The sequence below is a fragment of the Gardnerella sp. CCPDSM genome (assembly GCF_056754715.1).
The window spans coordinates 57,672-170,818 of the sequence record NZ_JBQEQO010000006.1 but is presented as its reverse complement, the minus strand read 5'-3'; the positions used below and the strand labels follow the sequence as shown (position 1 = coordinate 170,818).

Below are 113,147 nucleotides of genomic sequence, written 5' to 3'. Positions count from 1 at the left end.
ATGCCAGACGACACACGAAACGACACACCAAGGATCACCCCCGCGTATGCGGGAAAGCATCTGATAAAATCTATTAACATAAGCTATTTCAATGGAATCAAAGTCATCATTCCAAAGCCATACGCTTTCTTTTTACCAATTCCTTCTAGCAGTGTTTTACGCATTATGTCTGCATCACTAATTGTTAAAATACCTTGATAAACAGCTTTACTTAATCGAATAGGTTTTTCTGACTTGGTAAATAAGCTATATCCGCGTTCAACAATGGCGAATTCATTTTCATTCAACGAAAAACCTAATTTTTGTGCGCGATTAAGCAAAAAATTCATCTGCTGATCATAAGTAACATGTGGTACTACCCTACCTCTAGTAGTGCGAGTTTCAGCACTATCAGAAATAGAAACAACAGGGTTAAGTGTCACACGAAATTGCATTCTCATGCCATTCATTAGTGAGTCTAAAAACTTATCATAAGTTTTACTTGACGCTGTTCCTGCAACGCCATACATCTCTAGACGTTGCAAATCTGGTTCAGAATCACTCACTATAAGCAAATAGTATTTTCCATGCAGAACATCAACTCTCCATAGTTTTCGGCTTCTTTCATGATTCTTCCATTCATCGGGAAAACTTTGCTCAACCCAATTATGGAAAGCTCCTACAGATTTAAGATCTCTCAATGATGAGGGCTTTTTATAATCAATTTCAACTCTGCTTAAATAAGACATTTAAGACTCCAATCCAGAAAATGCATCATGCTCAGCAATAAAATCTCCAGTAGATTTCACATGCTTACTATCTGATGGAATACCTTCCGAATCCGAATTATTGTGGAGAATTCTCTTAATAGGTATCTCCATTTTTGACTCGTAACGGAATCCGAATTTTCTTTCCTTGTTAGAGAAAGAATTAACGAAATCCTTGCGCAATCTACGAACTGATTCCTGAATTTTATAAGTACTAGTATCGTCTTTAACTAATTCTTCTGCAGCTTTATCTACTAAATCAGAATCAGCGTATAAGGATATAAATACTTCATTGCATGATTCATTAGAAGACTCTGATGCTTCAGATTGTCTAGAAGTATTAAATCTTTTTTTAGACAACTTGTTTGCAAGCCACTCATGCGTTAATAGAGCATGAATTACTCCACAATCTTCTACTCCTAGAATAAAGTCAGCAGTAGGAGGCAATGATCTTCTGCCTAAACTAGATTGGAAATACGGCGAGCGCAAGGCATCGTTAATACTACAGATTAGTTTCTCATTATCAGATCCTATTGCAACAAGAAATATAGCATCTTCTAGATAGTAACGATTTGTAACGTAATTTTTTTCAAAATCACCGTTAGACTTATATTTTGCAGCAATATGATAATCTCTAAGCAAATTTCCTTGCTGATCGATTCGTACTGCAAAATCTAAATCATTAAGTTTCGCAATATTTTCATCACAATCTGCACTTCTTCTATACCCAAAAGCTGCAGCAATCATACCTATCACTGCACTTTTAGATGGATAGTAATCTGTGTGACGAGTTTCAAAATGAGAATCTGTGCCCCACGATTGCAAAGGTCCAGCAAACTTCAGTAATAAACTTTTCATAAGCTTCCTAACTGTTAAACACTAAATATCAACTAATAAGTGTTATTTATTAAGAAATTTACTGAAGCAATTCGGAGACTTTAGAAGAAAAATCATCCAATAATTGCTGCATACTTTGCTCTTCCACTCCTAATTTAATCTCCTCATTTGAAGAATCCATTGTGACATAGAATGATGCAAGTGGCCTATGGACGAATTTTTGAACTTTTTCATATTCTTGAGATAGCTTATCGATAGACTTTGAAACATATCCGTCTTTAGATTTTACTGGATCTTCAAATGCACTAACTAAGTTTACTGGCCTGTCATCTCTTAAAGTTACCACAAGAATTTGCGGTAAAGTTTGATTAGCAAAAGTATTTACTTTGCCAGTAGGCATTGCGTTAGCGAAAGCTTCAATAAAAAGTCTAAGAGCATTAATTGTAGATTCTTTGTTATCACTCAACTGATGGCTAAATTCATGTACTGCAACATTTGCATAACGATACAGCGTTGAAGAATTATATTCTATTGTGCCTATCATTCCAGCTCCAGCATTATCATCCGCAGATAAATCATCTACAGCAGTATAGTAATCAAATTCAGCACGAACAGCGTGAGTGGAAATTGCGTGAGCAACTTGCGAAGAAGCGTCCTCATTAAGCGATGGATCATCTGCAAGCATGCGACCGAATAACGCAATATCAATAGGCGGATTATCTTTCAAGATTTCTTGCAGTTGCTTCTTGTCAGTAACATTATTGATTGCTGCTTGAGCTAGAGAATTTGCTTGAGTCTCTCCTAAGAAGAATAAAGCTTTTGCTGTAGGAACCGTTTCTCCCTTATCTGTTTTAGTTTTAACACCAGCAGTATTTAACGTTTTTTTTGCTAAATCTAATGCTTCTTGTTCAGATAATTCTGGTTTTAATGTAATGATTTTATTTGCAACGTATTTAACAATGTTTTTGCTTCGTATTCCAACATTAGAGTCACCGCTGTGTTCCTTGAAGTATTCACGCATTGAGTGTTTCCAGCATTGAGAACTTATTCTGGTTCTAGTTACACCGCCATATTGAGCAGTTTTCGGGCTACCTGCATCATCACGATTAATATTGCATGGTGGAACAGTTTGGATTGCTTGAATATCTAAGAATAAATGAGCGTTCATTGTTTTGCCTTTCTAAATTTTAGTTAATTGTTTAATAACGTTGTTTTTGAAATATGTAATTTTTAAAATATGTGAAGTTGCTAAAAAGTTATTGCTGCTTGCTTAAGCGATAATATTCTTGCGCCCAGGAAAGTCTTATTTTTTCTGAATCTTCAAACTGAAGCAAATACAAATCGCGCGCTAGTTTAGAATAATCAATCGCTTGTTGATTTTCTTTTGTTCTGCTTTTTAGTAGTCGAACTAGTTGACGAAGATAGTAGTAAAAACTCTCATAATCGCTTGCAGTAATCATAACACTAAAGCGTCTATCCATAGCTCCACGTACGCCTTCGTCACTTCTTAGTGCTCTTAAAGCTGTTCCCATATTGTTATAAGATTTTTCATTTTCTGAATCTTCAGATTTGTTCAAATCTTTATAACTTGATTTTTCTACAACACCTTGCTCGTACAATGCGTATATTTGCAAAGTGTTTATAACAGCTCGCAATTGGTAGCTAACTTCACCATATTTATTGATGAAGCTTTCCGGAACATTGCTTAATATCCATGGCCATATTTCTACAGACTGACTTAATTGCTTACCAATTGTGTGACGCAGTTGAGCAAGCATAGCTCGTCTCGATGCAATATCTGAGCCGTTCAATAATTGATTTATGATTTTGCTAACAGCGCTTGATACTTCAACAGTTTTGCTTTGATTTTCAACCATAATAGCCTCCTTTCTCACGTATTTTATTTTTCTGATAATTTTTTCAATCGACTAGTAAAAATGCTGTAAGCTATAACTATATTTTTTGCAGGACTTTTTTTACTTTTTTCACCAACAAGACCTGTAAAATCACGTAACGTCGCATTTTCTAACATTCCTTTTGCTTCGTTGATTAGTATGTTATACAAAGTATTTCTCCATTGAGTACATCGTTCATTCATTGAATCTTTTGGTTTAATATTTGCTAACCATTGTCTAAACGGTTCATCGACTAAAAAATAAACATGACTAATACACTTATCAGAATATTTAGTTGCATCATCTTTATTTCTATTGCGTATTTCACATATGTCGAGAAGAAATTGCCTGTAAATAAATTCTATGGCAGATCTTGTATACTCAACTTCTTTATTAATTCTGCATACCCAACCGTCGTTGGTATTATCAGTAAAAACTACCTCATGAAAATACAAATTATCATATATTTCATCAATAGGAATATCAGATGAACTACTATCACCTTTCATACTTATAGCGTGTAACGAAATAAAAGAACCCGCAATATCTTTACTAATTTTGTTTAACCATTCCATAATTCCTGGTTTGTGATTTTTTACACTTCCATCATCTGATTCTTGCGATGTAAGGAGTCCAAATGATCTCCACATAGATTCTTCTACTTTATGCTTCCTTGGAGTGTATTTGTCCTTGTTTTTACCTTTCTTGTTATACTGCCATACTGTCATTGGCTCAATAAATGCATCTTCATTATTTAGCTTTAGAAGAATTACCGTATAAATAGATATTCCTTTATCCATCCTAATACTAGGATTTATATATATTGCTCTACTCCAACGAGTGTAAAGCTGGGAAACATTGTCAACAAAAGTATCGTAAAACGAATTTTCAATATTTTCCGCTCCAGAATACTCCCAACACGGTTTTTGCCTCTTCTCAGGAGATTGCATTTCACCAACAAGCACGCAGTTGAGCATAAGAGTTTCAAATAGATTTTCCCCTTCTATGTAAATACCACCAAGATCAAAAAGCCATCCTTTAGAAGAATCATATTCTTCACTACCAAATTTAGTTTTATCTGGAACACTGGAATGTGCTTGAAAAGCGATAAGCCATCTAGCTAATTGTGATTCATTAAGAATAGATTTATTTTCACCGCATTTTGGAGAAAATATAGCTATTTTATTTTTACTTTCAGAAATTAAGCGATTAATATTTTTGCCCAATAATTCAGTAGGATTTTTATGACTAAGCTTTTTGCTATAAATATCCTGTTTAAGTACTTGGAAAAATGGATACTTGTCATCAAAAAGATAGAAACGATCATGCCATTGTTCTAAATATTTGAAAACTACGTCTGGAAACTTTTTTGAATTCCAAACTTCGCGCCAAATATTCATTGTTTCTTTATTGAAATCGTATTCATTATCTTCAGCTGAATCAAATTCACGAGAATTTCCCTGAATATCGTACCTAGAAAAAACAGTATGAAGAACAGCAAGCAAAATGCGAAGCAATGCAAAATCCTGTGTTTTCATATCTCCTGCAAGAGCCTTATATTCAGATGCATGCTTAAACACATCTGTAATTGATACGAGTTTATTGTGGCCTTTTTTGTCTACAATGACTGAAATCCAAGGCTCATCTAATAAATTAAATCTGCTCACCTTTTGATTCCTCTCTATCTTCTTCCGAACTCTTAATACATACAATACCACTTTTTTCAGAATATAGAACTCTATATTTTGATATCATGCAACTATTATTTTCATCAAACAGAAGTACTAAAGAACCTCGCAACCAAGGATGATTATCCCAGTTTTGGAACTGTTCTTGCTTGCGTATTTTTTCTAACTCTTTAATTGTTTCTTCAACGCGATTACTGTTCGACACAAACATCCAAGGCAGTCTTACTGTTTCTTGAGCAAGTCTCATTGCAACTTCTGAATCATCAATATTTTGCGATATATCTTCACAATCATGGAAAGTTCCATAACCAGATCCAACTTTTTTCACAGCAATAACTTCTATAGATTCACCGCTATTGCGAACTTGGGCACATGCAAATTCATCAGATTCATTTGTAATTGAACTATACAATAATCCAACAATAGACTTTTCACCAACTCTTGTCACAGGATTTTCAACGCGATACTTTTTAGCTTTAGCTTCATTACTATTTCTTAATGAATCATGTTCTCTTTTTGCAGAAACATACGCATATATCAAATCTTCTTGTAACTCTAAAGGATTATCTCCATAAACTATTTGCACTAATCGAGAAATATCTTGAGGCATATTTATAACATCTGGCAAATAGTATTGAGTTCTCATAAGTAAATATTTGCTGTAAATAGACTCTGAACCTTTATCAAATTCATAACACTCATTGGTTCCCAACACATATAAAATTGGTTTTTTAAGAAAATCCGGGCGTTCTATCGCATGCCTGTGTAATCTACCAGCACGCTGAAGTAATAAATCTATAGGAGCAAGATCAGTAAACAAAACATCAAAATCAATATCAAGCGACTGCTCTAATACTTGCGTACCGATAATTATTGCACGAGCAGGTCTATGAGCATTCTTTCCAATCATATTGCAAATCTGTTGTTCTTTTCTAACTCTATCTGTAGCAATAAATTGCGAATGAATAACTATAACTTCGTCATCACTAAACTCATCAACGCACGCATTATAAATTTCCTGAGCTCTTTTAACGGTGTTTACTATAATTCCAGCAATACCACCATTATTCAACAAAGATTTAAGCTCATTAACAAGTGATCCATGTAAGTTATCGTCTGTTATTTTTCTTACAGAAATAGATTTATTCTCACTAGTATCATTTTCAATAAATTTTTGTTTTACACAGTTTTTATCACTGTACGTAATTAAAGGATAATTATTTGTTTCAAAATCAACATTAGATTTATCACATTCTCTCCAATTAAACCCAAACAACCCACACATATAGGCTTTTATAAGTTCTTTTCTACGCCTAGCAGGTAAAGTAGCAGAAAGCAACACAACAGGAACTCCGTATGCTGCCATCCAAGTAAGAGATTCTTCAAGATACTTATTCATATAAGCGTCATAAGCGTGCACTTCGTCAATAATTACAACTTTTTTACTTAATCCCAAATGACGAAGCATAAGATGTTTTTGCTTTAACGAAGCTAACAAAAATTGATCTACTGTACTAACAACAAAGTCATCCAACATTGCGGTTTTTCGTCCAGTAAACCAATCATTAAGTATTACTCCATTATTATTTACATCATTACTACTAGAAGTACTTTCACAACCATCATTCATATTTTGCATTCCATGCGGCAAATGCGCATAATCTGCATTCAATTCAGCTTTACCATGAACTAAACGTAAACCAATCTCACCCTGAAAATCACTATTCACGCTTTTAAGCCAATCCTCAACTCGCCTAAACATTCCATTAGAAGTTGCTTGAGTAGGAAGACCGAAGAATACTCCGCTTCTTCCGGTTAGATTTGCTAATTGCTCAGCAGCAATTAAAGAAGCTTCTGTTTTTCCTGAACCCATTGCAGATTCAAGAATAAAAATTCCAGGCTCTTTAGACTGAGAAATAGCATCGCACAACGCTATCTGAATATTATTTGGCAAGAAACCAAAACGATGTTTGTATACTTGCGAAACATTTTTACAACAATTTAATGATTCCCCTACGTCTTTAGAACCATGTTGCAACCACTTTTCCCAACCTTTTCTATATCTTTCTTCCTGATTTTCAATCAAATCTTTCTCTATTGAAATAAGAGGAAAATAGTGTTCATTACTAGCAATCCAATCAGCCATAATTACTAATCCACACAATAAAACTTGTGCTGGCTCACTTATTTCAGGAAGATCATCTACATTAGAAAAATCATTTCTTTCTAAAGCCCAATCCAAAATATCATTCTGCAATTTTTTCCATAATTTACTATTCTCACTTTCAGTTTCACTTTGATAATAATGGTCAGGATACGCAGATTCGTTACTTTTACAAACAGAATCATTATCTAAAGGTTTACCATGATGAGCTCCAACGATTGCACAAATTCCTTCAGGAACTCCAGCATTAGAAAGAATAGCTTGACCAGTTATAGTGTGATGGCTACTCGAGCGACCCTTTGCATTTTTAATAAAATAATCAATATTTGTAAAACCAACAGTAGCTAACTTATTTTTTAACGCAATATCTAAATCTTCTGAAGGTGAAGACGATTTGCGAAACTGAAAAACGGGAGTAGCTTTACCAATATCATGAACACACCCTAAAAATTGAGATAATTTTTTTGCATCAACATGTTTACTTAATGAGGATTCAATCAATTTTCGCTGACCATCACTAAGCCAATGATCCCATAATTGGCCAATAACATTTCCAGTATCTTCAAGGTGTTGAGCAAGAGGAAGCCATTGCATAGTACCATTAACTTCTCTCTTTTTACCCCATAATTCAGAATTAACAACGTGATTACAACTCATACCTACCATCCTCTTAATCCACAATGATTATTAAATAATGGCAAATATACTCTCAATAAGAGCTTTAAGGAAGATTGTGTTGAACATTTATTTACTAAAAATTAGTTGAGCTTCAAATACACAATGCAATCTGAAGCTCAACCATTGTACCCCGCTTATGCGGGAAAAACTATATATCGCAAAACATAGAAGGATCACCCCCGCGCATGCGGGAAAACAAACAGACCCATATTATATTAACCCATAATATTAAAGCAACAACCCAAGCATAGACTACCCAAAAACTCAGAAAAGCAAAAAGCGCCACACGGTTAAAAAACTGTGTAGCGCTTTGTTCGTGCCTCCGGTGGGACTCGGACCCACAAGCCCGTAAGGGCGTCAGATTTTAAGTCTGATGCGTATGCCAATTCCGCCACAGAGGCAGCAAACAATTATTATGCCATATATCGCGGCAAAGAACAAGCTCAGCGCGTGGCGAAACAACAAATACGCATTCTCACCAAGCAGCAAACAGCAAAGCAGCAAACACACTCAGCAGCAAAACAGCAAACACAGCGCACTCATCGACAACCAGAAATCGAGAACACAGCGCCCTCACCGCTCTAAGAGCCCTCACCGCTCTAGTCCACTCACCGTTCTAATCCTAGCAACCTTCTCCCCAAATCAAGCGTAATTCCGTCAAGCAAACCATGCTCACTTGCTACGAAAGTATCCAGCACCTCACCGTGATCCTCATGCGCAGCTTTTGCCAAACGTTCAAGCACGCGACTCCACACCACAGCGCCGCCGCCAACAACATCAACGCGTCCAGGATGAATTGTTGCGTACGTGCGTCTACGATCCCTGGTCATGCGCAAAAATCGATTATTTACCTCGTAAGCTTGCTCTAAACCAATTCGCACACCATCAACAGCTGTGTGATCATAATGTTGCAATCCCATTGCGAGCGCAGCCATAGTCGTCACAGTTCCAGAAACGCCTATAATCGTGCGAACGCGCCCAGCTGGTACAACTTTGAAGGCCTCATCAATATGCTTATCAACGTCATCAATTGCATTCTGAATTTCCTCTTCAGTAGGCGGATCCGTATGCAAATGCCTTTCCGTCATGCGCACTGAGCCAACATTCATAGAGTAAGCTGCCTCAACCTTGTGCGCCGGCAAGCTATCTCCATCCCCTCCAAGCACAAGCTCAGTTGATCCACCTCCCAAGTCGACTACAAGATACGGCGGACGCAATTCATCGCGCGAAACTACGCTTGTTGCTCCCAAAAAACTAAGTGCTGCTTCTTCTGTACCGCTAATAACTTCAGGGCAAACTCCAAGCTCATCAATCATCATTTGTTCAAAAATCTCACGATTTTCAGCATCTCGAGTAGCCGAAGTTGCTACGAATCGAATCGCATCAACTGGATGTTCCTTCAGCACTTTTGCAAATTCACGCGCTGCAGACCGCACGCGTTCCAAAGCATCGTCCGCAAAACGATGAGTCTCGTCAATCCCCTGACCTAATCGCACTACGCGAAGCATTCGAGGAACAATATCTTTCATTCCGTGCTCAGAAACTTGCGCAATTTTTAGTCGAATAGAATTGGTGCCGCAGTCAATTGCCGCTACAGTAACAGATTTTTCTAGAGCCGACTTTTCCCCATCATCTTCCCCAGCAGATTTCTCTTCAACAACCACTTGCGTTTCAGCAGCATCCGCGTCATCGCTCCAAGGTGTAGTGCATCGGCACACGCTCGGATCAAACTCATCCTTAATTCGTTCCAACGCCAAGTCTCCAATAGGATTCACACCTTTGCCCATCACCAATGTTTGAGCAAGCAAAGCGTGCAAGCATTTCACGCGCACCGGCATACCGCCTGCGCTCATTTCGCTAATATGCTCTTCACTATCCCCCAAAGCTACAGCCAACTCATGCCTGAATTGCAAATAATACTTATGCGCGCGCTCATATTGCTTCTTCACATCTTCGTTAGATTGCAATAATTCGTTATATTCTCGCATAAGCCCGTCTGCTTCAACATGCGATATTGCTTTCACTGCTTCCGGGCTAGTTAAATAGCAAGTTGTTGGGAATGGCGTTCCGTCTTCCAAGCACGGCCTAGTTATAACAGCAAGTGGCCTTCCGCACGCACAACACGCACCAACAGCTACCATTCCTCGAGGGAATCTTCCAAGTTGCTTTTCAACTATTGCGCGCTCAGCATAACTTGCTGGAGTTGCAAGTAAGTGTTTAACAGCATCTTTTGGAACAAAATTTTGATTGCAATCGTTAACGCACTCGTTAGCGCACTCGTTAACGCACTCGTTAGCGCACTCGTTAATGCACTCGTTAGCGCAATCCTTAGCGCACTCGTTTTTATCATTCTTCTGCATATTATTTGAACTTTCTTGAATATCCGCAGTTTCAAGTAATGCTCTACTGCAACTGTGTATTGTCTGGCTTGTCTGCTTTATGCAGCGCATACATTAAATCGCTATACCATGGCAAAACTGGACGGTTCTTTGTTTCAATATTTTCTTCAGCAAATTCATTAGGCACTTTACCAGTTACTGCCTCTGGATGTTCCACACGCACCGCTTGCTCCCCTGGGAAAATAAAACCAAGACGGTCGCGCGCTTGTGCTGTAACGTACGCTTTATCTTTCCAACGATCAATATTATTATTCAGCGTACGCTTCTGTTCGCGCAAAGAACTTTCTTCACGCTGAAGTGCGTGCAATTCTGCCAAACTCAACGCATAACTACGCACAGTAGAAATACACTCTATTGAACCAAAAGTAACTACGCAAACCATAAATAAGAACACGATTGGCCCTGAAAGTAATCGGCGTTGTTGCATTGGTGATTCCGCCGGTTCACCTGCTACTGCTGTACGACGCTTCTTCATAACCATACGTTCTAAATTACTTGATGTATTCGACGTGAAAACGCAATAATAATGGTCACCTACTTATATAAGTAAATATACATATAAAAGTAAATGACCATTATTTTTTTGCAATTAATTATTTTAGTAACTAATTATTTTTGCAACTAATTATTTTTTAATTAATTACTTTCTTAACTAATTACTTTCCGTAACTAATTATTTTAAATTATTAGATTAAGCTATTTTGCTTGAGCTTTGCTCAAAATAGTATCTGCAGAATGCTGCAACTTTTGCAACTCTTCTTCAGTTAGATCAAGCTGGCACTGCTTTACAATACCTTCGCGACCAACAATTGCTGGGTAAGAAAGATAAGAATGATATTCTTCGCGATAGTTAGAAACAGGCATTTGCTCTTTAGAATCAGAAAGCACAGCATCTACAAGACGAACTGCAGCTGCAGCAATTCCGTAATTTGTGTACTTCTTTCCGTAGAACACCGTGAATCCGCCTTGACGCGTTTCTTCATCTACAGCATCCAAATCAATATTCTTTTCTTTTGCAAGCTCTGTAATAGGCTGTTCAAGAACCTTAACTGTAGACCATGCAACGAACTGCGAATCGCCATGCTCACCCAAGCTGTAGCCCTTAACTGCCTTTGGATGCACGCCGAAGAACTTACCAACTGCACGATGCAAACGCGCAGAATCAAGCAAAGTACCAGTGCCAATAATCTTTTCGTAAGGAAGTCCGGTAGCTTCCTTGTAAAGCTGGCAAATAGCATCGCAAGGATTTGTGATATCAACTAAAACACCGTGGAAGCCGGAAGCTTTGATTTTTGCGCCAACTTCTGCAACTTGAACGCGGTTATGATTAAGCTCTGCGAAGCGATCAGGATTTGGAACGTCTAGAATCTTAATATTACCCAAAGCGCTTACAATAACTTCCACATCTTTCAAAGCATCGTAATCGTTAACTGTGATATTTACATTAAAAGGAACATTATCCATTGAATCTTCAAAATCCAATGCATCAGCCTTAACTTTGGCTTCGTTCGCGTCGTACAGGTACAACTCGTCAGCATGGCCGCCAACAACAATCTGATGAGCAACTGCTGCTCCAACATTTCCCATGCCGATAACTGCTACTTTTCTCATAATGAAATATCTCCTTCCGTTTTGAGTTTCTCACAAAAATAGCACTATTGAGATGAGAATAAAAGTCAATTCAAGAAAATTTTCTGCATTTTTTTGATTTTTTAAAATTATTTATAAAAAACGGCCAGCCGCAAACGCGACTGACCGTAAAATATTACAGACTTAAGAAATTACAAAAGTCAACTTTACATAAAAAGTTACTTTACGTAAAAGTTACTTTACGTAAAAATTACTTTACGTAAAAAGTTACTTCATGTACTTCTTGCAAGCCTTAAATGCGCTGTAACCAGCATACTGAGCGGTAGAACCAAGCTCTTCCTCAATCTCAAGCAAGCGGTTGTACTTAGCAATACGCTCGCCACGAGCAGGAGCACCAGTCTTGATCTGGCCGGTGTTCTTAGCAACAGCAAGATCAGAAATGGTGGTATCTGGGGTTTCACCAGAACGGTGAGAAACCATGGAAGTGAAGCCATTCTTGGTTGCAAGCTCAATAGCATCGAGGGTTTCAGTTACGGAACCAATCTGGTTCAACTTCACGAGCAAGGAGTTAGCTGCACCAAGCTCAATACCCTTAGCCAAACGCTTTGGATTGGTGACGAGCAAATCATCACCAACGAACTGCAAGCGATCACCAAGACGCTTGGTAATCTCTGCCCAATCGTCCCAGCCTTCTTCCTGGAATGGATCTTCAATAGAAACAATTGGATACTCGTTGATGAGCTTCTCATAGTAATCAAGCATGTAAGCAGATTCGCGCTCTTCGCCATCGAAACGATACTTACCAGTTTCCTTGTTGTAGAACTCAGAAGAAGCAACGTCAAGAGAAATACCAATCTGCTTGCCTGGCTCATAGCCTGCAGCTTCGATTGCATCCATGATGTACTTCAAGGAATCCTCATTGGACTTCATCTTTGGAGCGAAGCCACCTTCGTCGCCAAGACCAGTTGCCAAGCCTTCCTTCTTCAAAACATTCTTCAAGGTGTGATAAACCTCAACACCAGCGCGCAAAGCATCGCTATAGGTTGCAAAACCGTAAGGAGAAATCATGTATTCCTGAATATCGGTTGCGAAGTCAGCGTGAGCACCACCGTTCATGATGTTCATGTTTGGAACTGGAAGAATGTGACCATTTGTGCCGCCAATGTAGCGGTACAAAGGAAGCTGAGCGGACTCAGCTGCTGCGTAGAGAGCAGCAAGGGAAACACCAAGAATAGCGTTTGCGCCAAGCTTGCCCTTATTTGGCGTGCCATCAAGCTCAATCATGGTCTCATCAAGAGCGCGCTGATCAGTGGCATCCATGCCAATAACCTTAGGAGCGATTACTTCGTTAACAGCCTTAACAGCTTCCAAAGTACCCTTGCCCTGATAACGAGACTTGTCGCCATCGCGACGTTCCCAAGCTTCAGCTTCACCAGTAGAAGCACCGGAAGGCACTAAACCAATGCCCTGAGCGCCATCTTCGGTTTCCAAATAAACCTGAACAGTAGGATTTCCACGAGAATCCAAAATTTCGCGTGCATATACGCTTTCAATAGCTGCCACAACTACTCCTTTATACCTATGGGTTGTGATGACTCTTCCAAGATTAGTGCGTTTTATGGACGTTACATTGTATTTACCAGCATTTATGCCGTGAACGTTCACAGTGTCGCGAGTTTAGATGTTTGTCCATGCCCATAAGACATAATAGCGAACTGACACGGGGTGCAACTTTGCGCATTCATAAAAATTGCGAATATTGCTGAGAACATACCCGTCGAACCTGATATAGCTAGTACTATCGAAGGGATGTCGTATGGATAGCCATTTTCGCGAGCATAAGACGGCGCCAAGCACCGAGCGTAAATTCTCTAATGCTAACAAGAAGTCATTTAAATCGCTCAAATCTCTTAAAGCTTGGATTTCTACGATAGTTATAGTCTTTCTTTGGTTCCTTGTTACGCTTGGACCTGTTGAAGACCGCGCTTTACCTTCCCCGCTTGAAGTTATAAAAGCTTTTGTTGATTTGCATAATGAGGGCATATTGTGGCCGTCGCTTGCAATAAGCATTTTTAGAGTTGTTGCAGGACTTGTTTTAGGAATTGCGTTCGCACTTCCTGCAGGAATACTTTCAGGCGGAAGCGCAATAGGCGAAACAATAATAAACAAGCCAAGCCACATGCTTAGGTCAATACCATTCCCAGCTTTAGCTCCGCTTCTTATTATTTTCCTAGGCGTTGATGAGCTTATGAAGATTATGCTTATTGCAATAGGCGTTTTTGGTCCAATGTATGTCAATATTCGCGATGGCGTAAGGAATATTGATACTCGTCTTATTGAACTTGCGAAAGCGTATCATATTAAAAAATCTACTGTTTTTACAACTATTTTTATGCGCGGAACTCTTGCTAATTTTATGACTGGATTACGCTTTTCGATTTCCGTTGCATGGGTTGCGTTAGTTACTTGCGAAACAGTTAATTCTTCTATTGGAATCGGATACATTCTTTCTAGAGCTCAACAATTCTTTAGACCAGATCAAATGATGGCTTGCATAATTATGTACGCAATTGCCGGCCTCGGATCAGAAATTACGGCAAACATATTTGAATACTTACTAATGCCGGAACGAAGAATCTCCTAAAAATAAACACAAAACAAAGGAGCCAATTATGGTTAATTTCAAAATGAAAAGTGCAACTAAGCGCGTAATTGCTTCATTATGTGTGCTTTGCACGGCTGTTGCGCTCGCTTCGTGCGGCAGTGCTCAAAAATCTCAAGGTAGCGCATCTTCTGCAAAGGAAGATACTGGCACAATGCGTGTTGCTTACCTTTCTACAGCAAATTATTTAACTACTTTGAAAAATGAAAAGTTCCTTCAAGAAGAGTTTGGAAAATCTAAGGTTACTTATACTGGTCCTTACACTCCAGTTGATGGTCTTACTGCAGTAATGAGCGGTAGCGCAGACGCAACAACTACAGGAACCGGACGTTTTATTGATCTTATTGCAGAAGGACAGCCTTGGGTTGCTTTTGCACTCGAATATTATAATGGCGATTCTCAAGGAATTGTAGCTTCCGCAAAAAGCGGCGTAAAAACATTAAAAGACTTGTACGGAAAGAAAGTTGCTATTATTCACAATGGCGACACCGGCGACTACATGCTTCATCGCGCTTTCGATAAAAGCGGTTTAGACGTATCTAAAGTTCAAAAAGTTGAGATGAATCCTCGAAACTTCCAGGCTGCTTTCTCTTCTGGACAGATTGACGCAATTTCTTCGTTCGACCAGAATCTTGCTGCGGCTATGACAACTCCTGGTTCTAAGTTGCTTGTAAACGCTAAGAAGTATGGCAATATGAACGTTACTATTCATATTGTTTCTAGGAGCTTTGCTAAGAAGCATCCTGAACTTGTGAAGAAAATGTACAAGGCTCTTGTGCGCGAAGCAAAGAAGTCTCACAAGGAAAAGAATGTTATTGGCAACGCTTATAAGCAGCTTGGTGCATCTGACACGATTATTAAGCAGATTGAAAAGTTTGATAATCCAACAATTCGACCAATCGACGCTAAGGGCTTGGAAATGATGAAGGTTCAAGCCAAAGAATACGTTAAGTATGGTTTGATTAAGCAGGCTCCAAAGAATTTGGATGATTCTGTAATGGACTGCAGCAAGTAAGAATTATTAACTAACTAAAATACGACTATGTTTAAGAGCATTTTTCATAAGCGTCACGATGCGGAAGTTTCGGAAGAATCTACTTACGAATCAAATATTAACGATAGTGATTACTGCGTTAGTATGGAGAATCTTGGTATTTCTTTCAAGACTTCAGAAAGTAAGAATACAGAAAATAATTCTGCAGCTAATTCTTCTTTCGTATTGAAAAACATTACGATGAGAATTAAAAAAGGCGAGTTTGTGTCGCTTATTGGTAGATCCGGTTGCGGAAAAACGACGCTTTTGAAAATAATTTCAGGACTTCTTACTCCTACCGAAGGCAGCATTCACGCCACAAGCCGTCAGGCTATTGGTTTTCAGGACGCGAGATTAATACCTTGGCTTTCTGTAAGCAAAAATGTTGTTTTTGGTATGGAAGCAAGTAAGCAAGAGCTTAAGGATATTGCGCATTTAGCGCTTTGCCAAATGCAGCTTGAAGGCTACGACAATAAGTGGCCATCTCAGCTTTCAGGCGGCCAAGCGCAGCGCGTATCTTTAGCAAGAGCTTTAGTTAGAAATCCTGAATTATTGTTGCTTGACGAACCTTTTGGTGCTTTGGATGCTCTTACTAGATTCGATATGCAAGATTTGCTTAATAAGCTTCAAGCAAAATACGGCTGGAGCACGCTTATGGTTACGCACGATATTGCGGAAGCTGTGAGACTTTCTAACCGGATTCTTATGATAAAAAATGGTGAGATTGCTAAGCAATGGCATATTAATCGCGAACATCTTGACGCTCAAAATCGTCCTGTAAATCATAGTGAAATAGAAGATGAGCTTAGAGAAGCGTTACAGTAATAACGCAAAAAATAATAAATAAAGGCGACTGCAAAATAAGCGGCCGCCTTTATTTATAAAATAAACACAAGCAAATTTACCAAGCTAAATCTTCAAGAAGTTGACGCACCCATGAAAGTATCTTATGCTCGCTCATTGCGCTAGTTCCAAGCGAAGATTCAAAAGGCGCTGGAATAACAAGCATATGCGTAAGCGGACGATACTTTGCTCCGCGGTAAATTCTTTGCAAACGCATCCACAACGAGTCTTTTGGATCTAAACCAATAACGCGAACTGATTTACCTTGGGAGCTAATTTGTGTAATACCAAGTTCGCGAGCTTTAAAACGCAGGCGAGCAACATCACACAACACATCAAACGATTCAGGCGGCTCACCAAAACGATCAAGCAACTCATCGTGCAACTCTTGCAAATCATTATTATCGTGAGCTGAAGCAAGCTTACGATACGCTTCCAAACGAAGCTTGTCCGAAGAAATATAATCAACCGGAAGAGACGCTTCAACAGGCAAATCAATACTCACAGCCACAGACTCAACGCGTTCCGGCTCCTTATACTGCTCAACAGCTTCTGAAACCATGCGCACGTATAGATCAAAGCCGACTCCATCAATATGCCCACTTTGCTCATCTCCAAGCAAATTACCGGTTCCGCGAAGCTCCAAATCTTTCATAGCAACGTCAAATCCGGAACCTAAAGCAGTATGTTGAGCAATAGTTGCAAGTCTGTCGTGAGACTGCTGAGTCATTGGCTTTGAAGGGTCATACAAGAAATAAGCGTAAGCACGCTCACGTCCTCGCCCAACTCGCCCGCGAAGCTGATGCAATTGACTTAAACCAAATCTGTCTGCATGATCAACAATAAGCGTATTCGCATTAGAAATATCAAGACCGGTTTCAATAATCGTAGTGCACACAAGAACGTCAATATCTCTATGCCAAAAATCACGAATTACAGCATCAAGCTGCTTTTCACCCATTTTTCCATGCGCAATAGCAACGCGCGCATCCGACACAAGCTCGTGAATTTTATTTGCAACAGAACTAATATCTTCTACGCGATTATGCACGTAAAAAACTTGTCCTCCGCGAAGAAGCTCACGTTTTATGCATGCTGCAACTTGCGCGTCTTCATACGCGCCAACAAAAGTAAGAACTGGAAGACGGTCTTCTGGAGGCGTAGCAAGAGTCGACATTTCACGAATACCAGTTACAGCCATTTCAAGCGTTCTTGGAATTGGCGTTGCGGAAAGACTTAATACGTCAACGTTTGTGCGCAAAGCTTTTAACGTTTCCTTATGCTCAACGCCAAAACGCTGCTCTTCGTCGATTATGACTAAACCTAAATCTTTGAATTTTATGCTAGGGTTTAAAAGCTTATGAGTTCCAATAACAACATCCACGCTTCCGTCTTGAAGACCGCTTAAAGTTTCTTCAATTTCTTTAGCTGTTTGGAACCTGCTCATTGCAGCAACTTTTACTGGGAATCCTTCAAAACGGTTGGTAAAAGTTTCGTAATGTTGCTGAACTAGCAACGTAGTTGGCACCAATACAACAACTTGCTTAGAATCCTGCACAGCTTTGAAAGCAGCTCGCAACGCAATCTCAGTTTTCCCAAAACCAACATCTCCGCAAATCAAGCGATCCATCGGCATTGGTTTTTCCATATCTGCTTTTACTTCGTCAATTGTAGTAAGCTGATCTGCAGTTTCTTGGTAAGGAAAAGCGTCTTCCAACTCTTTTTGCCAAGGCGTATCTTTACTAAAAGCAAAACCGCGAGACTGCTGGCGCGCGGAGTAAAGTTTAATAAGATTTTCCGCAATTTCGTGAACATGCTTTTTAGCTTTTGCTTTAGTTTGAGCCCAATCAGAGCCTCCAAGCTTATTAAGCTTTGGTATTTCGGCACCAATATATTTACTAACTAAATCAAGCTGATCTGTTGGAATAAATAATTTATCTGCAGGAGCGTTACGTTTACTTGGAGCGTATTCGATTACTAAATATTCACGAGTTGCAGTTCCACCAGTTACTGCAATATTGCGCTGTTTCATGCCAATAAAACGGCCAATTCCATGCTGCTCGTGTACTACGAAATCTCCAGGCTTTAATTCCATTAAGTCGATTGCTTTACGCCTACGTTTTGGCGTTTTTAATTGAGTTGCAGCTGAAGATTTGCCGGTTAAATCACGTTCGCTAAGCAGCGCAATTTTTGCATCTTTATCAATAAAACCGTCTGAAATACTCGATTTTAACGTTGTAAAATTATGCACACCTGTTGCGTATATTGCTCGTCTTAATCTAGCGAGAGTGCCAGATGCTGCAGAAGTAATAGTTACATTAAAACCATTGTCAATAAGTGAAGCGATTCCGCCTGCAACTTTCGATTCATCTCCGCGAAACTCTTGAGGCTCGCAAACAGGCAGATCAATATTCCCGTAAACATTTTCGTCAACTCCAAATGAAGTTAATTTCCAAACGTCATGATTTGAAAATTCAAATGAAGAAAGCGTTTCGTCGAAATCTAAAAAGTTTGCTTGATCAAAAGTGATTGGAGCTCCAGATCCAAGACCCGAAGCTGCAACATGCCAGCTGGCTGCCAAAAATTCGTTTGCTGTAGCTGTAACATCTGCTGCTGCTCGGCGACATTTTTCCGGATCAGAAAGCATAATAACAGCATTCTTTGGCAACATGCTTTGTACCGATTCCATGTTGTCTACTAGCGCAGGAATCAAAGATTCCATACCTTCCACAGGTATAGAATTTGCGATGGATTCAAGCATATCTTCAGCGTTCGGAATCTTGCCAATAAGCGAACGCGCACGATTGCGAATTTCTTCAGTAAGCTGAATTTCTCTGCAAGGAGTTGCCCAAATTTTTTCAATATTGTTACCATACGTGCGCTGATCGGAAGCATGGAATTGCTTCATTGTGTCAATTTCGTCACCAAAAAATTCAATGCGCACAGGATGTGTCATTGTTGGCGCAAATACGTCAATAATTCCACCTCGAACTGCAAACTCACCGCGCTCCATCACTAAATCAACGCGATTATAAGCATTCTCAACAAGACGTTTCGTAGCCTCCTCAAGAGGAAGCTCTTTTCCGCACTCGAATATAAGCGGCTGAATATCTCCAAGACCCGAAACAACAGGCTGAATAAGAGAGCGAACAGGAAGAACAAGCGCTCGAATCGGCCCAAATAAAGAACTACCCTCTTCTGGATGCTTAAGCCTACGAAATACTGCAATTCTACTTGCAACAGTATCTGCTCTAGGCGAAAGTCGCTCATGTGGTAAAGTTTCCCAAGATTCAAGTTGAGCAATATCTTGCGGATTGCCCTTGTACCAGTCACGAATTGACTCAGTAAAATCCTCAGCATCTCTACTTGAAGGAACAATTACAACAACAGGCATATTTTCAGCTACAGATGCAGCAAGAGCAGGTCGTATGCCAACTGGAGCTGAAATAGTAATCTCGCTAATTCCAGACGCGTTATTAACTTCAGCAATTTCAGTTTCGTTTGCTTCAGCTTGAGTATTTTTTGCGATTATTTCGTCAATATTATTTTTAGATAATGCGCAAAATAATTTATCTTCGCTACGCAAATCCAGCAAAATATCTTGCAAACTTATTACAGATATTTCATCACTTTCTGCGTTTTTATTAGCGTTTTTATTAGCGTTTTTATTAGCTACTTTCTTTGCCTCAATATCAGCGGCCATTAAAATGCTCCTGAGTTGCTGCAAGACCGCGGAAAATCACGCTTTCTGCAGCATCGGCACCGTCTGCTAAGAAGTTAGGAAGTTCAGATTTTTGAGTTCCGCCAAAGCAGCCAAGCACCCAATTTACAGTATTGTCGTGCGCATGAGCACCACGCTGAGCATGACCTACACCCATGCGGACGCGAGCATATTCTTGAGTTCCAAGAGAGCGGTCAATAGACTTAATGCCATTATGGCCGCCTGCGGAACCGCCAGCTTTTACTTTAATTCTGCCAAAATCTAAATCCATGTCGTCGTGGATTATAACAATGTGATCCGGATCAATCTGGTAATAAGAGCTTATTGAAGCAACTGCAGCTCCAGAATTATTCATAAAAGTTAACGGCTTTGCAAGGAAAAACTTAGCCATTTTTCCATCCAGATTCATCACGCCTTTACCAAGTTTTGCTAAGCCTTTGTGATCAGAAAGCGACACCGACCAGCGCTCTGCAAGCACATCCGCTACCATAAAACCCATGTTGTGACGCGTACCTTCATACTTTGTTCCAGGATTTCCTAAACCTGCAATAAGCCAAAAATCAGATGCCATACATCCCCACCCCAATTCGCATAGGTGCCAACAACAAAACGGGCGCATCGATTGAAGCTGGATTTCCAACTACCCGATACGCCCTCATATACTGTAATCTATTTTAGCAAGACTCAAGTCATTGCGTAAACTACTTCAAAAATTCGTCCGTAGTTAATTCTTTTGCTTGAGGAGTTTTATATGTTACTTTGCCTTTAGAATCCGTATACGCGCCTTCCTTACTTAGGAAGTTGAAGTATTCCTGAGCACCCTTAACATCATTCGTACCAAACACAAACTTGCCGCTTTTTATGTCTGCACGATTGCCCCAATATTGTCCATCAACAATCATCTTCATGCTTCGCTTAACGAATTTCACATCAAGATTAGCTTCAGGAGCTTCTTTTACTAAAATATTCGCAGCTTCATCTGGGTGATTGTAAGCGTATTCGTAACCGCGCTTAACTGCTTTAACAAAAGCGCGAACAAGCTTCGGATTTCGCTTAACCGTGTTTGCGTGAGTAATAATGCCAATAGTGTCCTGCTGGCCTGGCACGCCATAGTCTGCTTCTTTAAAGCAACGCAACTTTGGACCATACATTTGCGCTTGTACGCCTTCCCAAGTGCCATAAAAACCACCAAAATCAGCTTTTCCGGATTCTAGCGTGCGGAAAGTGGAAGTACCAACAGTAACCTTATCAAACTTACCTTCGCCACCATCATGCTGAATCATTCTGCGAATAACAGCATCGCCTTCTGCTGATCCAAAGGTTGCGAAAGTTCTACCATCAAAGTCTTTAGGAGAATGAATTTTATTGTTTTTATAAAGAGAGCACCAAATTGCGCTAGGCTTTTGCTGAACTTGCAAAACTTCCTTCAATTTAGCACCCTTTGTGCTGAAATCTGCAAGATTAGTAGTATTGCTTAAAGCAAAATCAGCAGCTCCAGAATCAACAGCATGCTCGGCACCAGTTTGAGACACAGCCAAAATATTTACGTGTAAACCAGCTTGCTTAAACCAGCCCATATGCTTTGCCACGTATACGCCAATATGATTAGTATCTGGTATCCAAGAAAGCATAAAAGATACGTTTTGAAGACCAGTTTTACTATTTTGCTGACTATTGTTTGATCCACACGCGCACAAAGACAGAATGCAGCATGAGCTTATAAAAACTGCTATTGCACGCATAATATTTTTATTAAATTGCAAACAAAAAGCACGCGTATTGCGCCATAATTGACATATCATGAGTTCCCTAACTTTCTTAAAAATCCGCTTTCTGGGAATGTGACACGAACTTGGCAGAAAACGGTATCAAGGGCCTAGCCCGCGCCGTTCAATGCCCCCGAAATATAACTTTCGGTTTGCCACACATTGACTCACGAAACGACTCGATTATGCACTAATCGAAAGACAAACATGCTTAAAATACACGCTTACTAACTACATACTAGCTATGTGATATTTTCATAAAAGAAAGTTTTAAAATTTTTACGTTGTTTGATTGGGGCAGCAGTCAAACAGCTACAACAAGCATTATTGCTTGTATATTGAAAGGAACAATATTCCATGACGCGCGCGCGTTGGAAATCTCTACTGCACAATTATCTGCCAACAGTAATTTCTATTATTACACTACTAATTTTTTGGCAGCTTTCTTGCAAGTTCTATAAAATTCCAGAAAATTCTATTCCAACTCCTACAGATATTGCTAAAGCAACATGTGACGTATGGCCGCAATTATGGCCTGCAACTCTTGCAACTATTGAAGAAACAGTTATTGGTTTTGCAATAGCTATTTTAAGCGGAATTCTTTTAGGAGTTTTATTCCACGTTTGTAGAGTAATCAATTCTGCACTATTTCCGCTGCTTTGCGCTGCGCAAACATTGCCGCTTATTTCGATTGCACCACTGTTTTTGATTTGGTTCGGCTTTGAAACATCCGGAAAAATTGTTATCGTAACTATTTTTAGCATGTTCCCTATTGCTGTTCAAACAATTAGAGGTCTTGATGCTGTGCCAACTTTTTATAGCGATGTAGCTTTAACGTGCGGAGCTGGACGAGTTTGGACGCTTTGGCATGTGAAATTACGAGTTGCAGCCCGCCAAATTTTTGGCGGTATTCGCATTAGTGCAGCCTACGTTTTTGGCGCAGCTACTACTGCAGAATATCTTGGCGCTCGTCAAGGCTTAGGTATTTGGCTACAAGCTGCATATAATTCTTTCCGCACTCCGCTTATTTTTTCTGCAACTTTCGTAATTATTGCGTTTACTGCAATATTGATGAGCGCAGTCAACATAAGCGAGCGATTATTGCTCGGCCCTGTAAGCGACGACGAAGATCCAGATAGTCAGCTTTAAAACACCGTTACTAACTCAGCTAACAAACTGAGAAAATAACGCATATATAGCAATATCCGTTATTATCTCAGCTACAAAACTGAGATAATAACGGATTAATAGCGGCGATTCTACTACTTTGCAGATTCTTCTTTCATAGCCTCGCCAATAGCATCGCTTAGCTCCTTTTGAGCTTTGCCATACGCTTCCCAATTACCCTCACGCATAGCAGCATCGGAATCCTTTAACGCTTGAGCTGCACGCTTAAGAGCAGCTTTTACTTGAGGATTTAGCGAAGATGGATTAGTAGAGGAAGCTTGATTAGAATTCTGCTTGTTATCTTTACTACCTTCGCTTATTTGAGGCTTATCTGCTTTATCAACAGGATTATTAGATGCGTCTCCTGCCAAAGCTCCGGAATCTCCGCCAAATACTTGATCAAGAGCTTCATCTAACGTGTCAGCAAATCCAACTTGATCGCCAAACGCAACCAAAACCTTCTTAAGCAACGGATAGCTAGTTGATCCGCTCGACTGCACGTAAACAGGCTCAACGTAAACTAAGCCACCACCCAATGGCAAGGTAAGCAAATTACCGCGCTTAACTTTTGTAGATCCAGATTCAAGCAAATTCAACTCTTTAGACACGTTCGCATTTGCGTTGAAGTTGTTTTGAGCTTGACCAGGACCTGGAACGTTAGAAACCTTCGGTAATTCTTGCAAGCGAAGCTTACCATAGTTTGGCCCAATCTTTCCTGGAGTATCTCCAGCATCTGAATCAACAGACAAGAAACCAGTTAAAATTTCGCGAGTAATCTTACCTGCAGGAATATATGTAGAAACAAGCGAAAATACCGGCTTCTTTGCATCTCCAGTTTGCAAAGTCAAATAGTAAGGCGGTTGCAAAATATCCTCACGCTGAAGACTTTGAGATTCGGTAGGATCTACAGGAACCTGCCAAAAATCTTCACCAGAGAAGAATTGACTTGCGGTATCTACATGATACTTTGCGAGCAAATAACGCTGAACCTTAAACAGGCTTTCCGGATAGCGCAAATGCTTCATTAAATCGCCGGAAATTTTAGAAATATCGTGATAATGCCCTGGGAATATTGATTTCCAAGCCTTAATCACAGGATCATTTTTATCCCACACGTACAAGTCAACCGAACCATCGTAAGCGTCAACCGTAGCTTTCACAGAATTGCGAATATAATTTGCACGCTGATTAGTTAAGCCCTTAATCGAACGAGAAGTTGTTGTTGTGGAATCTTGGGTTATGCTACCAAAATCAGTCATCTGCGAATAAGGATATGCATCGGATGTAGTGTATCCGTCAACAATCCACTTAACTCGGCCATCAACAACCGCAGGATACACGCGACCATCCAAAGTTAAGTATGGAGCAACTTTAGATACGCGAGTCTTAGGGTCACGATTGTACAAAATCTGCGAATTTTCAGTCACGCGATCCGAGAATAGAATCTGATCAGACTCAAAACGAATAGCGTGCATCAACCTCGAGAAGAAGTTTCCTACGCTTGGACCACCGTTACCTTTGAAAGTAGTTAAAGCACCTTGAGATCCAGTTGGGTAATCAAACTCCCATGGAGCCCTACCCTTTGGCGCACCAACAATAGAATATTCTGGAGCGTTTGGAGAGAAGTAAATACGAGGCTCATACTTTTGCAACTTCGTAAGCTTGCCTTGAGTAGGAATACCGTATTCCATAAACTGAGGCTGACCGTCCGCAGTTACTTTATTTCCGTAAGCTGCAACCATGCCGTATCCGTGAGTGTAAACAGTGTGATCGTTCACCCAGTTGCGATTATCGTTACCAGCCAAATCTAGTTCTCGAGCAGCAATAACAGTATCTTGGCTCACTCCGTCAATATCATATTTGTCAACAGAAAGAGTATCTGCAAATGTGTAGTATTGCTTTGATTGCTGAAGCTGGCGGAATGTTGGAGAAGTAACTTGAGGATCGAGCAAACGAATTTGCGCTGTAGATTCTGCTTCTTTTGCAAGAGCGCCAGATTTGCCTTTAGAAGTTGCGTTATACGATTCTTTCTTTACATTATTCAAACCATACGCGAACTTCGTAGCATCAATATTTCGCTGAATATAAGGAGCTTCCAACTCTTGCGCATTAGGAGCAACCTTAAAACGTTGCAAAAGAGCTGGCCAAGCAAACGATATAACAATAGAGCATGCAATCATAAAAGCTATAGCAGTAGTCGGAGTTTTCCAAGCTTTTACAGCAGTTTTAAAACGCTCAGCAATCGGCGCTTCTCCCTCTAATGCGTGAGATTTCATAATCCAGAAAGCAATAACAGCACCAACCACAACAGTTACTATTGCAAGTACTATGCTTCCAGGCACTCCAGCATTCATATCAGTATATGAGCCACCAGTAATACGCGGGCCGTCAAGAGTTACAACAGCAAACATGTCTAAAATTTGCTGAGCTGCCCAAGACAAAATCACAAGCATAAACCATATAGCAATCTGCATGCGAGCGCGCTTTGTAACGCTTAATATTCCTTTTCCGTGAATTGGCATAGTAAGGCGAATAGCACCCATAAGCAAATGCGTAATAACAGAGAAAATAAGAGAGATTACTAGTAAAAGCACGAAAGCGCTTGCAAACAGTCTTAATCCAGGAAGTACGAATACGTAGAACCCGTTGTCAATTCCAAATTGTGGATCTTTAATTCCAAAAGACTGAGCATTAAACATGAGCAAAATTTGCACCCAGTGACTGTAGAATCGCAAACCGAATATTGCGCCAACAATTAGTGAAACAATACCAGCAGCATGTAAAGCAACTTTAGAACTAATGCCATGTTTTAAGTCTATGATATTTCCGTTTACGCGAATGTAGGATCCGTCTGCATTGCTTGGACGAGCTTTAATTGCCAGTGCTGCAGACAAGTATCCAAAAGCAGACATCAGCACAGCGTATAGCACCCAAACACCTATTTTTGCAGCTAACTGAATCCAAATTACGCTTTCAAAGCCGAGTTGCGCGTACCACATGCAATCAGTTATAAAGTTTGCTAGTGCAAATGTTGCAGCTACAGCAAAGGCAATTATTACAACTACAATTGCAAGAATCCAACGCCACTTTTTTGAACCGCCAATAAATTTACCTACATTAAACTCTAATCTCATAGAACGCTTATGCTCCTTATTTTTGATGACTTTATCATCGTTTTTATTGGTGTTATTACTTTCGCTATTTTTTGGCGAATCGCCTTCGTCTTCTAGTTTTTTCTTAGCTTCTAATAGATCACTAAAGAGGTCACCAATGCCATCATCGTCACTATAATAGTCTGCCAAATCTTTTATTTTTTTTGCAAACTTTGAAGAAGTCTTATCTTTGTTTTCACCATTAGACTCATCTTCAGAAGCATCTTTAGAAGCATCTTTAGTAACAACATCATCACTGCTATTATCTTCATCAATGCTTTCTACAATTACATCTTGTTCGCTGGAATCATCCATAGAACCATCAGTAGAATCATTATTTTGATTGCGCTTTTTCTTTCCGTCACTTGTATAATCGGCACGCTTATGCGTTTTAGTGTTTTTAGGTTTTTTAGCCATATACGCGCCAAAAGCAACCCATGCAATGCCAATGATTATTTCTATGATGATTTTCAACATAAAGTTAATATTACTATATTGATTATTTACAATCTACATTTTGTGTAGTCAAAAGTAATTACAAAAAGCGCGCCCGCAAAGTTAATGCGAACGCGCTTAAGTTGATTAAATTGATTAAATTAAATCAGATTGAAGCATTAAGCTTAAGCAACATCTGGATCGTCTTTAGCGATTGTGCCAGTAAGCTTACCAATAGCCTTCATAACGTGATACACAACCAACACCACAACAGTGCCGATAGCAATACCGTTGAATTGAATTCCAGAAATAGCAAACTGGAAGTTAGCAATACCAATAATCATCACGATTGCAGCAATCATAATATTCACTGGCTTGTCGAAGTTCACTTTATTTTCAACCCAAATGCGCACACCAATCATGCCAATCATGCCGTAAAGCAATGTTGTTACGCCGCCCAATACGCCAGCTGGAATGGAGTTGACAATTGCACCAAACTTAGGGCAAAGGCTTAAGATAAACGCAAATGCTGCTGCGCACCAGTATGCTGCAGTTGAGTAAACTTTAGTTGCAGCCATAACACCAATATTTTCGCCATATGTAGTTGTGCCGCAACCGCCGAAGCAGCCAGCAATAGCAGTACCTAAACCGTCAGCAAACAAAGCTGTGCCAATCTTGGAATCGTAATCTCGACCAGTCATCTGAGCTACAGACTTAACGTGGCCAACGTTTTCAGCAATAAGCACAAGCACAACCGGCAAGAACATAAGCAGCACAGAGAAATCAACTTGTGGAGTGTGGAACTTAGGGAAACCAATCCATGAAGCATGCTCAATCTGGCCAAAATCAACTTGTCCTTTAAAGCAAGCGTAAGCATAACCAACAAGAACACCAAGAAGAATATTCAAACGTCCAAGAAGACCACGGAACACTACTGCAATAAGCATAACCGCAACCAACGTTACCAACGCTGTATCTGGAGCTTTCTGGAAGTTACTCCAAACAGCAGGACCCAAATTAAAGCCGATAATTGCAACGATTGCACCATTAACAACTGGCGGCATAATAACGTCAATCCACTTTGCGCCTGCAAAATGCACAAGAACACCAATAATCGCAAGAAGCAAACCAGTGCACATAATGCCGAAACTTGCAACAGCAATTCCCTTATGTGCGGCTGTTACTGCCATAACAGGTGCTATAAGACCAAAAGAGCTTCCCAGATAACTAGGAAGCTTATTTGCGTTAATCAATAAGAACAGTGCCGTGGAAAGAGCAGTGAACATCAAAGTAGTTGATGGATCAAAGCCGGTAAGAATAGGCACTAAGAACGTGGCACCAAACATTGCAATAACATGCTGAGCACCAATACCAGCAGTACGCGTCCAGGTTAAACGCTCATCTGGCTCAACTACTTCACCTGGCTTTAAGGTTTTACCATCGCCATGAAGTTGCCATGTAAATAACGAACTCATTTCTTCTCCTTGTTAAAACAAGTTTTGCAAGAGACTGTGCGTACAAGTGTTGTTCTCTTAAAAAAAAAAACAGGTACTTGTCAAGCGCTGGGATGGCAGCTTCTGGGAGGTCTCCATTGTGCCACCGACCCATATGCCAAATGGACATTCTAATGACGCAAAAGATAAGTGTCGAGTATAAATAAAAAATCGTAAATAAGCTTCTTATTTTTGTTGAAATTTCAAGCAAAATCGGTGTGTCGAAAAGAGCGCAAAAAGCACCAACCGAAGTTTACACTTACTCACTTATGTTTATAAATTTAATTAAAATTTGCAAGATATTTATAGCATTTGACCAAATCATTAATTTATGTTCGTTTTTGTCCGATTATGAGAGAATAATGAGCTAAATGGTTAATTTCTTTGATACATGGAAAAAGAAAATCTGCACCATCGATATGGCTCTTATTGCCGTATTGACACTTCTAGCTTCCTTCATTGGTAGCTGGCTTAAGCAATACCCAGGCTTAAAACTTCTGGGCGCTCTTATTATTGCGTTGCTTGTTGGCATGGCTCTGCAGCTGCCATTGCACGCATACAAAAAGAATAATCCTTCAAGGAGAGCAGGGGTTAAAAGCGCTGCTGGCTTGATTGCAAATAAGCTTCTTCGTCTTGGCATTATTCTTCTCGGCTTTAAGCTGAATTTACATGATTTGTTCACTAAAGGCATTAAGTGCTTGCCTATTGCAGCTGTATTAGTTGCAGTTATGGTTTGCGTAACTTATAACATTGCTAAACTTTTGAAGGTAAATCCTCAACTTGCAATGTTAACTGCCGGTGGCACAAGTATTTGTGGCGCAGCTGCAGTTATGGGCCTTTCCGGTTCTATGCCAGTTCTCCCTGAAGAAGAAGACGAAAAAGAACAAAACGAAGTTATGGCCGTTGCAACAGTTGCAATTATGGGCACAATTTATGCTCTTGCCGAAATCTTCATTCTTCCTCACTTTGGCATGACTAAGCAGCAGCTTGGCATTGCTTCTGGCGCTTCTCTTCACGAAATCGCACATGCTGTAGCAGCTGGCGGCGCTTTTGGAAGCATCGACGTTGCAACAATTATGAAACTTGCTCGAGTTCTTATGCTTGTTCCAGCATCTATTTTCATTGCAATTTGGTGGAATGCTCGTCATAGCAAAGTTGAAAATGGTGGAAAGCATAAGATTAGCTTCCCTTGGTTCATGCTTGGATTTATTGCAGCATCCGTGATTGGAACCTACGTTCCTTTCGTAAGCGCAATCGCTGCAACTTTGGTTGATGCAGGATACGTTTTCCTTGGCATGGCTATGGCTGCTCTTGGAATTAACGTAAACTTCCGAGTTATTTTTAAGCAAGGACGTATGGCATTCTTAGCAAGCTTCTTGGCTTCTATTGTTTTGGTAGCCTTGGCTTGCGTAGCTGCAACTTTGTTCTTTTAATTAAATTAAATAACTTATAAGCATAAAAAGAGGACCTTCAACTTCAACAGAAGGCCCTCTTTTTTATTTGTAATAATCAAATAATCAAACAATCAAAAATAAAACTACTTAAATTGCACTTATACAATTCATCTAACCAATATGAACTTTAGCTCCATCAGGAATATTATCGTAAAACCATTTTGCGTCAGGAACGCTTAAACGCACGCAACCGTGAGATGCAGGCGAACCAAGTTTTCTGCCTTCAGAAGGAATATAATCTCCAAAGTTATAACTTGTTGGAACAGAATGGAACAAATATTGCGCGCCAATAAAGCCTACCCAATAATCCGCTCCAATACCCTCGTTTTCATTAAAGAAATGCTTTCCGCGCATATTAATATGGTAATCTCCATGAGGCGTAGAATCATTTACTCCCGAACTCATAATCATCGAATAAACAGTTTTGCCTTCAGCAATAATATAAACGCGTTGCTTTTTTAGATTTACATTTACTTTAATATTTTCAGCTTTTATACCAGAAATATTTGGGTACGCGCCTCCTGTTGGGCTCTTCCACAATCTGTTACTAGCAGTGCGTTTTTTACTATATTCTGCTTTAGAACGCTTATTTTTAGAATTAGAAAGTTCTTTTTTAATATCAGACTTATTTAAATCACTTCTTTTTGCACCACTACTGCTTAGCGTTGTTTGTTGCAATCGTAACGAATTACGAGATCTTGCAGACAGCATATTAGAAATTTCGAATCCAACAAAACATAGAAGAGCAGATAATACGCTAACAAGCACAACAACAATTACAGTTCGAACAAATTTTGAACCATATTTCCACAATTTACGCGTAATTCTTACAATGCGAGCGCACTTTTGTATGTCGCTTAACATATTACGAATAAATTGCATATTATCTCCATTGCGTAAGCAAAAGCGTTGCTTCTTTTAGTCTACCAGCAGACTTATGGAAACAACGCTAAAAAAACAAAATTTATTATTTAATAAAATAAATTTCGTATTAAATATTTAATATTAGTAAAGCTGCGCAATAAATATCATACGTTGAATTTGAACTCAACAATATCTCCATCTTGCATGACGTAATCGCGGCCTTCAAGGCGAAGTTTTCCTTCTTCCTTAATTTTTGCCATGGAGCCGTCAGCTGCTACAAAATCGTCGTAAGATACGATTTCTGCTTTAATAAAGCCGCGCTCAAAATCAGTGTGAATTACGCCAGCAGCTTGAGGAGCAGTCCAACCTTTATGAATTTGCCAAGCGTGAACTTCCTTAACACCAGCAGTTAAGTAAGTTTGAAGGCCTAAAATGTCGAAACCTACGCGCGCAAGCTGATCCAAACCAGATTCCTTTAAACCAGCATCTTCAAGCATTTCGCGAGCATCCGCTTCGTCGAGCTCAGTAAGTTCGGACTCAAATTGGGCATTCAAGAATATTGCTTTAGCAGGTGCCACGGAAGCAGAAAGCTTAGACTTTAAATCTTCGTCGGCAAGCTCAGAATCATCTACGTTAAACACGTAAATAAATGGCTTAGCAGTTAGCAAGTGCAAATCATACACGTCGTTTTTATCAATAAGCTTTTCGTTATGAGCTTGATCAATAGTTTTGCCAGATTCAAGAATTTCTTTAGCTTTGTTTACAGCGTCTACGTATTCTTGCGTAACTTTTTTGCCGCGCAAATCTTTTTCAAGCTTTGGCAAAGCATTATCAATAGTTTGCATATCGGCAAGAATAAGCTCAGTGTTAATCGTGTCAATATCGTCTGCAGGATCAACTTTGCCATTCACATGCACAATATCGTCATCATTAAACGCGCGAACAACTTCACAAATTGCGTCTGCTTCTCGAATATTTGCAAGGAACTTATTTCCTAAGCCTTCACCCTCGGAAGCACCCTTAACAATGCCTGCAATATCAACAAAAGTAACTGTTGCTGGCACAATCTTTTCGGTATTAACCAACTTTGCGAGCACTGGAAGACGACGATCCGGCAGAGGAACAATACCAGTATTTGGCTCAATAGTTGCGAACGGATAATTTTCTGCCAAAACGTTATTACGAGTTAAAGCATTAAACATAGTGGACTTGCCCACATTTGGCAAGCCGACAATTCCAATAGTTAAAGACATATTTACCTAGTTTAGACCAGCGTCGGGAAAGCCGACACAACTTACTTTATTTAGTTTACTTACTTTACTTAATTTGTTTAGTTTATTTAGTTTCTATTTTCAATAGCATCAACTGCAGAAATAACATCTCCCCTAAATCCGCGAGATTCTAATTGCGCAACGCCTCGAATAGTTGTTCCTCCTGGAGAGCACACGGCGTCTTTCATTTGACCTGGATGCGTGCGAGTATCCATATAAAGCGCACCAAAGCCTTCAATCATTTTTGCAGCCAAGCGGTAAGCGCAATCTCTTTGCAAACCGTACTTTACGCCAGCATCTCCCAACGCTTCCATATACATTGCTGTAAAAGCTGGAGCACAACTGGAAATACACATTGCAATATTCATATGTTCAGCATCCACACGCTCTACTAAAGAGATTGGCTCAAATAAGGAGTTAAACATTGAAAGTTGAGCATCCGTAAGAGAATTAGAAGTTTCAGCTAAAGTCACGCCTTGGCAGACTGCAATAGGAGTATTCGGAATAATGCACTGCACATGGCAATCTTTACCAAGAATCTCCTGGTAACGCTTAAGCGACCAACCGGCTGCAACAGAAATAACAGCAATACCGCGCTTAGCAATAACATCAGAAACAGGCTCTAAAACATTAGCAACCTGGTGAGGTTTTACAGCAATAATGATTGCGTCACTTGCTTCGCACACTTCTTTCGCTGTATGCACAGCGCGAGCGCCAATAAGCGAAGTATTTCGCTCAAGCTTTTCAAAATTATGAGCGCATGCAATAATATCTTCGCCTTGTAGCACTCCTTGTTTCAAAGCACCTTTAGCAATCGCTTGCGCCATGTTGCCATAGCCAATAAAACCAACAGTACTAAATGTTTTACTACTCATACATAATCCCCTTTTGCGCACTCATAAATACTCATAAATAGAGCACTATTTATTACACGAATAGATTTAATAGCATATCAAATAGTGCCCTATTAAACTCTTAAAGCACGCAACAGTTAAGAATAATATTGCGTTAACGCTTGTAAATTCCTTCTAAATCACCACGATTCAACGCTTCATTAAATAGATGACTAAATACTACGTCTCCATGCAAACCGTCATGCTCGAACTCGTTTGTGGTCCAATAATGAGAATTGGAAATACGAGAAAGAGTGTCAAGCTGAAGACCAGAATCCACGTACATATCGTCAAAATAAACTGCAGATTGCAACGGAACTTCGTTATTAGCAAGCTGATCTTGATCGTAAATCTTGCCAAACTGCTTATCTTTCATTAAGCAGTCAACCGCTGGAAGGAACGGTTGCAAAGCAAGCTCTTGATCATACATCCAAGGGAACATCGCTTCGCCAGTAAAAAGAAGAGGACGAGCAGAACCAGAAAACTCTGGCATTGTTTCCCTAACTTGCTGTGCAGCCCACAAAATTGGGTGCTCTAATTCGCCGTCAGCATAAATAAATTCTTGCAGCGGCCAATAAAGTGGACTAGAAGCTGTAGAATCCATGACACCGTACACAAATTCGTCACTTAAGCTACCTGCAGAAGCTCCACCACCGTGCTTAAACGCTTTCAAAGAGCCGTCACCATCTGCGAATGCGGAATCAAGAAGCCAATGTACACGCTCAAAACTTGGCTTCATACCAAAGGAAGAGCCCAACATTTGGAATCGCTCAACCGTGAGCTTCTCGCCATTTGGAAGTGTAACGTCTCCTTGAGCAATACGGTCTGCAATAGCAGCAGCACGAGCAACATCCTGCGGATAGCGCTCATAGAATTGCTCAGTTTTTCGAGCCATGCGTGGGAAAGTATGTTCATAAACTTCACGCGCATTTGCAGGAACATGAGGAATACCGCCTGTTGTAAAGCTTGCGATTAATCCTTGTGGGAAAAGCGACAAATACGTAAGCGTTAAGAATCCGCCATAGCTTTGCCCTAAAGAAACCCACTGCTTAGCGTTAAACTCAGTAAGACGCAAATGCTCAAAATCACGAATAATGGAATCAGCCAGGAAACGCTTCAAATACCACGCTTGACGCTCAACACTTACGCCGTCATCTGCCATACGTTTCATTGTTGAAGCATCAACTCTTGAAGAGCGTCCAACACCACGCTGATCTGGCAAAACTACGCGAAAATGCTTAATAGCCTCTTGAATCCAACCATCGCTCGAAGGTGAAAGTGGACGTGGGCACTGCCCGCCTGGGCCTCCTTGCAAGAACACAAGCAGCGGCAAATCGTCATGCACATGCTCAGGAGCGCAAACTACTCTACAGAACAATCGAATTGTTTCGCCTTTAATAGCTCCGCCAGGAGTGTTTCCTTCCCAATCAAGCGGCACATCAATCGCACGCTCTTCAACATGCAATCCCGGAACATAATAGCTTGTAAGCAATGCCATCTTGCTATCCCTTTCTTTATTTTCGTGCTACATTGCAACTATCAATTACACACTCTATTTATAAATCATACTCAAGTTTGATTGTTCTATAAAGTACTATGCACTAGCCTAGTAAGTATGAAACTACCCCACATGTTTAACAGTGCAATAAAACGCTTACGCAATGAGCTTACGATAAACGACATATTATGGGGTATTATTCCATTTATTCTTTTTATACTTTCAAGCAATCGATATGTTATAAGCAATATTGACGGCTTTCTAACTCAAGGTTCTCTTATTACAGTAGCGCTTATAAATATTGTTGTTGCATTACTACTTTCGGTACGAAAAATATGGCCTGAACAAGCGGCTATTATTTTTATTGTTGTTTGCATTATGCAATTACTATTTGGCCCTACTCGACTTTTCGCTGATTTCTTTGGTTTTGTGCTACTTGTTAACGTTATTGCTCGAGGAAATCCAGAACATTCAAAAGCATTCGTTATTACAGCTTACGCAACCACCATATTATCTTGCGCAATAATATCGTGGAATATTGTAATGGGAGCAATATATTACAGCAATCGTTTAAAAAACGGTTATTCTTGCAGCGTACAAAATATAAATAGTAGTAACATAAAAAGTTGCGTTTCAGATATACTTAATTTTGCAATTCCTTCAATAATTTTTGCGATTATTATTACTACTATTACAGTTATTATTGGCTACTGGCAGCGCACTCATGTGCATACTATTCAACTTTTGCAAGAGCGCAATAACGCTATTCGTGCATATCGCAAAAAAGCTCAAAATGTTGCAGTTACAGCAGAAAGAGCGAGAATTGCTAGGGATATGCACGATATTGTTGCCCACACGCTTTCTATTATTATTGTGCAAGCAGATGGCGGCCGTTATGCTGCAACTCAAGATATTTCGCTCGCCAAAAAAACAATGCACATTATTAAAAATGAAGCTGAACGTGCTGTCCACGACATGCGTCGACTTCTAGAAGCTTTAACAGACTCCCCATCCAACCAATTGGATTTCAATCACATACCTTCACTTATTGAGCAAGCAAGGATTGCATCCCCTAAAAATATTTTTTGGCACACAGTAGATGGTACAAATGCTCAGGATCAACTCAACAAAGACGCACAAACAGTAGCGTACCGAGTCGTTCAAGAAGCGCTCACTAATATTCGAAAGCATGCAGGCGACGGCATTAAAATAAATATTCACGAACAATGGGATAATCAAGGACTAACGTTAAAAATTACTAACGAAATGCGTAAAATCGTAGCGCAGAAAACGAAAGATAGCAGCGCAACACATAAGCATGGCTACGGCTTAATCGGCATGAAAGAGCGCATTGAGAATCTTAACGGAACACTGGATTATGGAAAAGCAAAAGATGGAACGTTTAGTATTGTTGCTTTTATTCCATATTCTTACAGCACGGATCAATCAAACAGTACTGCTTCTCTATTAAATAGTATTTCTAACGTTACTTATAAGAATGCAAAAGTTAATAATCAATCAGCAGCGCAAGAAAAACCGGAAAATTCAAGCGATCAAACATCATCAGAAGTGTTGGCAGACGGTTTGACAGACGGTTTGCAAGAAGCCAATACTTCACGAAATAGGATTGAGAAAGTATCGCAATGGTTTGAAAAACATTGGCTTATTGGAGACATTATTTACGCATCACCTTGGACTGTTCTGATGCTTTTTGTGCCGACTTATGATTTTATTCTTGGAACTGGAATACCTTCACAATATTCAAGCTCGCTTTCATTACAAATACTTTATAGGGTATTTACTCTTACAACCATGGTGCCATTCATGTTTCGCAGAAAAGCTCCAACTACGTGCGCAATTGTTGCAGCAGTATTTTCTGCAATACAGCTTATATTCCTACCAAATATTTTATTTGCTAATTTATTCATACCAGCCATTGTTTATGCTGCTGTGCTCTATGGCAAAAAGCACGCATGGCAATGGGTTAGCGCAGTAGTGCTCGCAGAATCTACTATTTTTGCTGTAAAAATTGGTATTGTCACGAGAAATATTCCACAAACTGCAACTCCAATACAATTTCTTGCAACTAATGCGTACACAACTAATTTTTATGACCTTATGCAAATAGCGTCCGTTGGATTAGTTTTTGGTTTCGTAGTTGCGTTAATTTGTTTTACAGTTATTGCGTTTGCTTACTACCGACGTAACGACGATAATAATTTGCTGCTTCTAAAATCACGCAGAACGGAACTTGAGCAAGAACAAAAACAGCTAGCAATTCTTGCAGCAAATGCAGAAAGGCAACGACTTAGCGCAAATATTCAGCAAAAAGTTGCCGTTACACTACATAAAGTAATCGATGCCGCAAATAGCGGTATCGATATGCTCAACAAATACGAAGAAGCAAGAAATAATATAGAAAATCAAAACTGCGCAAAACCAGAGCAAGCACTTGAACAAAGTGAAGCAATTAGAAAATCTTTCAAAAATATTAGCGACGAAGGTCGTTCGGCACTTAAATACATGCGAAAACTGCTTGGGATCTTACGAGAAACCGGCTCCAGCGTTAATTCAACGAATAATGGTGCGAATGTAACTGAAATCGCAGTTCGTCCTGCTCCTTCGCTTGACGAGCAAATTCAACACAACGCTATAAATAAGCAAGAGTAACTTGATACTATGGAATATATGGAAAACAAGGGAGTAATTCGCGTCGCAATAGCCGACGATCAAGAGTTGGTTCGAGTTGGGTTCACCATGGTAATCAACTCACAGCAGGACATGCAAGTGGTAGCTCAGGCAGCCAATGGCGAGCAGATAGTAAAACTTACAGAAAGTGAACATCCAGACATTATTCTTATGGACGTTCGCATGCCTGTAATGGACGGGTTGGAGGCAACTCGCAGGATTCTGCAGCAGAAAGCTAACGCAAATACTCGAATTATTATTTTAACAACTTTTGATTTAGACGAATATGTTATGGCCGCAATTCATGCGGGCGCTTCCGGGTTCCTTTTGAAAGATACTGAACCTGAAACTTTGCTTAATTCAATACGAACGGTGTATCAAGGAAACGCAATTATTGCTCCGACTGCTACGAAGCGTTTGATTGAAAGTATGATTCAGCAAGGCAAAGTAGCAACAAATATTACAGCAAATAGATCTGCAAATTACAATGCGCAAGAAAGTTCTACCGCACAAGCAAATTCAGCTACGCAAGCAACGCAAAGCTGCGCGAGCGAAAATTCTGCTATTCCAGAGCTTACTGATAGAGAACGCGAAGTTCTTGTTGAAATCGCTCACGGACTTTCAAATCAGGAAATTGCCAACAAACTATTTATTAGCTTGCCTACAGTTAAAACGCATGTTGCGCATATTTTAGGAAAAATAGATGCTCGAGACCGCGTGCAGGCTGTAGTTTTTGCTTACGAAAATGGCTTAGTTAAGCCGTAAAATACCCAAAACATATAAAAATGCGGCTATTAATGCATAATGCACAAATAGCCGCAAATTTAGATTGTCAACGCACCTAGTAGCTTTTTAATTTATGCTTTAGGAGCACGGCGATGACGCATAACAGTTACGCCTGCAGCAGCTGCGCCCGTAATTGTTAACGCTCCAAGCGCTCCCCATATAAGCGTAGTAAACGCGTTATCAGAAGGCTTAGTTTCAGCCGTGGCACTTGCTTGTGCTTTTGGCTTTTCGTTTACAGTATCCGAAATCTTTTCGTCTGCTTCTTTAGCGTTGGTATCTGCTGACGTATCTTCAGAAACCTTAGAGTCTGCTGACTTGCCTTTTTCTGCTGACTTGCCTTTTTCTGCTGACTTGCCTTTTTCTGCTGACTTGCCTTCACTTTCAGTCCTATTTCCTGCAGAAGTAGACTGTTTAGTTGAAGAAGATTGAGAAACTGCGGTTTTCGCTACAGCAGAATGAGCTGGCTGATTAGACTCATTCGCAGACTGTTCTTCAGAAGTATGCTCTCTTACCGATTGCTTTTGAATAGCATTATTTTTCTGAATTTCTGCTTTATACGCGGCAAAATTCAGAATATCAGCAACATGAGCGGAAGAAGCTGGAGACTCGGCTTTGGCTTGAGCTGGCACTACGGATTCTGGAACTAACTTACCAGTTTTTGGCTGCGCAGGGGCAGACTCAGGCTTTATCGAAGATTCCGCCTGTGCTGGCGTAGTTTCTTTTGCTGAATTTTCCGCCTCGGAAGGAGCTGGCACTTTACCGTCAGCCGACGAATTTTTATTATTTTCCGTCTTAACGCGTTCTACAACATTGCTATTTTGCGATGCTGAACCAGAATGCTGGTACATCGATACGTACGGAGCATTAGGATTCCTACGGTTATAGCTATCGCGCAAGCTTTTGTATTCATTAACGGCATTTTCATGCTGTTTAGAACTTTCCGCTAAATGAGACTGCAACTCAGCAATAGAATCTGCAAGATCATTTTGCTGCTGCTGCAAAGTAGACTTTCGCTCATTCAGTTGCGCTATTCGTGCATCAAACTGTGCACTCTTTTCTGTATTCTGCTTAATAGTTTCTAGCTTTTGCGTATCATCTTGAATTTGTTTTTCTAAATTACTAAGTACGCTTTCAGCCTGAGTTATTTGGCTTCCAAGCTCTTCTATCGCATAATGTTTATTACTAAATTCTTTAAACCTCTTTTCATAATCTGCAGAAATACTTTTATGCTCACTTTCAGCTTGTTTCTTTTGCGCTTCAGTTTCTGCTATATTTCGCGACAATGCTTCCTTACTGTCAGTAGCAGTTTGCTTTTGTTGCTGGTAATTTTTAATTGTCTGTAATGCTAAATTACGCTGCTTTTCTGTTTCAATATACTTATTATCAGCTGCTTCTGATTCACTCTGCTTGTTGTTAAATTGCTTGCTTAATGAATCAATAGCATCTTGTAGGTTAATGATTTTCTCAGTATCATCATCGTTAATATTGCGCTTAAGCAGCTCTTTATTAAACTGTTTTTGCTCCATCTGTTTTGCTACGAGCTTTTCGCCGATTCCAGCTAATTCTTTTTCTAACGATTCGGCTTTTGTATTATGCTCATTGAGTTGCTGCGTAAGGGAGCTAACTGATTCTTCTGCAGTTTTAATTTCCTTAGTTAACTTTTCAATTTCATTGTCATATTGCTTCCCATTGCTTGTCAGAGATTCTTGCAATGTGGCTAATTGGTTTTCTAAATCAGTAACTGCTTGCTTTTTTCTTAACTGTTCACTCGACAATTTTGCGAGAGCTTCACTCTCCTGATCGTACTCATTTTGAAGAGTATTTTTTCTTTCCTTAGTTTTTTCTATATCCTCTTTACTTTTTGTGTGCTGTTCTTTAAGAGAGTTAATTTTTTGTTGAATTTCATTTGCTTCGCTGCCGTGTCCTGGAATTGTTTCCCATTCCTTTTGCAGAAGTTGTATTTGATTGTTTAAGCCTGTAATTTTATTATTAAGTTCGCTAGAATTAATATTTGCTTCTTTTATCTTAGTTTCGTAATCATTGACCTGGGATTTTAGCTTATCAACTTGCTCTTCAGACTGGCGCACATCATTTGCAGTAGGCGCTTTTACAGTCGCCTCTGCTGCTGGTTGCATATTAGTTTGAACATCATTAGCCGCTTCTTGCGCCCACGCTGGCATTGGGCTTTGCATCAACAATAAGATTCCTGCAATTGCTGCGGCAGATTTTTTCTTGACCGTTACCATATTTTCTACTCCTTGCTCGTAGCGGCCTTCACGTCTAACTTATGTCAGCAGTCATTCTTGAGCATAACAAAGAAATAAATACATTTTCAACGCTATTTATTCGTAAAATTTCCGGCAAAATTTGTTATTATGAATAATAATCGTATTATTTTTAAATATCTCTAATAAAAAATGCTATTTTTATACATAAAATTACAGTCTTCGCATAATTATGCGTACATTTTAATAAAAAAATAATAACGATAATACAAATTTTTTCTGCGTGTCGAAAACGCTTAGAAAAAAGATAATGCCGGCACGTAAAATTTACACACCAGCATTATCTTTATTTTTCTGCAAATTAACTTCTACAAACTATCTTTCACATATAGTTTTTGCGAAATTTAGTCCTCCGCGAGCGCAACCACTGGCGAAGACTTTACTGCTCTACGAGCTGGAAGCACGCTGGAAAGAAGAGCTGCAAGTAAAGCGATTAGAGCAAGAACCGCGTAAATAGTCCAATCAATTACAAACGGAACTTTGCCAATTGTGCTAAATACCATGTAGGATCCAATCCAACCAAATGCTGTTCCAACAATCAAACCAGAAACAGTACTCGTTAAGGAAATCAACGTTGCCTCCAACGCAAGAGACCTTCTAACTTGGCCTCTTGTCATGCCTATTGCGCGCAAAGTTGCAGATTCTTTGGTTCGCTCAATAACAGACAAGCTTAATGTGTTTGCAACGCCTATTAAAGCAATCACAACAGCTACTGCTATTAAGCCAACAAGCAACATCATCATTATGTCAATAGTACTCTCCCACTTTGCTCGCTCAAACACGCTTCCAGTAGCCATAACCTCCGCATAACTAGATTTAACATTTTGAATGTTTTTAGCAATATCTACAAGATTAGCCTTGCTAGAATCTACCGAAATGAGCAAAATATGCGTTGTAGGCTTAAGGTAGTTATTGAAGTAGGATTTGCTCACAAAAGCAGTATTATTTGAATACACACCAACATTTCGATACGTCTTAAACTGAACTTGTTTTACAGTAATGCTTTTATCGTTATTACTCGGGTCTGTATTCATGCCGGTAAATGGCGTAATATTATTGCTGTCTGTTTCACCAGAACTGTACTTTTCTACGTAAGCTTGCAGATTAAGGTTTCCTTTTTTAAGGTCAAAAGGCTCTCCACCTTCATCATTAAACTTAGGCAAAAGCACAGAATCTTTGGTTATATTGACGCCATCAAGGTCAGTGTGCATTACATTTCGAAGCTGATCTACATTATCAACTCCAGCTGTCATAGCGTACTCAGTTTTGCCCTTAGCGTTCTTAAAAGTCATAGGAACTGCAGGAAGCAACTCAGTATGCTTTATTCCACTAATCTTTGAAATATCGGCAGCTAAAGACTCATCAACATTCTTGCCTTGAATAATAATGTCAACACTGTAACGGTCATCAACAACACCTTTAACAGTTGCTCTACCGCAGATTGCGCCAGTTACTACTGTTGAAACAAGCGTTACGCCAATAAGCAAAGCCGTTCCAGTTGCAGCAACTCTTCTAGGGTTTCGTTGCACGTTTGCGTTAGCAACCTTAGATGCAGGCCCACAAAGTGCCATAACTGCGCCAGTTGCCTTCATAGCAAACGGCATCCAGAATGTTGCTGTAATAATAATTCCAATAAACACAAGCGCGCATCCAAAAACTGCCCCGAGCAAAGTCCTCCAAGAGTCAGCACCAGCATTAGGTGACTGCTGAGCAATCATGCTTGCCAAAGAAGTAGCACTTAAAGCCGTAAATAAAATACCTACAACAATAAGTAGAACGCCAAAAACAGAGCGAAGAATGCTTGCACGCTTATCTTTAATCAAATCCATTGGTCGCAACGCTTCCATAGGCGTTACTTTTGTAGCAGATCGAGCAGCACCCATAGATGCAAGAACTGTTACAATCGCACCAATTACTATTGGCCACACAATCGCCGGAAGTGAAACAATCAAAGGAATTTTAGATAATGGTCCAGAATTAATATTCAAGTTACTAATTGCGCCCATAAATCCTATTGCGCAAAGCACGCCAATAGCCGCAGAAATAACTCCAAGTATTGCAGCTTCAAGCAAAACTGCAGCATAAAGCTGGTGCGACTGTGCGCCAATTACGCGCAAAAGTGCAAGAGTGCGTCTGCGTTGAGCAACCAAAACTTGGAATGTGTTTGCAATAACAAGCGAAGAAATAAGCAATGCTAGAACACCAAACGATAGTAAGAACATGGTTACAAAATTAGTGCCGTTGGACATATTTCGAACAGCTCTTACACCAACTTCGTGCCTAGACATAAGCGAAAATTGCTCTGGAAGCAAAGCATTAATCTTAGGAGATAAATCGTTTATTTTAGATTCATCAATACTCATGTACACTTTGCTTTGCACAACTTGATTGTCAAAATTTTTAAGATTGTTGAGTTTTGCACAAAAATCGTTCGTTACGCCGCCAAGATATATGCCACGATTTGAAAATGGTATTTGAGAATGTTCTCCATCGTCAACAAGACCAACCACACGAACATCGTATGATTTTTCTTTATTTCCGCCAGTGTCATCTACTTTAACCAAGGTTATAGTATCGCCAATATTTGCATGTATGGATTTAGCAATACTTTTAATAAGCGTAATTTCGCCTATTTTTTGCGGATCTCTACCTTCTGTTGATTTATACACAGGAAGATTTCCATACAAACCACTAGACCAAGCAATACTTGTAACTGATTTATCACCTTTTTCTACTCTTACAAGCGCAGTCGCATCGTTACTGCGAATACCGTTTACACCAGGCATCTTCGATATTTTGTCTAAATGAAGGTCTTTATAATGAATTTCACTACTCGGAGAGCTGTTAGAGCTTTTAGATGAGATTGCATAATTTGCGCTATGGAATTCTTCCGTTGCATTGCGAACCATCAAGTCGTCAACACTGTTTACAAAAAGCAAAGTAGCGCTCATAAACATGCTGCCTATAAGAATTGCAATTCCAGAGGCGATTAGCATGCGCACGCTTTTACGCATAAGTTTTAGCGCGATTTTCCACATTCTAACTTCACCACCTTTTATTGCAATTGAGCAGACTGATTATTAATACCAGCCTCGCTGCGTTCCATAAGCATCTTGCTCATGCCTTCCGCAGTAGGATTTTGCACGTCTTCAACGATTTGGCCATCCGCAAACACGATTGCTCGATCCGCGTAAGAGGCTGCAACAGCATCATGCGTAACCATAATCACAGTTTGACCAAGCTCAGTTACAGACTTCTTCAAGAAATGCAAAACTTCTGAGCTGGAAGCAGAGTCAAGATTTCCGGTAGGCTCGTCTGCAAAAACTACGGAAGGCTTAGAGATTAAAGCTCGCGCAATTGCCACTCGTTGTCGCTGACCACCAGAAAGCTCAGCAGGCCTATGCTTTAAGCGATCTTGCAAACCAAGAGTTAAAACCAAAGTATTAAACCATTGCTTATCTGGCTTTTTACCTGCCAAAGTAAGAGGCATAAGAATATTTTGCTCAGCGCTAAACATTGGAAGAAGATTAAAACTTTGGAAAATAAACCCAACCATTTCGCGACGCATAAGCGTAAGCTGCTTATCGCTCATGCCTGTAATATCTAATCCATCAACCAAAACTTTTCCAGAATTAACACTGTCAAGACCAGCCAAAGAATGCATTAACGTTGACTTTCCAGAGCCAGAAGGACCCATAATCGCAGTAAACTTGCCGCGCTCAAAACTTACGCTTACATCTCGCAAAGCGTGAACAATGCCTGCACCCTTGCCAAAATCTTTTACAACATGTAAAGCTGCAACCGCAGTTTCACCAATCAAATTTTGATTCGAATCTGCTTTGAAATCTAAGCCATCGTCGCCATCGTATGAGCTTGTTTCGTATGGACTGTTCATTCCTGCTCCTTTTCTTAAAAAGTAGTAATCGCATAGTTATCTATTGCTAATACTTAAATTTACGAGAAAAGACGGCTGGTTACATCGTGCGTAAGGCGGAAATTATTGAGAAAAAATTAGCATCTCATCCTAAAGTATGATGCGTAAATTTACAGAATATGCACAAAAAATCGGAGCGCATACAAGTACAACATGCAGTACAATATGCGCTCCGAATAAAATGGTAATGGATCTTCAGGAATATTTTTAATTAATAATTTTTACTTTTACTTTCGCTTTCTCTTATTAAGCAAGTCCTGCTTTACGAACTGCGTCAAATCCACGCTGCAAATCAGCAAGAATATCGTCAATATGCTCAGTTCCAATAGACAAGCGAATAGTTCCTTCATGAATGCCCTGATCTTCCAACTCTTCAGTAGTTTCCTGAGAGTGCGTAGTAGAAGCAGGGTGAATAACTAAGGATTTTACGTCAGCAACATTTGCAAGAAGCGAGAAAAGCTTCAAATTGTCAATAAATACGCGAGCTGCATCCCTTCCACCTTTAATATCAAAAGTGAAAATAGAGCCTCCGCCGTTCGGGAAGTAACGCTTATACAGCTCGTGATCAGAACGACCTTCAATAGAAGGATGACTTACCGACTCAACTTCTGGCACAGTTTGCAAATATTTCACAACCTTCAACGCGTTTTCAACGTGACGTTCAACTCGCAAACTCAAAGTTTCCGTGCCTTGCAAAAGCAAGAATGCTGCAAACGGGCTAATGCAAGCGCCAGTATCGCGCAAAATAATCGCACGAATACGCGTCACAAAAGCCACAGAGCCAAGAGCTTCATAGAAATTCAAACCATGGTAGCTAGGGTCAGCTTCCGTAAGAGTTGGGAATTTTCCAGGAACTTTAGCCCAATCAAAATTGCCGCCTTCAACAATAACACCACCGAGAGTTGTGCCATGACCGCCAATAAACTTCGTAGCAGACTCAACTACAATATCTGCACCATGCTCAAGAGGACGGAAAAGGTAGGCAGTTGCAAAAGTGTTGTCAACAAAAACAGGAAGATTATGACGATGCGCAATTTCGGCAATAGCTTCAAAATCAGGCAAGTCTGCGTTAGGATTGCCAAAAGTTTCAAAATAAACTAGCTTCGTATTTGACTGAATAGCATCCTCAAAGTTTTGAGGATTCTTAGGATCAACAAAAGTGGTTGTTACACCATCTCGAGGAAGAGTATGACGAAGCAGGTTATAAGTGCCGCCATACACATTCTTTGAAGAAACAATGTGATCGCCCTGCTGCGTAATATTGCGAACTGCATAATCGACAGCCGCAGCACCGGAAGCAACAGCCAAAGCAGCAGTACCACCTTCAAGAGCTGCAATTCTGCGCTCAAAAACATCTTGAGTAGAATTCGTCAAACGGCCATAAATATTTCCAGCGTCGCGCAAATCAAAACGAGCAGCAGCATGATCAAAATCATGGAACACGTAGCTTGTTGTTTGATAAATTGGCACTGCGCGAGAATCAGTTGCCGGATCCGCCTGCTCCTGGCCAACATGCAACTGCAAGGTTTCAAAATGATACTTTCCTTGCGTTTCTTCAGTAGCGCTCATAATACCCCTCCTGTTAGGCGACTGCGTTTTATTTTTGCAAAAGTAGATAGTTTTATTAATTTATTTCGTTTCTACTTTCTGCTTTGCTTTTGCAAGTGATAACGACAATATGACAGTTGCAAACATTCGTACATACCTTAAGTTATCAGAATTAGCTATAACGAATTCACAATTTGCATAAAATAGGGAAATTTTTAATATAAAAACTTTGCAAATACAAGAAATTACGTAAGCAACACGCCGAACATAGCTTTTATCCACAATGAGCAAAAAAGCTAGATTGCATTTTAATAACATCAGAAAATAGCAACATGATTACACAAAAACACATTATTGATGATGAAATTATCTCGCTTGACGAGATTGACGACGCTGAGACTGCTCAAGTATTTTTGCAAGAAAAACTTGAACAAGTATCCAAAGAGCTTCAAGATGATTCTCTTGAAAGCAAAGAGTTGGGAAAACTGGGCGAAAAATACACCGCTTTGCGACTTATGCAAAAAGGCTGGCATGTTATTGACCGAAACTGGCATTGCCGCAATGGAGAGCTTGATTTAGTAATGGTTACTCCAGAACAGAAATTAGTATTCGTGGAAGTAAAAACTAGACGAAGCGTACGTTGCGGCACTCCACTTGAAGCAATTACTCAAGAAAAACGCAGCAAATTACGAACAGCTGGCATGAAATGGCTGGAAGAATTCGGCAGCGACATACCTCATTACCGTATTCGATTTGACGCTGTATCAATTCTTGTTATTAGCAAATACACTTACCCAGATTCTGCGTACGAATTGCAAGCTTTGGAAGAAATTAAAGATAATTCACCAATCCAATTCACTCATGTTCAAGGAGCCTTCTAATGCATATTGGAAACGCAACATCAATAGGACTTATTGGTCTTAAAGCTTTTACTATTAAGCTACAAGCTTTTATATCTGGAAGCATGCCAAACTTTTCTATTATTGGCTTACCAGACACTTCATTAAGTGAAGCTAGAGAGCGCGTTAAATCAGCACATTTCGCTTTACATTGCAAATGGCCTGAAGGAAGAGTAACAGTAAACTTATCGCCTGCTTCAATGCCTAAAAGCGGATCGTCATACGATCTTGCAATCGCTGCAAGCATATTAAGTGCAGAAAAATATATTCCACTTTCCGAACTGGAAAACACTGTTATTTTGGGAGAACTAAACCTTGACGGCACAGTATTACCAATTCAAGGTATTCTTCCTATTGCACTTTACGCAAAAAAGAGGAATTTTAAGCGAATAATTATTCCGCAAGAAAATCTTGCTGAAGCACAACTTGTAGATGGAATTGAAGCTATTGGAATTCACCATATTTTAGATTTGGTGACGCAACTGCACGGCAGTTTAAGCGAAGAATCACTAAAGCTTATTGAAGAAGACCCTGCGTATAAGCATATGCGAGTTATTGAGCGAAATGGAAATTACAGCAACGGAGAAGAAGAACATAATTCGTCAATTCACGAAGAAAGCGCTTCCCCTTTGCAAGTTGATCCAAAATACGAAATCGGCGACATGTCGGAAGTTATTGGGCAAGAACACACAAAGTGGGCTTTAGAAGTTGCTGCAGCCGGCGGACACCACGTGATGATGATTGGCCCTCCTGGATCTGGAAAAACAATGCTAGCTTCACGAATTCCAAGCATTATGTGCCCTCTTAACGAGCAAGAACAGCTCGAAGTTGCTTCAATTCGTTCACTTTGTGGCACACTTCCCTACTATGGAATTAGTGACATACCGCCGTTTGAAGCACCTCACCATACTGCTTCTGCAGCTTCTCTTATTGGAGGCGGAACGGGAGTTGCAAAGCCTGGAATTATCACTAGAGCACATTGCGGTGTGCTGTTTATGGATGAGGCTCCAGAATTTTCTCCTAGAGTATTACAAACTCTTAGAGAACCTTTGGAATCTGGACACATTGCTATTTCTCGTTCAAAAGGAACAACACTTTATCCTGCAAAATTCCAACTTGTTATTGCAGCAAATCCATGCCCTTGCGGATACGCGTACGGAAATGGCGAGCGCTGCACTTGTAAAGAACGCGAAAGAGCTAGATATTTTTCACGTCTTTCTGGACCTATTTTAGACAGGATTGACATTCAAATGGATGTTCCTCCTGTAGAGCGAATTATTATGCCAAATCCGCAGCAAAATAGCTCTCAGAATACAATCTCAAGCACGCCTCTTACAAGCAAAATGATGCGAAATAACGTAATAGCAGCACGTCAAATTGCGCGCGATCGTTTTGAAAAACAAGGCTGGGATTGTAATGCGCAAGCATCCGGAACGTGGCTTCGTAAATACACTTCTAAACAGGCTGTTGATCTTATTAATAAAGCATTAGAAAAACATCAACTAAGTTTGCGCGGAGCTGATCGCGCTTTACGACTTGCATGGACTCTTTCTGATCTTTCTGGGCATTCTTCTCCAGATATGACAGACATGGCTCAAGCTATTAGTTTAAGGACAAGAATATGAACACTATTAGCCAAAATAATAGCGCAAATAATGATGCAAATAATGATGCAAATAGTAACGCAAATAGTAACGTCACGAATAATCAGCGCAACAATTTAGTAAATTCAAGCAACTCAAGCAACGAGCTTACAAATGTTGATGAAGAAACACTTTCTCGCGCTATTCTCACATTTTGTCTTGAAGGCGCAGACGCTCTTATGTACACGCTACTTTTAGGAAGCAGTCATGCTAGTGATATTGTTACATCGCTTAAAACTATGTCTCAGCATTTTATGGCATACAAGTCGGATTATTCAGCGCAGCAAATGCAACTGCCAATTACATGCGAATCAGCTGATCAAGAAAATAGCAATAGTGCAAAAACTAAATACGCAGCTAAGCGCGATACTAATCAAGAATTAGTAGACACAATGTGGCATTGCATAAGCAAACACAAAGAAATATCAACTTTAGAAAAATATTTTAATAAAGGATTAACAGCTTGGGGTTACAAAAATAACAACGTTAATCAATCCCTAGAACTATTGCATAAAACTATTGCAAAATGGTGCGTTAGACTAACTCACTTACCAACATGGGATAGAGATGAGTTATGCAATTGGTTCACAGACTCAGGAAAACAGTGGATTATTGCTCCGCACAGCAAATATTGGCCAAAACAATTGCAAGACTTGGCTTATCACAGCCATTTTGCACCACCATTATGCATATGGGGAATTGGGAACCCGAATGCACTAACGCAATGCCATAATCCTCTTGCAATTGTGGGATCTAGATTTTGTACTGACTATGGAAGAGAACTTGCATACCAGTTTGCTTACCATTGCGCAGAAAAAGGTCACACCGTTATTTCTGGAGGAGCTTATGGAATCGATGCTGCTGCACATTGGGGAGCAATCGCAGCTGCAACAACATGTGAAGGAAATAAGCCTATTGGTAGAACTATTGCAGTTTTTGCAGGAGGACTAAACCATATGGGGCCAAAAAGCAACGAGCAGCTTTTTAATCAAATTATTGAAAACGATGGAGCTTGCATTAGTGAACTATGCCCGGATACTACTCCGGTTGGGCACCGTTTTCTGCTAAGAAATCGCATTATTGCGGCACTTTCTTCAAAAGTTTTAGTTGCACAAGCACGACTTCAGTCCGGAGCTTTAAACACTGCCACATGGGCAACGGATTTAAACAGAGAGCTGTATGCAATACCAGGAGATATTACTCATCCGCATAATGCTGGATGCAATAAAATTATCCATGATTCACAAGCAATAATGGTGTGCTCTAAGCAAGATATAGACATACTCTTCCCGCAATCTCACCATTACTTGGCTTACGCTCAACCAAATACTGTAAACGAAATCATAGAATCCAAAAATTATGACAATATGCAAAAACTAATTCTTAAAGCTATTACAACATGCAAGCGCAAACGAGAGCTTGCAAATATTGACAGAATATACGAAATAATAAAGGATTCTTACAGTAAAGAACAATCAGATTGCATTCCGTCAGTCGCCGAAATTTCCGGAAAAATCGCAATGCTTGAATTAGAAGGAATTATTATACGAAATAAAGAAAATTTAACAGTTTCACAGAAAAAAGTAGCGTAAAATAACTCACTCAATACAGCATCAATACAATATGTGTGCGAAAATAAAAACATGCAATCAAGTGAATACTACGATGTTATTATTGTCGGCGCTGGAGCTGCAGGATTATCTGCAGCACTTGGATTGGTTAAATCTTCTGAATATGCGAGCGTAAAAAAGAATGGTAAAAAACCGTCAATTATGGTTATTTCTAAAATACCAGCTTTGCGCTCGCACACGGGCTCTGCTGAAGGCGGTATTGCAGCAAGCTTAGGAAACGTTGACAATGACACTTGGCAATGGCATTATTACGACACTGTTCATGGCGGAGATTGGTTAAGCGACCAAGACGCGGCTAAAATTCTTGCAAAAGAAGCTACGCAAACAATTATTCAGCTCGAACATGATGGAGTTGCTTTTTCGCGCACAAAAGATGGTCATATTAACCAGCGACGCTTTGGTGGGCACACAGCTAATTTTGGAAAGCAACCAGTTACTCGCGCAGCTTTTGCAGCTGACAGAATAGGCCATCAAATTTTATACTCTTTGTGGCAGCAATGCGTTGCTGAAAATATTACTTTTTATGAAGATTGTTATGTAACAGATATTGCAATCAATAATGAGAAACAAGTTGAAGGTATTGTTGTTTTTGACCTTGCAAAGGGTCAAGTGCGCGCTATGCGTGCAAAATCAGTACTTCTTGCAACTGGCGGAGCAGGAAGATTATTCTCCACAACTTCTAACTCATGGGATTTAACCGGAGACGGAATGGCGTTAGCGCTAAATGCAGGCTTGCAGCTTGAAGACTGTGAGTTCATTCAATTCCACCCTACTGGTCTTGCACATACTGGAATATTACTGTCGGAAGCAGCACGAGCAGAAGGCGGAGTATTACGTAACGCTAACGGCGAAGCGTTTATGAAAAATTATGATTCTGTGCACGCAGATTTAGCTCCAAGAGATATTGTGTCTAGAGCAATCGCGCAAGAAATACGCGAAGGTCGTGGAGTATGCGATTCAACAAATGCGCAAAAAGGTAGCAAAGAAAATGATTGCGTATGGCTTGACATGACAAAAATCAACAAAACTCATATGCTAGAGGTTTTGCCACAAGTCACAGAAACAATCGAACAATACTCTCATCTTGACCCAAGTAAAGATATGGTTCCTATTCGCCCTACTGCCCACTACTCTATGGGCGGAATACCTATTACTTTGAACGGCGAAGTGTATCAATATCACAATAACAAGCAACACATTATTAGTGGATTGTATGCTGCAGGCGAATGCTCATGCGTTGGAGTTCATGGAGCTAATCGATTAGGCGGAAACTCGTTGCTAGACGCTTGCCTTTTTGGAAAACGAGCAGGAATTGCAATAGCAAAAAATCTATTAAATATAAGCGTAAGTGCGCAAAGTTGCGACGAAAGCGATGAGAACAATTCAGCAAATACGGTATTACAAAATCTGTATCAAAAACGCATTGCAGAAATTAATAAACTAACTAAATCAAATATTGTAAATACTGACGATGCTTCAAATAGCGAAGAAACTGTAGAAAATTCTAAAAAAGAAGATAATCCTTATACGCTTTTTGGAATACTTGGTCAAATTATGGAAAACGCGGTAGCAATATCGTGTGATGAAAATTCAATTAAAACAGCATTAAATAATATAAAAACCACTTTAGCTGAGCGAATTGAAAATATTACTTGCCACAGTAATAATTTGATTTTTAACCAAGAACTTACCGCTATATGGGAAATTAAGAATATGACAACACTTGCTGAAGCTGTGCTAAAAGCATCGTTAGCTCGTCATGAGTCTCGCGGATCATTTTCAAGAAGAGATTATCCAAATCATAGTACTGAGTCACTGCCACAGCATTCTTTTATTGATTCTTGCGGAAATACAGAGAACATGCCTGTGCATATTGTTGATTTCCAGCCAGATGGTAAAGAAAATTTTAATGACAAAAATGGCTTAATTTAAACTATACAGACATATTTAGCTCATTATTTTTTTAAAAAAACGCAAATTTTTCAACACGCCGAAGCGAAGACGCAAAAAAGATGTTATAGTCTTATCTGTTGCTTAAAACACCCGTCCGGGTGGCGGAATGGTAGACGCGCTAGCTTGAGGTGCTAGTGCCTATTTGTACAGGCGTGCGGGTTCAAGTCCCGCTCCGGACACGAACAAGTCTTGCTGAGAAATCAGCAAGACTTTTTTGTTTTGTAAAACCAAAGTTGCAAGAAAACAAAACTTAAAAAATCGCAAAATATAGCGTAAAAAAATATAGCGTAGCAAGAAGCTACGCTATATCACAAATCAAGCGCTACAAATCATGCACAACTTGCACGGATTGTAAATTAATTATTATGACTTGCTAAATTATTAATAATTATTCATTAATCGTTAGCGTGCAAGTGGAAAGTAATCTCACCAGAATTTGGCGTATATATAGCAGCACCAAAAGCAATAATCGCACCAAACCTATCTTTTACGATTGATTTAGCTGCAATTGCAGGAGTTCCATCTTCAAGATCAAGCAGTATAGCAAGTCTGTCACACAGTGTTTCAACATAAACTGACACTTCGCTTTCAGCAAGCTCAACAGCATATGCTTTATTCAAGAAATCAGATAAAGATTCATCTGAAAAATCATGAGTTAGAACTTTAGGAAAACGCGAAGCAGATAAATACAGCACGCTGTAGCGCGACAACACGCCATCTACGTATCGCAAACGCTTTAAGCAAATAAGCTCATCCGTTGGCTTTAAGCCTAAGCGCACAGCAGCATCTTCATCATGAACAACGTCATTTTCTAAAACTTTTATTGTAATAACAGAATCGCTTGAATACCTTTGCTCGTAAAAACCTTGCGCACGATCCGAAATAAACACTTTATTACGACTATTGATAATTTCAGGAGCGCGAAATGTTCCCCTACCCTGCTCACGCACCAACAAACCTTCTGCAATAAGTGTGTCTACAGCATGCCTCAACGTAATGCGACTAACGTTGTACTGCTTGCACAATTCAATTTCTGGAGGCAATTGTTCGTTTGCTTCCATAGAATCAATGCGAGCGCGAAGATTATCTCGCACAGCAATGTATTTAGGCACACCATCAGCCATACCAATACTCCAAAACTTTATTTATTACACACAAGCCATCGCATAACATATAGCAAACATATTAAAACAACAACTTACACAATGCATTTATTATATCAGTTCAATTGCATAATATACACGCCGGGGGTATCGCAGTTATGCATAAAGCAATACCCCCGGCGATTTAGAGTAGCAAAAAATACGCAATTTTTGCAAATCAGCCGTTTTAACACAAATCGAAATAATTTGTGATTAATTATTCCCATTCAATAGTGGCAGGCGGCTTAGAAGTTACGTCGAGTACAACGCGATTGATTTGACGGCACTCGTTTGTGATGCGAGTGGAAATCTTTGCCAACACGTCGTAAGGAACGCGAGACCAATCAGCAGTCATAGCATCCTCAGAGCTTACTGGACGAAGCACAATCGGCGAACCATATGTGCGCTCATCGCCTTGAACTCCAACAGAATGAACATCTGCCAAAAGCACGACTGGGCATTGCCAAATATCGCGGTCAAGACCAGCTTTAGAAAGCTCTTCGCGCGCAATGGCATCTGCTTCTCGAAGCACAGCCAAGCGTTCGCGCGTAATCTCACCAACAATACGAATACCTAAGCCTGGGCCAGGGAAAGGCTGACGCCATACAATTTCGTCTGGGAGACCAAGCTCAGTACCGATAGCACGAACTTCATCCTTAAACAGCGTGCGCAAAGGCTCAATAAGCTTAAACTTCAAATCCTTTGGCAAACCGCCAACATTGTGATGCGACTTAATATTTGCAGCACCGTCACCGCCGCCAGATTCTACGACATCCGGGTAAAGAGTGCCCTGTACTAGGAACTTAACTTCTGCTCCAGTTTTACCAGCTTCTTCAATAACCTGACGCTGAGCTTTTTCAAAAGTGCGAATAAACTTTTCGCCAATAATCTTGCGCTTACGCTCTGGCTCGCTTACGCCTTTAAGCGCATCCAAAAAATCATCTTCAGCATCTACCGCAATAAGCTTAATGCCAGTAGCTTCAACAAAATCATGCTTAACCTGCTCAACTTCGCCTTTACGAAGCAAACCGTGGTCAACAAATACGCAAGTAAGCTGATCTCCAATTGCCTTATGTACCAACGCTGCAGCAACAGCGGAATCAACACCGCCCGAAAGACCACAAATAACTTGAGCATCCCCGACTTCGGCGCGAATCTTCGCAACTTGATCTTCAATAATATTTGAAGGATTCCAATTATTTCCAAGACCTGCACATTCGTGCAAGAAAGTAGAAATAAGTTCCTGTCCTAACGGAGTGTGCTTCACTTCCGGATGCCATTGCACTCCGTAAAGCTTGCGACTTTCGTCTTGCATTGCAGCAACTGGAGCACCTTCGGTATGAGCAAGAACTGTAAAACCTTCTGGAGCGCGCTTAACAGCAACACCATGGCTCATCCAAGTATTTTGCTCAACAGGAGAATTAGCGAGCAAACCTTCAGAGTCGTCAATAGTTGCTGAAGTTTTGCCATACTCACCAAGAGCAGCTTTATCTACATCTCCACCTAACTCATGAGCCATAACCTGGAATCCGTAGCAAATGCCAAGAACAGGAACACCAGCTTCAAAGATCTTTGGATCAATATCTGGAGCGCCTGGTTCATAAACAGAAGCAGGACCGCCAGAAAGAATGATGGCTTGAGGATCTTTAGCAAGCATTTCGTCGACTGGCATTGAGTGAGGAACAAGTTCTGAATACACATTAGCTTCTCGAACACGACGAGCAATAAGCTGAGCATACTGTGCACCAAAATCAACGACAAGCACCGGTCCTTTTGCCATGATTCTCCTTATATATAGGTTCTAACACGATTCAATTTATAATAGTGAAGCTTTGCGACGTTGCGTAATTGCAAAACGCCAAAATTGCATATAAAAGTTACATTGATAATTATAAGCCAATAGATAGCTTTGATAGATTTTTGTGCGAAACGCTGAATAACAAAGCAAAAAACGAACATCAAAGATAACATAATCTATACAAATGGCTAATTTTTTGCGCACATAATCACACATTTTCTCAACATAAATGCACGAAGAAGTAACCAAACGAACAAAAGTCAGACGCTGGCACTATACTGAAACGGATGGAAAAAGAGCTGTAATACATTTGTTTTCCAGTCTCTATAACCAAATGGTAATGATCAAATTGCACTGAAAAGTGCTTGAGTACAGGAGTACACATGACGAGTCCTGTTATTGGCACACCTTGGAAGAAGCTCAACGCTCCAGTTTCCGAGGCAGCTATCGAAGGCGTAGACAAGTACTGGCGTGTTGCCAACTACCTTGCAATCGGCCAAATTTATCTTCGCAGCAACCCTCTAATGAAGGAGCCGTTCACCCGCGAAGACGTTAAGCATCGTCTGGTTGGCCACTGGGGCACCACTCCAGGTCTTAACTTCCTCATTGGCCACATTAACCGCTTCATCGCTGATCACCAGCAGAACACTGTGATCATCATGGGTCCAGGCCACGGCGGCCCAGCTGGTACTGCTCAGTCCTACCTCGACGGTACTTACACTGAGTACTATCCAAAGATTACAAAGGACGAAGCTGGTTTGCAGAAGTTCTTCCGCCAGTTCTCTTACCCAGGCGGCATTCCTTCTCACTTCGCTCCTGAGACCCCAGGCTCCATCCACGAAGGTGGCGAGCTTGGTTACGCTCTCTCCCACGCTTACGGCGCTGTTATGAACAACCCAAGCTTGTTCGTTCCAGCAATCGTCGGCGATGGCGAAGCTGAAACTGGCCCATTGGCTACCGGCTGGCAGTCCAACAAGCTTGTAAACCCACGTACCGATGGTATCGTTCTTCCAATCTTGCACTTGAATGGTTACAAGATTGCTAACCCAACTATTCTTTCCCGCATTTCCGACGAAGAGCTTCATGAGTTCTTCCACGGCATGGGCTACGAACCATACGAGTTCGTTGCTGGCTTCGACGATGAGGATCATATGTCCATCCACCGTCGCTTCGCCGACATGTTCGAAACCATCTTCGACGAGATTTGCGATATTAAGGCCGAGGCTCAGACCAACGATGTCACTCGCCCTTACTACCCAATGATTATCTTCCGCACTCCAAAGGGTTGGACCTGCCCGAAGTTCATCGACGGCAAGAAGACCGAAGGTTCTTGGCGTGCACACCAGGTTCCACTGGCTTCCGCTCGCGATACCGAAGCTCACTTCGAGGTTTTGAAGAACTGGATGAAGTCCTACAAGCCTGAAGAGCTCTTCGACGAAAAGGGTGCTGTGAAGGAAGACGTTCTTTCCTTCATGCCAAAGGGCGAACTCCGTATTGGCGAAAATCCAAACGCCAACGGTGGTCGTATTCGTGAAGATTTGAAGCTTCCAAAGCTCGAAGATTACGAAGTCAAGGAAGTTAAGGAATTCGGTCACGGCTGGGGTCAGCTCGAAGCTACCCGTCGTCTTGGTGTTTACACTCGTGACATCATCAAGAACAACCCAGATTCCTTCCGTATCTTCGGCCCAGATGAGACCGCTTCCAACCGTTTGCAGGCTGCTTACGAAGTAACCAACAAGCAGTGGGACGCAGGCTACCTTTCCGGCTTGGTTGATGAGCACATGGCTGTAACCGGCCAGGTTACCGAGCAGCTTTCCGAGCATCAGATGGAAGGCTTCCTCGAGGGCTACTTGCTCACCGGTCGTCACGGCATTTGGAGCTCTTACGAGTCCTTCGTACACGTTATCGACTCCATGTTGAACCAGCACGCAAAGTGGCTCGAAGCTACCGTTCGCGAGATTCCATGGCGTAAGCCAATCTCCTCCGTGAACTTGTTGGTATCCTCTCACGTATGGCGTCAGGATCACAACGGCTTCTCGCACCAGGATCCAGGCGTAACCTCCGTGCTCTTGAACAAGACCTTCAACAACGATCACGTAATTGGCATTTACTTCCCAGTAGATTCCAACATGTTGCTTGCTGTTGCTGAGAAGGCTTACAAGTCCACCAACATGATTAACGCCATCTTCGCTGGCAAGCAGCCAGCCGCCACTTGGTTGACTCTCGACGAAGCTCGCGAAGAGCTCGAGAAGGGTGCTGCAGAGTGGAAGTGGGCTTCCAACGCTAAGAACAATGACGAAGTTCAGGTTGTTCTCGCTGGTGTTGGCGATGTTCCACAGCAGGAATTGATGGCCGCTGCAGACAAGTTGAACAAGCTTGGCGTTAAGTTCAAGGTCGTTAACATTGTTGACTTGCTCAAGTTGCAGTCCGCTAAGGAAAACAACGAGGCTTTGACTGACGAAGAGTTCACTGAGCTCTTCACCGCTGACAAGCCAGTCCTTCTCGCTTACCACTCCTATGCACATGACGTTCGCGGCTTGATCTACGATCGTCCAAACCACGACAACTTCAACGTTCATGGCTACAAGGAGCAGGGTTCCACCACCACGCCATACGATATGGTTCGCGTGAACGACATGGATCGTTACGAGCTTACCGCTGAAGCTTTGCGCATGGTTGACGCCGCTAAGTATGCCGACGAAATCAAGAAGCTCGAGGACTTCCGCCTCGAAGCCTTCCAGTATGCAGTCGACAAGGGTCTTGATCACCCAGACTACACCGATTGGGTATGGCCAGGCGTTAAGACCGACAAGCCAGGCGCTGTCACCGCTACCGCCGCAACCGCTGGCGATAACGAGTAGTTTTAAGCTATTAAAGCTAAAACTGGTTAGCTAAACATTTCGGGAGTCAATCGAAAGATTGGCTCCCGTTTTGTATATAAAAATAAATAACAAATAACAAATAACAAATTAAATTTATATTGCAGAATTGTTACTATGTGCGTGTATAAAATCAAAAAGCCGTACAATAGAACAAGTTTGGTCGTATTGTAAGAACTTAAATAATTTAAATTCTTACAATATGAAACCTTGCAACAAGCACGAACAGTATCAAAGGAGAACGCATCGTGTCACATATTAATGTAACAATTATTGGCAACGAAGATATGTACGGCAGAAACGCTGTAGCACTTGGAGTAGCACATATTCTATCTAACAACTACAACACTACTGTTTTTCGTCCATGCGCTCAGCCCAATGACACTTTTACTAGGCAACTTATAGGTATTGCAAATACTTCAGCTACAGTAGATCAAGTTATTGCATCAACTCCAGAAATAATCAGAACGAATAAAGAAACAGTTCGCGGAGATATTGTTGCACGTTACAATGAAGTATTACAAGCAACATCCGCTCAAGCTTCCGTTATTGTTTCAAGCGACGCAAGTCCTGTATATGATCCAGATTTATTTGCTTTCGACGCAACTGTTGCAGCAGACTTAGCTTCACCTGTTTTTCTTACAGTTTCAGCTAAAGGACGAAACGCAGAGCAAATCTTACAAACTATTAATACAGCAAACGCTTGTATTATGAAGGCTTGCACACAAATTTTAGGCGTTTTTGTTACTGACTGTCATGAAGAACTTGGCGCTGAAGTTATGAGGGATTACACTGCTAGAAATTACGCAAATTCTAATGAAAAAGAAACTAGAGTAAGCCAAACTCCATTATGGGTATTACCTCAAATAAATGAAGAAAATAAAAATAGTGCATTAGAAATATTCGTACATTGCGTTAGAGAAAACGATGTTCTTAATGCTCTTCATCAGCCATTTAATGCCCCAACTACCCCATACGCTTTTCAATACAGCCTTCTAGGAAAAGCAAAAGAACAAAAGAAAACTATTGTTCTTCCAGAAGGAGAAGAAGATCGCATATTAAAAGCTGCAGATTATTTGCTTGAACGAGATATTGTGAATCTTATTATCGTTGGCGAACGCGAATCGATTTTGCAGCGTGCTGAAGAACTAAATCTTAATTCAGTGTGCAAAGCTAGCTTCCAATCTATGCACGATGAAGCAATGCTTAGCCACATGATTACAAAACTTTGCGAATTAAGAGCAAAGAAAGGAATGACCGAGTCACAAGCTAGAGAACAGCTTAGTGATGCAAGCTATTTTGGAACTATGCTAGTTGTGCTTGGACAAGCGGACGGTCTTGTATCCGGATCAGTTAATTCCACTGCAAATACTGTGCGCCCAGCATTACAAGTAATAAAAACGAAGCCTGGCTCAAAGCTTGTTTCTGGCGCATTTCTTATGTGCTTTAAAGATCACGTAGCAGTTTTTGCAGATTGCGCTATTAATACAAACCCGAATGCAGAGCAACTAGCAGATATTGCAATTCAGTCTGCTCATACAGCTGCAACATTTGGACTTGATCCTAAAATTGGTATGCTTTCTTACTCAACTCTTGGTTCCGGAAAAGGCCCAGATGTTGACACTGTAGAAGAAGCAACGCAAATAGTAAAAGAAAAAGCACCTGAATTAGCTGTTGTTGGATCTATTCAATTTGATGCCGCTTGGTCTCCTACAGTTGCTGCAGCAAAAGCAAAAGATAATCCTATTGCAGGTCACGTAAACGTATTCGTGTTCCCTGATTTATGCGCTGGAAATATTGCATACAAAGCTGTTCAACGTTCCAGTGGAGCATTAGCAGTTGGTCCTATTTTGCAAGGATTAAATAAGCCTGTTAATGATTTATCTCGTGGCGCGTTGGTGCAAGATATTATCAATACTGTTGCTTTAACTGCTTTGGAAGCACAATCCGAATAATTCAACTAAATTCAACTAAATTCAACTAAATTCAACTAAACCTTATCGTTGTGGCATTCTCCATAGCGATAAGGTTTATTACAGTAGTAAATAAACACAGGTTTGTAGGAACTTAACGCTAAACTAGAGCGTGGCAATTTACAAGCCTTATCAATACTTTATGGAGGATGCCCACATGGCAAAGACCGTTCTTGTTATCAATTCTGGTTCCAGTTCGATTAAGTATCAGCTCGTTGACTTGGAAAGCGGTGAAGGTATCGCTTCCGGCATCGTTGAGAAGATTGGTGAGCCGGTTGACGGACACTACAAGCACGTATTCAATGGCGAAAAGCATGAGTTCGATGAGCCAGTTCACGACCACGAGCAGGGCTTAAAGCGAGTTCTTGGATTCTTCGAAGAATATGGTCCAAAGCTTTCGGAATCTGGCATTGTAGCCGTAGGCCACCGCGTTGTTCAGGGTGGTTTAACATTCCCTAAGCCTGCATTAGTAAACGCTAAGACAATTAATAAGGTTAAGGATTTGGCAGTTTTGGCTCCACTTCACAACGGCCCAGAGGCTGTTGGCGCTGAAGTCATGACTGAACTTTTGCCAGACGTTCCACAGATTATGGTATTTGATTCTTCATTCTTCCATGATTTGCCACAGGTTGCTGCAACTTATGCTTTGAATAAGGAAATTGCAGACCGTTATCATATTCGTCGCTACGGTGCTCACGGCACTTCTCACGAATACATTGGTTCTGTTGTTCCAAGCGTTGTTGGTAAGCCTGCAGAAGGTTTGAAGCAGATTGTTTTGCACATTGGTAACGGCGCTTCTGCTTCTGCTCAGATTTCTGGTAAGCCAGTTGAAACTTCCATGGGCTTAACCCCACTCGAAGGTTTGATGATGGGCGGCCGTACTGGCGATATCGATCCTGCAGTAGTGTTCCACCTTATTCGTAACGCTCACATGAACGTGGATGAGCTTGACACTCTCTTCAACAAGCGTTCCGGCATGATGGGTATGACTGGCCACGGCGATTTGCGCGATATTCATAAGCTTATTGCTGAAGGCGACGAAAACGCTGAGCTTGCTCTCGGCGTATACGTACACCGCATTGTTGGTTACATTGGCAACTACACTGCCCAAATGGGTGGCGTTGACGTCATTACCTTTACAGCAGGCGTTGGCGAAAACGACGAAATCGTGCGCGCTCGCGTATGCGAAAAGCTTGAGCCATTCGGCGTTAAGCTCGACAAGGAAAAGAACCTCGTTCGTTCTAAGGAGCCACGCGTTATTTCCACTCCAGATAGCTCTGTGATTATTGCTGTAATTCCAACGAACGAAGAGTTGGCAATTGCACGCAAGGCTGCAGCTATTGCTGAAGCTGGCGAAGATACCTACGGCAACAAGTTTAATCACTAAACCGTTAGTGTTTTAAATAAATAAAAATATAAATAGACATAAATAATCCCGAGTCAACAAGGCTCGGGATTATTTGTTATTCAAGCATTTTATGCCACATGCCTGGAAAATCTGGAATCGTCTTTCGAGTCGTAGCAATGTTTTTAACGAGAATGTTTTCTATACGCAATCCAAGCATTGCAGCAAACGTTGCCATGCGATGATCTGCATAAGTTTCCATCACTTCCCCATGCATATTGTTACTTGGCTCAATACGAATGCCATCTTCAAGCTCTTTAGCACCGATCCCAACTCGATTTAATTCTTCAACTAAAGCTTGCAAACGGTTAGTTTCATGACCGCGCAAATGCGCAATACCATGGAGTTCACTTGGACCGCTCGCAAAAGCAAGAATAGCTGCAATACTCGGAGCAATCTCCCCTGCTGCACTCAAATCAAGATGCGGAATTGCTTTAATCACACCATTGCTTTCTACGTGCATTATTCCAGCATCATCACTTGTTTTTTCAAAACTAACTTTTGCACCCATTTTCTTTAATATTTCTGGAAGCAATCCTCCAGGCTGAGTTGTTGAAAGCGGCCAGTTAGGCGTACTAACACTTCCTCCAGCAATCAATGCCGCTCCTAAAAATGGCGCAGCATTAGAAAGATCAGGCTCTACAGTAACAGCATTAGCTAAAGTTATTTTGCTCTCTTTAACATGCCAAATTGCGTTGCTAGTCATATTTACAGTTCCGCCAGCTTTGCAAATATCGTCCATAGTCATACGAATATGCGGCATACTTGGCAATTTTTCACCAATATGTTCAAGCCTTAATCCACCAGGAATTCGTGAGCCAACTAATAGAAGAGCAGAAATAAATTGTGACGATGAAGAAGAATCGATTCGCACAACTTTTTCAGAAGAATTATTTACTTTAGATTCAACTTCATAAGGAGTGATAGTAAAAGGCAAGAAACCAACTTCTCCGTGATATTCCACGCTTGCACCAAGCTGCTGTAAACCGTCAAGAACCGGCTTCATAGGACGAGCATAAGCTTGCTTATCTCCATCAAATCGCACAGCTTTATTCGCGAATAAAGCTAAAGCTGCAACAAAACGCATTACAGTTCCTGCTAATCCGCAATATACTTCAGCATTATCTGGAACTCTAAAAATTCCGTCCTCTGGAGGAATTACGCGAAGTTTAGTGCCATCTTGGTTAAGTGATTCACATTCAACGCCGAATGTAGATAAAGCGTTAATCATAAGCTCTGTGTCTCTAGAGCGCAACAATCCTTGTAAAACTACAGGTTTTGTGCCTAAAGCTGCCAATATTAAATAACGATTTGACAAAGATTTGCTACCAGGAACCTCAACACAAGCTTTTAATTTATGATTAGCATACGACGCTTCCCAAGAAGTAACGCAATCTACAGTACCGTTAATATCACTCATACTATGAATACTATCGATTGACATGTACGGTTAAAGTTAAGAAAAGTAAATTAAAATTTGCATATTGCGCTAGATATAAAAAGTCGGGGTGACAGGATTCGAACCTGCGACATCCTGCTCCCAAAGCAGGCGCGCTACCAAACTGCGCTACACCCCGAGGCTTTTGAACTGATTACCAGCTCCAAGCACAATCAACTACAATAGCGCACTTTGCCGACAAATGCAAATTACGACACACGTTAAATAAATATTTTTTCTAAAATAATTGTATTTCTGCCTGACGCTACAATAGTAATAGTTTGACACACACAAAGGGGCTAATGTATGGGACGTTTTCAGCGGACAGAAGCAGTTGGATTAATAGCATTTCTCACATGCGCCGTCTGTGGAATAATTGTTATGAAAACATATATGTTGATAATGCCTGCATTTTGGCAAATAAGTCAACGCTTGTTTCTTACTGCTTCGGGAATAGTTGCTTTGTGTAGCGTTGGCGCTTTTATTGTTGGATACTTGCGTACAAATAAAAAATTTACTGGCCATCACTTAATTCGCATTGCAAAACATACTTTTGAAATTACTGCACTTTCAACAATATACGGTGCAACAATGTTTCTTATGTCTTTTGCTTTGCTTTCTATTATTAACAGCATTATTGGCAGATCTGCAATGAACAGCTACCTGCCTGTATTATGCTCAGCTTTGTCGGGAATTGTTGGTTACGCAACTCTTATTCAAGCTGAACTTCTTGAAGCAAAAACGGTTGCATCATTACTTCCATTATTTGTTATTTCTGGAGCTGCAACTGCAGGTCTTACTACAGACGATCCTTATTGGTATAACAATAATTTTTCTCAACTTGGAGACAGAACTACTTTTGCGGCAAGCATGTTTAACGCAACTTTAATACTAGCTGGAATTTGTATTATTATTACAAGCTACTTTGCTGTTACAGAGTTTGTTGCAACACAGCGAGAAATCTTGCAACGTAACAATAGCGAGCGTACTCATCATTTTAAAATTCGCACAACTATTATGGCTACTTTGCTTATTCTTGGCGGAATTGCTTTTATTGGAATTGGCACTTTTCGTTATACGCCTCATCCTTTTATGCACGATTTGTGTGCAAGAGGCGTAACGGGATTAATTTGTACTATGCTTATTTGCCTTCCATGGTTGGCTCCTAGATTGTCTCGCACATTTTATGTGTCTTCTTATTTGGCGGTTATTCTTACTTCTTGGGCGGGAAACCAGTGGATTCACGGTCAAAATACTCTTACAAATGTTGAAGCATTGTCGTGCCTACTATTTCTTGGATGGATTATTGTATTTTCTAGGCAAGTTGCTGCAATGCAAAGCGATCGTCTTCAATCAAGAATTAATCAAGCAATTGTGTCAAATAGCAGAAATATCACAAGCAATACAAGCAATGCAAGTATCACAAATAATGTAAACACAGCAAAATAATTGCTAATTAATAATAATAAATAATAATTAATAAAATAATAAAAGCAGCATAGATAACAACCTACGCTGCTTTTATATTTATACGGTACTTTATATTTATTTGTTATTTTTAATGCTCAGGCTTATGCTCGCTCATAAGTAACAAGAAGCTACGAGATTGCGCTACGATATTAAATCCTGCTTCATACAGCAATTCAGGACCTTTTGGATTATACGTATCAACAATCAGCTTCCATTTTTCTCCGTAGCGCTTATCTGGCAAAGTGAACGTAATCGGCTCATAATGCGCATTAAATATAAGAATGAAGTCATTATCAACCATTCTTGTTCCATACCAGTCAGTTTCTGGAATATCTGAACCGTTCAAATAAATCATAACTGACAAAGCATGAGTATTTGACCAGTCTTCCATATCCATAACAGTTCCGCTATGATCAAGCCATTCTACTTGTGGAATATCACTTACGTCATCTCCAGCAGAACGACCAGTAAAGAAGCGGCGACGATGCAAAACAGGATGATTCAAACGCAAGTGAATAAGCTTGGAAACGAAATCAAACATGTCTCGTTGCGTTTCGTTATAATCCCAGCTCATCCAAGAAATAGGATTATCCTGGCAGTAGGCATTATTATTGCCGTTCTGAGTGCGCATAACTTCGTCGCCTGCGCACAGCATAGGAATACCTTGGCTCATAAGTAACGTTGAGAACAGGTTGCGCATTTGCCTTTCGCGCAATTCGTTAACATCGTGAATACTAGTAGGGCCTTCTACGCCGCAATTCCACGAGCGATTGTCATTTGCGCCGTCACAATTGCCTTCTTTATTTGCTTCATTATGCTTTTCGTTGTAGCTTACCAAATCATTCATGGTAAAACCGTCGTGAGCTGTAATAAAGTTTACGGAAGCAACTGGCTTACGTCCGTTCTGCTCGTATAAATCAGAACTACCCATAAGTCGACTTGCAAATTCAGGCAAAGTTGAAGGTTGAGAACGCCAGAAATCGCGTACGCAATCGCGATATCTACCATTCCATTCAGACCAGCTTGGAGGGAATCCACCAACTTGATAACCACCAACGCCAATATCCCAAGGTTCTGCAATAAGCTTTACGCTTGAAATAATAGGATCCTGCTCGATAATGTCAAAGAACGCAGAAAGTTTATCAACTTCCTGGAATTGACGAGCAAGAGTTGCAGCCAAGTCAAAACGGAAACCATCAACATGCATTTCAGTTACCCAATAACGCAAGCTATCAGTAATTAAACGCAATGCCTTTGGCGAGCGCATAAGAAGAGAATTACCAGTACCAGTAGTGTCAAAATAATGACGCTGGTCGTTGTCGACCAAACGGTAGTATGCTCGGTTATCAATACCGCGGAAGCTTAAAGTTGGTCCCCTATCGTTTCCTTCTGCTGTGTGGTTGTAAACAACGTCAAGAATAACTTCCATTCCAGCCGCATGATAAGCCTTTACCATAGACTTGAATTCGTTTACTTGTTCGCCGCGCTGGCCAGAACTTGAGTAAGAATTATTAGGAGCAAAGAAACCAATTGTGTTGTAGCCCCAGTAGTTGCTCAATCCTTTATTTTGCAAGAAAGAATCGTTTACAAATTGGTGAATTGGCATCAATTCGATTGCAGTAACTCCAAGCTTTTTCAAATATGAAATAACACTTGGGTGCGCAAGACCTGCGTACGTTCCGCGAATATCCGCAGGAACGCGACTATCAAGATTTGTCATACCACGAACATGAGCCTCATAAATAACAGAATCATGATATGGAATCATAGGATGCTGGTCGTTACCCCAGTCAAAGTATGGATTAATAACTGCTGCTTTCATCGTATGAGCTGCAGAATCCAAAGTATTCATAGCAGAAATATCATCTGGATTAGCAAACCAATATGTAAAAAGGCTTTCATCTCCATCGATATTTCCTTCAATTGCTTTAGCGTAAGGATCCAGTAGCAGCTTGTGAGGGTTGCACCACAATCCATGAGATGGATCGTAAGGACCGTGTACTCGGTAACCATAACGTTGACCAGGCTGAATGCCTGACACATAGTTGTGCCACACGTATGAGTTCTGCTCGGTCATATCAATACGAGTCTCGTTGTCGTTTTCGTCGAACAAGCATAATTCAACGCGCTTTGCAACTTCGGAAAACAGCGCAAAATTAACGCCGGCACCATCATAAGTGGCACCAAGCGGATACATGGAACCTGGTCTTATATGCATACTTATAAGTATCTCATATATTTGCGCACTTTTCACGTTATGTTGCTTTTATTTGAAAAAAGTTGGAAATTTATTCAAATTCATAAAAATTTAAGCAATTTTACGCAAAATTACGAAAGATTTAGTGTGCTGCTAACTGCCAATCTGCACCAACTCCAGTTGATACGTTAAGCGGAACATCTAATTTAACAGCATTCTCCATTGCTTGACGAACTATGCTTTCTACCTGCTCTTGCTCGCCGTGTGCAATTTCCAAAATCAATTCATCGTGAATTTGCAAAATTACGCGACTTAGCAATTTAGCGTTTCGCAAACCAGCGTCTACGCGAAGCATAGCAAGTTTCATAATATCTGCTGCAGTTCCTTGAATTGGTGCGTTTAAAGCACCGCGTTCCGCAGCTTCTCTAGCTACACGATTTGTTGACGAAAGTTGCGGGAAATACCTGCGTCTACCAAACATTGTTTCGGTATAACCAAGTTTTCTTGCTTTAGAAACCAAAGATTCCAAATAGTCATGAACGTTTCCAAACGTATCAAAATACTTATTTTTAAGAATTCCAGCATCAGCTGTACTAATCGAAAGCTGCTTAGCTAAACCATAAGTACTCAAACCATAAGCTAAACCGTAGCTCATAGCTTTTACGTGCGAACGTTGATCGCTTGTTACTTCATCAACAGGAATTTGATACACAAGACTTGCCACATATTTGTGAAAATCTGCGCCTGAGCAGAAAGCTTCTATAAGAGTTTTATCATGCGAAGCATGTGCCATTATGCGCAATTCGACTTGTGAATAATCACAGCTCATTAAAGATTCAAATCCTTCACCAGGAACAAAAGCCGCACGAATTTCGCGACCTGCAGCATTTCGGTTAGGAATATTTTGCAAATTAGGATCCGTAGAGCTTAGTCGACCAGTTGCAGCAATAGTTTGTTCAAAAGTTGTGTGAATACGCAAATCGTCGTAATGTGCTGCATCGATTAAACTTTGAACAATCTGCTTCAATTTGTTAGTTTCGCGATGCTTAAGCAAAGCGCCTAAAAACTGGCTTGCAGGCTCTTCTGGATCAAGCTTTGCATACATTGATTGCAAGGCTTCAGCATTAGTAGTGTAGGAGCCATTTTTTGTTCTACGAGTTGACTTAAGACCAAAATGTTCAAAAAGTATTTGCTGCAATTGCTTAGGACTTTGTAAATTAATGCTCTTTCCAGCTACTTGCCAAGCCATATTTTGCGCAAACTCAGCGTCGGAAGAAAATTGGCTAAGCATATTGTTCAAACGTTGCATATCAACTGCAGCACCAACATCTTCCAAACCTCTAAGCACGCGAGAAATAGGCATTTCCAAATCAACCATTAAGCCTGTTTGCTTGCGCGCATCCAATTTTGGAGCAAATTGTTGAGCTAACAATTTAGTTAGAACTGCACTTCTTAAAATCTTTTCTTCATTGCGCTTAGTTTCTTCAATATCTTGTTTAGCATTAGAAGAATTTTCTAAATCGTCAAGTAAAAGATCAAGCTCGCCTTGCTTAACTTCCTCATTATTTGCGTCTTCTTCATCAATTGAAATATCCAAATAATGTTCCGACATGTTTTCAAGCGTTTCAGCTCGAAAATCAGGCTCAAGCAAATAAGAAGCTAATCGCGTGTCAAGAAGAGGCATAATGCTGGAATTTTCAGCATCAATTAATTTTAGAGACGACAGCAACCCCAAATGCTTTTTATAGTCGTGCAAAACTATTGAAGAAGCATATTTTTGCAAAAACTCGCGCAAAGACGGCAATAAAGTTTTTTCTTCCAAACTCAAGTCGGAAGCATAAATTAGTGCCGCATTCCCCCTAACAAGCATTAATAAGCAGTCTGCTTTCAATCCAAAATGATGCTTTGACTGACGGCTGCTTTCATGCGCGTACATAACTAATTCACGATTATTTAATATTAAATCTGCGCATTTGCGATTATTGTCAATAGGCTTTTCTGCGCTACTATTTTTTTCTGCGCTACTATTATTTTCTACTTCTATAAAAGTAGATACGCTATTTTCCCACTTGCGCAAATCTTCTAAATTTTTAATATGACTTACTTTAGTATTTTCTAATACGTTTTGAAGATTTTCAGAATCAGAAGTTGATTGCTCAGTGTTGTTCGAAACCTCAGTTTCATCATTTTCTTCATAAGTTGAAGAAAGCATAATGTGCATATTATTTTCAATAGATTGCTGAGTACCACGGCTAAAAGTTTTAAGAATTTTACGCTTCTTTAATTCACCAAACTCAAGTTGAGACAATAACGTACCCAACTTAGCAGCATCCACATTACCAAAATGCAAATCCTCTACGCTTACTCCAAGATCCAAATCACGAACCAAAGCATTAACTCGACGATTCAAACGAACCTGGTCAATATTTTCTCGTAAAGCTTCACCTTTTTTACCAGTAATTTCGTCAGCGTGAGCAATAATATCTTCCAAGCTACCGAACTGGTTAATCCACTTAGCAGCGTATCCATCACCAACTCCTGGTACTCCGGGAATATTATCTGCTGTTTCGCCTCTTAAAGCTGCCAAATCCGGATACTGTTTAGGAGTTACATGATACTTTTCAAATACAGCATTAGGATCCATTTCTTTTAAATCTTTAAAATGCTGACCTGGATACAGTACTGTAATATCATCATCAATAAGCTGGAAAGCATCACGATCGCCAGAAAGAACTAAAGTTCTATACCCTGCTTTTGCTCCCATTGTTGCAAGCGTACCAATAACATCGTCACCCTCATAACCAGGCTTTTCAATGTACTTAACGCCAAGAGCTTGAAGCATTTGTTGAATAAGAGGAAGTTGCGAAAGCAACTCTTGAGGAGCAGCTTCACGCGTACCCTTATATTGAGGAAGCATCTTATTTCTAAAAGTGCCACCTTTTACGTCAAAAGCAATTGCTAAACAATCAGGCTGTTCTTTTTTCACAACCTGCGAAAGCATTGTAATAAAACCCCAAACAGAATTCGTGGCCTGCCCAGAGCGAGTAGAAAAATTATCTGCGGATACTGCAAAAAAAGCGCGGAACGCGAGGGAATGGCCATCAACGACCAACAACGTTCCTTTCTCATTCTCAAATTCAGAAGAATGTTCTTCAACGAAGTTGGTATTCACTGTTGACTATTCACCCACGTTCCGTAAATCAATAACTATGCTGTTATTATTTTAAATATTCTAAAATTAAAAATAATATTTACTAATCTTCCGAAGACTCTACTTTATCATCGCTATACTTAGCAATAATAGCCAAAGCAAGACGCTTCTTAGGAATACGCTGATCCATAGAAGTTTTTTGAATCCAACGGAAAGCACCCTGCTCAGAGAAGCCAGCCTTGTCCATTAACAAGCCCTTAGCGCGATCAACAAGCTTACGTTCCTCTAAAGTATCTTCAGCTTTCTTCAGTTTTTCTTCAGTCTTCTTAAGTTGATCTTCAGCATCATGCAATTTGTTTTCTGCACGCTCTACGCTGTCAAGCAAATCATTAATCTCACTAAAGCGACCCATAGCAACTTCCAAAGCAGGAAGGAGCTTGGATTCCTCATACGGCTTAGTTACGTACGCCATTGCGCCAGCGCCAGTTGCTTGCTTAACTAAATCTGCCTGCGAAAAAGCAGTAAGCATAACAACTGGAGCAATATTTTCATCGCAAATCGTAGCAGCAGCAGTAATTCCGTCCATAACAGGCATCTTGACATCCATGCATACAACATCTGGATGATTGTCACGCGTCAACTCAATAGCTTCCTGGCCGTTAGCTGCCTGGCCTACAACCTGATAGCCGTTATCTTCCAGCATTGCTACCAAATCCATACGGTTAACTGCTTCATCTTCTGCAACAACAACAGTACGAACGTGACGAGCTTTTTTGCTTTGTAGTTCACGCTGAGCAGCTTCTTCATCTGCCGCTTTACGAAGTTCATCGTCGCTAAGTACTTCAGGCATTGTTGACTCTGTCCCTTCATTCTTATCCGTAACTGGCATGTTCTAAAAACCTCATTTCTTTGCCACGTACACAGGGCAACATCGCCATGCATCATTAACACGGCGTGCACGCTCGACATTCAAACATTAGTAAACATCACGCCTCATAGCGTGATTCTGCATATTTTTAAACAGTCGCACGAGCACCATGTTTGCGTCAATCAATGATATCATAAGATTTACAAGACGCGCGAAAAAATACATATAATTAGCGCTATTTTGCTTATTTTATATAATAACTGACAATAACATAGCTACCGACGCAAGTATCGCTTGAATAACGCACAGAGGAAAAGCATTTTTATAATCACCATTAAGCACGCATTTAGCAAATTTATACGCTTTTATTACGAGATCTACCAATATAAGCCATTGAAAAGCAACGAAAATTAAATGCCATCCAGCATTACGCATAAGCATGCTAAAAGTGAAGAAAACCTCATGATCATAAAAACGCCATATTGAAGGCACTTCGGAAGGAAAAGCAATTATTGAAATCGAATAAGCTAATAACAAAAGCAATGCAACAATGCTAGTAGCAGAGCATAAGCGTCTGCCATTTATCTCACCGAAGCGTATCATTGCAGTTATTTTGCCATTTGCGGTATCGCTTTTAATATCTCGAAGATTGTTCACCATCATTAAGCATGCAGAATAAGCTCCAGGAATGAATGAAATTAGTACACAATAAAAAATTCTTAACGGATTATTAATAAAAATACTGTTCGCTTGTACGCCAATTCCGTATGTGATTGCGCACAAGCTTCCAATAAAAGGCACGGGTCCAAAGAACACAAAAGCGCTTACTTCTCCCCAACCCTTATAACCATAAGGGTGCTTTCCTCCTGCATAAAACCATGCTGCAGCAACGCACACAATTCCAAGAGGAATAAACCACCAAATGCCAGTTATAAAAACAATAATCAAACCAAAAACGCAAGAAATAAACGCAGAAACTATTACTGCTCTAAGAACTGATTTTGGCTTAATACCAGCGTCTGCAAGACGCCAAGATACATCGCACAAAGGCTTGGAATTATTGCTGTTAGCTACAGAACGAAACTTACGATCCTCATCTAAACCATTCAAACCGTCACAGTAATCATTCGCATAATTAACGGAAATCTGCATAAATACTGCAACAGCACAGCAAAGCAAAAATTGTATAAAATACTGCCCAAAACTAATACTTGCTTTCTCAAAATGCGAAAAACGCATCATTCTAAGAGAAATCGCAAATGCCATAGCAACAGGCACCAAACCTATTGGCAGCGTGTAAATTCTTGCACCTTTAATCCAAATCCTTAGACTTTTCATTAATAGCCTCGTAGATTATTTGATTATTTTAGTATTTTAGTATTTGATTATTTGATTATTTGATTATTTAAGCATCGCACAAATAATTTATACGAGATTTGGCAAAAAGATTGATACGCATATTGGTAAAGCAATAATAAGCGCAGAAATAAACACAGATAAGAACCCGCGCCATCCGAATGGATACTTATAATACGATGACTTGCGCGTGCGCAAATAAAAACCGCGCTCTTCGGCAGCAAGTGCAGAACTGTCTGCTTTTCGAACTGAAGAAACTAAAAGAGGCACAATAAGCGGCATCATAAGCTTTATTTTTTTAAACGGATTTTTAGTATCATATTCAACGCCACGAGCCATTTGAGCTTCTGTGATTTGAGACATTTCGTAAGCAAAAATTGGCACGAAACGCACTGCCGTTGTAATAGTAAAAGCGTAGCAGTATGGCACATGCAAATATTGCACTACAGCATTTGCAAGATCGTTTAATTTAGTTACCGTTAGAACTGTTACAAGAGGAAAAGCAAAGCAGAACAATCTCAAAGCAGCTTTTGCACCAATATCAATGCCGTGCAATGTGAACCACAAGAAAATATAGTTGCCACTTTGAGCAATAACAGTCTGTAGCAAAAACATTACGCAAGAAATTATTAGCATAGCTTTAATAAGACCAGATAATGTTTTAACAACACGAGTAAAAGCCATGCCAATAAAAATAATAGCTGCAATCGCAATAAGCGCGGAATACTGTTTAGCAATAAACACGCTTATTACAACACTCGTAGCAAGAATTAGTTTTGCAATAGGATTAGTGCGATGAAGAAAAGTGTTACCTGGTTGGTAAGTTAATAATCTCGTTTTCATAAATATCAGACGCCTTTACTTCTACTTTTATTTGCTACTTTTATTTGCTATTGCTTCTGTTAATTCTGCTGATTATGTACAGTCTGTTTTGTGATTTTTTCGCCGCGCAACGCTTCTACTAATTCTTCGCGCACATACAAGCCATTGCACTTATTAAATCCATGCACGACCAAGCCTTGAGAAACGGAACACAATAATGGTGGATACAATGCTGCAGCAGAGCACACTTCCGGCTTTTCAAACACATCGTATGCTGAACCATCAATAATAAGCCTTCCATCATTAATTGTTATAAGTCGAGTTGCATAATCAAGCACAACTTCCATATCGTGACAAACCATAATCACGCAGCAACCGTTTTTTCTTAAACGCTCTACAACTTGCATAATTCTCATGCATTCCTTGTAATCAAGACCGCAAGTTGGCTCGTCAAGAAGAAGAATCTTAGGATTTGTTACAACTGTTGCAGCTAAAGCAACCATTTGACGTTGACCGCGCGAAAGCATAAACGGGCTAGCTTTAGGATCAAGCTCCAGCTCATCAATAATTTCCATTGCGTGAACTTTAGCTTCATCCTCGTTCTGACCGATTAAAGTGCAGCTTAAAGCAACTTCTTCAAGTACTGTTTCTTTGCATAATTGTCGGTCAGGATTTTGAAATAGCGTAGAAACATATTTTGCTATTTGACTAATGCGAAGAGACTTAGTGTCAATGCCATCAATTGTTACGTTGCCTTCTGTTGGTTTTAATAAACCATTAATAATTTTGGTAATAGTTGTTTTGCCAGCACCATTTCTACCAACAAGAGTTACGAGCTCTCCAGCGTAAGCTTCAAAAGAGACGTTTTTTAGCGCGCTAACGCCACTTTGATACAAAAAACTGACGTTTTTAAGCGAAAGACATGGTGAATCGTTTTTCGATTTATTTTGTGCGGAAGATTGTGTAGAGACTTGCGATTCGTGGGAAAAGTCGCAAGCAAGCACCGATTTATTTGAATCGCATTCACGATTATCAAATTCACTATGTGAATCAACATGTGAAGTCAAAGATTTTTCACTATTAATCGTATTAACAATAGTATTTACTGTATCTTCTACAGACACAGGCAAATCGCTTTTAGAGCAAATATTCTCACGCTGTAAATCATTAACCAAATGCGTAGTACGCGGATAATTTATTCCAATAGAATAAAGCAAATCCATGTTTTTCAACGCTTGTGGCAAAGGCAAATCAAGCGACAAAGTGCCATTCGAAAGCACAACTAAACGCTTGCAATACTCACTTAAAAGCGCCACTTTTTGCTCAATTACAATAACCGTTATTCCAAAATTCTTATTCAAATCTTTAAGAATCGAAAAAATCATTTTAGAAGAAACAGGATCTAAAGCGCACGTCGGCTCATCTAACACCATAACTTTAGGCTTTAGCGCAAGAATAGCAGCAATTGCAACCTTCTGCTTTTGGCCTCCAGACAAAGTGTCTAAATCACGGTTACGCAAATCACTAATGCCAACAATTTGCAAAGCTTCATCTATTCGACTTGGTATTTCGCTATGATCAACGCCAAAATTTTCTAGGCCAAAAAGAATCTCGTCTTCAACATTTGCAGCAACCATTTGCGCATCAATATCTTGAATAACAGATCCAATCAAGCAAGCAATGTTAGTTAAAGCAAGATTGTTAGTGTCTTGACCCGCAATCTTAACGCTTCCTAAAAGTTCGCCAGAATAATGATGCGGAATCGCGCCAGAAAAAAGCGAAGCAAGCGTTGTTTTTCCAGACCCAGAAGGACCAATAATACCAACAAATTCGCCAGATTCTACGCTAAGACTTACATCTTTTAATGCAAAAGTGGAATCTTGTGCCTTTGAAGAGTCTAAAGAATCATCTTTATTCCGATTCACATACTTAAAAGACACATCTTTTAACTCAAGCAAAGGCACAATAATTCCTAACTCTTAAAACCAATAAATTGATTACTGATTATTGATTATTATCTAACGATTATATAATTTACCAAACATTCCTAACACATATTGCGTAACACATATTGCAAACACAAACTGTGCTACTTATGCAAAACGAGTCGAATTGGAGTGTAAAGCACTTCAACAACAACTGCATTAAATACTGCAGTGCCCAAAATAATTGGCAACATAACCATTACCATATTTGGAGAGTGAAGAATGAAGAAGGCGGCAATAAGAGCAAAAATGCAACCAGAAATTACTGTAGTAATGAAAGTAGCAATAAATGGGAATACGCTTATTTTACGAGCTGCATCCTTTGGAAATACGCGAATATAGCCAATTAACATTGCAGTCATAATGATTGCAGCTGGAATATCGCAAGCATACTCAAGGAACGGAATCGAAGTATTAAATTGAATTAACGTTGCAGCAAGAGCACCAATAATAGCGCCCTGGTAAATCTTCGGCCTAACAAGCAAAATTGACAAGCAGAATGAAGCAATAACAAACTCAGGCTGAATATTTCCAATAGAAAGAGACTTTGCAACTGTAAAGTCAAGAATGCATCCAGCCGCAAAAAGTACTGCAACTAACACTAACGAAGTAATATCTAATGCATGATTCTTAACTTTCACATTTTGCATCATCGCAGCTGCAGCATCTGTAGTTGCGTTTGCACCGTTGTTATAAGCTTCCTTAACGGTTTCGTTAATTTCTTGAGCCATGATTTCTCTCCTTGTTTGGGCTTTATATTGTTCATATAAAGCTATCGAATATTTTGTTGTGATTTGTGATTTTGTGATTTGGTTATTTTTTAAAATTTAAGCTTATATACAAAAAGACCCCCGGGTTTACCCCGGAGGTCTTACATAAGCTTTTATACGCAGCTTCTAAAACTTCAGAGTAAACTCACACCAAAGAGAAGACTGCCACCACCACATACGAGCAGCGTTAAGAGCATTGTGAGATTCAGCATTCATGTTCATGTTACGCATGATAACTGCCCTCCTTAAGCTCATTAGCTGACTGTGGTTCACGCACAAACCTCAACCGAAATATTCGATATTCGTTTGTGTTGTGAATGATGCTAACACTGCAAAAGTACAAATGCAAATATTGATTCGTAAAATATGCTCATATTTTCAAAAATATAAGCAAAATATTAATTTTTAGAAATCTCCTATAAACCCTTCTTATATAAGGAAAAACAGCCGCTTTAATTTTAAAAAACGCCCGAAATTATTCAAAGTAAAAAATTTCTAAAAATAAACGCAACACGCAAGCAAAAAATAAAAAATGAGGGCAATAGCTTAGCAATTGCTACTACCCTCATTTTTTATTAAAATCTCAGCACTTAATCGCAAAACACAAAATTTATGCGAAAAGCACTTTGTATTTTAATAATTGCAAGACAGATGCTTAGAACGCCTTACTTTAATCGAGAAAGCACCTGCAACAGGCAACAATATTGCAATAATAAATGCGATTTGTGCTACATTACTGCCTGTTGAACTTAACGCATGAACATTCTTATTAACAGCATTATTTACTACTGTTATTTCAGTCCAAGCGAGTTGCTTACCTTGTTCATCAACCAACACAACCGTATGCTTTCCGGAATATCCAGATGGGAAGATTGCGTCAAACTGAGGAACACCATTTACCATTCGAACAGTTACATACTTAGAACCATTTGCGCTCTTAAGTAAGCGAGGCGAGGAGTAAATGTATGCGTATGCATAAACTACACCGTCTTTCTTCAATCGTTCGGTAAATTCACTGTTTACAACATGAATACTCACATTGTTCACAACACCGGCTGTTGCAACATCATTGCTACCTACAGTAAGCGTGCCCTTTAATTCTGGCTTAAGCTGCTTAACAGTTACAGGAGCTTCAGGAGCTGGAGCAGATGGAGCTGGTGCTGAAGTGGAAGTCTCAGCCTTTTGAGTATGATTCTCAACCTGAGCAGGCTTCTCAGTGTTTTCAGCGTTTTCAGTGTTTTCAGCTTTTCCAGTATTCGTGGAATTGTTAGACTTTCCAACATTTTCATGCGTTTCAGCATTCTCAGTTTTTCCAGTCTTTCCAGTGTTTTCGGATTTAGCAGTATCTTCAGAATTAACATGCTCTGGAGTCTTATTAGCAGGAGCAGACTCAGGCTTATTTTTAACTGAAGGCTGTGTATTTCCTTGCTGAGGATTCTCCGGCTGAGTATTCTCCGTCTGAGGATTACCTTGCTGAGGATTATGAGTTTCTACAGAAGGTTGCTGCGATCCATGTTGAGTTCCAGAACCAGACTGAGGATTCACCGGAGCAGGCTGAGGATTCACAGGTCCAGGAGCTGGTTGAGGCTGTGGCGTTGGAGTTGGATTAACAGGGCCAGGAGCTGGATGAGGCTGAGGCTGTGGGCTAGGAGCAGGCGGCTGAGGTGTAGGTGTCACAGGCGTCACAGGCTCAGTCTTCTTTTCAGTATTAAGCAACACAGCACTCGAAAGAGCAGCAACCTTGTATGTTCCGTCAGCAGAAACAGCAGCCTCTTGAGCAGCGTCATTGACTTTGCCATTAGCAACAAGAGCAGAATACTTTCCTGCTGGAATCTTTACTTGAGTTTCAGCATTATTAACATTGAACACTACAACGTATTGCTTATCTGCATCTTTAAGCGTGTAAGCAATTACACCATCAGGAGTGCCATCAATCATCTTCATGTTCTTGTTAATTGTTGCATAATCAAAATCACGAAGAGATTTAATGCTCTTGCGTAGCTTCAACAATCCCTTGAAATAGTTCACAGAATCAGACTTGTCAGCAGCACGATTCCAATCAAGAGAATTGACTACATCGCCCTTATTGTAGCTGTTACCTTCTCCGTTCTTGCTTCGTAAGAATTCCTGACCAAGCTGAATAAACGGCATGCCACGCGAAAGCAAAATCATTGAATTTGCAAGCTTTACTCGCTTCATGCGTACGTCTTCAGTGTCGTTAGGAACAGAAAACTTTAACTTATCGTACAACGACAAGTTATCGTGAGCTTCAACATACTGAACTACTTGACCTGCATCAGCAAAACGCGTTTCAGCATTACCATTCCAGCACTTAACAGTACTTGTACCAAATTGGCAACCAAGCAAATTATGCTCAAGCAAAGCCTTAACATCTTTACTAATATTGCCGTTGACAAAGCCAGTACTTTTATCGTCAAGCACATAACCCTTTATAGAATCACGTAATGAATCGTTAAAGAATGCTACTCCTGGAATCTTATAACCATTTGGCTGAATAGTAGAATCACTCTTAGGGAGCATCTTATTCATATCCCAGCCTTCACCGAGCACAATAATTGACGGATCAATCTTATTAAGCTCAGCACGCACTTCCTGCATAGTCTTCAGGTCAATTAAGCCCATCAAATCAAATCGGAAGCCGTCAAGGTTGTAATGCGTAGCCCAATACTTTACAGAATCCAAAATATACTTGCGCATCATTTGACGCTCAGAAGCAGTATCGTTACCGCATCCAGAATTACCATTCAGAGCGCCATCCTTATAACGGAAGTAGTATCCAGGAACTGTCTTGTTAAACGAATGCTTTTGTACGTCATAAACATGGTTGTAAACAACATCCATAATCACGCGCAAACCAGCCTTATGAAGGCCAGCAATCATTTGCTTAGCTTCCTTAACTCGCGCTGTTGGATTAGCAGGATTCGTAGAGTAAGACCCTTCAGGAACATTGTAATTTTGCGGATCATAACCCCAGTTTTGAGCTCCTTGCTTTCCATAGCTCAAGTCACCAGTTTCATTCACAGAACCAAAATCATACATTGGCATGATTTGCACGTGAGTGACACCAAGAGACTTCAAATAATCCAAGCCAGAAACATTATGCTTATCTGTAGTCTTAGTACCTTCTTCTATTACGCCAAGATACTTACCACGATGAGCATCGCTAATACCAGAGTTTGGATTGATTGAGAAGTCGCGAACATCCATTTCTGCAATTGTTGCGTCACTTGGATTCGTAAAACTTGGCATACGATTTCCAGCGCTACCTGCGTCTTTATCTGCTAATACAACAGAACGTTCACCGTTTACTACTGCAGCTTTCGCATAAGGATCAGCAGAAACATTCACTGTGCCATCAGCAAAATGAACTTCGTATGCGTAAGCTGTATTAGCTTTATCACCATCGAGCTTTGCAGACCATACACCATGATCTTCTGCTTTCATAGCTGTTTCTTTGTCTTTTTCAGCTTTTTCAGCAGTCGACTTATAAGTAATCAACTTTACTTCAGTTGCTGTTGGAGCCCAAAGCTTGAAAGTTGTTGAAGAAGCAGAATACACAGCACCTAAATCATCGCCAGTGTACGCATATTTCTTATCGAATTCATCGGTACGAATTACGCTAGCACCAGTTTTCGAGGAAGCAGAAAGCTTAATACCTGTAGCTAATCCCTTAATACTCAATTCATACTTATGCTTAATATTAAGGTCATTCTTGGTTTCAATAGTAATCTCTGAACCACTAGCTTTAACAGAATTAAGCTCAACAGTCTTGTCAGGATTTTCACTATCATCCAAAAGTGTTACGTCAGAGTCTTTTACAGAAGACACGTCACCAGATACTTTTACAGCTAACTTCTTTAAGCCAGCAATATCAGCAGACATTACGTGAGCTGTAAGTTGTGGCATAGTAGCGTTTAAGTATACTTTCATGTCATCTTGCATTAACCAGACTTCAACACTACCTTTGCTTGGATCGTTTGAATCTAGCTTAATCGCATTGTTTGGAATACTGCGATCGCTAGGATCTTGTTTATCCCAAGCATTATTTGGCGTAGACTTTCTAACTTTGAAGCCAACACTGTCAATACCACCATCATTCTTAGCAGTAAAGGTTGCAACTTTGCCATAATCATCATGCGAAGTAAAGTAACGAGCAGTACCACCGGTTCCGTCGTTCCAAGTCCACATGTTCCAGCCTTCATAATCGCCAGCATTCCTGCGATAATGAACTGTTACCTTTAGCTCTTTTGGCTTATTCTTAAGGTTGTCTGGAGCAGTAAACTGCGTAGTATCCGATCCGCCTGTTACCCAAGCTTCAGCAAGACCACTTGCACAGTTTTCAATAGCACGATCGCCACCGTCTTTATTCCAATCTTTTGTAGCAGTAATAAAGGAAAGTGACTTGTTTTCAAAGGCACCATCAACTTTAGTTTCAAAAACTTTGCCGAATTTATCACTGCCATTGAACTCATGCCAAGCTCCAGGTAAATCTTTACCATCTTTGTCTTTGCCCCACAACCAAATGCTAATATTGCGAGTATCACCCGCTTTTTGTGCGTAGTGGATGCGAACAGTAGTCTTTGGATTATACGCTACTGGGCAAGGATTTACTCCAACACTACCCTTGTGATCTTGAGCTACATACGAATCAGTGTGAGCTGGAATCTTAAAGTTATTCTTGTCATTATCTCCTTCGTGATACCAGTAATTTTCACCATTATTAAACACTGCTTCATAAGCTTTGCCATTGGTTCTAATTGTCTTCTTATACCAACCATCGCAAGCCTTGCTCATCTCATCGCCAGGAGCTTGAGTCCAGCTTGAGCCTATACCATAGTGAACATATACTTTTTTACCGTTAAACTTTTCATTTGGCTTAAAGTAAATAGTTGTTGTAGGATCTTCTGGCATGCCTGCATCAGGCTTTTCTACACCATATTGAGGATCAGATGCGTCTGCAGCATAGCCTTTTGGATGATTAGATTTTGTGGCATTAACGTGCAATGCTACTGCTTCGCGAGCGCCAATCTTGGTTTTAACTTCACCTTTTGCAACTTTAACAGTCTTAGAGCAGTCACCTGCAGCGTACACATTGCAGTACTCACCATCAGGCAAATCAGTCTTATAAGAAACTTCTTTTTCGTCAAGCGAATTGTTGATTGCTAAAAAGCCCTTATTTTCGCGGCTAAAAGCAATGTTGTTATCACCATCATCCTGCCAATTTGTGACTTTCGCACCTTGGACAGCATTGTAGAATCCAATCATTCCGCGAATAGAAGTCCAACGCTGAGTGCACTGCCACTTTGAATTAGCACCACAAGTTACTTCTGGAACAGACGTTTCAGTTGCATTAGGCGCACCATCATCATTCTTATCGAACTTGTATCCGGAATACACGTTTGGAGTGCCGTATGGCCACGCAAGCATGAACGCGTTTGCTAAAGCGTAACGACGACCATCCTTATACGTAAGCACGCTGTTACCGCGCTCAGTATCCCAATTCGTAACGAAAATAGCAGCTTTATAGCTATTAACCATTCCGTCTTGAATTTTGTTCAGAGGCTTGCTTGCCTTCATCAACGAGCCTTTGAAACTTTGCCTAAGCTGGTAAGAGTAGCCAAACTCGTTAACTTCGCCTTCATTCAAATGCGCAGCTGGCTGAATTTGTGCAGCTTCTGAAGGATTGCCAATAGTTTCCTGCATCCACCAGATCTTGTCAGGAGTAGTATTTGCTTGCTTTGCTGCTTCAGCTTTAATCGCTTTCATATCCGCTTGCGAAATATGCTTTACAGCATCCACACGGAAACCAGCAACACCAAGCTTCAACAAATCTGCAAAATACTTACCTAAAACTTGCTGAACATGCGGCTTTGAAGTATCCAAATCAAGTAAGCCTACAAGTCTGTTATTCCACACATCCTCAGCTTTAGTGTAGTCTTTAATGTTTTCGGTGCTCTGATGGAAATCACCCTTAGTGTATCCAGCATCTTCAAAAGTCTGAGTAGACACATCATACTTACTTCCACCAACACCGACTTTATCTTTATTATCAGCACCAGCCATGTGATTAATTACAGCATCCGCAATAATCCCAACCTTTGCTGCTTTGCAAGTTTTAATCATATCTTTAAACTCAGCTTCAGTGCCAAGTTTAGAATCAAGCTTATAGCTCACAGGCTGGTAAGAAGTCCACCAAGCTTTACCTTTAATATGATCCTGAGAAGGCGAAATTTGCACATACTTCACACCTTCAGGACCGTAAGTGTTAGTGCACTCTTGAGCAATACTCTTCCAATTTTGCTGGAATGCAGTAACAATAACACCCTTACCTTTAAGAGTTACATTCGAAGAAGTTTCTTTGCTATTGCTAGACTCCCCGTTAGTCACAGCGTTTGCGCTAATTGTAACAGCAAAACCAGTTACAAGCATTGCAACAGACGCAACAACAGCAACCATCTTCGATGCAAAGTGTCGACGATGACTCATCGGTATCCTTTCCTCCGTTGGTATTAGCGCGTTTCTTCTTTGGACGCACTAATAGCTTAAATACGCAAACGATGGCTAGCACAACCATGTTGCTAGCCATCTCATAAATGCACAATATAAGCGGAGGTAATTATATCACCGACATATTGACAATATTGCAATAAACAATTAAAAACTGCAGTTGTGTTGGTACTACTTAGCTGCACTTTCCACATCAGCTTTGTCTTTTTTAAATCGCAAAGCCAAAGTAACAACCAAAGCTATAAAAATAGCAACCAATACTAGCAATATTTTATTAACAAATCCATTGTTACCAAAGTGCTTCACAGCCTTAATATGCAAAGCTACTGCAGAATGCGCAGGAATAGTTGTTTCAACCTTCCCACCGCTAACAGTTACAGTTTTTTCGCAATTCTTTGACGCGTAAACATTGCAATACTCGCCATCTGGCAAATCAGTATTGTAACTAACATCATTTTGCTTATCGTCATTATTAATAGCGAAGAAACCCTTATTTCCGCGGCTAAAAGCAATATTATTGCTTTCATCATCCTGCCAGTTAGTTACTTTCGTGCCTTTAGCTGCATTATAGAAACCAATCATGCCTCGAATTGAAGTCCAGCGTTGAGTACACTGCCACTTTGAATCCTTGCCGCAGCTTGCATCCGGAACAGACGTTTCAGTTGCGCCAGGAGCACCTTCGTCACGCTCACTAAACTTGTATCCGGAATAAATATTTGGCGTACCATACGGATAACTAAGCATAAAAGCGTTCGCAAGCTCATACAATTTGCCATCTTTGTAAGTAAGAACGCTTGTGGCATTATCTCGCTCAGTATCCCAATTTGTAACAAAAATAGCGGCACTCTTATTAGGAATAAGGCTATCTGTAATATGCTTCAAATTGTCAATTGATCCAGAGAAATAATTGCGCAAACGGTACGAATACTCAAATTCGTCTACTTCACCCGTTCCAACATACTTATCTGGCTGATTTTCTTTCGCACCATTGCTGTCCCCAATTGTTTCCTGCATCCACCAAATGTTTTCAGGCTTAATTCCACTCGCCTCTGCAGCAGCCTTCTTAATAGCCTTCATCTCGTTTGGCGCAATATGCTTTACAGCGTCCACGCGAAAGCCAGCTACACCCATTTTTAGCAATTTTGCAAAATAATTACCAATAGTTTGCTGCACATGCGGCTTAGAAGTATCCAAATCAAGCAAACCAACTAAACGATAATTCCAAACTACTTGAGCATCACTATACGTGTAAATATCTTTATCTATTTGATGAAAATCATCTTTCGTGTAGCCAGCATCTGGATAACTCTGATTTGCCGCATCATACTTACTACCGCCAACGCCAACAGTATCTTTATTGTCGGCACCAGTCATGTGGTTAATCACAGCGTCAACAATAATTCCAACCTTCGCAGCTTTACACGTAGTAATCATATTCTTAAACTCGTCTTCAGTACCAAGTTTTGAATTTAGATTGTAACTAACTGGCTGGTAAGAAGTCCACCAAGCTTTGCCTTTAATATGATCTTCCGGAGGAGAAACCTGCACATAACTCACGCCTTCAGGGCCATAAGTTTGCTTGCACTCCTTTGCAATACTCCTCCAGTTTTGCTGAAAAGCTGTAACAATAACGCCTTTTGGTGGAAGGCCGTTTGTTGATTTAGTTGAAGCAAACGCCGAATGGCAAGGAGCAATAGTGAAAACACACATTAACACTGTTGCCACAGCAGCAATTGCAGCACATGACACAAGCATTAAATTACGCTTGTAATTATTGATTAATTCGCTAGCATAATTACTTTTTTTACGCTCACTTACTTGCAATTGTGCACTGTGGATCATCTTTGTTCCTTTCACATACGTACAGCACATTCATTGTTTATTTGTTTATTTGTTTAGTTGTTTAGTTGCGCGAAAATGCTCTTATTATTATACGCTTTATTATTTAAGTATGAATATTAAAAAAGTGAGAATATTAAGTATGAATATTAAGTATGAATATTAAAAGAAATAAAAACGTCACCTAGCAAGCTAAGTGACGTTGTGCACGTGCCCCCGGTGAGACTCGAACTCACACTGCACAGATTTTGAGGCTGTTTCCTCTACCAATTGGGATACAGGGGCATTTTTAATTTTTACGCGTTTTTGCGCGACTTGTTGACTATAGCACACTTTTAGCCGTATGCAAATACCTCACACATTTTGGCGTGTCGCAAATAGGGCGCTAGATAGGTACTCAATAATAGTAATGCGCGCAATCTGCAAAACAGAAAGCGCGCATTATGTAAAATATGTGCTTTTGCGTATACGCTGTAAGGTGCTTATGACTCAATCATATGCAACCTATGCGCAACGCTGTATGGCATTAATCGCAAGCACCAACGGTGTGTACGTAGATGGAATCCGTACGACCAGCTTGACGTTCACCCTGAGCAGTGCTCAAGATAACAATCTGATCACCGTCGGAAACCTTACCAGCTTCGCGAAGAACCTTGTCGGTGAAGATCATCAAATCATGACGGTTCATGTCATGGTAATCTTCACTAATCAAGAAGCCTTCAGTGCCCCAGCTCAAAGCCAACCAACGATAAGTGTGCTCATTGTTGGTCAAGCCGTAGATTGGAGCGGTTGGGCGTTCGCGAGAAATGCGATGAACCGTGCGACCAGTCTGAGTGTAGGCCACAATAGCCTTAGCGTTAAGCTTATCTGCCAAGTCAACAGCTGCAGAAGAAACAGCGCCGGTGCTAGACATATCAAGCTCAACAGCAGGAATACGATCATAGCCGTGCTCAGTTGCGTACTGAGAAATACGGGACATGGTCTTTACGGTAACATCTGGATACTTACCAACAGCGGTTTCGTTAGAAGTCATTGTTGCGTCAGCACCGTCAAGAACAGCGTTAGCGCAGTCAGAAGCTTCTGCACGGGTTGGAACTGGGGAGTTAACCATTGTGCCAAGAACTTCAGTAGCAACGATAACTGGCTTTGCATAGCGGCGAGAAAGCTCGATGCAGCGCTTGGTAACAAGTGGAACCTCTTCGAGAGGCATTTCCACAGCCATATCACCACGTGCAACCATGATGCCATCGAAGGTCTTAACAATCTCTTCCAAGTTTTCAACAGCCTGTGGCTTTTCAATCTTGGCGACGATTGGAATACGACGACCTTCTTCGTCCATGATTTCGTGAGCGCGATCAATATCGGTAGCGAAACGCACGAAGGACATAGCAATAATGTCAGCGCCGGTGCGAATAGCCCAACGAAGATCAGCCTCATCCTTTTCGGTCAAAGCTGGAAGCGAAACAGCAACGCCTGGAAGATTAATACCCTTGTGGCTGGAAACTGGGCCAGCAACAATAACCTTAGTGTGAACGTCGTTGCCTTCTACCTTAGTTACCTCAAGGCGAACCTTACCGTCATCGATAAGGATTGGATCGCCTGCATGGCAATCTCCTGGCAAGCCCTTAAAGGTTGTAGAAGTGCGGTGCTCGTCACCTTCAACATCATCAGTAGTGATGATGAACTCCTGACCTTCTTCCAAATAAACCTTATCTTCACCATCAGCGTTCTTCTTGAACCAACCGCAGCGAATCTTTGGACCTTGCAAATCAACAAGAGCAGCAACATTGCGGCCAGTGGACTTGGAAGCTGCACGAACGTTGTTGTAAACGCGCAAATGATCTTCAGGAGTGCCGTGAGAACGGTTCAAACGAGCAACATCCATACCGGCTTCAACAAGCTTGGTAATACCTTCCAAGGATTCGGTAGCTGGACCAATAGTATCAACGATTTTGGCTTTACGCATAATGCCTACCTATTTTCTATTTCTGTTTATTTTTTATGAGCGATTTAATGATAAAAACCATAAAACGCCCAATTCCGCTTTCTAGTGTATCAACGTATTGTGACCGCATATTGTATTTATACGGCGTTTTGTGAACGCTCACAGAAAATCGCATAGAACGCTTGGACAATACTTAAATAATAGTTATTTGCTAATTTTGAGCATCGTCCATCTGCCGCAACTCTTTCTTTAGATCGCGGATTTCGTCGCGCAATCGCGCTGCAAGCTCGAATTGCAACTGCTCTGCAGCAACATGCATCTGCTCACTCAAATTTTTAATAAGCGACATAATGTCGTCTTGCGGCAACTCAGAAACATTCGCCATACGCTTTTCTTTGCTTTGCTGCCCAAGATTCGGCTCTTTTGGCACGCCATAATGCGAATTCCCAGCCTTATTAGCATTCCTGTAACCACCTGCTAGCAAAGTTTGAGTATCAACATCCTCTTTAGCAAGCATGTCGTTAACGTCACTAATCTTCTTTCGCAAAGGTTTAGGATCAATTCCATGCGCCTTGTTATACGCGATTTGCTTTTCGCGTCGACGCTCCGTCTCGCTAATCGCCTTGCTCATAGCATCCGTAACAGTATCCGCATACATAAGCACAGTTCCAGAAACGTTACGAGCAGCGCGGCCAATCGTCTGAATAAGCGAACGGTAAGATCTTAAGAAGCCTTCCTTATCTGCATCCAAAATCGCCACGAGCGAAACTTCCGGCAAATCCAAACCCTCACGAAGCAAATTAATGCCAATAATCACATCAATTTTGCCTTCGCGAAGCTCGCGCAAAAGCTCCACTCTGCGCAAAGTATCAACATCCGAATGCAAATACTCAACTTTAATACCAAGCTCCAAAAAGTACTCGGTTAAATCTTCAGCCATTTTCTTCGTAAGCGTAGTAACAAGTACGCGCTCATCTTTTGCCACACGCGCTTTTATTTCCGCCAACAAATCGTCAACCTGGCCTTCCACAGGGCGAACCTCAATCTTAGGGTCAAGCAAGCCAGTTGGACGAATAATCTGCTCAACTACGCCGTCCGAAAGTCCCAGCTCATAATCTCCAGGAGTTGCAGAAAGATACACGGTTTGACCAACGCGCTCCAAAAATTCCTTCCACTTTAACGGGCGATTATCCATTGCCGAAGGCAGCCTAAAACCATGCTCCACAAGCGTTCTTTTGCGCGAAGCATCTCCCTCGTACATAGCTCCAATTTGTGGCACAGTTACGTGCGACTCGTCTAAAACTAGCAAAAAGTCGTCTGGGAAAAAGTCAAGCAGCGTATGCGGAGGCGTGCCTGCATCGCGTCCGTCAAAATGCCTAGAATAATTTTCCACTCCTGGGCAAACTCCAACCTGGCGCAACATTTCCAAATCGTACGTGGTTCGCATTTCCAAGCGCTGAGCTTCCAGCAATTTATTCTGCTTCTTAAACGCAGCAACGCGCTCGTCTCGCTCTTTTTCAATCGCCTCTAACGCACGCTCCATTCGCTCCGGTCCCGCAATATAATGCGAAGCTGGGAAAATATGAACGCTACTCTCCTTACGAATCACTTCTCCCGTAAGCGGATGCAACATTGTAATTCTGTCGATTTCGTCACCAAAGAACTCAATTCGCACAGCCAATTCTTCGTAAACTGGAATAATCTCAACAGTGTCACCGCGCACTCTAAAAGTTCCGCGCGTAAACGCAATGTCGTTGCGCTTGTATTGCATGCTCACGAATTGACGCAACAAATCGTCTCTCTCAAGCTGCTGGCCAACACTCAGCATAAGCATTCGCTCAGCATACTCTTCCGGAGTACCAAGTCCATAAATACAAGAAACCGTAGCTACAACAACGCAATCTCTGCGCGTAAGCAAATTCGCTGTAGCAGCGTGACGAAGACGCTCAACATCGTCGTTAATATTCGAGTCTTTTTCAATATACGTGTCTGTTTGCGGAATATACGCTTCCGGCTGATAGTAGTCGTAGTATGACACAAAATAGCTCACAGCATTATCCGGCATAAGCTCGCGAAACTCCGCGCAAAGCTGAGCCGCCAAAGTTTTATTCGGCTCAATAATAAGCGTTGGGCGTTGCAAACGCTCAATAAGCCAAGCGGTTGTGGCGGTTTTGCCAGTTCCCGTAGCACCCATTAAAACAACGTCGTTTTCGCCGTTTTCAATGCGATTTGCCAGCTCGTCGATTGCTTGCGGCTGGTCGCCAGAAGGCTTGTATGGTGCTTTTACTACAAAAGGCTTGTTTGTGCGCTGAATTTTATTCGACATGTATTTACTTCCCCAGTTTCGCTATTTCAGCGCTTTGATTGTTTATTTCTCGCAGCCATGTTTTCAGCATATTGTCAACGCTGTTAAGCATAGATTCCATTGGTTTTGTTGAATCAACTACAAAATCTGCCATGTCTTTTCGAACTTTACTAGGAAGCTGACTATTTATGCGCGCTAAAGCTTGTCTCTCCGTCATATTTCGCTCGCTTATCATTCGCTTAACGCGAATTTCTTTAGGCGCTTCAACAGTAATAATATGGTCAAAACTAAATGGAATGCTGTCAATTACTTGCGCAAGAAGCGGAATATCGTGCACAATAACTGAGCTTATGCTGCTTATTTCATTGAGATTTTCTTTAGAAATTTTACTAGAATATTCGCTTTTATATTTACTTTTATATTCGCTTTCTAAAAGCTCCGCACGATTGTAAATAGCAGGATGAATAAGCGACTCAATCTTACTTAACGCTTGCTTATGCTCATCGTCGTCACCAAAAATATGCTCAGCAATAAACGCGCGATTCAAAGAACCATCTTTTAAAACAGCATCTTCCCCAAAAATGCTCACGATTTTCTGCAATACTGCGCTTCCTGGTTCTACTACTTTACGCGCTAAAACATCGTAATCAATAACAAACGCGCCAAGCGAACGCAAATGGTTTACTACAGTAGATTTTCCAGCTGCAATTCCGCCTGTTACCGCAATACGCATTATTGTCATATATAAATTATAAGTAATGCCCCAGTAACTAATTACCGGGGCATTGTTTATTAACAATAATTATAAAACACTAATCCTTTAACTCAGCACCATCAGCATCTTTGTGCCACTTAGTTCCAGGCTTTGAGCAGAGAATCAAAATACCCTCAACCAATGCCCATATTGCTGTAATGATCAACAGGAAACCAAAGGAAAGAACAGAAATAAGCAGCTGTGCAATCGCCTTTCCTTTAAAACCAAGATAAAAATTGTGAATACCTAATGTGCCTAAGAAAATCGCTAGCAAACCTGCAACAATTTTATTGCGCGAGCTTACTAAAGTTGCTTTAGTGTTCTCCTCACTATTCCCATCGTACGAAGGGAACTGAGCATTTTTCTGATTGTTATCAAACGTGCTCATAATCTTCACCAATCCTTTTAATAATTATGATTAATGTTTAAAAGCATCATATAATCACGATTCTTAAAAGAAAATTGATTGTACCCATATTTAATTACAAAACTTGAGTTATAAAATACTTGTCAAATGTACTCAAAATAGACGTTAAGCATTATGAACAACAATACGCAAGATGCCCCCGACGATTACTCACCGAGGGCATCCTACTTTTTTATTTACAAGCGTCTAGTAGAAAATAGAAAACTACTTCTTTTCGCTCAAAAGCTGTTCGCGCAATGCTGCGAGCTGATCGGAATCAGCTAAAGCACCTTCGCTAGCTGCTTCAGAAGAATAGTTGGAAGCAACTTCTTCCTTCTTTTCTTCCTTAGCTGGCTTCTTTTCAGCTTCTTCGCTCTGGCCGTCAGCGGCAGCAGATTCAGCTGCAGCTGCAAGTTCCTTAGCAGCGAATGCCTTGTGCTCTTCCCAAAGATCATGGGCTGCAGCATACTGAGCTTCCCACTCTTCACGCTGCTGCTCATAGCCGGCCATCCATTCGTTAGTGTTTGGATCGAAGCCTTCTGGGTACTTGTAGTTGCCTTCAGCATCATATTCAGCTGGCATGCCGTAGAGAGCTGGATCGAAATCTTCAGAATTTGGATCAACAGCTTCAGTAGCTTGCTTCAAGGAGAGGGAGATGCGACGACGATCAAGATCAACGTCGATAACCTTCACGAATACCTCTTCGCCAGCCTTAACAACAGTTTCTGGGTTCTCTACGTGACGGTTTGCAAGCTCAGAAATGTGAACCAAGCCCTCAATGCCGTCTTCAACGGAGATGAACACACCGAACTGAACGATCTTGGTGACCTTGCCCTTAACAACCTGTCCAGGAACATGGGTGCGAGCGAAGCGCTGCCATGGATCTTCCTGAGTTGCCTTAAGGGAAAGGGAAATACGTTCGCGATCGAGATCAACGTCGAGAACTTCAACGGTAACCTTATCGCCAACCTTAACAACCTCAGATGGGTGATCGATGTGCTTCCAGGAAAGCTCGGAAACGTGAATGAGGCCGTCAACACCGCCGAGATCGACGAATGCGCCGAAGTTCACGATAGAAGACACAACGCCTTCACGAATCTGACCCTTCTTAAGCTGAGAGAGGAAGGTCTCACGAACTTCAGACTGGGTTTCCTCAAGGAACTGACGACGAGAAAGCACAACGTTGTTGCGGTTCTTATCGAGCTCAAGAATCTTAGCCTTGATCTTCTGACCAATGTATGGGGAAAGATCGCGCACGCGACGCATCTCAACCAAGGAAGCTGGGAGGAAGCCACGAAGACCGATGTCAACAATCAAGCCGCCCTTAACAGCCTCAATAACGGTACCTTCAACGATGCCGTCTGCGTCCTTAATCTTCTCGATGTCACCCCAAGCACGCTCATACTGTGCACGCTTCTTGGAGAGAATAAGACGTCCTTCCTTGTCTTCCTTAGTAACAACAAGGGCTTCGATGGTGTCGCCAACTTCGACAACGTCATCTGGATCAACGTCTTTCTTGATGGAAAGTTCACGGGAAGGAATTACACCTTCAGTCTTGTAGCCGATGTCCAACAATACTTCGTCGTGATCAATCTTTACGACTGTACCTTCAACTAAATCACCATCATCAAAATTCTTGATGGTTGAATCGACTGCCTTGATGAAGTCTTCTTCGGTGCCAATATCATTAATCGCAACCTTGGCGACTTCGTTATTATTCTCTGCCATTATTTATTAGTGGTTTCTTCTTGGGGTGGATATTACTCGATATTAAATTATATGTTTATGTTATGCGTATGCTATGTGCACACGCTTTGTCAATGTTATATACAGGTATAGCCAAAATAGCCGTTTTACTTCGGGCGTGTCGGCATCTAAAGATTGTTTATAGATTGCCAGCAGAATGCTCAGCCATATCAACAACATTAGCTAGTAACATTGCTCTAGTCATAGGACCTACTCCACCAGGATTTGGGGAATACGCTCCAGCAATCTCACGGCAAGATGGATCCACATCACCTTTTACGCGATATCTTCCGGCTTCTTCATCAAATACTCGAGATACGCCAACATCAACAAGAACAGCACCAGGTTTAACATCCTCTGGCTTAACAAAGCCAGCGCATCCCATTGCAGCAATTATTACATCGGAGCGACGCATGATTTCTTGCACATTTTTAGTGCGAGTATGACACAGCGTAACAGTAGCATCTACTCCCCTTCTTGTTAAAAGAAGACCAATAGTACGACCAACTGTTATTCCACGTCCTAAAACGCAAACTTCTTTGCCAGAAAGATCGATGTTATATTCGTCAAGCAAAGCGAGAATTCCCCTAGGAGTACAAGGCAATGGAGTTGTAATATCACCAGAAATATGCGTAACAAGCTCACCTAAATTATAAGGATGCATACCATCGCAATCTTTTTTAGGATCAATTGACGCAATAACTTTTTTAGAATCAATACCTTTTGGCAAAGGTAATTGCACAATAAAACCTGTACAAAGCGGATTACTATTCAAATTCTCCACAGCTGCAAGAATCTCACTCTCGCTTGCATCTTCTGGCAAATCACAACGAATAGATTGAATCCCAACTTCTTCACAATCTTTGTGTTTTCCAGCAACATATTTTAATGAGCCTGGATCATTGCCAACTAGCAGCGTACCCAAACCGGTTTCAATTCCACGTTTTCGCAATGCTTCAACGCGCACTGCCAAGTTTTCTTTAATTTTTCCGGCCAATGCCTTTCCATCAAGCACAATAACCATGAATTATTCCTCCCAACTCGCACAATTCGTAAGGATAGGCTATCGTGAGGTATAGAAGTGTATGAGTCGACTAGCAACTGCATTAGTGCGCCGACGCACCATTAACTCAGGAGGGCAACAGTGATGCATACCATTATTAATTGCGCAAAAAGATTTGGCAAAACTATCGCAACATGCGTTGTTGCGTCTGCAATACTGCTTGGATTTGCTGCGTGCGGTCAAAATGTAGAAAAGCCTAAAGAAAAACCTAAGTCTGCTGCTCGTATTGCTGTTGTATCCACTGTTGACACTTGGGGCAGCTTGGCTAAAGAAATTGGTGGAAAAGACGTTAAAGTTAATTCCATTATGGCTGGAGCAAACACTGATATTTCTACTTTCAAGCCACGTGCGAAAGATTTGACAAGTATTCAAGATGCACAAGTTGTTATAACCAACGGAGCTGGATACGACGATTGGGCTACTAAAGTTCATCCAAAGAAAGCAGAAATTATTAGCGCTGCCGCAACAGTCGGTGCATTAAATGGCGATAATCCATATCTTTGGTTCTCGCATGATGCAAGAGACGCAATGGCTTCTTCTATTGCAGATACTTTCTCAAGAGTAATGCCAGCTAAAAAACACAATTTTGCTCAAAGATTAAGCGAATGGCAAGAGCGCGAAAAGAAGCTTACTTCCGCAATCAGTGATTTTGCAAAAGAGCATAGTGATGCTAAATATGCTTCAACTTCGCCTATTCTTTTCTGGCTTATGGCAGATATGAATGCAAAAGACAACACTCCTAAAGAGTATGCCGATGCAATAAGCAATAACAACGATCCTCAACGTTCAAGCATTGAAGAATTCCAAAAGCTTATTGAAGACAGAAAAATTGATGTGTTGATTAGCGATAGTCAGCAAGGAAATGACGTACTTAATTTGCTTAACGGCACTGCAGGAAGAAGCTACACTTCTACAGTACGAGTAAGCGAACTTATGCCAAAGTACGCAAATCAGCTCGACCAGTGGATTATGAAGATTTGCGATGATTTAAATAATGCTTTACAAGCAACGAAAGATATGCGAAAAGATATCGACAGTCAAGAATCGCAAAAGAAACCTATTACAGAAAAGCCGAATGTAGCTAAAAATACTGATCCTAAGAATTCTAACAAGGGTCAGCAGGATCCAGGAAAGTAAAATTTAATTCAGTACAATACAAAAAATCCTTGCATCTAGCGGTGCAAGGATTTTTTATTTTAAACATTTTTACTTCAACTATTTTTTATTAAAAATAGAACAAAGCAAAATAAATTTATTTTATTTTTGAAGAATTAACTTACTACTTCTTCTTTGACTTCCTACTACGCTCTTCCAGCAAAGCTAAAGTCATAGCAGCTGGCTCTTCTGGAGCAATCGTATGATGCTTATCGTCACCTTCCTGAGGCTCCTTATAGCCAAGATTCACATCAAGAAGACGCTCTGCTTCCTGCTCATCAATCTTTTCAGACAAAGCAATTTCAGAAATTAAAATGCTACGAGCGCGAGCAAGCATACGTTTTTCGCCAGCAGATAAACCGTGCTCGTCAACATCTCGCTGCGACAAATCACGCACAACTTCGGCAATATTATTTACGTCACCAGTAGCAATTTTTTCTACATTAAGCTTATAACGCCTAGACCAATTCATTTCTTTTTCAATAATTGGCGTACGTAAAATTTCAAAAACTTTTGCTACTTCTTGAGCGCCAACAATATCGCGAACGCCAACCTTTTTCACGTTATCTACAGGTACATTAATTTCCAAGCCGTCAGACGACAACACTACTAATCTCAAATATTGACGAGTTACACCTTTTACGGTGCGCTCACTAATTTCTTCAACACGCGCCGCACCATGACGAGGATAGACGACCATATCGCCGACTTGATATTCCACAGAACCCTCCGTATGCACAGAAAAACTCATATCAGTTTCCCATAAGGGCACGACTTGAAAAAACTTTCATAATTTTTTCACAATACTGCGAAACACACGCGACTTACAGCAATAAACCATGTATGATAGGCAACATGAGTACAGTTACTAACATCAATGAAGATGCAGTCGCAGTTCCAGTCCGTCAGGACGTACTAGCTGCGGTGAGCAATGCAGAATATTACAATCCACATGAGGTTCTCGGCGGTCACCTTGGAACTGGTAAAGGTGCCGACACTGTAACCGTCCGCGTATTACGCCCTATGGCCAAGAAAGTAGTCATTCTTACAAAGAGTGGTGAATACGAAGCCGAACACGAATATAACGGTATTTTTACTGCTGTTATTCCTGCAGTAAAGCATACTAAAACTAAGTCTTGGTCTGTGCCAAGCTATCGAATTCACACTGTTGAGATTGATGGCTCTGAATCTACTGACGACGATCCGTATCGTTACTTGCCGCAAATTGGCGAACTCGATATGTATCTGTTTGGCGAAGGACGTCATGAACGCCTTTGGGAAGCACTTGGTGCACATGTTAAAACCATTACTGATTCGTGGGGTCTTGTTTCTCCAGAAACAGGAAAGATGGTAAAGAAAGTAACAGGCACTGCTTTTTCTGTTTGGGCACCGAATGCTCGCGCAGTTCGAGTAGTTGGTAACTTCAACTATTGGAATGGCCGTCGTCACGCAATGCGCTCGCTCGGCTCTTCTGGTATTTGGGAACTCTTTATTCCTGGCGTTACTGCTGGAGAAGTCTACAAGTACGAAATTCTTACACAATCCGGCAATTGGATTATGAAGGCCGATCCAATGGAGCGCTCGCACGAAGTTCCACCAAACACTGGATCCGTTGTTGTAGATTCTGAATTTAAGTGGCACGACACTGATTGGATGGATAAGCGAGCAAAGACTGATGCTCATAACGGTCCAATAAGTATTTACGAAGTGCAAGCAAACAGCTGGAATCGCGATTTAGGTAATTATCGCGAGCTTGCGGATCATCTTGTTGAATATGTGCAAAAAGAAGGCTTCACTCACGTTGAGTTTATGCCACTTACGCAATATCCATTCTCTGGATCTTGGGGTTACCAAGTTACAGGTTACTATGCTGTAGATTCTCGACTCGGCTCCCCTGATGATTTCAAGTATTTGGTTGATAAGCTCCATAAGGCAGGCATCGGCGTAATTATGGATTGGGTTCCAGCCCACTTCCCTAAGGATGATTTTGCACTTGGACGCTTTGATGGTACAGCGCTTTATGAAGATCCAGATCCGATGCGTGGCGAACATCCAGATTGGGGAACTTACATCTTCAACTTTGGACGTCACGAAGTTCGTAACTTCCTTGTTGCTAACGCTTGCTTCTGGTTGGATGAGTACCATGTTGACGCTTTGCGCGTTGACGCAGTCTCCTCAATGCTTTACTTGGATTACAGCCGCGAAAATGGTCAGTGGAGGCCAAATATTTACGGTGGACGTGAAAACCTTGAAGCTATTGACTTCATTAAGGAAGCAAACGCTACTGCATACAAGAATAATCCTGGCATTATGATGATTGCTGAGGAATCCACTGCATACCAAGGCGTAACTGCACCAACAGATATGGGCGGTTTAGGCTTCGGCTTGAAGTGGAATATGGGCTGGATGCACGATACTCTGCAATACCTTAAGGAAGAACCAATTAACCGTCGTTGGCATCATAACGAAATTACGTTCTCAATGGTTTATGCATACTCCGAGCATTATGTGCTTCCATTAAGCCACGATGAAGTTGTGTACGGCAAGGGTTCATTACTTGGAAAGATGCCAGGCGATGAATGGCAGCAGTTCGCAGGATTGCGTGCTTTGCTTGCATACCAGTGGTCTCATCCAGGCAAGAATCTTCTGTTCATGGGCGGAGAAATTGGACAGTCCAGCGAATGGAACTTCAATACTTCGCTTAATTGGAACGAGCTGCAATGGCCATTCCATCAAGGTGTACAAAAGCTTGTTGCTGATTTGAATGCTTTGTACAAGAGTTCTAGAGCTTTCTGGAGCCAAGACTTTACTCCTGATGGCTTCCAGTGGCTTACAAGCGATGATTCAGATCACAACACCTTAAGCTACATGCGCATTGGCGATAACGGCGAAGAAATCGTTGTGGTAGTAAACTTCTCCGGTCAAGCCTGGCAAGACTATCAAGTCGCATTGCCAAAGGGCGGTAAGTGGGAAGAAATACTTACTACAGATGATGCAAAGTATTGCGGATCCGATATTCACAATGGCACATTTACTGCAGCCGCTGAAGAATATCATTCTCGCCCATACTCCGCAAGAATTACTGTACCAGCGTTGGGAGCAGTGTTCTTGAGGCCAGTGCAGCACTGAAAGGTTTAACTAAAAAATTATGGTAAAAACTCCATCAGATAGCGTCGTTCGTAGAACCATTCTTGTGGTTGAAGACGAGCCAGATCTTGCTACAGCAATAGCTCAACGCATTACTGCGCAAGGATGGCGAGCACGAGTCGCTACTGATGGAGTTTCTGCTGTTAAAGCAGCAGATCAATTGCAACCTGATCTCATTATTATGGATATAATGCTGCCGATTATGGATGGCATAGAAGCAACGCGCAGAATTATAGCCAAAAGACCAGTTCCTATTCTTATGCTTACTGCTCGCGATGCAGAATCCGATAAAATTTCGGGATTAAGCGCGGGAGCAGATGACTACATGACTAAGCCGTTCTCCCCTAGAGAATTAATTGCTCGCTGTGCAGCTCTTCTTCGTCGAGTTGAACGTGCTGCGCAAATAGCAAAAACTATGGAACATGAAAGAACTCTTGATTTTGGAGATCTTATTATTAAGCCTCGTCAAAGATTAGTAACATTGCACGACGAAGAGATACATTTCACTCCAACAGAGTTTGACTTGCTCGCAACACTTGCTCGCCATCCTCACACAGTATTCAAGCGCGAAGAATTACTTGAAGAAGTATGGGATTGGCCAGATGCTTCTGGAACTAGAACTGTGGATTCTCACGTTAAATCACTTCGACACAAAATTGGATCGGAGTGGATTAGAACAGTTCACGGCATAGGATACGCTTTTGAGCCTCCAGCAAGCGATTACGATCAAGTTTTACAATCGCAAGTTTAGTAATATGAATACTAAAGCAAACGCTAAAACAAACGCTAAAGCAAACGTTAAAACAACAGATTCCGCCAACGAAGTAAATTCTTCTTCAAAACACAACTACCCAAATCGTCCTGTAGGATTCTTCTCTTCGTTAAAAATTGAGCTTTCTGCAATTATTCTTTTCGCAACAGCTATTGCATTCGTAATGGCTTGGTTCCTGCTTAAAACTGGCTTAAATGGTTGGATTGCTATGCCACTAACACTAGTTGTTGCTTTAGGAATTACTTACGTATTTTCGCGAGGACTTACAGCACCACTTCGTCAAATGAAAAATGCTGCAGAAGCAATGGCAGACGGTGATTATTCTGTAAGAGTAGCTGTGGAAAATCGTCGCGACGAAGTTGGTAAGCTTACTCTTGCTTTTAACGAAATGGCAGGAGAATTAGAGCATGCGGATCAAATGCGCAGAGAGCTTATAGCAAACGTTAGCCATGAGTTAAGAACCCCAGTTTCTGCGTTACAAGCCATGCTTGAGAATCTTGCGGACGGCGTAGTTGATCCAACGCCATCAAATATGGAAGCTATTTTAAACCAAACTCATAGGCTTGCGGATCTTATTACTTTTCTTCTTGATTTATCTCGCGTAGAAGCAGGCGCCGAAAGTCTTAATATTACTTCATTTAATTTTGCAGAATTTCTTGATGAGATTATTGAGCCGCTTGAAATAGCGGACGCTGGGCATAATCACCACATTAACGTTGATATTGACAACAATATTGAATTAACTGGAGACCAAGGCCGTCTTTCGCAATTATTCACTAATGTTATTTCGAATGCTTTAAAACATTCAGGCGACGGAACTAACGTGCTTATTAGCGCTCATATTAACCACATTCAAAATACTTTAGTAAGCAATGTTGTTAATTTTGGAGATCAAATACCTCAAGAAAAGCGATCCGATATTTTCAGAAGATTTGTTAAGGGGAATCAACGAATTGGCACTGAATCTGGCGGAACAGGCTTAGGATTATCTATTGCACGTTGGGCTGCGCAATTACATCACGGAACTGTAAAAGTTGTGGACGACAAGCGCGGACCAAATTTTGAAATTACTCTTCCAATAGACTATAACAATGCAGAATAAACTATTATTCGTAGTCTGTAGTGTCATCCCCAACGTTTATTACGCAAGCTAACGAAAATGCTGCAATAGTGCAAATATTTGCGTTACGCAATGCTGCAACGCAACTGCTCATAGTAGAACCTGTTGTAACAATATCATCTACAATAATTGCTTGATACTCGCTGCTACCGCAGTTAAGTTTTTCTAGCATTTTTAAATCTACTTTGAAAGCATTCGAAGCTCTGCGAGATCTGCCACGAGAACCAGAAGTTTGAACTGATTTCGTATTGATTTTTGAATCCATTCGTACAATATTTGCAACACAAGCAGGAATATTACTACTGCATAAATCCTCAGCAATTTTATTTGCTAAAGGAAGCATATGCTTGCGTCCTCTACGTCTTTGTGATGCGTTAGAAGATGGCATTGGAATTACTAGTATTGGATTTTCGTTACTTGGATTATGAAAATTATTCTTTAGATTTTCTTCGTACAGAAAATTCTGCTTTTTACTAGAATTCGTATAATTATGCGGTTTTGGAATAAGTAGTTTATTTAAAACTGTTATAACTAGATCAGAAAGAAGTTTAGCAAATACTTTATTGCACGCCACATCACCGTGATCTTTCCATAACAATATTGAGCGCCTTACTGATTCGGCGTATACTCCGCACGCATAACGATACCCACAAGTAACGCTAGAAAAAGAAGCTTGCTTCCAACATTTCAACGCATTGCAACATTCTTCGCACAATACGCAATCCGGAGCATCGCATCCTGAGCATCCGCGAGGAAATAACAAATTCCATATAGCAAACGCAATATCTTTCCATTTTGCATAACGCCATTTTTCACAATGCCATTTTTCGCAAGACGACTTTTCATTATTGTCCACAGCCGCGTGGTACGCGAACCCCCCTTTGCGTACCACGCTACATGCCTCTTTCAGATAGATTGCTTACTACCCTGCTTACTATCTTATTTATTACTTTATTTATTACTTTATTTATTACTTTATTTATTCTTTTGCGTCTCCCAACCATGCTGCAAGTATAAAAGAGTTAAATAATTCATTACAACAAAAAAATATCATTGTGGTTAAAAGCTATTCAAAAACGCAAAATTTGTGCATATGTGCATAAAGTAAATAAAAATGACGCTTACTACTTATTTCAAACAATCAAGCACGCGAAGGCACAAGTTCAAAGTATCCGACGGATTTGAGACCCTCACAGCCAAAGCGCCAGTAAAAGCTGTTGGATAATCATTGCCACCGTCATACATGCGATCGCCAATAAAAGACATGTTTTCAATGCTAAAATCGCAATATTTAGCCAATGTAAGCAATGCTTGAGCTTTGTCATCACCGCGCTTATATATATCTATGCTCGTGTAACCACCAGCGTGAACAGCAAAATCAGGCAAAGCTTTAGAAATATTTTGAGCAAGCATATTTTTTAATCTGCCAGTTGGATCCCACGCTCTTTTATACTCAACCGGAGCAAGCTGACCGAGCGCAGAAAAAGTAATTTGACTTCCACGGTTTTCAATCTGCTCACCCCAAAGCATTGAATCACCATGGCTTTTCCAAATTCCCATCTGCTTAGCATATTTTTGTATAACTTCAACAACATATTTAGCTTGCTCAGAATCAATAATATGCTCGTAAACACATTGAAAAGCCTTGTCGTTGTCAACTCTGTAATAACTTGTTCCATTAGTTGGCATAATATGAAGATTTTCAAGTTTAGTATCTTTTAAAAGAACGTCCAAAACTTGACTTTTAACTAAAGATAAGCAGCCGCCCGTAATAATAGCAACAGGAATTAAATTAACAAGTTCACTTAACGCATCTGCCATAGGAGCAAGCATAGGTTTTTTAGAACAAGCCAATGTGTTGTCTAAATCAAAAGCAATAAGAGAAGATTTAGAAATAAGCTCAGGAAGATTGCACTCATCCCAATCATGAACTATTGGTTTGAGCATCGTAGCGCCTCCTGATTTATAAGACTATATATACAGTATTTCATATTGTGCTTATATTTCACATACTTGAGAAATATATTTTACTTAGTTTTTGCTTTTTGCTTTCTTGCTTTCTTGCCCTAGCCTTCTTTTACAGTAGAAGTATGACAAGCGTAATTTGGGAAGAACGACACTACAGAAATCGTCATGGACGAGGTTTAAGAGCGCCAATATTCGGCACTCGCCTACCGCAATATAGAACAGCAAGCGGCATGTTTGACGCTATGGTAGCTGCTCAAATTCGTAGACTTAATAGCGCTTGGAAAGCACTTATAAAAGATGTTCAATTCGCTGTAGAAGACGTACCACCATCGCAAACGGTATTTTGGGAGCATAACCGCAGAATTATGTCTCAAGCATTCCCAGCAAACCGCGGAATACCGCCTCGTATTGTGCTATATCGTATGCCATTATGCACGCACGTAAGCAACAGAACAGAATTACAGTATGCTATTCGCGACGAGCTTGTGCAAAGATTAGCGGAACTGTACGGTAGAAGGCCTGAAGAGATTGATCCTGATTGGGGAATGTAAATATTAATTTTTAGATTTACAAACACCTAAAGTTTTATAAATGTATTGCTTGTAAGTTGAAGCACTTAGCTTACTGCAAACTCTAACGTTTGCATTTTTGCCAGTGCAATTGTTAACATCCACAACAACAGCACCATAATTTGGACCATTAGTAACATCAACTTCGCAATAATACGGTTCGCAAACTTGCACACACGATGGGCATAATGCTGCAGCTACAGCTGAAGGATCAGCCATATCAAGGTAAGCGTCGCCAAAGCGTTCAATATTCATTTGCATAAGTTCTTTATTGCAATCAATAGCAAACTTACCTAACGGCCCACTATTACGAATCATGTCAATCTCTTTAGGATTTAACATGCAATCTCCTAAGCAAGCATCCCAACCAACTAAAGTAATATTTGGCAAACCGGATTCAATAACTATTTTTGCAGCTTCAGGATCCTGCCAAACATTAAACTCAGCAACAGGAGTCACATTTCCTCTACCAAGACCTGCAGAACCCATAATAGTAAGCCTGCCAATCTTACGCATTGCATCTTCATCGAGTCGCAAAGCGAGAGCAATATTAGTTAACGGGCCTAATGTAATAACATCAATCTCACCATCATTGCTATTGCGCAAAAATTCAAGCATTTTTATAACGGCATTTCCTTTAGAAGCTTTAAGCTTATGTGGCACTAAACCGATGTCTCCCATGCCGTCTCTGCCGTGCGTTTCGTAAGCGTACTCGAGTTTTCTCATCAGCATATTGATGCTTCCGCAATAAACTGGAGGCTCATAAGTATTCGCATATTCGATTGTAGTAAGAGTATTAGTGGTTGCTTGACTCATGCTCACATTTCCAGAAACGGTAGAAAACATGAGTATTTCGTAGCGAGAATCATTTAATGCCATAGCTATTGCCATAGCGTCGTCAGATCCGCAGTCTGTGTCGATAATAATTTTCTTGCGTTTAATCATATTTTATTTCTGCCAAAATATTGTGATTATATTTATAGTAAAATTTTGCAAAATATTTAATGCACAATATGGTTATTATTACTTACGTACACTTGCATTTGTTGAGGCTCTAAAGACTGCGATGCTAGCCAAGAAATACCAGCTAAACCTGCTTTATCTACTTCATCTTTGCGAATACGAGCAGAGAATGAAATATTATTTTGCGTTTTTACAGTGAACATTACAGCATCATTTGAAATATTTTCAGCAGGAATGCTTACTACACGGTGAGCAGGAATAACAATACGTTCGCTGCCTGTAAGAAGTCCTGTTTTGCCAAAGCTTTGTAAGAATACAGATGAATCGTTATCGCTTGTTGAAGCAAAGTATAGAGTCGTTTCAGAAGCGCTAACTGGCGAAACGATTGCGCTACTTCCCTGCACTCTTGACGCTTCAACAAAAGCAATATCTGATTGCCCATCTTTGCCATCTCGCGAAACTGACATCATTGCTACTGTTGGCACGCCTTCAATACTTACTGCATGCGTTTTTTCTGGAACTGTGCCAAGATCAATAACCTGTAAATTATGAGATTTTAGGGATATATCTTTTACTTTTTGGGTTCCAGAAACATTTATCCAAGAAATAGTTGCGTTGCCACCTTTGCTAGGCCACACATACAATTTTGTTTGATCGCCTTCGTTAATTCCCGATAAAACTGTGGAATTTGACTTAGGACTTAATGCTCGAATAATATCGACGCCTTTTATTGAAAGGCCGCTCATGTGCACAACTTTTACGAATGATGCAACAGGAGCTTGCTCGCTTTCTGTTTGAACATATAGTCCGGAAGATTTAGGAGCTGCAGCAGAAAGGTCAAAAGAAGCGTGCGAACGAGCTGGAACTGTAAAAGCACTTCCTGTAGAAAGAGCTAACGGATTATTTCCATTCTTAGAAGACCATGCGCGAACGCGTATTACTGTTGGTTTAGAAGTAGAATTAAACGCTTCCAAACGTAAAGAAATACCAGCTCCTGTTTCCGGAATTAAAAATGCTTGCTTCATTAAAGGCGTAGAACATGTGGTGGCAGATAAACCTCGTATATCGCCACTTGTTGCCCATGAAGCCATTGAAGCAGCAATTCCTGTACCTAATACAACTTTAGATAAACGTCCCTCTAAAGCTTGAGCATCATGATCAACACTACTATTGGAAATAAGTGATGAAGTTTCTGAATCTTCTGCTTTTGTTAATAAAGATTCCGTTTCATCATTATTATCTCGAATATTATGCACACCAGCTTTATAAACATCACCAAATGCTCCGTAGCGTGCAAAAGATTGCAAATCGCCTTCTGATTCTTGATATTGACTATCGCCATACTTAGTTGAATCCGGCAACGACAATCGAATAGGGCAAATAGATTGCAAACGCGTGGCACCAACGCTACGAGTTACGCTGCTACTTGGCGAATCAGGATTATCTACAAATTGAGGAAAAGTAAAGCATGACGCTACAACTAACGCTACTGCAAGAAGAAATATTGCGCTTATTGTAGCAAGAGCAACTACGCCGACTAGCTTATGCTTATACGCAATATCTGATTCTGCAGGCAATTCGCCGTGCTTTGAAGTATCATGAGGACTCTTACGCCAACTCATCTAATTCCTCCTCATGCAAATCATCAGAACGCTCGATCATAGTATGTCTTCCAAAACGAGGAACCGCAACTAAGCAATATACTAGTAATACTATTACGGATGAAACCACCCAAGGTATTCTCCAAGAAAGCGGTCTTGAACGATAATATGGAGAAGTTTCTTTTAATGATTTAGCATCATACATTCCATCAAAACGGAAATAAGTTCCTTGAGGCAAAGACACTACTAATTGAGCACTTTCAGCAGCATTCACATGCGCTATTAAACGCTCAGTAGCTTCTTTATTAATATTGTTTTCTAAGTTTGCAACAGGATGCAACAATTGCTGTATTGACATTTTACTTGCTTTAACAGCTTTATGAGAGCTAGCATCGTTTACAATATAAATTCCACCAACACCAAGCTGCTTTAAGGTATCTATTGCGCCATTATCTGCATGAGATAGCAACTTAGAAGCTGAGAGAGACAAAGCTTTAGAGCTTTGAGAGTCGCCAAACATAACTTTTCTAACTCGTAGCGCAGGAGACTCGTCTATAACATCTCCCCTAGCAGTACGCATTACTGCAATTTCTAGCTCATGACTACTTATAGCTTTAAGAGCTAGAACTCGATGCATATCATCTTTATCTAAATAGTCAGTAACAACCATTGGAAGGCCACTATTACTTGCAGCAATTGACGTTGCCGGTCCGCTTAATACTGCAAAAAGACCAAGTAGTATAGCCATAGCTAACATTCCACTAGCAAGAACAGCTCTTGCAATACGGATTATATGTTGCAAAAGTCTTGCTGCGGAACGACGCATTGCAGCGCGCCTATCAGTTCTAGTTTTATAACCTTCAGCAGGCACAGATTCTGGTTTTTTCGTAACGCGCAAAGGCTCGAAGCGACGCACAGCTTGACCTGCAACCATGCACATACACGCCAAAACGCCTACTGTAGATAATGCTACGCCTGGCAAAACGCTAGCAGCAACAGGGCCAGTAGTATCCGCAGCAATTACAATACGCGCTGAAACTAGCGATAAAACCATTCCGCTAATAATAACAACCCACATCATGCGAGAAACACGTAAAGCGAATGGTAAAACTAATGCTGCAACAGCCATGAAACATGCCAAAGCTGCAAAAATCATCATAATTATTGTTCTTAAACTAAGCAATGGCATATTAACAGCAACATGAGGAGAACTCATATTCAAAGCGTGTAAAAGAACGTCAATATAACCTTGAGCGCGAGGAGCTCCTTGAACACTTCGCAAAGGCAAAGCCATGCTAGAGAATAGTTGACGCCACATTCCCGAAGAACCGTAGCGTATTGCACTACCTATTGTTGGCAGCAGAACAATAATTGATGGAATCGGCACAAGCAAAAACATAAGCCTATGCGAACGAACCATAATAAAGGATGCAACAAAAATCACAACAAGAGGAAATATAAGCTGAGGTTCTGCAGCAACTGGAACCATAAAGCAAAGAGCAGCACACGCAGCGCACTGAACGGAAGAAACAGGACGAACTGGATCTTCAGTTACGTACATGCCAACAGCGTGGAATGAGAAAGCAAAAGCTGCAGGCAAAAATACCATAGTCATCAGCATTGGCAAATCGCCACGTGCAAATAAGCCGAAAGCTATTGCAATCATAGTCCAGCAAATTCCTGTGCACACGCGCACAGTATCAGAACGAGTAAATACGCCTGCAAGCGCCCAGAAACTTAAGCACATAGCTGGAGCTGCCAAGAAGAACATAAGAGTAATTGACAGCAACGGGTTTGCTCCAACAATTAGCGAAGCTAACGCCCACACACTTAGCCAAGGAGAAGGAGGAAGAGCAGGGCCAAAACCATCGTCAGGAATCCAAGAGCCAATTGCAGCATTGAAAAGCTGATGGAAATTAGCTCCTGTTGGCAACCATTCTTGCGCATACCAAGACGCTCCGCCTAAAACATCACGCCACGGAGCACCATATAAATGCAATATGACTGCAAAAAGCAGCATAGATGCGAGAATAACAGCACTCCACCTACGCAAAACACGAATATGCAAATGCCGTCTTGCTAAAGGACTTAACAATACGCAATGCTGCTGGGCTTTAAAAGCTGCGCTTCTGTCTTTCCATCTAAGAACTTGATGACGATCTGCAACCAAAGACGTAAGTCTTTTTAACGAAACGCGAGTATTTCTTGCAACTCTGCGGCGAGCAAACACAGCACGAGGCAACTGCATAATAGCAAGCCAAGGAAGTATCAACCTAATCCAAGCAACGTAAGGATGCTTAGCAAAAAGTGAATACAATGCTCCTACTAATGATGTTGGCAAACTGCAAAGCCAAATTAAAGGCCATAGAAGCATGCGAGTATCAGTGTATTTGTAACGCTGATTTGCTATTAAAGAATATCCAATTCCGTTACTAATGCCAGATTTTTCAGAAGTTCTCGCTTCTCCACCTCTAGTACGAAGACCTTCCAATCGTGCTCTTCTATGCGCAATACGCGCAGAAGGCACAACTACTACTCGACCACCAGAAAGGCATACTCTACGGCAAAAATCTCTTGACTCACCAAAAGTTGTCATCCAAGGCTGAGTTCCACGTAAAGTCTGCCATGCTGTTAACGTAACTAAAGATCCAGCCAGCGAAACTGCATACACATCGCCGCGGCCATCATACTGCTCTTGGTCAGGTTCACCATCAACTGTAAGAGTGTGCACAGTATGATGCCATGCGTACATGCCAACATTATGAAGGATTTTTCCATCCCAATCCACTTGCTTAGCACCTATTACAGATGCTGTTGGATTATTATGCCAAGTTTCGCACAACGCTTCTAAGCAATGCGCATCTTGAGGGCGAGAATCATCGTGCAAAAGCCACAATGCGGACACTCCAGCGCATGGCAATAGTTTTCTCAAAGACTTCTCAATTGCGTCACCAAACGAATGCGCTGAAGAGATAGGAATAATAATAACGCGCATTGTTTTACGCCCAATGCTGTTATTGTAATTAACATTTGGCTTATACTTTGCGTTACTATTTTCAACACTATTATTTTTAATATTTTTAATACTGTTATTAGATTCAATATTATTTTTATAAGACAATCTGGAATCACGAGCTATTGCCGAATTAGAAGTAACCATGTTTGTAAAAGACATGGAATCAAGCTGGATTTCCACAGTAGTTTGCATAGTTTGCTTCACACGATTTGCGCAATCAACAATAACCAAAGTTCCAGGAAAAACTGACTGGCTTAACACAGCTTTTAAAGTGTCTTGATAAAAGCGCGTATCTCGCTCTACACACATCATTGCCATGATTGAAGAATCTACTTCGTGAGGGCGTGCTGTTTTCGCAGTAGAAAGCACTTTTAAAACTTCGTCTTCAAAGGCATTAGTATGAGCGATTATTGAATCCATAATTACCAGTTTACGCATGGGGTAGGTATCCAGCACAACACAGACAGTTTTTTAATAGATTTTTAATAAATTTTTAATATATATTTTGGCTAAAAAGCATGTCTAAATCTCAATGGCACGTACTATACTGTTTGCTTATATGTGTTCATTCGGATACTAGCATTATTCCGCATGATTACTAATAAAAACGAAGCTAAAAATAGAAGCAAAATAGAATACACGCCCTATTGTGAAAGAAGGTACGATGGTAACTTCACGGTATCCTGAAGGCATGCAGTACCAGTCAGACGAAGATTGGAATTCAAATACTCCGCATCACAGCCTCGGTTATCGCATGAATAACCGCGCACGCAAGACACTGTGTATACTTATCATCTCAGTTATTACTTTCTTTTCAACTATTATTGCTGCCGTATGGATGGATTTTTCTTCAACCATACAAAACCGTGTCGTAAATGTAATCTCTCAAGATAAGCAAGCTAGTCAAATTCTTGATGCGAATGAAGGAAAGCCCGTAACGTTCCTAGTTCTTGGACAAGATTCGCGCGACGGAAATAATAGAAGCTTCACGCATGATAACGAAATAGGTGATCATCAATCTGACACAACAATGGTTGTGCAGATTAGCGCTGATAGATCCTTTATGAATATAGTTTCTATTCCTAGAGATTCTATGGTTAATGCTCCATCATGCGAAACTTCAAAGGGTATTATTCCAGCTCGTAGGCATGTAATGTTTAATTCTATTTTCGCTAGTGGCTACGCGCGCGGCGGAGATTTAGCTTCAGCAGCATCATGCTCGTTAAAAGCTGTAAATTATCTTACTGGATTGAATATTCACCACTTTATTGTTACAGATTTTAGCGGCTTGAGTAATATGATTGACGCCATTGGTGGCGTTTCATTGTGCATTCCAGTTAGTACTCGCGATAGGTACACGGGAGTCAACTTTAAGCAAGGTATGCAGCATTTAGACGGACGACTTGCAACACAATACGCAAGAATGCGTCACGATACAGCAAGCGACGGTTCCGACATTATGCGAACCACAAGGCAGCAGTACTTAATTAAGCAACTTGTGCATCAAGCTTTATCTAAAAACCTGTTTACGCAAACTCCTGAACTATATCAGCTTGCTAAATCGGCGCTTAAATCTCTTAATATTAGCGAAGGTATGGCAGATGCAGGCACATTAGTTGGTCTTGCGTTGAGTATGCGTAAAATAAACACTTCCCATATTTATGCTCGCACTGTTCCTGTTGTTCCAGACGCAGCTGATCCGAATAGGGTTGTTTGGTCCGATGACGCATACAGCATATGGGATAAAATGCGCGAAAATAAGCCATTGTCATTAAGACCAAACGATACTAATAATAAAAATAAGAAGTCAGCTAATAAGAATAAGAATAAAAAAGACGTCTCTAATGACGACGAAGATATAAGCGAGAACGAGAAACTTAATCGTCTTCCTTCACAAAATAAGAATACGGGAACTGTGGATCCAAAGTCAGGATTAATAAAAACATCTCAAGGAAGTCTTATTGATCCAAATACTGGAGGAATTGTTAATCCTACGGACGGCACAATTCACGATCCACAAACCGGTCAATATGTTGGCATTGCTGATCGTTATGTGAATAACGTGTTATGCGCTGTTCCAAAAAGCAAATAAGCGAATGGAAGAGTAAAAATACGTTTCACTTACTAGAATACGCATAGAATACGTGTAGTAACGTGTAGTAACGCGTAGAATACTCGTAGGATACGCTAAAAATAGTTTATATACGATTGGAACAGTCAACGCTAATATATAAACGTTGAACGCATTTTGGAGGATGCATGAATTCGCAATTGCATAAGGATGACGGTTATGATGACGAAAACCCGCCAATCTTCACTCCTTCACACAATGCGAATTCAGCTCCTTACGCTATTCCCCCAAGTTTTACTCCAAATCGAGCGAAGCAAGTAAAACAATCAAATAACAATACGAATGCGAATCAAGCACCATCATTCGCTCCTGCATCGCATAGAATTCGTAATATTAAGTCGTCTGAGCCTAAAATTATTAAGGTTGCTAACTATGCTCCATCCAATAAGCCAACTCAATTAAATCAAGTAAATAATGCTTCATATTTAAGAAATCAATCTTTTGATGCTGGTTCTAGTAACAATTTTTCTGAAAAATCAATTCACCCGCATCGCTTTTTGCACGCATTTTTTGCTTTAGTTGCAGTGTTAGCAATAGTGTGCGTTGCAGTAGGAGCATATTCGTGGAATTGGGTTGATTCTCATATTAATCGCACACAATGGCTTACGAACACGCCTAGCACGCAAGGAACAGCATGGCTTATATTAGGCTCCGATCAGCGCGAAGGTGCAGAAGCTAAAGAAATCACAGGATTTAGAACCGACACTATTCTCGTTTTAACTAAACCAAATAACGGAAATAGCTCACTTATTTCTATTCCTCGTGACTCTTTAGTGTCGCTAAACGGAAAACAAATGAAAATAAATGCTGTTGCACAATACGCTGGAAACAAAGCGCTTACGTCAACAATTGAAACTATTACCGGACACAGAATTGATCATGTTGCCGAAATACGTTTTGACGGTTTAACAAACGTAGTCAATGCACTTGATGGTATTGATTTGTGCTATAACCGCACTGTAAGCGATAGGTTTAGCGGCTTAAATTGGACGGCAGGGTGTCATCATGTTGATGGAGCCACGGCACTTGCTTTTTCGCGTATGCGCTATGCTGATCCGCAATCTGACTTTGGACGCGCTGCACGCCAACGCATGGTTATTGCAGCTATTATGAAAAAAGCTTTAGATCACAAAACTCTTACTAATTTTGGAAAAGCAAAAAAGCTTGCAGAAACTGGGCTTGCATCTGTTCTTCTTGACGAAAATTCCAATCCGGGAACATTGTGGCAAATGGCTCAAGCTTTTAAGGATGCAACAGGTCCTAAAGGAGTAACAGGAACGGTATATTGGACTAATCCTGATTATAGAGTGCAAGGAATCGGATCTTCTGTTCTTCTTGACGATGTTAAAAATACTGAATTATTTAATGAATTAGCGTCGGGAGCTCATAAGCCGGGAGCGGTTGGTCCGCTAGCAGAACTCACTAAATAAATTTACCTTTTATCCACAAGGCGCACAAATTATTGAAATATGATTTGCAACGTTGCAATCTTAGACTATGAGCGAGGAATCTAATAAAGCAATAAACACTACTAAAATGCTTATGTGCGTGCAAATGGCAGCAAGTATTGTACCGATATTTGCTCATATTGCACTAGTAATAATGGCTTGGATGCAGAAAAACTGGATGATGCTTGCCATGATTATACCTAGCATAATGATGTACGTCGCAAGTTTAGTGCCGCAAATAGTGCAATATATTGCTCAGCGTGAAGAACAAAAAACACAGCAGGAACGTGACGCAAATAATAAAGCTTTACAAAGCAATCAAAATTCTAGAAATTTGCTATATGATCAACAAGTTGTTGAAAGTTTACCAGATACTCTTACGCCAGTTAGCTTGGAAACATTGTTGATGCAGCGAGACACAGCCTTCAGCACAAAACCGCCTTGGAAATTGGTGATACACGAATGGCTAAAAAATACGACGTATGATTTTGCTAAAAATAGTGCAGACGCAGATGGCAAAAGCATAAGCACTCATTCAACTTCTACTATTTGCAAAAAACATCTTATTTCCCCACTAGGCGTAAGCAATAACGGATATTGCTATATTGATTTAGTAAATAATGGTCCGCATGCTTTAGTTGCAGGAACAACCGGATCTGGAAAATCAGTATTATTAACAACTTGGTGCCTGTCTTTAGCTTTTCAATATTCTCCACAAGAGTTACGTTTTGTTTTTATGGATTTTAAGGGCGGAGCAACTTTCGATATGCTATCTAAACTTCCGCACACTATGGGGAATGTAGGAGACTTAAACTTAAAACATGCAATACGAGCTTTACGCGGTCTCGAACTGGAATTAGATAGACGAGAACGACTAGTAGCGCAACAAGGATGCCATAATATTTCTCAAGTTACGCCAGCAGAACCTTCATTACTTATTGTTATTGACGAATTTCACGCATTAAAAAATCAGCTTCCTGATTACATGCCGCGTCTTATACGAATAGCTTCTGTTGGTAGATCTCTTGGCATGCATATTATTGCAGGAACACAAAATCCACTCGGACAAGTAAGTGCAGATATGAAAGCAAATATATCAATTAATATTTGTTTAAGAGTAAGAGACGGCTTACAGTCTCAAGAATTATTAGGCACTTCTCACGCTTCTAAAATAAGCCCACACACTCCTGGAAGCGCATACTACAATCTTGGCGAAGGAGTTGCAGCATTGCGATGCGCTCAAAGCAAGAATCCGAGACGCTTAGTGCGCGCAATACAGTTGGCTGGAAAATTCTTACACCATGAGTATTCTCCGGAATTATTTAGTGCACCATTGCCATCAATACTTTCTTCAGAAGAGATGAATCGGTATAACAACGAAAATTATGAATATTCTTCGTCGCAAAATCTTACGAAAAACTTTCATATTACCGATAATTCAATTCAGCCTATTGCTATCGGTTTAAAAGATGATAGCATCCGGCTGTTGCCAGCATTACTACCGCTTCATTTAGGAAATATTGCGATTATTGGCGGACGTAAGCAAGGTAAAAGCACAATATTGCGCATAATATCAAAAGCTTTACTATTACCAATTTATGACGCAACAACAATGTCATCTCAAAATGTGCAAGATATGAGAAATAGCGAAACCCCATTTCTTATTGATGACGCTGACGAATTTCTTGACCCATTAAACAATCAGCCAGAAGCTATTGCTTTTCAAGAAAGATTGTGTAATAAAAATGCTCCGATTATTTTCAGCACTCATTCTGCTCGTCATTTGCGTATTCCGGAACAAGCGCCAGTTAGAATAATTTTCCCAACAGGAGATGTTGGCACTGATGCAATTCTTGGCATACCTTCTTCAATGTCTAAAACTTTTGACGTTCAAGATTATCAACTTCCCGGGCGATGCGTTTTAGTTACTCCTGGAAAAGCAAATTTGATACAAGTAATGTTTCAAAATTAATAGAAAAAATTAAAATTTCTAATAAAGATTTAAAAACAGCTTGAAAAAAATGCTTATTCATGCTTTCCTTACATTCAGGGGTATTTCTAATACCGAGAATCATAGGTAAGGAATGAGGATTAATTCATGAGCAACTCGTTTGATTGGAGAACGACAGCCGCATGCAGCGACAAAGATCCTGAACTGTTCTTTCCTATTGGCAGCGCCAATACTTCAATTGCGCAGCTTGAAGAAGCAAAAGCCGTATGCCGTTCGTGCAATGTAGTAACAGAGTGCTTAAAATGCGCTTTGGAAACAAACCAAGATTACGGCGTATGGGGTGGCTTAAGCGAAGACGAGCGACGAACACTAAAACGCAGAGTATTGCGCGCACGCAGAAGCCAAGACACGTCGTTTTAGTAAAACGCATTACTCTAGGAAAACGCGTAACTCTATAAAGACGCGTTTTACTGGCAAATCGCGCCCTTATAGAAAGCTTCTAATAACTTTTATTCAATACCAGATACGCGCAATTTAATATCCAGCACAACGCGCGTTCCACCTTCGCGACGAGGCGACCAACGCACTGTACCACCAAAGTCGTTAGTAACAAACGTATTAATAAGTTGCGTTCCAAGACCAGATCCAGATGGTTTTGCCATGCCGTGAGATGCTTCACTATCAATTCCATCGCCATCATCTTCAACAACAATATTAAGATTGTCTCCGCTTCTGCCAACAGCAATACGAATGTGGCCACTTTCGCGACCTTCAAAACCATGCTCAACTGCATTTGTAACTAATTCCGTCAACACTAAAGATAACGGAGTAGCATCCTGAGCAGCAAGACGCCCAAACTTTCCAACGAAATCAATATCAATATTCTGATTTTGCGAAGCAAGCTCAATAGACATCTTCAATAAGCTTGAAATAACTTTATCAAAATCAACTATTTCGTCAGCAGTCTGACTTAATCCTTCATGAACCAACGCAATAGTTTGAACTCTTCGCTGTGCTTCTTCCAGCTCTTTTCTAACTTCCGCAGATTTAGTTTTACGAGCTTGTAAGCGAAGTAAAGCAGAAACAGCTTGCAAATTATTCTTTACACGATGGTGAATTTCGGAAATAGTAGCATTTTTAGTACGTAATTCCTGCTCTCTACGAAGTACTTCTGTAACATCTCGGCATAAAACTACTGCACCAACACGACTATTTGGTCCCCACAATGGCAAAGATCGCATAGAAACTATTGAACGATTTGCTTCCAATTCGCAATCCACATCTGCTTTGCCTGTTAAAACAAGAGGCAAACTTTCTGGAACATTATCGTTAGTGTGCAATAAACGTGTGCCAAATTCGCTTAAATACTCACCTTGCATTGTGTCTAAGCCGCCTAAACGACGGAAACAGCTAATAGCATTAGGAGAAGCGTAACGAACAATACCATCCGCTTCTAACACAATAAAACCGTCCGAAACGCGAGCATTATGACGCTGATTTAGCACTGATTCACGATACGGGAATTGTTCGCGAGGAATCATATCGAACAAGGTTTTTCCAGCATTAATGCTTTCCATTTCATAACGGCCATTTGACTCGCGAGTTGCTAAATTAGTTTCGCGCATAACAAGCCCGAGTGTTTTACCACGATGCCTGATTGGTGCGTAAACATAGCATACAGTTGCTCTGCCGATTGAGCGCAAAGTGGAAGAATGGAAACTTGTTTCTGACTTCATCGCTTCATCAAGCTCTGGAACTAGAGAATCATCTAATTTTTTGCCCAATAAATCATCTGTACGTATCGTAATAGCTGTTGAAGGACGGCACTGTTCAGCAACAACATATTCTCC

72 protein-coding genes, 4 tRNA genes and 1 riboswitch (1 of these 77 only partly in view) are annotated in these 113,147 nt (G+C 40.6%); of the genes, 25 read left to right on the top strand and 51 right to left on the bottom strand.

Annotated features, from left to right (window positions below; all coding sequences use genetic code 11):
• Positions 1–83 precede the first annotated feature (83 nt).
• The 11 genes from cas6e to eno all read right to left on the bottom strand — a co-directional run bounded on the left by cas6e (position 84) and on the right by eno (position 13,560).
• Complete coding sequence (gene cas6e, locus ACTJLE_RS05220; RefSeq protein WP_481267733.1) at positions 84–728, bottom strand: type I-E CRISPR-associated protein Cas6/Cse3/CasE; 645 nt, start codon at positions 726–728, stop codon at positions 84–86.
• On the bottom strand, positions 729–1,604 hold the full coding sequence (cas5e, locus tag ACTJLE_RS05215) for a type I-E CRISPR-associated protein Cas5/CasD (protein WP_481267732.1): 876 nt from the start codon (positions 1,602–1,604) through the stop codon (positions 729–731).
• A gap of 58 nt (positions 1,605–1,662) precedes the next feature.
• The gene (cas7e, locus tag ACTJLE_RS05210) at positions 1,663–2,751 is read right to left on the bottom strand and encodes a type I-E CRISPR-associated protein Cas7/Cse4/CasC (RefSeq protein WP_481267731.1); all 1,089 of its coding nucleotides are present in this window, start codon (positions 2,749–2,751) and stop codon (positions 1,663–1,665) included.
• An 88-nt stretch (positions 2,752–2,839) separates the two neighbouring features.
• Positions 2,840–3,460, bottom strand: a complete 621-nt coding sequence (casB, locus tag ACTJLE_RS05205; RefSeq protein WP_481267730.1) for a type I-E CRISPR-associated protein Cse2/CasB — start codon at positions 3,458–3,460, stop codon at positions 2,840–2,842.
• Positions 3,461–3,483: 23 nt separating this feature from the next.
• Positions 3,484–5,145, bottom strand: a complete 1,662-nt coding sequence (locus ACTJLE_RS05200) for a type I-E CRISPR-associated protein Cse1/CasA (RefSeq protein WP_481267729.1) — start codon at positions 5,143–5,145, stop codon at positions 3,484–3,486.
• Positions 5,132–7,987, bottom strand: a complete 2,856-nt coding sequence (gene cas3, locus ACTJLE_RS05195) for a CRISPR-associated helicase Cas3' (RefSeq protein WP_481267728.1) — start codon at positions 7,985–7,987, stop codon at positions 5,132–5,134. Before cas3 ends, ACTJLE_RS05200 begins: the two co-directional genes overlap by 14 nt.
• 338 nt (positions 7,988–8,325) lie before the next feature.
• A tRNA-Leu gene (locus ACTJLE_RS05190) sits at positions 8,326–8,409 on the bottom strand.
• 207 nt (positions 8,410–8,616) lie between these two features.
• Positions 8,617–10,368: a DUF501 domain-containing protein gene (locus ACTJLE_RS05185; RefSeq protein WP_481267727.1), complete on the bottom strand. Its 1,752-nt coding sequence runs from the start codon at positions 10,366–10,368 to the stop codon at positions 8,617–8,619.
• 43 nt (positions 10,369–10,411) lie between these two features.
• Positions 10,412–10,888 (bottom strand): FtsB family cell division protein, encoded by a 477-nt coding sequence (locus tag ACTJLE_RS05180; protein ID WP_481267726.1) that lies wholly within the window; start codon positions 10,886–10,888, stop codon positions 10,412–10,414.
• Positions 10,889–11,103: 215 nt separating this feature from the next.
• Positions 11,104–12,018 carry an L-lactate dehydrogenase gene (locus tag ACTJLE_RS05175; RefSeq protein WP_481267725.1) on the bottom strand — a complete coding sequence of 305 codons (915 nt, stop codon included), beginning with the start codon at positions 12,016–12,018 and terminating at the stop codon, positions 11,104–11,106.
• A gap of 246 nt (positions 12,019–12,264) precedes the next feature.
• Entirely contained in the window at positions 12,265–13,560 is a 1,296-nt protein-coding gene (eno, locus tag ACTJLE_RS05170) for a phosphopyruvate hydratase (RefSeq protein WP_004106847.1), read from the bottom strand.
• A gap of 148 nt (positions 13,561–13,708) precedes the next feature.
• A riboswitch (TPP riboswitch) is annotated at positions 13,709–13,824 on the top strand.
• Between eno and ACTJLE_RS05165 the strand changes: the two genes are divergently transcribed.
• From ACTJLE_RS05165 to ACTJLE_RS05155, 3 genes are all read left to right on the top strand, one after another.
• Entirely contained in the window at positions 13,814–14,641 is an 828-nt protein-coding gene (locus ACTJLE_RS05165) for an ABC transporter permease (protein WP_481267724.1), read from the top strand. It overlaps the preceding riboswitch by 11 nt.
• A 28-nt stretch (positions 14,642–14,669) precedes the next feature.
• Complete coding sequence (locus ACTJLE_RS05160) at positions 14,670–15,674, top strand: ABC transporter substrate-binding protein (protein ID WP_481267723.1); 1,005 nt, start codon at positions 14,670–14,672, stop codon at positions 15,672–15,674.
• A gap of 27 nt (positions 15,675–15,701) precedes the next feature.
• A complete protein-coding gene (locus ACTJLE_RS05155) occupies positions 15,702–16,517 on the top strand; it encodes an ABC transporter ATP-binding protein (RefSeq protein WP_481267722.1) in 816 nt (271 codons plus the stop codon).
• A 76-nt stretch (positions 16,518–16,593) separates the two neighbouring features.
• Here the strand turns inward: ACTJLE_RS05155 and mfd are convergent, their stop codons facing one another.
• The 3 genes from mfd to ACTJLE_RS05140 form a co-directional block, all read right to left on the bottom strand.
• Positions 16,594–20,238, bottom strand: a complete 3,645-nt coding sequence (mfd, locus tag ACTJLE_RS05150) for a transcription-repair coupling factor (protein WP_481267721.1) — start codon at positions 20,236–20,238, stop codon at positions 16,594–16,596.
• Positions 20,228–20,827, bottom strand: coding sequence for an aminoacyl-tRNA hydrolase (gene pth, locus ACTJLE_RS05145; RefSeq protein ID WP_481267720.1), 600 nt, complete (start codon positions 20,825–20,827; stop codon positions 20,228–20,230). The genes mfd and pth overlap by 11 nt, the downstream gene beginning before the upstream one ends.
• A 130-nt stretch (positions 20,828–20,957) precedes the next feature.
• Entirely contained in the window at positions 20,958–21,998 is a 1,041-nt protein-coding gene (locus ACTJLE_RS05140; protein WP_481267719.1) for an ABC transporter substrate-binding protein, read from the bottom strand.
• Positions 21,999–22,379: 381 nt separating this feature from the next.
• Between ACTJLE_RS05140 and ACTJLE_RS05135 the strand changes: the two genes are divergently transcribed.
• Positions 22,380–23,171 (top strand): ABC transporter permease, encoded by a 792-nt coding sequence (locus ACTJLE_RS05135; protein ID WP_481267718.1) that lies wholly within the window; start codon positions 22,380–22,382, stop codon positions 23,169–23,171.
• Positions 23,172–23,284: 113 nt separating this feature from the next.
• On the opposite strand, the gene ACTJLE_RS05130 is transcribed toward ACTJLE_RS05135, so the two are convergent.
• On the bottom strand, positions 23,285–26,818 hold the full coding sequence (locus ACTJLE_RS05130) for a UPF0182 family membrane protein (RefSeq protein ID WP_481267717.1): 3,534 nt from the start codon (positions 26,816–26,818) through the stop codon (positions 23,285–23,287).
• A gap of 143 nt (positions 26,819–26,961) precedes the next feature.
• Positions 26,962–28,251 carry a uracil-xanthine permease family protein gene (locus ACTJLE_RS05125; protein ID WP_481267716.1) on the bottom strand — a complete coding sequence of 430 codons (1,290 nt, stop codon included), beginning with the start codon at positions 28,249–28,251 and terminating at the stop codon, positions 26,962–26,964.
• A 389-nt stretch (positions 28,252–28,640) separates the two neighbouring features.
• On the opposite strand from ACTJLE_RS05125, the gene ACTJLE_RS05120 reads away from it, so the two are divergent.
• Positions 28,641–29,702 (top strand): YeiH family protein, encoded by a 1,062-nt coding sequence (locus tag ACTJLE_RS05120; protein WP_481267715.1) that lies wholly within the window; start codon positions 28,641–28,643, stop codon positions 29,700–29,702.
• Between the two features lie 132 nt (positions 29,703–29,834).
• On the opposite strand, the gene ACTJLE_RS05115 is transcribed toward ACTJLE_RS05120, so the two are convergent.
• The 4 genes from ACTJLE_RS05115 to ACTJLE_RS05100 form a co-directional block, all read right to left on the bottom strand.
• On the bottom strand, positions 29,835–30,605 hold the full coding sequence (locus ACTJLE_RS05115) for a L,D-transpeptidase (protein ID WP_481267714.1): 771 nt from the start codon (positions 30,603–30,605) through the stop codon (positions 29,835–29,837).
• Positions 30,606–30,751: 146 nt separating this feature from the next.
• Entirely contained in the window at positions 30,752–31,840 is a 1,089-nt protein-coding gene (gene ychF / locus ACTJLE_RS05110) for a redox-regulated ATPase YchF (RefSeq protein ID WP_415683855.1), read from the bottom strand.
• An 86-nt stretch (positions 31,841–31,926) separates the two neighbouring features.
• Entirely contained in the window at positions 31,927–32,733 is an 807-nt protein-coding gene (gene proC, locus ACTJLE_RS05105; protein WP_481267713.1) for a pyrroline-5-carboxylate reductase, read from the bottom strand.
• Positions 32,734–32,866: 133 nt separating this feature from the next.
• Positions 32,867–34,249, bottom strand: a complete 1,383-nt coding sequence (locus tag ACTJLE_RS05100) for an alpha/beta fold hydrolase (protein ID WP_481267712.1) — start codon at positions 34,247–34,249, stop codon at positions 32,867–32,869.
• A gap of 117 nt (positions 34,250–34,366) precedes the next feature.
• Here ACTJLE_RS05100 and ACTJLE_RS05095 point away from each other — a divergent pair, with 117 nt between their 5' ends.
• Together ACTJLE_RS05095 and ACTJLE_RS05090 are read left to right on the top strand one after the other, a co-directional pair.
• A complete protein-coding gene (locus tag ACTJLE_RS05095; RefSeq protein ID WP_481267711.1) occupies positions 34,367–36,919 on the top strand; it encodes a sensor histidine kinase in 2,553 nt (850 codons plus the stop codon).
• A gap of 9 nt (positions 36,920–36,928) precedes the next feature.
• The gene (locus ACTJLE_RS05090; RefSeq protein WP_481267710.1) at positions 36,929–37,702 is read left to right on the top strand and encodes a response regulator; all 774 of its coding nucleotides are present in this window, start codon (positions 36,929–36,931) and stop codon (positions 37,700–37,702) included.
• A 92-nt stretch (positions 37,703–37,794) separates the two neighbouring features.
• Here the strand turns inward: ACTJLE_RS05090 and ACTJLE_RS05085 are convergent, their stop codons facing one another.
• The 4 genes from ACTJLE_RS05085 to ACTJLE_RS05070 form a co-directional block, all read right to left on the bottom strand.
• Positions 37,795–39,969, bottom strand: coding sequence for a hypothetical protein (locus ACTJLE_RS05085; protein WP_481267709.1), 2,175 nt, complete (start codon positions 39,967–39,969; stop codon positions 37,795–37,797).
• A gap of 383 nt (positions 39,970–40,352) precedes the next feature.
• Positions 40,353–43,046 (bottom strand): ABC transporter permease, encoded by a 2,694-nt coding sequence (locus ACTJLE_RS05080; RefSeq protein ID WP_481267708.1) that lies wholly within the window; start codon positions 43,044–43,046, stop codon positions 40,353–40,355.
• Between the two features lie 17 nt (positions 43,047–43,063).
• Positions 43,064–43,903, bottom strand: coding sequence for an ABC transporter ATP-binding protein (locus tag ACTJLE_RS05075; RefSeq protein WP_481267707.1), 840 nt, complete (start codon positions 43,901–43,903; stop codon positions 43,064–43,066).
• Between the two features lie 285 nt (positions 43,904–44,188).
• Positions 44,189–45,511 (bottom strand): O-acetylhomoserine aminocarboxypropyltransferase/cysteine synthase family protein, encoded by a 1,323-nt coding sequence (locus tag ACTJLE_RS05070; RefSeq protein ID WP_481267706.1) that lies wholly within the window; start codon positions 45,509–45,511, stop codon positions 44,189–44,191.
• Positions 45,512–45,822: 311 nt separating this feature from the next.
• Between ACTJLE_RS05070 and ACTJLE_RS05065 the strand changes: the two genes are divergently transcribed.
• The 5 genes from ACTJLE_RS05065 to ACTJLE_RS05045 all read left to right on the top strand — a co-directional run bounded on the left by ACTJLE_RS05065 (position 45,823) and on the right by ACTJLE_RS05045 (position 51,795).
• Positions 45,823–46,371, top strand: coding sequence for a YraN family protein (locus ACTJLE_RS05065; RefSeq protein ID WP_481267705.1), 549 nt, complete (start codon positions 45,823–45,825; stop codon positions 46,369–46,371).
• Complete coding sequence (locus ACTJLE_RS05060; RefSeq protein ID WP_481267704.1) at positions 46,371–48,014, top strand: YifB family Mg chelatase-like AAA ATPase; 1,644 nt, start codon at positions 46,371–46,373, stop codon at positions 48,012–48,014. Before ACTJLE_RS05065 ends, ACTJLE_RS05060 begins: the two co-directional genes overlap by 1 nt.
• Positions 48,011–49,624, top strand: coding sequence for a DNA-processing protein DprA (dprA, locus tag ACTJLE_RS05055; protein WP_481267703.1), 1,614 nt, complete (start codon positions 48,011–48,013; stop codon positions 49,622–49,624). Before ACTJLE_RS05060 ends, dprA begins: the two co-directional genes overlap by 4 nt.
• Positions 49,625–49,675: 51 nt before the next feature.
• Positions 49,676–51,595, top strand: coding sequence for an FAD-dependent oxidoreductase (locus tag ACTJLE_RS05050; protein WP_481267702.1), 1,920 nt, complete (start codon positions 49,676–49,678; stop codon positions 51,593–51,595).
• Positions 51,596–51,708: 113 nt separating this feature from the next.
• Positions 51,709–51,795: transfer RNA gene (locus tag ACTJLE_RS05045), tRNA-Leu, on the top strand.
• 216 nt (positions 51,796–52,011) lie between these two features.
• On the opposite strand, the gene ACTJLE_RS05040 is transcribed toward ACTJLE_RS05045, so the two are convergent.
• Both ACTJLE_RS05040 and guaA read right to left on the bottom strand, forming a co-directional pair.
• Positions 52,012–52,740 carry a GntR family transcriptional regulator gene (locus tag ACTJLE_RS05040; RefSeq protein ID WP_481267701.1) on the bottom strand — a complete coding sequence of 243 codons (729 nt, stop codon included), beginning with the start codon at positions 52,738–52,740 and terminating at the stop codon, positions 52,012–52,014.
• 235 nt (positions 52,741–52,975) lie between these two features.
• Complete coding sequence (gene guaA, locus ACTJLE_RS05035) at positions 52,976–54,538, bottom strand: glutamine-hydrolyzing GMP synthase (protein ID WP_481267700.1); 1,563 nt, start codon at positions 54,536–54,538, stop codon at positions 52,976–52,978.
• Between the two features lie 401 nt (positions 54,539–54,939).
• Between guaA and ACTJLE_RS05030 the strand changes: the two genes are divergently transcribed.
• The 3 genes from ACTJLE_RS05030 to ACTJLE_RS05020 all read left to right on the top strand — a co-directional run bounded on the left by ACTJLE_RS05030 (position 54,940) and on the right by ACTJLE_RS05020 (position 60,795).
• A complete protein-coding gene (locus ACTJLE_RS05030) occupies positions 54,940–57,417 on the top strand; it encodes a phosphoketolase (protein WP_481267699.1) in 2,478 nt (825 codons plus the stop codon).
• Positions 57,418–57,683: 266 nt separating this feature from the next.
• Positions 57,684–59,390, top strand: a complete 1,707-nt coding sequence (gene pta, locus ACTJLE_RS05025; protein ID WP_481267698.1) for a phosphate acetyltransferase — start codon at positions 57,684–57,686, stop codon at positions 59,388–59,390.
• A 175-nt stretch (positions 59,391–59,565) separates the two neighbouring features.
• The gene (locus ACTJLE_RS05020) at positions 59,566–60,795 is read left to right on the top strand and encodes an acetate/propionate family kinase (RefSeq protein WP_481267697.1); all 1,230 of its coding nucleotides are present in this window, start codon (positions 59,566–59,568) and stop codon (positions 60,793–60,795) included.
• A gap of 76 nt (positions 60,796–60,871) precedes the next feature.
• Here ACTJLE_RS05020 and aroA read toward each other — a convergent pair whose 3' ends face one another.
• Positions 60,872–62,233, bottom strand: a complete 1,362-nt coding sequence (gene aroA / locus ACTJLE_RS05015) for a 3-phosphoshikimate 1-carboxyvinyltransferase (RefSeq protein ID WP_481267696.1) — start codon at positions 62,231–62,233, stop codon at positions 60,872–60,874.
• An 83-nt stretch (positions 62,234–62,316) separates the two neighbouring features.
• Positions 62,317–62,390: transfer RNA gene (locus tag ACTJLE_RS05010), tRNA-Pro, on the bottom strand.
• A gap of 167 nt (positions 62,391–62,557) precedes the next feature.
• Between ACTJLE_RS05010 and ACTJLE_RS05005 the strand changes: the two genes are divergently transcribed.
• The gene (locus tag ACTJLE_RS05005; protein WP_481267695.1) at positions 62,558–63,700 is read left to right on the top strand and encodes an ABC transporter permease; all 1,143 of its coding nucleotides are present in this window, start codon (positions 62,558–62,560) and stop codon (positions 63,698–63,700) included.
• A gap of 109 nt (positions 63,701–63,809) precedes the next feature.
• Here ACTJLE_RS05005 and glgX read toward each other — a convergent pair whose 3' ends face one another.
• From glgX to ACTJLE_RS04925, 16 genes are all read right to left on the bottom strand, one after another.
• The gene (gene glgX, locus ACTJLE_RS05000; RefSeq protein ID WP_481267694.1) at positions 63,810–65,939 is read right to left on the bottom strand and encodes a glycogen debranching protein GlgX; all 2,130 of its coding nucleotides are present in this window, start codon (positions 65,937–65,939) and stop codon (positions 63,810–63,812) included.
• Positions 65,940–66,060: 121 nt separating this feature from the next.
• Positions 66,061–69,090 carry a DNA polymerase I gene (gene polA / locus ACTJLE_RS04995; RefSeq protein WP_481267693.1) on the bottom strand — a complete coding sequence of 1,010 codons (3,030 nt, stop codon included), beginning with the start codon at positions 69,088–69,090 and terminating at the stop codon, positions 66,061–66,063.
• A gap of 82 nt (positions 69,091–69,172) precedes the next feature.
• Positions 69,173–69,958: an ANTAR domain-containing response regulator gene (locus ACTJLE_RS04990; RefSeq protein WP_481267692.1), complete on the bottom strand. Its 786-nt coding sequence runs from the start codon at positions 69,956–69,958 to the stop codon at positions 69,173–69,175.
• Between the two features lie 228 nt (positions 69,959–70,186).
• The gene (gene menA / locus ACTJLE_RS04985; protein ID WP_481267691.1) at positions 70,187–71,275 is read right to left on the bottom strand and encodes a 1,4-dihydroxy-2-naphthoate octaprenyltransferase; all 1,089 of its coding nucleotides are present in this window, start codon (positions 71,273–71,275) and stop codon (positions 70,187–70,189) included.
• A gap of 87 nt (positions 71,276–71,362) precedes the next feature.
• Positions 71,363–72,136, bottom strand: a complete 774-nt coding sequence (locus ACTJLE_RS04980) for an energy-coupling factor transporter transmembrane component T family protein (protein WP_481267690.1) — start codon at positions 72,134–72,136, stop codon at positions 71,363–71,365.
• A 59-nt stretch (positions 72,137–72,195) separates the two neighbouring features.
• Positions 72,196–74,079, bottom strand: a complete 1,884-nt coding sequence (locus ACTJLE_RS04975) for an ABC transporter ATP-binding protein (RefSeq protein ID WP_481267689.1) — start codon at positions 74,077–74,079, stop codon at positions 72,196–72,198.
• Positions 74,080–74,204: 125 nt separating this feature from the next.
• A complete protein-coding gene (locus ACTJLE_RS04970) occupies positions 74,205–74,831 on the bottom strand; it encodes a hypothetical protein (protein ID WP_481267688.1) in 627 nt (208 codons plus the stop codon).
• A 672-nt stretch (positions 74,832–75,503) separates the two neighbouring features.
• On the bottom strand, positions 75,504–81,377 hold the full coding sequence (gene pulA, locus ACTJLE_RS04965; protein ID WP_481267687.1) for a type I pullulanase: 5,874 nt from the start codon (positions 81,375–81,377) through the stop codon (positions 75,504–75,506).
• Between the two features lie 192 nt (positions 81,378–81,569).
• Positions 81,570–83,240, bottom strand: a complete 1,671-nt coding sequence (locus ACTJLE_RS04960; RefSeq protein WP_481267686.1) for an alpha-amylase — start codon at positions 83,238–83,240, stop codon at positions 81,570–81,572.
• Between the two features lie 208 nt (positions 83,241–83,448).
• Positions 83,449–83,522, bottom strand: a tRNA-Leu gene (locus tag ACTJLE_RS04955).
• A 241-nt stretch (positions 83,523–83,763) separates the two neighbouring features.
• Positions 83,764–85,203 carry a pyruvate kinase gene (gene pyk, locus ACTJLE_RS04950; RefSeq protein WP_481267685.1) on the bottom strand — a complete coding sequence of 480 codons (1,440 nt, stop codon included), beginning with the start codon at positions 85,201–85,203 and terminating at the stop codon, positions 83,764–83,766.
• A 190-nt stretch (positions 85,204–85,393) separates the two neighbouring features.
• Positions 85,394–87,508 (bottom strand): excinuclease ABC subunit UvrB, encoded by a 2,115-nt coding sequence (gene uvrB / locus ACTJLE_RS04945; RefSeq protein WP_481267684.1) that lies wholly within the window; start codon positions 87,506–87,508, stop codon positions 85,394–85,396.
• Between the two features lie 4 nt (positions 87,509–87,512).
• Positions 87,513–88,229 (bottom strand): dephospho-CoA kinase, encoded by a 717-nt coding sequence (gene coaE / locus ACTJLE_RS04940; RefSeq protein WP_481267683.1) that lies wholly within the window; start codon positions 88,227–88,229, stop codon positions 87,513–87,515.
• A gap of 70 nt (positions 88,230–88,299) precedes the next feature.
• On the bottom strand, positions 88,300–88,629 hold the full coding sequence (locus tag ACTJLE_RS04935; RefSeq protein WP_102694834.1) for a TM2 domain-containing protein: 330 nt from the start codon (positions 88,627–88,629) through the stop codon (positions 88,300–88,302).
• Positions 88,630–88,872: 243 nt separating this feature from the next.
• Positions 88,873–90,375 (bottom strand): 30S ribosomal protein S1, encoded by a 1,503-nt coding sequence (rpsA, locus tag ACTJLE_RS04930; protein WP_481267682.1) that lies wholly within the window; start codon positions 90,373–90,375, stop codon positions 88,873–88,875.
• Positions 90,376–90,532: 157 nt separating this feature from the next.
• Complete coding sequence (locus ACTJLE_RS04925; protein WP_481267681.1) at positions 90,533–91,417, bottom strand: bifunctional methylenetetrahydrofolate dehydrogenase/methenyltetrahydrofolate cyclohydrolase; 885 nt, start codon at positions 91,415–91,417, stop codon at positions 90,533–90,535.
• Positions 91,418–91,540: 123 nt separating this feature from the next.
• On the opposite strand from ACTJLE_RS04925, the gene ACTJLE_RS04920 reads away from it, so the two are divergent.
• Complete coding sequence (locus ACTJLE_RS04920; RefSeq protein WP_481267741.1) at positions 91,541–92,593, top strand: metal ABC transporter solute-binding protein, Zn/Mn family; 1,053 nt, start codon at positions 91,541–91,543, stop codon at positions 92,591–92,593.
• 142 nt (positions 92,594–92,735) lie between these two features.
• Here the strand turns inward: ACTJLE_RS04920 and ACTJLE_RS04915 are convergent, their stop codons facing one another.
• Positions 92,736–93,332 (bottom strand): CarD family transcriptional regulator, encoded by a 597-nt coding sequence (locus tag ACTJLE_RS04915; protein ID WP_481267740.1) that lies wholly within the window; start codon positions 93,330–93,332, stop codon positions 92,736–92,738.
• A 134-nt stretch (positions 93,333–93,466) separates the two neighbouring features.
• Between ACTJLE_RS04915 and glgB the strand changes: the two genes are divergently transcribed.
• Genes glgB through ACTJLE_RS04900 form a run of 3 tightly spaced genes read left to right on the top strand, consistent with a single transcriptional unit; the run spans position 93,467 to position 97,632 of the window.
• Positions 93,467–95,740 (top strand): 1,4-alpha-glucan branching protein GlgB, encoded by a 2,274-nt coding sequence (glgB, locus tag ACTJLE_RS04910; protein ID WP_481267680.1) that lies wholly within the window; start codon positions 93,467–93,469, stop codon positions 95,738–95,740.
• Positions 95,741–95,759: 19 nt separating this feature from the next.
• Positions 95,760–96,509, top strand: coding sequence for a response regulator transcription factor (locus ACTJLE_RS04905; RefSeq protein ID WP_481267679.1), 750 nt, complete (start codon positions 95,760–95,762; stop codon positions 96,507–96,509).
• A 4-nt stretch (positions 96,510–96,513) separates the two neighbouring features.
• Positions 96,514–97,632, top strand: a complete 1,119-nt coding sequence (locus ACTJLE_RS04900) for a sensor histidine kinase (RefSeq protein ID WP_481267678.1) — start codon at positions 96,514–96,516, stop codon at positions 97,630–97,632.
• Positions 97,633–97,636: 4 nt separating this feature from the next.
• Here ACTJLE_RS04900 and ACTJLE_RS04895 read toward each other — a convergent pair whose 3' ends face one another.
• Both ACTJLE_RS04895 and ACTJLE_RS04890 read right to left on the bottom strand, forming a co-directional pair.
• The gene (locus ACTJLE_RS04895; protein ID WP_481267677.1) at positions 97,637–98,506 is read right to left on the bottom strand and encodes a ComF family protein; all 870 of its coding nucleotides are present in this window, start codon (positions 98,504–98,506) and stop codon (positions 97,637–97,639) included.
• Positions 98,507–98,778: 272 nt separating this feature from the next.
• Positions 98,779–99,597: an HAD-IIB family hydrolase gene (locus ACTJLE_RS04890; protein ID WP_481267676.1), complete on the bottom strand. Its 819-nt coding sequence runs from the start codon at positions 99,595–99,597 to the stop codon at positions 98,779–98,781.
• A 143-nt stretch (positions 99,598–99,740) separates the two neighbouring features.
• On the opposite strand from ACTJLE_RS04890, the gene ACTJLE_RS04885 reads away from it, so the two are divergent.
• Positions 99,741–100,169 carry a metallopeptidase family protein gene (locus ACTJLE_RS04885; protein ID WP_481267675.1) on the top strand — a complete coding sequence of 143 codons (429 nt, stop codon included), beginning with the start codon at positions 99,741–99,743 and terminating at the stop codon, positions 100,167–100,169.
• Positions 100,170–100,172: 3 nt separating this feature from the next.
• On the opposite strand, the gene ACTJLE_RS04880 is transcribed toward ACTJLE_RS04885, so the two are convergent.
• Genes ACTJLE_RS04880 through ACTJLE_RS04870 form a run of 3 tightly spaced genes read right to left on the bottom strand, consistent with a single transcriptional unit; the run spans position 100,173 to position 106,187 of the window.
• A complete protein-coding gene (locus ACTJLE_RS04880) occupies positions 100,173–101,132 on the bottom strand; it encodes a nucleoside hydrolase (RefSeq protein WP_481267674.1) in 960 nt (319 codons plus the stop codon).
• A 56-nt stretch (positions 101,133–101,188) separates the two neighbouring features.
• Positions 101,189–102,772, bottom strand: a complete 1,584-nt coding sequence (locus ACTJLE_RS04875) for a DUF5719 family protein (protein ID WP_481267673.1) — start codon at positions 102,770–102,772, stop codon at positions 101,189–101,191.
• A complete protein-coding gene (locus ACTJLE_RS04870) occupies positions 102,759–106,187 on the bottom strand; it encodes a glycosyltransferase family 2 protein (protein WP_481267672.1) in 3,429 nt (1,142 codons plus the stop codon). Before ACTJLE_RS04870 ends, ACTJLE_RS04875 begins: the two co-directional genes overlap by 14 nt.
• A 244-nt stretch (positions 106,188–106,431) precedes the next feature.
• Here ACTJLE_RS04870 and ACTJLE_RS04865 point away from each other — a divergent pair, with 244 nt between their 5' ends.
• The 4 genes from ACTJLE_RS04865 (at position 106,432) to ACTJLE_RS04850 (ending at position 111,717) form a co-directional block, all read left to right on the top strand.
• The gene (locus ACTJLE_RS04865; protein WP_481267739.1) at positions 106,432–107,859 is read left to right on the top strand and encodes an LCP family protein; all 1,428 of its coding nucleotides are present in this window, start codon (positions 106,432–106,434) and stop codon (positions 107,857–107,859) included.
• A gap of 167 nt (positions 107,860–108,026) precedes the next feature.
• On the top strand, positions 108,027–109,328 hold the full coding sequence (locus tag ACTJLE_RS04860; protein WP_481267671.1) for an LCP family protein: 1,302 nt from the start codon (positions 108,027–108,029) through the stop codon (positions 109,326–109,328).
• 67 nt (positions 109,329–109,395) lie between these two features.
• Positions 109,396–111,318 carry an FtsK/SpoIIIE domain-containing protein gene (locus ACTJLE_RS04855; RefSeq protein ID WP_481267670.1) on the top strand — a complete coding sequence of 641 codons (1,923 nt, stop codon included), beginning with the start codon at positions 109,396–109,398 and terminating at the stop codon, positions 111,316–111,318.
• Positions 111,319–111,444: 126 nt separating this feature from the next.
• Complete coding sequence (locus tag ACTJLE_RS04850; protein ID WP_481267669.1) at positions 111,445–111,717, top strand: WhiB family transcriptional regulator; 273 nt, start codon at positions 111,445–111,447, stop codon at positions 111,715–111,717.
• A gap of 89 nt (positions 111,718–111,806) precedes the next feature.
• On the opposite strand, the gene ACTJLE_RS04845 is transcribed toward ACTJLE_RS04850, so the two are convergent.
• Positions 111,807–113,147: the 3' portion of a sensor histidine kinase gene (locus tag ACTJLE_RS04845; protein ID WP_481267668.1), read on the bottom strand. The gene runs 144 nt beyond the window's last position; the window shows 1,341 of its 1,485 coding nt (coding positions 145–1,485); its start codon lies off the right edge, out of view — the gene reads right to left on this strand; its stop codon occupies positions 111,807–111,809.

Coding starts and splice junctions, on each gene's coding strand:
- ACTJLE_RS05175 (WP_481267725.1), bottom strand. CDS start 12,018: ATGAGAAAAGTAGCAGTTATCGGCATGGGAAATGTTGGAGCAGCAGTT.
- guaA (WP_481267700.1), bottom strand. CDS start 54,538: ATGGCAAAAGGACCGGTGCTTGTCGTTGATTTTGGTGCACAGTATGCT.
- ACTJLE_RS05050 (WP_481267702.1), top strand. CDS start 49,676: ATGCAATCAAGTGAATACTACGATGTTATTATTGTCGGCGCTGGAGCT.
- ACTJLE_RS05160 (WP_481267723.1), top strand. CDS start 14,670: ATGGTTAATTTCAAAATGAAAAGTGCAACTAAGCGCGTAATTGCTTCA.
- ACTJLE_RS05020 (WP_481267697.1), top strand. CDS start 59,566: ATGGCAAAGACCGTTCTTGTTATCAATTCTGGTTCCAGTTCGATTAAG.
- ACTJLE_RS04850 (WP_481267669.1), top strand. CDS start 111,445: ATGAGCAACTCGTTTGATTGGAGAACGACAGCCGCATGCAGCGACAAA.
- ACTJLE_RS05120 (WP_481267715.1), top strand. CDS start 28,641: ATGGTTAATTTCTTTGATACATGGAAAAAGAAAATCTGCACCATCGAT.
- ACTJLE_RS05040 (WP_481267701.1), bottom strand. CDS start 52,740: ATGGCTGATGGTGTGCCTAAATACATTGCTGTGCGAGATAATCTTCGC.
- ACTJLE_RS05005 (WP_481267695.1), top strand. CDS start 62,558: ATGGGACGTTTTCAGCGGACAGAAGCAGTTGGATTAATAGCATTTCTC.
- ACTJLE_RS05085 (WP_481267709.1), bottom strand. CDS start 39,969: ATGGTAACGGTCAAGAAAAAATCTGCCGCAGCAATTGCAGGAATCTTA.
- uvrB (WP_481267684.1), bottom strand. CDS start 87,508: ATGTCGAATAAAATTCAGCGCACAAACAAGCCTTTTGTAGTAAAAGCA.
- cas7e (WP_481267731.1), bottom strand. CDS start 2,751: ATGAACGCTCATTTATTCTTAGATATTCAAGCAATCCAAACTGTTCCA.
- ACTJLE_RS04875 (WP_481267673.1), bottom strand. CDS start 102,772: ATGAGTTGGCGTAAGAGTCCTCATGATACTTCAAAGCACGGCGAATTG.
- casB (WP_481267730.1), bottom strand. CDS start 3,460: ATGGTTGAAAATCAAAGCAAAACTGTTGAAGTATCAAGCGCTGTTAGC.
- ACTJLE_RS05165 (WP_481267724.1), top strand. CDS start 13,814: ATGGATAGCCATTTTCGCGAGCATAAGACGGCGCCAAGCACCGAGCGT.
- ACTJLE_RS04870 (WP_481267672.1), bottom strand. CDS start 106,187: ATGGATTCAATAATCGCTCATACTAATGCCTTTGAAGACGAAGTTTTA.
- ychF (WP_415683855.1), bottom strand. CDS start 31,840: ATGTCTTTAACTATTGGAATTGTCGGCTTGCCAAATGTGGGCAAGTCC.
- ACTJLE_RS05070 (WP_481267706.1), bottom strand. CDS start 45,511: ATGAGCGCTACTGAAGAAACGCAAGGAAAGTATCATTTTGAAACCTTG.
- mfd (WP_481267721.1), bottom strand. CDS start 20,238: ATGGCCGCTGATATTGAGGCAAAGAAAGTAGCTAATAAAAACGCTAAT.
- glgB (WP_481267680.1), top strand. CDS start 93,467: ATGAGTACAGTTACTAACATCAATGAAGATGCAGTCGCAGTTCCAGTC.
- ACTJLE_RS04855 (WP_481267670.1), top strand. CDS start 109,396: ATGAGCGAGGAATCTAATAAAGCAATAAACACTACTAAAATGCTTATG.
- ACTJLE_RS05080 (WP_481267708.1), bottom strand. CDS start 43,046: ATGTGGAAAATCGCGCTAAAACTTATGCGTAAAAGCGTGCGCATGCTA.
- aroA (WP_481267696.1), bottom strand. CDS start 62,233: ATGAGTGATATTAACGGTACTGTAGATTGCGTTACTTCTTGGGAAGCG.
- ACTJLE_RS04860 (WP_481267671.1), top strand. CDS start 108,027: ATGAATTCGCAATTGCATAAGGATGACGGTTATGATGACGAAAACCCG.
- coaE (WP_481267683.1), bottom strand. CDS start 88,229: ATGACAATAATGCGTATTGCGGTAACAGGCGGAATTGCAGCTGGAAAA.
- cas6e (WP_481267733.1), bottom strand. CDS start 728: ATGTCTTATTTAAGCAGAGTTGAAATTGATTATAAAAAGCCCTCATCA.
- ACTJLE_RS04900 (WP_481267678.1), top strand. CDS start 96,514: ATGAATACTAAAGCAAACGCTAAAACAAACGCTAAAGCAAACGTTAAA.
- cas5e (WP_481267732.1), bottom strand. CDS start 1,604: ATGAAAAGTTTATTACTGAAGTTTGCTGGACCTTTGCAATCGTGGGGC.
- pulA (WP_481267687.1), bottom strand. CDS start 81,377: ATGAGTCATCGTCGACACTTTGCATCGAAGATGGTTGCTGTTGTTGCG.
- pth (WP_481267720.1), bottom strand. CDS start 20,827: ATGGCATCTGATTTTTGGCTTATTGCAGGTTTAGGAAATCCTGGAACA.
- ACTJLE_RS05060 (WP_481267704.1), top strand. CDS start 46,371: ATGCATATTGGAAACGCAACATCAATAGGACTTATTGGTCTTAAAGCT.
- ACTJLE_RS05125 (WP_481267716.1), bottom strand. CDS start 28,251: ATGAGTTCGTTATTTACATGGCAACTTCATGGCGATGGTAAAACCTTA.
- glgX (WP_481267694.1), bottom strand. CDS start 65,939: ATGCATATAAGACCAGGTTCCATGTATCCGCTTGGTGCCACTTATGAT.
- proC (WP_481267713.1), bottom strand. CDS start 32,733: ATGAGTAGTAAAACATTTAGTACTGTTGGTTTTATTGGCTATGGCAAC.
- dprA (WP_481267703.1), top strand. CDS start 48,011: ATGAACACTATTAGCCAAAATAATAGCGCAAATAATGATGCAAATAAT.
- ACTJLE_RS05100 (WP_481267712.1), bottom strand. CDS start 34,249: ATGGCATTGCTTACAAGCTATTATGTTCCGGGATTGCATGTTGAAGAG.
- ACTJLE_RS05185 (WP_481267727.1), bottom strand. CDS start 10,368: ATGCAGAAGAATGATAAAAACGAGTGCGCTAAGGATTGCGCTAACGAG.
- ACTJLE_RS05030 (WP_481267699.1), top strand. CDS start 54,940: ATGACGAGTCCTGTTATTGGCACACCTTGGAAGAAGCTCAACGCTCCA.
- ACTJLE_RS04970 (WP_481267688.1), bottom strand. CDS start 74,831: ATGGCTCAAGAAATTAACGAAACCGTTAAGGAAGCTTATAACAACGGT.
- ACTJLE_RS04890 (WP_481267676.1), bottom strand. CDS start 99,597: ATGCTCAAACCAATAGTTCATGATTGGGATGAGTGCAATCTTCCTGAG.
- ACTJLE_RS05090 (WP_481267710.1), top strand. CDS start 36,929: ATGGAATATATGGAAAACAAGGGAGTAATTCGCGTCGCAATAGCCGAC.
- ACTJLE_RS05155 (WP_481267722.1), top strand. CDS start 15,702: ATGTTTAAGAGCATTTTTCATAAGCGTCACGATGCGGAAGTTTCGGAA.
- ACTJLE_RS04980 (WP_481267690.1), bottom strand. CDS start 72,136: ATGAAAACGAGATTATTAACTTACCAACCAGGTAACACTTTTCTTCAT.
- ACTJLE_RS04920 (WP_481267741.1), top strand. CDS start 91,541: ATGCATACCATTATTAATTGCGCAAAAAGATTTGGCAAAACTATCGCA.
- ACTJLE_RS05130 (WP_481267717.1), bottom strand. CDS start 26,818: ATGTTGAAAATCATCATAGAAATAATCATTGGCATTGCATGGGTTGCT.
- ACTJLE_RS04880 (WP_481267674.1), bottom strand. CDS start 101,132: ATGATTAAACGCAAGAAAATTATTATCGACACAGACTGCGGATCTGAC.
- ACTJLE_RS04925 (WP_481267681.1), bottom strand. CDS start 91,417: ATGGTTATTGTGCTTGATGGAAAGGCATTGGCCGGAAAAATTAAAGAA.
- ACTJLE_RS04990 (WP_481267692.1), bottom strand. CDS start 69,958: ATGCCAGTTACGGATAAGAATGAAGGGACAGAGTCAACAATGCCTGAA.
- ACTJLE_RS04885 (WP_481267675.1), top strand. CDS start 99,741: ATGACAAGCGTAATTTGGGAAGAACGACACTACAGAAATCGTCATGGA.
- menA (WP_481267691.1), bottom strand. CDS start 71,275: ATGAAAAGTCTAAGGATTTGGATTAAAGGTGCAAGAATTTACACGCTG.
- ACTJLE_RS04935 (WP_102694834.1), bottom strand. CDS start 88,629: ATGAGCACGTTTGATAACAATCAGAAAAATGCTCAGTTCCCTTCGTAC.
- cas3 (WP_481267728.1), bottom strand. CDS start 7,987: ATGAGTTGTAATCACGTTGTTAATTCTGAATTATGGGGTAAAAAGAGA.
- ACTJLE_RS05135 (WP_481267718.1), top strand. CDS start 22,380: ATGACGCGCGCGCGTTGGAAATCTCTACTGCACAATTATCTGCCAACA.
- ACTJLE_RS05115 (WP_481267714.1), bottom strand. CDS start 30,605: ATGCAATTTATTCGTAATATGTTAAGCGACATACAAAAGTGCGCTCGC.
- ACTJLE_RS05095 (WP_481267711.1), top strand. CDS start 34,367: ATGAAACTACCCCACATGTTTAACAGTGCAATAAAACGCTTACGCAAT.
- ACTJLE_RS05075 (WP_481267707.1), bottom strand. CDS start 43,903: ATGAACAGTCCATACGAAACAAGCTCATACGATGGCGACGATGGCTTA.
- ACTJLE_RS04960 (WP_481267686.1), bottom strand. CDS start 83,240: ATGATCCACAGTGCACAATTGCAAGTAAGTGAGCGTAAAAAAAGTAAT.
- ACTJLE_RS05065 (WP_481267705.1), top strand. CDS start 45,823: ATGATTACACAAAAACACATTATTGATGATGAAATTATCTCGCTTGAC.
- rpsA (WP_481267682.1), bottom strand. CDS start 90,375: ATGGCAGAGAATAATAACGAAGTCGCCAAGGTTGCGATTAATGATATT.
- ACTJLE_RS04865 (WP_481267739.1), top strand. CDS start 106,432: ATGGTAACTTCACGGTATCCTGAAGGCATGCAGTACCAGTCAGACGAA.
- ACTJLE_RS05180 (WP_481267726.1), bottom strand. CDS start 10,888: ATGGTTATGAAGAAGCGTCGTACAGCAGTAGCAGGTGAACCGGCGGAA.
- ACTJLE_RS04905 (WP_481267679.1), top strand. CDS start 95,760: ATGGTAAAAACTCCATCAGATAGCGTCGTTCGTAGAACCATTCTTGTG.
- pyk (WP_481267685.1), bottom strand. CDS start 85,203: ATGCGTAAAGCCAAAATCGTTGATACTATTGGTCCAGCTACCGAATCC.
- ACTJLE_RS05140 (WP_481267719.1), bottom strand. CDS start 21,998: ATGCGTGCAATAGCAGTTTTTATAAGCTCATGCTGCATTCTGTCTTTG.